General features: G+C 42.1%; 119 protein-coding genes and 1 pseudogene (1 of these 120 only partly in view). 50 read left to right on the plus strand and 70 right to left on the minus strand.

Annotation, left to right across the window (positions count from 1 at the left end; all coding sequences use genetic code 11):
* Positions 1-527: the beginning of an ATP-binding protein gene (locus tag RMY31_RS04950; protein WP_409877358.1), read on the minus strand. Its footprint begins 1,381 nt before the window's first position; the window shows 527 of its 1,908 coding nt (coding positions 1-527); the start codon lies at positions 525-527; its stop codon lies off the left edge, out of view.
* Between the two features lie 195 nt (positions 528-722).
* Between RMY31_RS04950 and petN the strand changes: the two genes are divergently transcribed.
* From petN to pstB, 8 genes are all read left to right on the plus strand, one after another.
* Positions 723-812, plus strand: a complete 90-nt coding sequence (gene petN / locus RMY31_RS04955) for a cytochrome b6-f complex subunit PetN (RefSeq protein WP_010998401.1) — start codon at positions 723-725, stop codon at positions 810-812.
* Positions 813-819: 7 nt separating this feature from the next.
* A complete protein-coding gene (locus RMY31_RS04960; protein ID WP_214432306.1) occupies positions 820-981 on the plus strand; it encodes a hypothetical protein in 162 nt (53 codons plus the stop codon).
* 256 nt (positions 982-1,237) lie between these two features.
* A complete protein-coding gene (locus RMY31_RS04965) occupies positions 1,238-4,375 on the plus strand; it encodes a GAF domain-containing protein (protein WP_322659099.1) in 3,138 nt (1,045 codons plus the stop codon).
* A gap of 375 nt (positions 4,376-4,750) precedes the next feature.
* Positions 4,751-5,905, plus strand: coding sequence for a sulfate ABC transporter substrate-binding protein (locus RMY31_RS04970; protein WP_322659100.1), 1,155 nt, complete (start codon positions 4,751-4,753; stop codon positions 5,903-5,905).
* A gap of 89 nt (positions 5,906-5,994) precedes the next feature.
* Positions 5,995-6,996: a PstS family phosphate ABC transporter substrate-binding protein gene (locus RMY31_RS04975; RefSeq protein WP_322659101.1), complete on the plus strand. Its 1,002-nt coding sequence runs from the start codon at positions 5,995-5,997 to the stop codon at positions 6,994-6,996.
* A 38-nt stretch (positions 6,997-7,034) separates the two neighbouring features.
* Positions 7,035-7,976: a phosphate ABC transporter permease subunit PstC gene (gene pstC / locus RMY31_RS04980; protein ID WP_322659102.1), complete on the plus strand. Its 942-nt coding sequence runs from the start codon at positions 7,035-7,037 to the stop codon at positions 7,974-7,976.
* Positions 7,977-7,981: 5 nt separating this feature from the next.
* Positions 7,982-8,881, plus strand: a complete 900-nt coding sequence (gene pstA, locus RMY31_RS04985) for a phosphate ABC transporter permease PstA (RefSeq protein ID WP_322659103.1) — start codon at positions 7,982-7,984, stop codon at positions 8,879-8,881.
* 63 nt (positions 8,882-8,944) lie between these two features.
* Positions 8,945-9,775: a phosphate ABC transporter ATP-binding protein PstB gene (gene pstB / locus RMY31_RS04990; protein WP_322659104.1), complete on the plus strand. Its 831-nt coding sequence runs from the start codon at positions 8,945-8,947 to the stop codon at positions 9,773-9,775.
* Between the two features lie 27 nt (positions 9,776-9,802).
* Here pstB and RMY31_RS04995 read toward each other — a convergent pair whose 3' ends face one another.
* The 5 genes from RMY31_RS04995 to RMY31_RS05015 form a co-directional block, all read right to left on the minus strand.
* Positions 9,803-10,546, minus strand: coding sequence for a M50 family metallopeptidase (locus tag RMY31_RS04995; RefSeq protein WP_322659105.1), 744 nt, complete (start codon positions 10,544-10,546; stop codon positions 9,803-9,805).
* Between the two features lie 200 nt (positions 10,547-10,746).
* Complete coding sequence (locus tag RMY31_RS05000) at positions 10,747-11,613, minus strand: FHA domain-containing protein (RefSeq protein WP_322659106.1); 867 nt, start codon at positions 11,611-11,613, stop codon at positions 10,747-10,749.
* Between the two features lie 174 nt (positions 11,614-11,787).
* Positions 11,788-12,504, minus strand: coding sequence for a 6-phosphogluconolactonase (pgl, locus tag RMY31_RS05005; RefSeq protein WP_322659137.1), 717 nt, complete (start codon positions 12,502-12,504; stop codon positions 11,788-11,790).
* A gap of 328 nt (positions 12,505-12,832) precedes the next feature.
* Positions 12,833-13,576, minus strand: coding sequence for a ribonuclease PH (gene rph, locus RMY31_RS05010; protein WP_322659107.1), 744 nt, complete (start codon positions 13,574-13,576; stop codon positions 12,833-12,835).
* Positions 13,577-13,868: 292 nt separating this feature from the next.
* Positions 13,869-14,453, minus strand: a complete 585-nt coding sequence (locus RMY31_RS05015; protein ID WP_322659108.1) for an adenylate kinase family protein — start codon at positions 14,451-14,453, stop codon at positions 13,869-13,871.
* Between the two features lie 350 nt (positions 14,454-14,803).
* Between RMY31_RS05015 and RMY31_RS05020 the strand changes: the two genes are divergently transcribed.
* The 3 genes from RMY31_RS05020 (at position 14,804) to dcd (RMY31_RS05030) (ending at position 16,627) form a co-directional block, all read left to right on the plus strand.
* Positions 14,804-15,340 (plus strand): P-loop NTPase family protein, encoded by a 537-nt coding sequence (locus RMY31_RS05020; protein ID WP_322659109.1) that lies wholly within the window; start codon positions 14,804-14,806, stop codon positions 15,338-15,340.
* A gap of 86 nt (positions 15,341-15,426) precedes the next feature.
* Positions 15,427-15,999: a dCTP deaminase gene (dcd, locus tag RMY31_RS05025; RefSeq protein ID WP_322659138.1), complete on the plus strand. Its 573-nt coding sequence runs from the start codon at positions 15,427-15,429 to the stop codon at positions 15,997-15,999.
* A 28-nt stretch (positions 16,000-16,027) separates the two neighbouring features.
* A complete protein-coding gene (gene dcd / locus RMY31_RS05030) occupies positions 16,028-16,627 on the plus strand; it encodes a dCTP deaminase (RefSeq protein WP_409877364.1) in 600 nt (199 codons plus the stop codon).
* Positions 16,628-16,645: 18 nt separating this feature from the next.
* On the opposite strand, the gene dut is transcribed toward dcd (RMY31_RS05030), so the two are convergent.
* The 3 genes from dut to thyX all read right to left on the minus strand — a co-directional run bounded on the left by dut (position 16,646) and on the right by thyX (position 18,957).
* Positions 16,646-17,086, minus strand: coding sequence for a dUTP diphosphatase (gene dut / locus RMY31_RS05035; RefSeq protein ID WP_322659110.1), 441 nt, complete (start codon positions 17,084-17,086; stop codon positions 16,646-16,648).
* Positions 17,087-17,129: 43 nt separating this feature from the next.
* Complete coding sequence (locus tag RMY31_RS05040) at positions 17,130-17,981, minus strand: dCTP deaminase domain-containing protein (RefSeq protein WP_322659111.1); 852 nt, start codon at positions 17,979-17,981, stop codon at positions 17,130-17,132.
* Between the two features lie 253 nt (positions 17,982-18,234).
* On the minus strand, positions 18,235-18,957 hold the full coding sequence (gene thyX, locus RMY31_RS05045) for an FAD-dependent thymidylate synthase (protein WP_322659112.1): 723 nt from the start codon (positions 18,955-18,957) through the stop codon (positions 18,235-18,237).
* Between the two features lie 181 nt (positions 18,958-19,138).
* Between thyX and RMY31_RS05050 the strand changes: the two genes are divergently transcribed.
* Positions 19,139-19,354: a chlorophyll a/b-binding protein gene (locus RMY31_RS05050; protein WP_322659113.1), complete on the plus strand. Its 216-nt coding sequence runs from the start codon at positions 19,139-19,141 to the stop codon at positions 19,352-19,354.
* A gap of 9 nt (positions 19,355-19,363) precedes the next feature.
* Here the strand turns inward: RMY31_RS05050 and RMY31_RS05055 are convergent, their stop codons facing one another.
* From RMY31_RS05055 to aat, 4 genes are all read right to left on the minus strand, one after another.
* Positions 19,364-20,656 (minus strand): recombinase family protein, encoded by a 1,293-nt coding sequence (locus RMY31_RS05055; RefSeq protein WP_322659140.1) that lies wholly within the window; start codon positions 20,654-20,656, stop codon positions 19,364-19,366.
* A gap of 80 nt (positions 20,657-20,736) precedes the next feature.
* Entirely contained in the window at positions 20,737-21,096 is a 360-nt protein-coding gene (locus tag RMY31_RS05060; RefSeq protein ID WP_322659141.1) for a VOC family protein, read from the minus strand.
* Between the two features lie 279 nt (positions 21,097-21,375).
* Entirely contained in the window at positions 21,376-21,840 is a 465-nt protein-coding gene (locus RMY31_RS05065) for a hypothetical protein (protein ID WP_322659114.1), read from the minus strand.
* Between the two features lie 73 nt (positions 21,841-21,913).
* Positions 21,914-22,489, minus strand: a complete 576-nt coding sequence (aat, locus tag RMY31_RS05070) for a leucyl/phenylalanyl-tRNA--protein transferase (protein ID WP_322659142.1) — start codon at positions 22,487-22,489, stop codon at positions 21,914-21,916.
* A 94-nt stretch (positions 22,490-22,583) separates the two neighbouring features.
* Between aat and RMY31_RS05075 the strand changes: the two genes are divergently transcribed.
* Positions 22,584-22,913 carry a hypothetical protein gene (locus RMY31_RS05075; RefSeq protein WP_322659115.1) on the plus strand — a complete coding sequence of 110 codons (330 nt, stop codon included), beginning with the start codon at positions 22,584-22,586 and terminating at the stop codon, positions 22,911-22,913.
* A 130-nt stretch (positions 22,914-23,043) separates the two neighbouring features.
* Here the strand turns inward: RMY31_RS05075 and rpsN are convergent, their stop codons facing one another.
* The 5 genes from rpsN to RMY31_RS05100 form a co-directional block, all read right to left on the minus strand.
* Positions 23,044-23,346, minus strand: coding sequence for a 30S ribosomal protein S14 (gene rpsN, locus RMY31_RS05080; RefSeq protein ID WP_322659116.1), 303 nt, complete (start codon positions 23,344-23,346; stop codon positions 23,044-23,046).
* A gap of 71 nt (positions 23,347-23,417) precedes the next feature.
* Positions 23,418-24,119, minus strand: a complete 702-nt coding sequence (gene nth, locus RMY31_RS05085; protein ID WP_322659117.1) for an endonuclease III — start codon at positions 24,117-24,119, stop codon at positions 23,418-23,420.
* Entirely contained in the window at positions 24,095-25,201 is a 1,107-nt protein-coding gene (rseP, locus tag RMY31_RS05090; RefSeq protein WP_322659118.1) for an RIP metalloprotease RseP, read from the minus strand. Before rseP ends, nth begins: the two co-directional genes overlap by 25 nt.
* A 154-nt stretch (positions 25,202-25,355) precedes the next feature.
* A complete protein-coding gene (serS, locus tag RMY31_RS05095; protein WP_322659119.1) occupies positions 25,356-26,636 on the minus strand; it encodes a serine--tRNA ligase in 1,281 nt (426 codons plus the stop codon).
* Positions 26,637-26,822: 186 nt separating this feature from the next.
* Entirely contained in the window at positions 26,823-27,401 is a 579-nt protein-coding gene (locus tag RMY31_RS05100; RefSeq protein WP_322659120.1) for a DUF3611 family protein, read from the minus strand.
* 516 nt (positions 27,402-27,917) lie between these two features.
* Here RMY31_RS05100 and RMY31_RS05105 point away from each other — a divergent pair.
* Together RMY31_RS05105 and RMY31_RS05110 are read left to right on the plus strand one after the other, a co-directional pair.
* Entirely contained in the window at positions 27,918-28,265 is a 348-nt protein-coding gene (locus RMY31_RS05105; RefSeq protein WP_322659121.1) for a PadR family transcriptional regulator, read from the plus strand.
* Positions 28,266-28,372: 107 nt separating this feature from the next.
* Positions 28,373-28,903: a cofactor assembly of complex C subunit B gene (locus tag RMY31_RS05110; protein ID WP_322659122.1), complete on the plus strand. Its 531-nt coding sequence runs from the start codon at positions 28,373-28,375 to the stop codon at positions 28,901-28,903.
* A 434-nt stretch (positions 28,904-29,337) separates the two neighbouring features.
* Here the strand turns inward: RMY31_RS05110 and RMY31_RS05115 are convergent, their stop codons facing one another.
* Positions 29,338-29,655, minus strand: a complete 318-nt coding sequence (locus RMY31_RS05115; protein WP_322659123.1) for a DUF3155 domain-containing protein — start codon at positions 29,653-29,655, stop codon at positions 29,338-29,340.
* A gap of 278 nt (positions 29,656-29,933) precedes the next feature.
* Here RMY31_RS05115 and RMY31_RS05120 point away from each other — a divergent pair, with 278 nt between their 5' ends.
* Positions 29,934-31,286: a sensor histidine kinase gene (locus RMY31_RS05120; RefSeq protein WP_322659124.1), complete on the plus strand. Its 1,353-nt coding sequence runs from the start codon at positions 29,934-29,936 to the stop codon at positions 31,284-31,286.
* Positions 31,287-31,348: 62 nt separating this feature from the next.
* Here the strand turns inward: RMY31_RS05120 and RMY31_RS05125 are convergent, their stop codons facing one another.
* The 4 genes from RMY31_RS05125 to RMY31_RS05140 form a co-directional block, all read right to left on the minus strand.
* The gene (locus tag RMY31_RS05125; RefSeq protein WP_322659125.1) at positions 31,349-32,590 is read right to left on the minus strand and encodes an S-layer homology domain-containing protein; all 1,242 of its coding nucleotides are present in this window, start codon (positions 32,588-32,590) and stop codon (positions 31,349-31,351) included.
* 381 nt (positions 32,591-32,971) lie between these two features.
* Positions 32,972-33,652: a conjugal transfer protein TrbI gene (locus RMY31_RS05130; RefSeq protein WP_322659126.1), complete on the minus strand. Its 681-nt coding sequence runs from the start codon at positions 33,650-33,652 to the stop codon at positions 32,972-32,974.
* A 298-nt stretch (positions 33,653-33,950) separates the two neighbouring features.
* Entirely contained in the window at positions 33,951-34,166 is a 216-nt protein-coding gene (locus RMY31_RS05135; RefSeq protein ID WP_322659127.1) for a hypothetical protein, read from the minus strand.
* Positions 34,167-34,241: 75 nt separating this feature from the next.
* On the minus strand, positions 34,242-36,593 hold the full coding sequence (locus RMY31_RS05140) for an NACHT domain-containing NTPase (RefSeq protein WP_322659128.1): 2,352 nt from the start codon (positions 36,591-36,593) through the stop codon (positions 34,242-34,244).
* A gap of 160 nt (positions 36,594-36,753) precedes the next feature.
* Between RMY31_RS05140 and RMY31_RS05145 the strand changes: the two genes are divergently transcribed.
* Positions 36,754-36,993, plus strand: a complete 240-nt coding sequence (locus RMY31_RS05145; RefSeq protein WP_322659129.1) for a hypothetical protein — start codon at positions 36,754-36,756, stop codon at positions 36,991-36,993.
* Between the two features lie 35 nt (positions 36,994-37,028).
* On the opposite strand, the gene RMY31_RS05150 is transcribed toward RMY31_RS05145, so the two are convergent.
* Positions 37,029-37,214 carry a hypothetical protein gene (locus tag RMY31_RS05150; RefSeq protein WP_409877372.1) on the minus strand — a complete coding sequence of 62 codons (186 nt, stop codon included), beginning with the start codon at positions 37,212-37,214 and terminating at the stop codon, positions 37,029-37,031.
* 140 nt (positions 37,215-37,354) lie between these two features.
* Here RMY31_RS05150 and RMY31_RS05155 point away from each other — a divergent pair, with 140 nt between their 5' ends.
* The 3 genes from RMY31_RS05155 to RMY31_RS05165 all read left to right on the plus strand — a co-directional run bounded on the left by RMY31_RS05155 (position 37,355) and on the right by RMY31_RS05165 (position 43,579).
* Positions 37,355-40,381 carry an SMC family ATPase gene (locus RMY31_RS05155; RefSeq protein WP_322659130.1) on the plus strand — a complete coding sequence of 1,009 codons (3,027 nt, stop codon included), beginning with the start codon at positions 37,355-37,357 and terminating at the stop codon, positions 40,379-40,381.
* Positions 40,382-40,672: 291 nt separating this feature from the next.
* Entirely contained in the window at positions 40,673-41,734 is a 1,062-nt protein-coding gene (locus tag RMY31_RS05160) for a nitrilase-related carbon-nitrogen hydrolase (protein WP_322659131.1), read from the plus strand.
* Between the two features lie 426 nt (positions 41,735-42,160).
* Positions 42,161-43,579, plus strand: a complete 1,419-nt coding sequence (locus tag RMY31_RS05165) for an aldehyde dehydrogenase family protein (RefSeq protein ID WP_322659132.1) — start codon at positions 42,161-42,163, stop codon at positions 43,577-43,579.
* Between the two features lie 228 nt (positions 43,580-43,807).
* Here RMY31_RS05165 and RMY31_RS05170 read toward each other — a convergent pair whose 3' ends face one another.
* Both RMY31_RS05170 and RMY31_RS05175 read right to left on the minus strand, forming a co-directional pair.
* Entirely contained in the window at positions 43,808-44,230 is a 423-nt protein-coding gene (locus tag RMY31_RS05170; RefSeq protein WP_409877375.1) for a hypothetical protein, read from the minus strand.
* A 502-nt stretch (positions 44,231-44,732) separates the two neighbouring features.
* Complete coding sequence (locus tag RMY31_RS05175) at positions 44,733-45,284, minus strand: REP-associated tyrosine transposase (protein ID WP_322659143.1); 552 nt, start codon at positions 45,282-45,284, stop codon at positions 44,733-44,735.
* A gap of 263 nt (positions 45,285-45,547) precedes the next feature.
* Between RMY31_RS05175 and RMY31_RS05180 the strand changes: the two genes are divergently transcribed.
* Positions 45,548-48,235 carry an NACHT domain-containing protein gene (locus RMY31_RS05180; RefSeq protein WP_409877377.1) on the plus strand — a complete coding sequence of 896 codons (2,688 nt, stop codon included), beginning with the start codon at positions 45,548-45,550 and terminating at the stop codon, positions 48,233-48,235.
* A gap of 118 nt (positions 48,236-48,353) precedes the next feature.
* On the opposite strand, the gene RMY31_RS05185 is transcribed toward RMY31_RS05180, so the two are convergent.
* Complete coding sequence (locus RMY31_RS05185) at positions 48,354-49,514, minus strand: cysteine desulfurase family protein (protein WP_322659147.1); 1,161 nt, start codon at positions 49,512-49,514, stop codon at positions 48,354-48,356.
* Positions 49,515-49,753: 239 nt separating this feature from the next.
* Between RMY31_RS05185 and RMY31_RS05190 the strand changes: the two genes are divergently transcribed.
* The 7 genes from RMY31_RS05190 (at position 49,754) to RMY31_RS05220 (ending at position 55,743) form a co-directional block, all read left to right on the plus strand.
* A complete protein-coding gene (locus RMY31_RS05190; RefSeq protein ID WP_322659148.1) occupies positions 49,754-51,382 on the plus strand; it encodes a phospholipase D-like domain-containing protein in 1,629 nt (542 codons plus the stop codon).
* 258 nt (positions 51,383-51,640) lie between these two features.
* Complete coding sequence (locus RMY31_RS05195) at positions 51,641-52,327, plus strand: DUF1345 domain-containing protein (protein ID WP_322659149.1); 687 nt, start codon at positions 51,641-51,643, stop codon at positions 52,325-52,327.
* A gap of 143 nt (positions 52,328-52,470) precedes the next feature.
* The gene (locus RMY31_RS05200; RefSeq protein WP_322659232.1) at positions 52,471-52,815 is read left to right on the plus strand and encodes a hypothetical protein; all 345 of its coding nucleotides are present in this window, start codon (positions 52,471-52,473) and stop codon (positions 52,813-52,815) included.
* Complete coding sequence (locus RMY31_RS05205; RefSeq protein ID WP_322659150.1) at positions 52,749-52,940, plus strand: GNAT family N-acetyltransferase; 192 nt, start codon at positions 52,749-52,751, stop codon at positions 52,938-52,940. Before RMY31_RS05200 ends, RMY31_RS05205 begins: the two co-directional genes overlap by 67 nt.
* Positions 52,941-53,046: 106 nt before the next feature.
* A complete protein-coding gene (locus tag RMY31_RS05210; RefSeq protein WP_322659230.1) occupies positions 53,047-54,240 on the plus strand; it encodes an NAD(P)/FAD-dependent oxidoreductase in 1,194 nt (397 codons plus the stop codon).
* Positions 54,241-54,418: 178 nt separating this feature from the next.
* Positions 54,419-54,886 carry a hypothetical protein gene (locus tag RMY31_RS05215; protein WP_322659151.1) on the plus strand — a complete coding sequence of 156 codons (468 nt, stop codon included), beginning with the start codon at positions 54,419-54,421 and terminating at the stop codon, positions 54,884-54,886.
* Positions 54,887-55,092: 206 nt separating this feature from the next.
* Entirely contained in the window at positions 55,093-55,743 is a 651-nt protein-coding gene (locus RMY31_RS05220; RefSeq protein ID WP_322659152.1) for an HAD-IA family hydrolase, read from the plus strand.
* 5 nt (positions 55,744-55,748) lie between these two features.
* On the opposite strand, the gene glp is transcribed toward RMY31_RS05220, so the two are convergent.
* A complete protein-coding gene (glp, locus tag RMY31_RS05225; protein ID WP_322659153.1) occupies positions 55,749-56,996 on the minus strand; it encodes a gephyrin-like molybdotransferase Glp in 1,248 nt (415 codons plus the stop codon).
* A gap of 11 nt (positions 56,997-57,007) precedes the next feature.
* Positions 57,008-57,286 carry a transposase gene (locus RMY31_RS05230; RefSeq protein ID WP_322659154.1) on the minus strand — a complete coding sequence of 93 codons (279 nt, stop codon included), beginning with the start codon at positions 57,284-57,286 and terminating at the stop codon, positions 57,008-57,010.
* Between the two features lie 92 nt (positions 57,287-57,378).
* On the opposite strand from RMY31_RS05230, the gene RMY31_RS05235 reads away from it, so the two are divergent.
* Both RMY31_RS05235 and RMY31_RS05240 read left to right on the plus strand, forming a co-directional pair.
* Complete coding sequence (locus tag RMY31_RS05235) at positions 57,379-57,696, plus strand: MFS transporter (RefSeq protein ID WP_322659155.1); 318 nt, start codon at positions 57,379-57,381, stop codon at positions 57,694-57,696.
* A 272-nt stretch (positions 57,697-57,968) separates the two neighbouring features.
* Positions 57,969-58,460, plus strand: a complete 492-nt coding sequence (locus RMY31_RS05240) for an orange carotenoid protein N-terminal domain-containing protein (RefSeq protein ID WP_322659156.1) — start codon at positions 57,969-57,971, stop codon at positions 58,458-58,460.
* A 236-nt stretch (positions 58,461-58,696) separates the two neighbouring features.
* On the opposite strand, the gene RMY31_RS05245 is transcribed toward RMY31_RS05240, so the two are convergent.
* From RMY31_RS05245 to RMY31_RS05265, 5 genes are all read right to left on the minus strand, one after another.
* On the minus strand, positions 58,697-59,407 hold the full coding sequence (locus RMY31_RS05245) for a chromophore lyase CpcT/CpeT (RefSeq protein WP_322659157.1): 711 nt from the start codon (positions 59,405-59,407) through the stop codon (positions 58,697-58,699).
* Positions 59,408-59,639: 232 nt separating this feature from the next.
* Positions 59,640-61,700, minus strand: coding sequence for a ribonuclease R family protein (locus RMY31_RS05250; RefSeq protein WP_322659158.1), 2,061 nt, complete (start codon positions 61,698-61,700; stop codon positions 59,640-59,642).
* A gap of 127 nt (positions 61,701-61,827) precedes the next feature.
* Positions 61,828-62,043, minus strand: a complete 216-nt coding sequence (rpsR, locus tag RMY31_RS05255) for a 30S ribosomal protein S18 (RefSeq protein WP_017653421.1) — start codon at positions 62,041-62,043, stop codon at positions 61,828-61,830.
* Between the two features lie 2 nt (positions 62,044-62,045).
* The gene (rpmG, locus tag RMY31_RS05260) at positions 62,046-62,240 is read right to left on the minus strand and encodes a 50S ribosomal protein L33 (protein ID WP_096554383.1); all 195 of its coding nucleotides are present in this window, start codon (positions 62,238-62,240) and stop codon (positions 62,046-62,048) included.
* Positions 62,241-62,283: 43 nt separating this feature from the next.
* A complete protein-coding gene (locus tag RMY31_RS05265; RefSeq protein ID WP_322659159.1) occupies positions 62,284-62,841 on the minus strand; it encodes an RDD family protein in 558 nt (185 codons plus the stop codon).
* A gap of 119 nt (positions 62,842-62,960) precedes the next feature.
* On the opposite strand from RMY31_RS05265, the gene RMY31_RS05270 reads away from it, so the two are divergent.
* Both RMY31_RS05270 and RMY31_RS05275 read left to right on the plus strand, forming a co-directional pair.
* Complete coding sequence (locus RMY31_RS05270) at positions 62,961-63,215, plus strand: hypothetical protein (protein WP_322659160.1); 255 nt, start codon at positions 62,961-62,963, stop codon at positions 63,213-63,215.
* Positions 63,216-63,326: 111 nt separating this feature from the next.
* On the plus strand, positions 63,327-63,689 hold the full coding sequence (locus tag RMY31_RS05275) for a transposase (RefSeq protein ID WP_322659161.1): 363 nt from the start codon (positions 63,327-63,329) through the stop codon (positions 63,687-63,689).
* 27 nt (positions 63,690-63,716) lie between these two features.
* On the opposite strand, the gene RMY31_RS05280 is transcribed toward RMY31_RS05275, so the two are convergent.
* The 6 genes from RMY31_RS05280 to trxA all read right to left on the minus strand — a co-directional run bounded on the left by RMY31_RS05280 (position 63,717) and on the right by trxA (position 69,211).
* Positions 63,717-64,415 carry a glutathione binding-like protein gene (locus RMY31_RS05280; protein WP_322659162.1) on the minus strand — a complete coding sequence of 233 codons (699 nt, stop codon included), beginning with the start codon at positions 64,413-64,415 and terminating at the stop codon, positions 63,717-63,719.
* Between the two features lie 229 nt (positions 64,416-64,644).
* Positions 64,645-65,334: an SDR family NAD(P)-dependent oxidoreductase gene (locus RMY31_RS05285; protein ID WP_322659163.1), complete on the minus strand. Its 690-nt coding sequence runs from the start codon at positions 65,332-65,334 to the stop codon at positions 64,645-64,647.
* A 36-nt stretch (positions 65,335-65,370) separates the two neighbouring features.
* Positions 65,371-66,660 carry an MFS transporter gene (locus RMY31_RS05290; RefSeq protein WP_322659164.1) on the minus strand — a complete coding sequence of 430 codons (1,290 nt, stop codon included), beginning with the start codon at positions 66,658-66,660 and terminating at the stop codon, positions 65,371-65,373.
* 175 nt (positions 66,661-66,835) lie between these two features.
* On the minus strand, positions 66,836-67,501 hold the full coding sequence (locus tag RMY31_RS05295) for a nitroreductase family protein (protein WP_322659165.1): 666 nt from the start codon (positions 67,499-67,501) through the stop codon (positions 66,836-66,838).
* 133 nt (positions 67,502-67,634) lie between these two features.
* Positions 67,635-68,729 (minus strand): alkene reductase, encoded by a 1,095-nt coding sequence (locus tag RMY31_RS05300; RefSeq protein WP_322659166.1) that lies wholly within the window; start codon positions 68,727-68,729, stop codon positions 67,635-67,637.
* A 149-nt stretch (positions 68,730-68,878) separates the two neighbouring features.
* Complete coding sequence (gene trxA, locus RMY31_RS05305; RefSeq protein WP_322659167.1) at positions 68,879-69,211, minus strand: thioredoxin; 333 nt, start codon at positions 69,209-69,211, stop codon at positions 68,879-68,881.
* An 80-nt stretch (positions 69,212-69,291) separates the two neighbouring features.
* Here trxA and RMY31_RS05310 point away from each other — a divergent pair, with 80 nt between their 5' ends.
* Complete coding sequence (locus RMY31_RS05310; RefSeq protein ID WP_322659168.1) at positions 69,292-69,633, plus strand: ArsR/SmtB family transcription factor; 342 nt, start codon at positions 69,292-69,294, stop codon at positions 69,631-69,633.
* A gap of 165 nt (positions 69,634-69,798) precedes the next feature.
* Here RMY31_RS05310 and RMY31_RS05315 read toward each other — a convergent pair whose 3' ends face one another.
* Both RMY31_RS05315 and RMY31_RS05320 read right to left on the minus strand, forming a co-directional pair.
* Entirely contained in the window at positions 69,799-69,975 is a 177-nt protein-coding gene (locus tag RMY31_RS05315) for a hypothetical protein (protein WP_322659169.1), read from the minus strand.
* 186 nt (positions 69,976-70,161) lie between these two features.
* Positions 70,162-72,189, minus strand: coding sequence for a serine/threonine-protein kinase (locus RMY31_RS05320; protein ID WP_322659170.1), 2,028 nt, complete (start codon positions 72,187-72,189; stop codon positions 70,162-70,164).
* 399 nt (positions 72,190-72,588) lie between these two features.
* Between RMY31_RS05320 and RMY31_RS05325 the strand changes: the two genes are divergently transcribed.
* The gene (locus RMY31_RS05325; protein WP_409877386.1) at positions 72,589-73,845 is read left to right on the plus strand and encodes a peptidase; all 1,257 of its coding nucleotides are present in this window, start codon (positions 72,589-72,591) and stop codon (positions 73,843-73,845) included.
* 94 nt (positions 73,846-73,939) lie between these two features.
* Here the strand turns inward: RMY31_RS05325 and RMY31_RS05330 are convergent, their stop codons facing one another.
* Complete coding sequence (locus RMY31_RS05330; RefSeq protein ID WP_322659172.1) at positions 73,940-75,229, minus strand: glycosyltransferase family 4 protein; 1,290 nt, start codon at positions 75,227-75,229, stop codon at positions 73,940-73,942.
* 476 nt (positions 75,230-75,705) lie between these two features.
* Between RMY31_RS05330 and RMY31_RS05335 the strand changes: the two are divergent.
* The 5 genes and pseudogenes from RMY31_RS05335 to RMY31_RS05355 all read left to right on the plus strand — a co-directional run.
* Positions 75,706-75,960: pseudogene (locus tag RMY31_RS05335) on the plus strand (hydantoinase); the annotation flags it as partial.
* Between the two features lie 63 nt (positions 75,961-76,023).
* On the plus strand, positions 76,024-76,998 hold the full coding sequence (locus RMY31_RS05340; RefSeq protein WP_322659173.1) for a zinc-binding alcohol dehydrogenase family protein: 975 nt from the start codon (positions 76,024-76,026) through the stop codon (positions 76,996-76,998).
* 46 nt (positions 76,999-77,044) lie between these two features.
* Positions 77,045-77,860 (plus strand): alpha/beta hydrolase, encoded by an 816-nt coding sequence (locus tag RMY31_RS05345; RefSeq protein WP_322659174.1) that lies wholly within the window; start codon positions 77,045-77,047, stop codon positions 77,858-77,860.
* A gap of 651 nt (positions 77,861-78,511) precedes the next feature.
* Positions 78,512-79,435, plus strand: a complete 924-nt coding sequence (locus tag RMY31_RS05350; protein WP_322659175.1) for a 3-keto-5-aminohexanoate cleavage protein — start codon at positions 78,512-78,514, stop codon at positions 79,433-79,435.
* 105 nt (positions 79,436-79,540) lie between these two features.
* Positions 79,541-80,362 (plus strand): alpha/beta hydrolase, encoded by an 822-nt coding sequence (locus RMY31_RS05355; protein WP_322659176.1) that lies wholly within the window; start codon positions 79,541-79,543, stop codon positions 80,360-80,362.
* An 8-nt stretch (positions 80,363-80,370) separates the two neighbouring features.
* On the opposite strand, the gene RMY31_RS05360 is transcribed toward RMY31_RS05355, so the two are convergent.
* From RMY31_RS05360 to RMY31_RS05385, 6 genes are all read right to left on the minus strand, one after another.
* Complete coding sequence (locus RMY31_RS05360; RefSeq protein WP_322659177.1) at positions 80,371-80,823, minus strand: RidA family protein; 453 nt, start codon at positions 80,821-80,823, stop codon at positions 80,371-80,373.
* A 65-nt stretch (positions 80,824-80,888) separates the two neighbouring features.
* Positions 80,889-81,656: an HpcH/HpaI aldolase family protein gene (locus RMY31_RS05365; protein ID WP_322659178.1), complete on the minus strand. Its 768-nt coding sequence runs from the start codon at positions 81,654-81,656 to the stop codon at positions 80,889-80,891.
* 472 nt (positions 81,657-82,128) lie between these two features.
* Positions 82,129-83,523 carry a histidine--tRNA ligase gene (gene hisS / locus RMY31_RS05370; protein WP_322659179.1) on the minus strand — a complete coding sequence of 465 codons (1,395 nt, stop codon included), beginning with the start codon at positions 83,521-83,523 and terminating at the stop codon, positions 82,129-82,131.
* Between the two features lie 150 nt (positions 83,524-83,673).
* Entirely contained in the window at positions 83,674-84,120 is a 447-nt protein-coding gene (locus RMY31_RS05375; protein ID WP_322659180.1) for a DUF3598 family protein, read from the minus strand.
* A 64-nt stretch (positions 84,121-84,184) separates the two neighbouring features.
* Positions 84,185-85,453, minus strand: coding sequence for a tetratricopeptide repeat protein (locus RMY31_RS05380; RefSeq protein WP_322659181.1), 1,269 nt, complete (start codon positions 85,451-85,453; stop codon positions 84,185-84,187).
* Positions 85,454-85,595: 142 nt separating this feature from the next.
* Positions 85,596-85,760 (minus strand): hypothetical protein, encoded by a 165-nt coding sequence (locus RMY31_RS05385; RefSeq protein ID WP_322659182.1) that lies wholly within the window; start codon positions 85,758-85,760, stop codon positions 85,596-85,598.
* 162 nt (positions 85,761-85,922) lie between these two features.
* Between RMY31_RS05385 and RMY31_RS05390 the strand changes: the two genes are divergently transcribed.
* From RMY31_RS05390 to RMY31_RS05400, 3 genes are all read left to right on the plus strand, one after another.
* Positions 85,923-88,262, plus strand: a complete 2,340-nt coding sequence (locus RMY31_RS05390; RefSeq protein WP_322659183.1) for an NACHT domain-containing NTPase — start codon at positions 85,923-85,925, stop codon at positions 88,260-88,262.
* A 110-nt stretch (positions 88,263-88,372) separates the two neighbouring features.
* Positions 88,373-88,549, plus strand: a complete 177-nt coding sequence (locus tag RMY31_RS05395) for a Uma2 family endonuclease (RefSeq protein ID WP_322659184.1) — start codon at positions 88,373-88,375, stop codon at positions 88,547-88,549.
* Between the two features lie 40 nt (positions 88,550-88,589).
* A complete protein-coding gene (locus RMY31_RS05400) occupies positions 88,590-88,937 on the plus strand; it encodes a Uma2 family endonuclease (protein ID WP_322659185.1) in 348 nt (115 codons plus the stop codon).
* A 116-nt stretch (positions 88,938-89,053) separates the two neighbouring features.
* On the opposite strand, the gene RMY31_RS05405 is transcribed toward RMY31_RS05400, so the two are convergent.
* Positions 89,054-89,725 carry a 2OG-Fe dioxygenase family protein gene (locus RMY31_RS05405; RefSeq protein WP_322659186.1) on the minus strand — a complete coding sequence of 224 codons (672 nt, stop codon included), beginning with the start codon at positions 89,723-89,725 and terminating at the stop codon, positions 89,054-89,056.
* Positions 89,726-90,001: 276 nt separating this feature from the next.
* On the opposite strand from RMY31_RS05405, the gene sfsA reads away from it, so the two are divergent.
* Entirely contained in the window at positions 90,002-90,727 is a 726-nt protein-coding gene (sfsA, locus tag RMY31_RS05410; protein WP_322659231.1) for a DNA/RNA nuclease SfsA, read from the plus strand.
* Positions 90,728-90,782: 55 nt separating this feature from the next.
* The gene (locus RMY31_RS05415; protein ID WP_409877391.1) at positions 90,783-90,905 is read left to right on the plus strand and encodes a hypothetical protein; all 123 of its coding nucleotides are present in this window, start codon (positions 90,783-90,785) and stop codon (positions 90,903-90,905) included.
* A gap of 38 nt (positions 90,906-90,943) precedes the next feature.
* On the opposite strand, the gene RMY31_RS05420 is transcribed toward RMY31_RS05415, so the two are convergent.
* On the minus strand, positions 90,944-91,375 hold the full coding sequence (locus RMY31_RS05420; RefSeq protein ID WP_322659187.1) for a DUF6006 family protein: 432 nt from the start codon (positions 91,373-91,375) through the stop codon (positions 90,944-90,946).
* A 96-nt stretch (positions 91,376-91,471) separates the two neighbouring features.
* On the opposite strand from RMY31_RS05420, the gene RMY31_RS05425 reads away from it, so the two are divergent.
* The gene (locus tag RMY31_RS05425) at positions 91,472-91,660 is read left to right on the plus strand and encodes a hypothetical protein (RefSeq protein WP_322659188.1); all 189 of its coding nucleotides are present in this window, start codon (positions 91,472-91,474) and stop codon (positions 91,658-91,660) included.
* A gap of 60 nt (positions 91,661-91,720) precedes the next feature.
* Here RMY31_RS05425 and RMY31_RS05430 read toward each other — a convergent pair whose 3' ends face one another.
* The 4 genes from RMY31_RS05430 to RMY31_RS05445 form a co-directional block, all read right to left on the minus strand.
* Positions 91,721-92,788 (minus strand): NADH:flavin oxidoreductase/NADH oxidase, encoded by a 1,068-nt coding sequence (locus RMY31_RS05430; protein ID WP_322659189.1) that lies wholly within the window; start codon positions 92,786-92,788, stop codon positions 91,721-91,723.
* Positions 92,789-93,032: 244 nt separating this feature from the next.
* Positions 93,033-93,272, minus strand: a complete 240-nt coding sequence (locus RMY31_RS05435) for a hypothetical protein (protein ID WP_322659190.1) — start codon at positions 93,270-93,272, stop codon at positions 93,033-93,035.
* A gap of 903 nt (positions 93,273-94,175) precedes the next feature.
* Entirely contained in the window at positions 94,176-94,739 is a 564-nt protein-coding gene (locus RMY31_RS05440; protein ID WP_322659191.1) for a DUF2808 domain-containing protein, read from the minus strand.
* A 395-nt stretch (positions 94,740-95,134) separates the two neighbouring features.
* A complete protein-coding gene (locus RMY31_RS05445; RefSeq protein ID WP_322659192.1) occupies positions 95,135-95,812 on the minus strand; it encodes a polysaccharide deacetylase family protein in 678 nt (225 codons plus the stop codon).
* Positions 95,813-96,380: 568 nt separating this feature from the next.
* On the opposite strand from RMY31_RS05445, the gene RMY31_RS05450 reads away from it, so the two are divergent.
* Positions 96,381-97,028: a carboxypeptidase-like regulatory domain-containing protein gene (locus RMY31_RS05450; RefSeq protein ID WP_322659193.1), complete on the plus strand. Its 648-nt coding sequence runs from the start codon at positions 96,381-96,383 to the stop codon at positions 97,026-97,028.
* 76 nt (positions 97,029-97,104) lie between these two features.
* On the opposite strand, the gene murQ is transcribed toward RMY31_RS05450, so the two are convergent.
* The 4 genes from murQ to RMY31_RS05470 form a co-directional block, all read right to left on the minus strand.
* Positions 97,105-98,025 carry an N-acetylmuramic acid 6-phosphate etherase gene (gene murQ, locus RMY31_RS05455; protein ID WP_322659194.1) on the minus strand — a complete coding sequence of 307 codons (921 nt, stop codon included), beginning with the start codon at positions 98,023-98,025 and terminating at the stop codon, positions 97,105-97,107.
* Between the two features lie 270 nt (positions 98,026-98,295).
* Complete coding sequence (locus RMY31_RS05460) at positions 98,296-98,469, minus strand: hypothetical protein (protein WP_409877395.1); 174 nt, start codon at positions 98,467-98,469, stop codon at positions 98,296-98,298.
* A gap of 61 nt (positions 98,470-98,530) precedes the next feature.
* The gene (locus tag RMY31_RS05465) at positions 98,531-98,959 is read right to left on the minus strand and encodes a DUF3110 domain-containing protein (protein WP_322659195.1); all 429 of its coding nucleotides are present in this window, start codon (positions 98,957-98,959) and stop codon (positions 98,531-98,533) included.
* 321 nt (positions 98,960-99,280) lie between these two features.
* The gene (locus RMY31_RS05470) at positions 99,281-99,469 is read right to left on the minus strand and encodes a hypothetical protein (protein ID WP_409877398.1); all 189 of its coding nucleotides are present in this window, start codon (positions 99,467-99,469) and stop codon (positions 99,281-99,283) included.
* Positions 99,470-99,844: 375 nt separating this feature from the next.
* On the opposite strand from RMY31_RS05470, the gene RMY31_RS05475 reads away from it, so the two are divergent.
* Entirely contained in the window at positions 99,845-100,426 is a 582-nt protein-coding gene (locus RMY31_RS05475) for a hypothetical protein (protein ID WP_322659196.1), read from the plus strand.
* A gap of 4 nt (positions 100,427-100,430) precedes the next feature.
* Here the strand turns inward: RMY31_RS05475 and RMY31_RS05480 are convergent, their stop codons facing one another.
* Entirely contained in the window at positions 100,431-100,598 is a 168-nt protein-coding gene (locus RMY31_RS05480; protein ID WP_322659197.1) for a hypothetical protein, read from the minus strand.
* 770 nt (positions 100,599-101,368) lie between these two features.
* Positions 101,369-101,752, minus strand: coding sequence for a response regulator (locus RMY31_RS05485; RefSeq protein WP_322659198.1), 384 nt, complete (start codon positions 101,750-101,752; stop codon positions 101,369-101,371).
* Positions 101,753-101,807: 55 nt separating this feature from the next.
* Between RMY31_RS05485 and RMY31_RS05490 the strand changes: the two genes are divergently transcribed.
* A complete protein-coding gene (locus RMY31_RS05490) occupies positions 101,808-101,939 on the plus strand; it encodes a hypothetical protein (protein WP_322659199.1) in 132 nt (43 codons plus the stop codon).
* A 219-nt stretch (positions 101,940-102,158) separates the two neighbouring features.
* On the opposite strand, the gene RMY31_RS05495 is transcribed toward RMY31_RS05490, so the two are convergent.
* Positions 102,159-104,198, minus strand: coding sequence for a response regulator (locus RMY31_RS05495; protein WP_322659200.1), 2,040 nt, complete (start codon positions 104,196-104,198; stop codon positions 102,159-102,161).
* Between the two features lie 162 nt (positions 104,199-104,360).
* Complete coding sequence (fldA, locus tag RMY31_RS05500) at positions 104,361-104,873, minus strand: flavodoxin FldA (protein ID WP_322659201.1); 513 nt, start codon at positions 104,871-104,873, stop codon at positions 104,361-104,363.
* A 495-nt stretch (positions 104,874-105,368) separates the two neighbouring features.
* On the opposite strand from fldA, the gene dnaN reads away from it, so the two are divergent.
* A complete protein-coding gene (dnaN, locus tag RMY31_RS05505; RefSeq protein WP_322659202.1) occupies positions 105,369-106,532 on the plus strand; it encodes a DNA polymerase III subunit beta in 1,164 nt (387 codons plus the stop codon).
* A 207-nt stretch (positions 106,533-106,739) separates the two neighbouring features.
* Here dnaN and RMY31_RS05510 read toward each other — a convergent pair whose 3' ends face one another.
* From RMY31_RS05510 to RMY31_RS05540, 7 genes are all read right to left on the minus strand, one after another.
* The gene (locus RMY31_RS05510; RefSeq protein WP_322659203.1) at positions 106,740-106,943 is read right to left on the minus strand and encodes a hypothetical protein; all 204 of its coding nucleotides are present in this window, start codon (positions 106,941-106,943) and stop codon (positions 106,740-106,742) included.
* Positions 106,944-107,469: 526 nt separating this feature from the next.
* Positions 107,470-107,676, minus strand: coding sequence for a hypothetical protein (locus tag RMY31_RS05515; protein ID WP_322659204.1), 207 nt, complete (start codon positions 107,674-107,676; stop codon positions 107,470-107,472).
* 48 nt (positions 107,677-107,724) lie between these two features.
* The gene (locus RMY31_RS05520; protein WP_322659205.1) at positions 107,725-108,021 is read right to left on the minus strand and encodes a hypothetical protein; all 297 of its coding nucleotides are present in this window, start codon (positions 108,019-108,021) and stop codon (positions 107,725-107,727) included.
* Between the two features lie 289 nt (positions 108,022-108,310).
* Positions 108,311-108,523 carry a hypothetical protein gene (locus tag RMY31_RS05525; RefSeq protein WP_322659206.1) on the minus strand — a complete coding sequence of 71 codons (213 nt, stop codon included), beginning with the start codon at positions 108,521-108,523 and terminating at the stop codon, positions 108,311-108,313.
* A gap of 381 nt (positions 108,524-108,904) precedes the next feature.
* Positions 108,905-111,073: a peptidase domain-containing ABC transporter gene (locus RMY31_RS05530; protein WP_322659207.1), complete on the minus strand. Its 2,169-nt coding sequence runs from the start codon at positions 111,071-111,073 to the stop codon at positions 108,905-108,907.
* A 126-nt stretch (positions 111,074-111,199) separates the two neighbouring features.
* Entirely contained in the window at positions 111,200-113,017 is a 1,818-nt protein-coding gene (locus RMY31_RS05535; protein WP_322659208.1) for an HlyD family efflux transporter periplasmic adaptor subunit, read from the minus strand.
* A 1,323-nt stretch (positions 113,018-114,340) separates the two neighbouring features.
* Positions 114,341-115,051: a hypothetical protein gene (locus RMY31_RS05540; protein WP_322659209.1), complete on the minus strand. Its 711-nt coding sequence runs from the start codon at positions 115,049-115,051 to the stop codon at positions 114,341-114,343.
* A gap of 118 nt (positions 115,052-115,169) precedes the next feature.
* Here RMY31_RS05540 and RMY31_RS05545 point away from each other — a divergent pair, with 118 nt between their 5' ends.
* A complete protein-coding gene (locus tag RMY31_RS05545) occupies positions 115,170-115,337 on the plus strand; it encodes a hypothetical protein (protein WP_322659210.1) in 168 nt (55 codons plus the stop codon).
* Positions 115,338-115,343 lie beyond the last annotated feature (6 nt).

A 115,343-nucleotide genomic window follows, 5' to 3' on the forward strand; every position in this document is an offset into this window, starting at 1 on the left:
GGTGTACGTAGCTCATGACTCATATTGGCAAGGAATTCACTCTTGGCCTCGCTGGAGTTTTTGGCAACTTCCTCTGCTTGGCGTAATTCTTGCTCGATGCGCTTGCGCTCTACAATTTCCGTTGAAAGCACTCGATTGATAGCTTCTAACTGGGCAGGACTGGGTAGTGTCAGAGCTTGAGGCATGAGAGAAATTAACGCAAATGCCGTATAAATTGAAATAATCGCAGTTAAAGCTTTTAAACCACCTGAAATCCAGTAATCTGGATGCCAGAGTGTCCAAATTTCTATCAAGTGTCCAGTACCGCAGGCAATAATAAAAGCACCAAATAATAGAAAGACTCCGTTGAAAGGAACATCTTTGCGCTGGGAAATAAAGTAGATCAGTAGAAAAGGAATCGAATAATACGCGAGGGCGATGGTGGCATCAGAAATAATGTGCAGCCAAACTAGTCCAGCTTTCCAGAGATAACAATGTCCGTGGGGAATAAAACCGATTGAGTGGAAAGGATAGTTGAAAGTCAACATGATGCTAGAGGTTACTAGATTTGAAATATCCGTAACCGTTAGTATTCCCATCTGTGCGAGTAGTGAAGCGCGATCGCAATTTTTTTTACAGTTGTCTCTATTGTTCGAGAGAAGATGATGCCTTGTTTGCGATCCCTGCTTTCCCAGTATGATAAATATTAGAAACGTTTTGTAATTGTTCTAAAAATTAAGACTATGGCGATTTTGACACTAGGTTGGGTATCACTCTTGGTCGTGTTTACTTGGTCAATTGCAATGGTAGTTTGGGGACGCAACGGATTGTAGAGGAATTGTGGAAAGTCCATTCCTGAGTATTTTGGCTTTAGTTGCTTTTGTGCTGCTAGTAGCGGTTACTGGCGGCATTGGATATCTGACGCTGGCAGATTGGCGCGATCGCCGTCGCCGAGAACAAGAAAAACGCGAACTCCGACGTACATCTCCCAAGCGGCGATAATTTGTTTGTGGTTGCACAATATTTTTGTAGGGACAGGATAAGGGAACTTTCACAAAGAAATTACTCTGTGCCATTGTTTTTTGACTGTTAACGGTCAAAAATCAAATATTGGCTAGTGGTATTTTTTGATTTGGAAGTCTCTGATATCGTGTCCCTACACTGTTTTATCTACATACATAGGAAATAACTGTTACCTTTTCCATTGCTAGGGGAATCATAAGATTGAAGACTTTCAATATTTAAAGTTCCACTGAGAATGGAAAACTCTTCTAGTCCCCAACTTATACAAACAACTCCAGACCAACAAGAATATAAGCTAGATACAACATGTTACCAGCATCAGGGCGAGCAACAAAAAGCTTTATCTAGAGTAATTGCTCATATTCGTCAATCTCTTGATACTGACACCATATTTAAAATTACCGTCACTGAAGTGCGACAACTGCTGAACACTGACCGAGTTGGAGTGTTTCGTTTTTATCCTGAGTTGGAATGGGAAGGAGAATTTCTCTACGAGGATGTGGGAGTAGGATGGGGTTCAGCACTAACAGCCAAACTACGCGACCACTGCTTTGCTGCGGAGTTTGCCGGACTATATCAGCAAGGTCGGATTAAAGTAATGGCTGATATCTACGAAGCTGGTGTGAGTGATTGCCATGTCCAGATTTTAGAAAGATTCCAAGTACGTGCCAATATAGCTGCCCCCCTGATGAAAGGTAAAGATTTATGGGGATTGCTGTGCATTCATCAGTGTAGTAGTCCTCGGCAATGGGAAGCATCAGAAATTGAGTTTGTGCAACTAATTGCCGAACATCTAGGAGTTGCATTGCAGCAAGCAGATTACCTAGAACAGGTACAAATACAATCGGCACAACTAGCACAAGCAAAAGCGAGAGAAAAAGTAGCAGAATGGCAGAAAACCATAGCTATAACTATTGAGAAAATTCGCCAGTCTCTCGACTTGGAAAGCATTTTCCGCACAAGCACCGCAGAAATTCGCCAACTACTACATGCTGACCGCGTAGCTATTTATCGCTTCAATCCAGATTGGAGTGGTGAATTCGTGTTTGAATCAGTAGCAGAGGGTTGGTCTTCCCTCATGTATGAGCAGTTACGACAACCGCAATTGTGTGAAAATGTCAGCGAGTGTAGTGTCAAAGATTTAGCCCAAAGCCCAATTGTAGATACTTATTTACAAGCTACAGGAGGCAGTGTCTTTACTAGGGGCGAAGTATACCGTGTTTGTAATGATATTTACAATGCTGGTTTTAGCGATTGCTACATTAAAATTTTAGAGATTTATCAAGCAAAAGCTTATGTAATCATCGCTATTTACCACGGTCAAAAGCTCTGGGGCTTACTAGCAGTCTACCAGAACACCGGACAACGCCATTGGCAAGAAGATGAGGTGTACTTGCTCACCCAAGTTAGCACCCAGCTCGGTGTAGCTTTGCAGCAGGCAGAATTCTTACAACAAATGCAGAGCCAAGCAGCTGAACTCAGCAAAGCCGCAGAACGGCAAAGAGGACTGGCGAACACGGTAGAGAAAATTCGTCAGTCTCTTGACATTGACACTATCTTTAAAACCACTACTCAAGAAGTCCGACGACTATTGGAAGTAGAACGAGTAGCAATTTATCGTTTCTATCCTGATTGGAGTGGTGAATTTGTCGCCGATTCCATTGTTGATGGTTGGACACCGATAGTTAAGTCGCAGCCTGTTACAGAACGCGTCCTTTTGCAAGGAACACAAGCAGGTAAGTATGCGCGTAATGAAGTTTTTGTACCGATTCGTCAGGGCGAGAATTTGTGGGGATTGTTAGTAGCTTATCAAAACTCTCAACCCCGTTATTGGCAAGATGATGAAATCAATTTGCTAGCACAAGTTGGCGTACAACTGGGGGTAGCATTACAGCAAGCAGAGACTTTGAAACAAGTACAAGTGCAAGCCGAGCAATTAGCTAAAGCAGCAGAACGAGAACGTAAAGCCACACAAAGACAGAAGACGTTAGCTGCAACGGTAGAAAAAATTCGCCAGTCTCTTGACTTGAAAACAATCTTTGCCACTAGTACTCAAGAAGTCCGGCGACTATTAGAAGTTGACCGAGTCACCATCTATCGCTTCGGTTCTGATTGGAGTGGTGAATTTGTGGCTGAGTCATTAGCTCAGGGTTTGAAACAAGTGCGAGAACTTGTACCTGTAATTGCAGATGATTACTTGCAAAACACCCAAGGAGGAGACTTTGCTAATGGCAAGATTCTGGTTATAGAAGACATTTACAACACCAATTCTTCTATTCGTCATACTGCTTTGCTCGCATTAATGGAAGCTAGAGCATGTATGATTGTGCCGATTTTTCAGGGTGAGAAACTCTGGGGATTACTTGCAGCGTATCAAAATACCGAACCTCGTCATTGGCAAGAGGATGAAGTCGATTTATTGGTACAAATTGGTACTCAATTAGGAGTAGGACTCCAGCAAGCAGAATTGCTCGAACAGACTCAGCGTCAAAAGGAAGAACTCACCCAGACTATCAAAGAATTACAGCATACTCAAAGCCAGTTGATTCAAAGTGAGAAGATGGCTGGCTTAGGACAGTTGGTGGCTGGGATAGCACATGAAATTAATAACCCAATTAGTTTTATCTACGGTAATATCACTTATGTGACTGAACATACCGAAAATTTATTTAAGTTTCTGCGCCTTTACCAAAAAAACTATCCCAGACCAAAAGCGGAAATCCAAACACAAGCAGCAGAACTCGATTTAGATTTCATTGCTGATGACTTGCCCAAAATTCTAACTTCAATGATGATGGGGGCAGAACGCATCTCGCAATTGGTTTTGTCATTACGCACTTTTGCTCGACTTGACGAAGCAGAAATGAAGCCTGTTGACCTTCATGAAGGTATCGACAGCACTCTGTATATTTTGCAACATCGTCTGCAACCACAGACTCATTCTCTTGGTATTGAGGTAGTTAAAGAATATGGGAATTTGCCTTTAGTAGTTTGCTATGCAGCCCAGATGAATCAGGTATTTATGAATATTCTCAACAACGCTATTGATGCTTTAGAACACTCAGCGGTAGGTAGTGAGTATTCAGCAGTCAAGACAAAAACAACAGACAAACCACAGATTCGGATTCGCACAGAAGTTACAGAAGACAATTCTATTCAGATTCGCATTGCTGACAATGGTTGTGGTATTCCCGGCAGTATGCGATCGCGCATTTTTGAGCCTTTCTTTACCACTAAACAACCTGGTCAAGGTATTGGTCTAGGGCTATCTATTAGTTACCAGATTATAGTGCAAAAACACGGGGGTCAAATCAAGTGTATTTCTGAACCTGGTAACGGTTGTGAGTTCTGGATAGAAATTCCCATACAGTAGTTCTAATGCCAATTATTGTAGTTAGTTATGTTATGAATGCAACCGGGTTTATTCGCTTGATAGTGAAAAACCTATTTTTTTATGCCCTGGTGGTAAGCTAATTGACATTTAATTTGCGTGTTAAAGCAGTATTCAGAAATCAACAGCCAGAATTCAGAAGCTTTCTACATTCTGATTACTAACTCCCCTAATTACGAACATATTGCGAAGTAAATGCATATTAGCTGGTTAGATTTTGTAGCTAATCTTTATGATGACTTGTTCACTTAGTAAACAAAATTGAAGACAGATAAGAACTTTTGTTCTACATGCTCTATAATTTCTCTAATTACGGTATTTCGCTCAAGATACCGTGGATTTTAGGAGTAAATTCTGATGAGCAAGTTGCAACATCCGACACGGTTAGGAAATTACCTAATTGAGGGAATGCAGATTTATGCCACGAAAACTTTGCAGGCTATACAGCTTTTGTATCAACGAAAAATCAGAAGTTGGATAAACAAAAGTTCTGTGCAAAGGTTTGTGTGTTTGTTTTTGGTTGGTACTGTTTTGAGTATAGCAGTGGCTGCCTGCTCTGGAAGCTCAGCTTCCAAGGCTGATGTCAAACTCAGGCTTGTCTCATTCTCCGTTACCAAAGCAGCTCACGATCAAATAATTCCCAAATTTGTGCAAAAGTGGAAACAAGAGCATAATCAAAATGTCACTTTTGAGCCAAGTTATGGAGGTTCTGGCGCTCAAGCTGCTGCTGTTATTGCTGGCTCACAAGAGGCAGATATAGTACACCTAGCACTTCCCTTAGATGTCAACAAAATTCAGCAAGCAAGTTTGATTAAATCAGGTTGGGAAATCAAATCTCCCAGAAATGGTATCGTTAGCAGATCCGTTGCCACCATTGTAACCCGCGAAGGAAATCCTAAAAATATCTATACTTGGCAAGACTTAGCAAAAGATGGCGTAACCTTGATTGCCGCTAACCCCAAAACTTCTGGTATTGCTATTTGGGAATTCTTAGCTTTGTGGGGTTCGGTAACTCAAGCAGGAGGTGATGAAACAGCAGCACTAGATTATGTCACCAAAGTTTATAAAAACACCCCTGTGCTGACAAAAGATGCTCGTGAAGCTAGCGATTTGTTTTTCCAAAAAGGTCAGGGAGATGTCTTAATTACCTACGAGAACGAGGTAATTTTGGCAGAAAAGAATGGCACAAAACTGCCTTATGTTGTACCAAAAATCAATATTTCTATTGATAACCCTGTAGCTGTAGTTGATAAAAATGTTGACAAGCACGGTACAAGAGAAGTCGCACAAGCATTTGTTGACTACCTTTATTCAACAGAAGCTCAACGAGAATTTGCCAAATTACAATATCGTCCTGTCAACCCTACCGTTGCTCAAGAAGTCTTATCAGAATATCCCCAAGTAGATACATTATTCACGTCTCAAGATTTAGGCGGCTGGGATAACATCGAGAAAAAGTTTTTTGTCGATGGGGCAATTTTTGATAAAGTTCAAACTGCTAAAAAAGCATAAGCTTTAGTTTTTTTAGTGCAGCATTCTCTACTTGCAGATAGATATAAAGCATAAGGAATTCTGTATCACTTTAACTTGATTGATAATTTATGAGCTTTCGTAGACGATTTAAGGATAGTTTCTGCTTAACGTCTTTAATGCTTATTGCCAGCAGCATCACTGCTTGTAACGGCGGACAAGAATTGAAAAGTCAGGTGAGTATTGATGGTGCTGCTGTAGGTTTTCCTATTTCTTTAGCAGTTGCAGAAGAATACGGGAGAGCCAAACCTGAAGCTAAAGTTAGTGTTGCCTCAAGTGGTACTGGTGGTGGTTTCAGTAAATTTTGTAATGGTGATATTGATATTGCTGGTGCTTCTCGTACCATTAGAGACGAAGAAATCAAAAAATGTCAAAGTAAGAAGATTGACTTTGTTGAGTTGCCCGTAGCTTTAGATGGCATCGCCGTGATTGCCAACCGTCAAAATAACTTTGCCAAATGTTTAACTATCAAGGAACTGAGCAAGATTTGGAGTGCTAAATCAGACGGTAAAATCTTGACTTGGAACCAAGTTAATCCCAAGTTTCCTAATCAAAAACTCAAGTTATATGCTCCAGCTTCTGATACTGGAACTTTTGATTATATGACTCAAGCTGTTACCGGTAAAGCCAAGAATGGCCGTACAGACTACACTCCTAGTCATAATCAAAATTTACTAGTACAAGGGGTGTCAGGTGATGCATCAGCCTTGGGTTATGTAGGCATATCTTATTACATTCAAAACCAAGAAAAACTCAATCTAGTAGCTGTAGAAAGTCCTACAGGAAAGTGTCAAAAACCAGTTCCTGTGGATAATGTCATCAAAAATATCTACACACCTTTGTCTCGTCCTCTATTCCTCTATGTCAGTAAAAAATCTTTAGATACTAAGCCAGCAGTCAAAGAATTTGTAGATTTTTATTTAGAAAATTCTTGGAAATGGGTAGATAGCGTTGGTTATGTTGCACTACCTGATGAAGCCTACGTCAGAGTAAAACAAAAATTCGCTATTGGTGAAACTGGTACAAAGTTCAAAAAAGCTAAACCAGGTGAGCCAATTACCAACTTTATTTAAATAAACTGCGCTGAATTGTAGTCAAAATTTAACTGTTTATGCAAAGTACAAATTCTCAAGACGATTCATATCAACTATCTAGACAATCACTAGAGAAAAATGCATCTGAAGATATTTCAGAAAAGATTATCGCGGTAATTTTATTTGCTTGTGCGTTAGTTTCTGTTTTGACTACCTTTGGGATTGTCGTAATTATCTTTCAGGAGACATTTGGTTTTTTCCAAGAAGTTTCTTTTGCCCAATTCTTTCTTGATACTAAGTGGACACCTCTATTTGCAGACAGGCATTTTGGTGTTTGGCCCTTAATTAATGGTACTTTCTTAACGACAGCGATCGCCATGGCAGTTGCTATTCCTCTGGGTTTATCTTCTGCCATTTATTTAAGTGAATATGCTCAACCCAAAGTAGCAGCAATTTTACGCCCAGCAGTAGAACTTTTGGCAGGAATACCAACAGTAGTCTATGGATACTTTGCACTGCTGTTCGTCACACCATTAATACGGAACGTGCTTCCTCTAGAAATATTCAACGCTTTAAGTGCAGGATTAATGATGGGGGTAATGATTACTCCCACTGTTGGTTCTATCAGCTTAGATGCTATTCGAGCAGTTCCCCGGTCTTTGCGAGAGGGCGCTTACGCTATAGGTATCACTAAACTGGAAACTATTTTTAGAGTCGTTCTCCCAGCAGCACTTTCTGGAATTATAGCCTCGATTATTCTCGGTATATCTCGTGCTGTTGGTGAAACAATGACTGTTCTCATCGCCGCAGGACTACAGCCAAAACTGACTGTTAATTTTGCGGAATCAATAGAAACGATGACAGCTTACATGGCACAAATTTCTGGTGGTGATAGTCCGCGTGGTAGTCTTAATTTCAAAACTTTATATGCCGTAGGTGCTGTTTTGTTCCTAATCACCCTCACTTTGAATATTGTTAGTTACTGGATTGCTAATCGTTATAAAGAAAAGTACGAGTAATAAGCATGGCTACAAGTTATCAACGAGATAATTCTTGGGAATCTACAACAGAATTTGCTGATAATGTTGAGAGTAGGGAAACATTAGGAAAAGTATTTGAAATAGTTTTTTTGTTAGGGTTACTGATTGGTTTATTTATCCTAGCATTGCTACTTTTTGATATTTTCCGAGACGGAATCGGGAGATTTTTGACACCTGGTTTTTTGACAGAAACCCCTTCTCGTTTTCCTGACCAAGGTGGGATTCGTCCTGCTATTGTCAGCAGTATTCTTTTAGGATTAATTGTCATTGTAGTGACAGTACCAATTGGTGTCGGAGCAGCTTTATATCTCGAAGAATACGCGCCCAAAGCTTGGTGGACAGCAATTGTTGAGATTAATATCAGCAATCTGGCAGGAGTCCCTTCTATTGTCTATGGATTACTAGGTTTAGGGGTTTTCAATTATCTGCTGGGTTTTGGCCCCGCTTTAATTTCGGGAGCATTGACTTTATCTTTATTGTCTCTACCAGTAATTATCGTGACATCTAGAGAAGCAATTCGCGCCGTCCCAGATTCCCTGAGAAATGCTTCCTATGGCTTGGGTGTGACAAAATGGCGAACCATCAGCAGTCATGTCTTACCTTATGCTATTCCTGGTATCCTCACAGGGCTGATTATTTCAGTATCCCGTGCCATTGGTGATGCAGCATCTCTAATTGTTGTTGGCGCTGTGGGTTTTCTCACCTTCAATCCTGGTTTATTTCAGAGATTTATGGCATTACCCATTCAAATTTATAGTTACATTACTCGTCCAGAGCCAGGTTTTGCTAATGCAGCGGCAGCGACAATTATTGCATTGTTACTCTTGATTTTAGTGTTAAATGGTGTGGCAATTTATATTCGGCAACGCTTCACAATTAGTTAGGTAATAAAGCTAATTAATTCACTGTATTGAACAAGTATTTACGGTTATTGGGAGATAAGCAAAATGTCATATAGCAATAGTAGAAGTCAATCAGATAGTGCCACACTCAACCAACAAGATAATTCTGTATTCAATGTTGAAGGCGTGAAAGTTTACTATGGTGGATTTCTGGCACTTCTAGATGTCTACATAAAAATTCCCGAAAAACAAATCGTTGCTTTTATTGGGCCTTCAGGATGTGGGAAAAGTACTTTACTGCGTTGCTTCAACCGGATGAACGATCTAATTCCTGGAGCCAAGGTAGAGGGTAGATTAAATTACCGCGAGCGCAATATTTACGATCCCAAAATCAATGCTGTAAAATTACGCCGACAAGTAGGAATGGTTTTTCAAAGACCGAATCCTTTTCCCAAGTCAATATATGAAAATATTGCCTTTGGGCCGCGTTCTAATGGTTATAAAGGTAACATTGATGAATTGGTAGAAGATTCTTTAAGACGCGCCGCTATTTGGGATGAAGTCAAGGACAAACTAAAACACAAGGGTACTGCATTATCTGGCGGACAACAGCAACGACTTTGTATTGCAAGAGCGATCGCCATGAAGCCAGATGTATTATTAATGGATGAACCATGTTCTGCTCTTGACCCCATTTCTACCCGTCAAGTCGAAGAACTCTGCTTAGAACTCAAGCAGCAATACACCATTATTATGGTGACTCACAATATGCAGCAAGCCTCAAGAGTTGCAGATTGGACGGCGTTTTTCAATACAGAAATTGACGAACACGGCAAACGTCGCGGTAAATTAGTTGAATTTAGTTCTACACAGCAAATGTTCACTTCTCCGCAAACGATAGAAGCCGAAGAGTATATTAGCGGACGCTTTGGTTAAGGACAAATCTATAGTTGTCCCAATCATTTATGTAGAACGATAGGCGACGCGGAGACTTTGAACTAAAATCACTAGAGATGCGATCGCCATCAATCCACCCCAAAACCAGTAAGGTAAAAGCAAATACCGCTGCATTTGTGCTGTATCAGACAGTCCCAAAGGGCCAGCACTGTAGCTAAATAGATAATTTAATTGGTGGTAAGTACTCACACAAGCTTGTACGCCCAGAAATTGAATGGCAAAACCCTGTACCCATCGAGGAGCTTTGAAGGCGATACCGAGGATAATTAAACTTAGCAGGGGAATTGCTACCAATCCAAATAAGGAACGTACCCAAACTAATGTTGAAAGCAGTAAAAAACTTCCTAAAATTTTCAAACTTAGGGAAGCTGCTTTAAAACTTCGGGAAGCCAGAATCAAGGCTGCACCAGCAATAGGTGGACCCATCGGCCCGGCTGCTGCGACTAAACCCGGGCCAATTGGCCCCAATGACCGGGAAATGCCATAAGTTGCCACACCAGAACCATTGCCAAAAATCTCTAATTTCTGAAACTGTCCTCCTAATAGCAGTGCCATTAAGCCGTGACCCATTTCATGAAACCAAGTTGCCAGGATGGTAAAGGGGTATAAAATATAATCTCCCGCTGGAACTTGCCACAGTAAGATAGTAGCGATCGCTGCAACCGTTAGCCAAGTCAGCCCCATGCGTTCAACTTCTGGCGGGGCCTCTCTGGCGAGCAAAGGTTCAAAGTCTTTTCCTGGTTCTGTCATAGGTGACTTTTTAATTCGTAGTTCGTAGTTCGTAATTCGTAATTTATGACTACTAGTTCTTAATTACGAATTACGAATTATTAATTATGAACGATGATGCATTAGTGCAGCATGGCAGAAATAATTATGTAGTTGAAAACGATGTAGGCAGATAAGAGAGATAAATTCTTCACTCCTGCCTCCTGCCTTCTGCCTTCTAGCTACGCCAACTGAAAGAGAAACGTCATTAAGTCTCCCTTACCTAGGCTAATGCGATCGCCTGGTCGCAAGCGATGTCGATTCCCAGGTAATAGTGGCAAATTGTTAATATAAGTGCCATTGGAACTGCCCACATCTTCTATATAGTGAGCATCTCCCTCTACACGAATATCTGCATGTATCCGTGAAACAATTTCTGAATTAGGAAATCCGGAAACATCCACATCTGGAGGAATGCGATCGTTGGGCTTACCGATATGAATCACAGACAAACTTTGCGGTAATTCAATCTCGCGATCGGTTTGGACGTGGAATAATCTTGCCGTTACCTGCTGCAATTGCGTTCTGGAAGCAGCTGCGGGAGCTGGTGTTGGTGCAGGTAATGGCGCTGGTTCTGGAGGCACTACTGCTTGCACTGGTGCTGGCTGCGGAGGTGATGTTTCTTCTGGAGGTGGCGTAGGAATTTCTTGCTCAGACATCATAGGAGAAGCAGCAACAGTTGGTGGAGGTGCTGCGGGTTCCGGTGCTGGTTCAGCTGCTGGTGCTGACATTGCCGTCGGTGGTAAGGGTGAAGGAGTTGAGTTAATTCCTAAAGGATCTGGTTGTAAAAGTTCCAAAAGTGGGTCAGGGGTAACTAATGGCGGTACTTCTACTGAGACATCAGGAGCAACTGTTGCCACAGCAGTAGCGGCAGCAGGTGCAGCAGTTGAGTGCAGATTAAAACCACATTGACCGCAGAAAGCAGCATCTGCCTGCACAGTTGCCCCACAGTTGGGACAGTTACTTGTCGCTGGTAACGGTGTATAACAAGCTTCGCACTGGACAGCGCCGTTGGGATTGGGGTGATTGCAATTAGGGCAGACGATCATCGATTTAAGCCTTTGTTCAAGATCATCGTAAAAGAGTACTGGCAAGCAGAGAGAACTATATAGACGCTTTTCTGCGGATTTCCGCAGGGTACGGCAGCTCCCATCGAGCAGAATCGGCAAAACGGCGACTCTAGCTTTCGATTTTAACAATTACTGCTGATAGGAAAGTGAATGTTAGAGTTCCAAACCTGCCTCCGCATCTAATAACCACCAAAGTTCTCCTTGGGGTTGAATTAAGCGGGATGGGTAAGTGGAATCATCTGCAACGGGTGCGAAAACTTGAGCTAAAGCAGGTCGTTTATTAGCACCAGCAACCACAAAAATGACGCTGCGAGCAGAGTTGATGAATGGGTAAGTGAAGGTTATGCGGGGGTTACCGTCTTTATTACCCACAGTAATCAAGCGATCGCTGACTTTTAAGGCTTCTGTATGGGGAAACAAAGATGCGGTATGTCCATCATCTCCCATTCCTTGTAATGCTACATCCAAAGCGGGAAACTCTCCAGGCGAAGAATTAAAAAATTCTTGCAGATGCTGTTCGTATTTCGTAGCTGAGGCTGCTGGATCGCCTTCTAAAGTTGGGATGGCATGAATATTAGCTGCTGGGATATCAACTCGATCTAGCCACGCCCGCCGCGCCATCAGTTCATTGCTATCGGGATGGTCTGGTGGTACATAACGTTCATCCCCCCAGAATACATAGATTTTATCCCAAGGCAGTTTTTCAGCGGCGATCGCTTCGTACAACGGCTTAGGTGTACTGCCGCCGGATAAAGCGATAGTAAATCGCCCCCGCTGCCCAATGGCAGTTTCCAACTTGGACAGGATCAACTCCAGCGATCGCGCAACCAGTGCAGATTGATCCGGTAGGACTTCAACCGTTTTATTCATGACTTCATCATCATTGCCGACTTCCAGCAATAGAATACATAAATTATGACAATCTACCTTTTGAACTTTTGAAACTTTTAACATCAAGAGGCAGAATGCAGGAGTAAGGGGTCATTAGTCAGTATTACTAACTAATGATGGTTCTTGTGATGATTTTTCCTTATCTTCAATTATTAAATATTTTGTTGCTGAGAATTGTGTATCGGGCACTTTTTGAATCTTGCCAAATATTCACAAAAATATTTAATTACTCGACTTTTAACTGGGTAATAGGGAATAAATTGTGGCGAAGGACAATTTACTAACTAGAAAAATTGCCTCCTAACTCCTAATCCCCCACAAACACTTCCTCCCAGTTAGCGATCGCTTCTCGTTGAGCGATTAACAATTGCTGAATCCCTTTTTCAGCAAAATCTAGCAGCTGGTTTAACTGAGTGCGACTAAAACTGCCTTCCTCCCCCGTTCCCTGGATTTCAATTATTCCCAGGTGCTGATTCATGACTACATTTAAATCTACTGTTGCAGCCACATCTTCAACATAGTTTAAGTCTAAATATGGCTCTTCCTGCAATAAACCCACAGAAACTGCTGCTATTTGTCCGCACAGAGGCGATCGCTCTATTACTCCCCGCTGCAACAATTGCGAAATCGCATTAGCTAATGCTACAAAGCCACCTGTAATTGCTGCTGTTCTAGTGCCAGCATCTGCTTGCAATACATCGGCATCTACAGTCAGGGTGCGTTCTCCCAAAACCCCGAAATCTATTGCCGCACGTAAACTGCGTCCTATTAAACGCTGAATTTCTTGAGTTCGTCCAGATAATTTCAGTAATTCTCTTTCTTGCCGTTGTTGAGTAGCAGAAGGTAGCATTCGGTACTCAGATGTCAACCAACCTTTGCCAGTTCCTGCTAAAAACTTGGGTACTCCCTCACTAACACTGACAGTACAAAGCACCTGAGTATCGCCACATTTTGTCAGAACAGAACCAGGAGCAAAGCGGGTAAAGCCTGTGTGAAAGCCTACGGGACGGAGTTGGTAGGGTTGCCGACCGTCGGGACGCTGCCAAACCATTGGAGTAGCCTCAAAATTTTCATATAGTTAAGAATACTGCCTTAAGATTACCTTAGTGTTGCAACTTATCTAAGTGCTTTATGGGGTCAGCATCCAACTCTCAAGGATAAAATGTGAAATTTGAATTTAGGCCACTATTAAAGGATTTACTGTGAAGTATACAGCAACTCCTCAAAGTCGATGTCAGGATAACTCAACACTGTTTGACATCTAGTCCGATTGATTTTTATTTCTGGCGTTGCTGAATTGAAATACGATTGAAGCTTCTTGTCTTTTCTTCTCTTGCTCTCCATTATGGGATACTGAGCAGAGTCAAAATTTTTTGCTCCACCATCTCTGGTATCTGGTCGCCGTTAATAGTCAACAACCGACGGCGACGGTCGTAATATTCTAAGATAGGAACAGTGCGATCGTAAAATATTTCTACTCGGCGATGCACGATTTCGGGTTGGTCATCTGGACGCGATCGCCCCAAAGATCGACTAACCATAACTGCTTCTGGTACTTGTAAATAAATCGCCCAGTCTAACTTTTGCCCTAAATCGTCTAATAAAAAATCCAATTCCTCCGCTTGGAAGGCAGTACGGGGATAACCTTCTAATATCCAACCACAATCGACATCAGCCTTTTTGAGCCGCAACCGAATTAAATCAATTATCATTTCGTCTGGGACTAACTCCCCTCTGGTCACGTATGGCTGTGCATGGCGACCTAGAGTGCTAACTTTAGCGTAGACGCTCTCAAGCGACTTGTCGCCAGACATCGCCTGCCGTAAAATCTCCCCCGTAGAAATCTGAAGAATCTCAAAGTATCTGCAAAGTCTTTGTGCTTGAGTGCTTTTCCCAGATCCCGATCCCCCCAGAATCACTAATCTCACAACAATTCACTCCTAAATCGGTAAAATTTATAACATTCTAGATATGTTTTGCCCAAAGCAACAAGACATCTAACAACCGGGTATCAACTGGATATTGTCATTTTCTAATCGCAGATTCTGAAATAGTTTAGAAATGCTAATTAGGTATTTTGATTGTTACGACTAGTTTTATGCAAAAAACGAAAATGTCAATATTTATAACACTTGACTTCAGCACAAACCTAGTGTTTGCTAAGAAGGCAGATTAACAGATACTCTAAATTTGTCAAAAACAGAATGAGCATATAAGTAGATTTGTAACTACTTACCGCAAAAAATCTTGATTATTTGTAACTTTTTTAACTTTTCCTATGGTTGCTCAGTTAGAAACCCCAAGTGTAAATTCGGTTCTTACCCTTCCACACCCAGTTGAAGGACTGATACAAGTTTTCACTAGCACTCACCGTAACTTTTTTACAAGCGTTATGGCGCAAGCACTGAGAATTGCTGGTCAAGGCACACCAGTGTTAATCGTGCAATTTCTCAAAGGCGGGATTCGTCAAGGACACGACCGACCCATTCAGTTAGGACAAAATTTAGATTGGATTCGCTGTGATTTGCCTCGCTGCATCGATACACCACACCTAGACGATACAGAAAACCAAGCTTTACAAAAGCTTTGGCAGCATACACAACAAGTAGTGTGCGAGGGTAAGTATTCTCTGGTTGTTTTAGATGAGTTAAGTTTGGCAATCAACTTTGGCTTAATTCCCGAAGCTGAAGTTTTAGCATTTTTGGCAAAACGCCCTCCCCATGTTGATATCATTCTCACAGGACCAGAGATGCCGAAATCTCTTTTAGATTTGGCAGACCAAATTACAGAGATCCGCCGCAGTCATCGACCCTAAACAAAAAACTCGGTTCACGCTATTCTAGTAATTCTATTTAAATTACCTGTGAACTTGTGATTAAGAACGATATCTGGATTACTGAAATGGCTCAACAAGGTATGATTTCACCTTTTGAGCCAAGTTTAATTAGAAAAGTGCAAAAAGATGAATCTGTAGGAGTTCAACCTGTAATTAGCTATGGTGTGTCTTCCTATGGCTACGATATCAGGCTTTCATCGGCTGAGTTCCGCATTTTTCGCCACATTCCTGGAACTATAGTTAATCCAAAAAAGTTTAATCCTCATAATTTGGAACCAACACCCCTACACAGAGATACCAATGATATTTACTTTATCCTGCCTGCTCACTCTTATGGTCTGGGGGTTGCCTTGGAAAGGCTTGAGGTTCCAAACAATATTACTGTGATTTGCATTGGTAAAAGTACTTACGCAAGATGTGGTATAATAACAAGCATAACACCAGCTGAAGCTGGGTGGCGGGGTCATCTAACCTTAGAATTTTCCAATTCTTCCAGTACTGACTGTCGCATTTACGCTGATGAAGGTGTAGTGAAGTTGATATTTTTAGAAGGTGAACCCTGCGCTATCAGTTACAATGCTCGTCAAGGTAAATATCAGGATCAAGCTGAGCTTGTAACCCTGGCTAAGGTATGCTAAATAATTTGTTTAAATTAGCTGTGAAATTGTGATTAAGAACGATATTTGGATTGCTAAAATGGCTCAAAAAGGTATGATTTCTCCCTTTGAGCCAGATTTAATTAGAAAAGTGCAAAAAGATACAGATTTAGGGGGTAGACCCGTAATTAGCTATGGACTTTCTTCCTATGGCTACGATATACGCCTTTCCTCGGCTGAGTTTCGCATTTTTCGCCACATTCCTGGAACAATAGTTGATCCCAAAAAGTTTAATCCTCAGAATTTGGAACCAACACCGTTACATAAGGATATTGATGACAGTTACTTTATTTTACCTGCTCATTCCTATGGTTTGGGAGTTGCCCTAGAAAGATTAGAGGTTCCAGGCAACATCACTGTAATTTGTATAGGTAAATCTACTTATGCACGTTGCGGAATTATAGCAAATCTAACACCTGCTGAGCCTGCATGGCGAGGTCATCTAACCTTGGAATTTTCCAACTCCTCTAGCACTGACTGTCGCATCTACGCCAATGAAGGGGTCGTGCAATTGCTATTTTTAGAAGGAGAATCCTGTGCTATAAATTACGAAACTCGCCAGGGCAAATATCAAGATCAGCCTGAAATTGTGACACTAGCTCGCGTATAGTCTAAATAATATGCAAGTTTACACATTGGCTGTAATTCCTGTGGAGCCAAAACCGCTATTTCCTCTAGATGTAAGACTAAGGCTATCAACTTCTTCAACATCAACCCGAACAACAGGTGTAATTACCATTTGAGCAATTTTCATTCCTTTTTTCACTTGAAAAGTACTTTTACCATGATTTATTAAAATTACATTAATTTCTCCTCGATAACCCTCGTCTACCGTACCCGGAGTATTTAAAACTGTAATTTGGTGCTTAAGAGCTAGACCACTTCTAGGACGAATTTGAGCTTCGGTTCCTTGAGGCAATTCTATTGAAATACCAGTATGTATTAGCCTACTTTCTCCAGAAGGAAGCTCTAATTCGTCTATTGATACTAAATCTAGCCCTGCATCATTTGGATATTCATATTTAGGAATAATTGCTGAATCAACTAGTTTCAATACTCTTAACTTCATCTATTACTTCCCTTTGTTTCTATTTCTTCCTTTGATATACTTTTCATATTCTACGTTCTAGATCAACAGTTATTAGAGCTACCAATGCAGAAGACATTATAGTGATAAATGTATTTATACTAGAGGTAGTTGATGCATACCAGTTTTTTTGTCCTAACTGCTTTTGGTTAGTTTGAAGATACCAAGACGATAATATTAACATAAAAATTAGCCCAACAAAAGTAGCATATAATTGCCGTGAAATAATTTTTTTGTCTTTATTTTGAGTTTCTATTTTATTGTGATTAGCTTTTATTTCACGGTCACGTTTTATACTCTGATAATCTTTACATTCCTCTAGTTTTAATAAAAGTAAGTCTTTATTACTCATGTAAGGTTTGTCAAGAGCGTTGCTTTCCTCTCTACTGATTTGTATACCTACCTCACCAAGGATATCTCTTCTGCCATGAGTGTTGCCATGTTCTCTACTAGACTCTGTACAAAGATACTGAAATGCTAAAGTTACAAAGTTGGTTATTTCCGGAATTAATTCTATAGGATAATTGCTATGATTAGTTATTGATATCAGTGAAGGACCTATATAATTAGGATCGAGAGTAGTTCCAATGTGACCAGTACCTTGTGAAACTTGAGTAACCCTAGAATGATAGGTTCCTGTTATTTTTTTTGAGACCCAAACTGTTTCATTAGTTTCTATTAAAGCAGTATCTCCTTGATTAATAATAATTTTATTTTGTTGACTATTATAAATGCTTTGCTTAGTTGATAAACTCCAGGCATACTTACTAGCTGTTAAGTTGTAACTTGCTCCTTTAAGATTATCTTGTGTGAACGGATAGATTAAAATATTAATTCCTAACTCTTGTTTGATATCATTATCACTTAGCATTGACATACTTGGAAATTCCAATTATTACTATAAAGAGTATTTTAAAGTTAAAAATTCATAAAAATATTAAAGATTGAACTTTGTATTTAAAAAAAGCATTAAGATACTAACCTCACCTTGCATAAACGCTGCTTTTCGTTCGTACTATTGTGTGATCGCCCTAAATCAAGCCAAAAAATAGGAATGCAATCGCTTTATCCTAAGGCAAATTCTGTGAACTTCCGTAGGGAGACTCATCAGCCAATATGTTTCTTAAGAATTAAGGTGCTAACCTTGCCTTACCTAGACGTTGCTTTTCATACCATTGTGCGATCGCAGGTGCCCAATCCTCAAAATGAGGCCACATCATTTCACACAATTTTTGAATTTCAAGTTGAGCATCTTTCTTATTTCTTAAGTCGCAAAAGTGCAAAAAAGACCTTAAATTAAAACTAACTACAAAATGCTGGCGATAATCAAAAGGTACTTTACCTCTTGCATGTTCTTCAGACATTCCTGCTTCAAAATCAGCTTTATATTGCCTAGTTGCTTCTAGACACCACTGCAAATCTGCTGTTCGTTGCTCTGGGGAATAGTAATATTTTTTTCCTTGTCTATCAGCATAAGAACCAACAGGACGCAGGTAGAAAACATCTTCAATGTCTTTCTTTCCCTCTACTACATCAATAAATTGGTTCCCTGTATATCTAAAAGATTGAACATCAAATGATACTCCAACTCGATGAGTACGAGCTTGCTGCATCACACTGTGGGGAAAATAACCACAGTTAAAAACAATCTGGGGATGCTCTAAAGGCCCGTAATGTCCTCTCTCTCCCGCCAAAAGTCGCTTAACAATAATTTCACCGCTTTGTGACTCCGAGGGCCAAGAGTCGCGCTCATCAAACACGAACCCATCGGTATAGTCTTGGTGCATGGCGGCATAAATTACCTGCTGCGGGTTTGGTGTTTTGGCAATAACCTCTACTCGGAATCGATCCATTGGCTGCTGTAAATGTAATTTGTGACTGAGAGTGCTTGTGAATCAGGAGCGGAGCCTGTTTGTTAAACATGACTTTTAACTCGATTCATCATCTTATCTCTATTAGGCAGATTCATATACTTTACAAACCTTAATAATTTTGTTACAGTTTGTTACAAGAAAGAAAACAAGGGAAAATTTCATGCGTACCAACAATTCCATCGTTGACGACCAGGGCTTGATGAACAACTTTGCAATTGAGCCAAAGGTTTATGTAGATGAGCAAGGCGATCGCACTGGGTTCACTCCCTATGCAGAACTACTCAACGGTCGTCTAGCAATGATTGGTTTTGTCTCTCTAATAGCATTAGAAATACTGACAGGACACAGTGTCTTGGGTCTTTTAGCAGGTCTGTAACCAATACGGTTAAAAAATAAACATCACTTGCAAATCCCATTCTTGATTTTGGCGAATAATATCGATTTGCCTGATGAATTCTCGAAAATAAAATCGTCGTTCTGCTTCTGACAAGTCCAACCAAAATTGCGGAATTGAAACAGCTTGGGCAACAGAACGCAAGTTGACTGGGGGAAGAGTCGCCAGCTTTGCTTGAAGTGCAGAAATTTCTGTGCGGAGTTTATAAGCCCTTAACTTTGCTGTTTCAGTATCCAAAATCCCGGTTTTAACTAAAGTGGGTAACTGTTCAAGTATTTCTTGTTGACGGGCGATCGCTTCTCCTAAACTGTTCTTAATAGCATCCAACTGCGGAAAATTCATTCCCGCTACTGCTAGGGGTAAGTCACGACAAACTGTGACAATTGTACGTTCCAAAACATCCTGGTAGGGAATAGCCCGACATTTAGGGCGATTAGGGCAGCTGATGGGACGTAAGTAAAGATATTCTTTGTCTTGGTGGCGTTGGGTAACACGAGTGACTGTCATGTGTGACTGACATTCGCTACAAACAACTAACCCAGCTAAAGAACGGGGCGCGCTAGCAGTCCGAGATGGTAATCGGCTATTACGGCGTAAAAGGCGGTCAACTTGGGCAGCTTCTTCTTTAGAAATTATGGGAACATGTGTATCAGAAATAATTTCATCATTGCGATAAGCTGTGTTGCCGCGATAGACAGGATTAGTCAGCCAACGCCGCCCAGTGGTAACAGAGATTTTCTTGCCGTACTTTTTCGCTAAGTAACGCACAGAACCCCGCAAGGAACCATAAAGTAGAAAGTTTTCAAAAAACTCTTTAACTACAGGAGAAGTGCTGCGGTCAACAATGTACTTATCTTTACTTCTGCGGTAGCCGTAGGGAGGTTTGCCGGGTGGAGGAGCAGCGTCAAGACGATTGCGGGCGTGACCTTGACGGATGCGGCGACTATGTTGCTGACGTTGGATTTCATGTAGCAATTTCAGCAAGTCAGCACGGAGGTGGGAATTTTCCGAAGTGTAGGGTTGTTCAATAGCAATTATTACCACTCCCATTGCTTCGAGTTCATTGAGGCGATCGCTCACTTCCTCTACAGTATCCCCCAATTCTTCCAAACGACGGATTAACAAGTAATCTACAGATTCAGTTTGGCAGTCTGTCAACAATTGTTGTAATTGCGATCGCTTGCCCAAATCTTGATAAACCCGATCCACTTCCCATCCCCAACTAGCTTGGTCGGGAGAAGATTCTAACAGGGGTTCGGTGTAAGTGTAAGCGATAATTTTCATGAGTAGAGACGCGATTAATCGCGTCTGTACAGTTGTCATTGTTATTCTCCGCGTCCCCGCGTCTTCTCTTACTCCCCACACTACTGCTGACTAAGCTCGATAATATTCCCATCTGGGTCTTGAGTGAAGAGAGCAGCGCGACCAGAGGCGCTAGCTTGAATAGGATAATTTTGATTGAGTAATTCTTGCTTGGCTGCATCCAAGTCTGCAACTGAAAAAGCGATGTGGGGATTGCGTCCCCATTTTTCATTTGGGTTGTCGGTGGGAACAGTTGATGCAACTATCAAGTGGATTTGATAGTTGCCAACTTGATACCATGCACCAGGATACTTGAGGGTGCGGTCTATTTTAGATAACCCCAACACTTTGCCATAAAAGTGTTCGGAGCGTTCTAAGTCCGTAACGAGAATAGCTGTGTGAAGACTCTGAGTAATCTGCATTGTCGTAAGATGCGATCGCCTAATGCTGCATGGATCGTAACAGATCGCTGGAACAGCCTCACCGAAGAACAGCAACGATTCTGAGCAGTCCGCATTTCCTTTACTAAATTGAGGGCTGCGATATAATCATTTTGTTTTCTTGAGCAAAGTGCCAAACATGCGTAGACACAAAGCAGCTTGCCTTTGGCATCGCTACTGTCAATAGGCAGTTTAACTTTTTCAAAAGTGATGAAGCGAACGAGAAGCTAACCTTTCCTGACTATGCTGTGCTAAAGATGTTTAAGGTTTGTGGATTTCTGGCGGTAATTTTACATAGATATCCTTGACAACTTCCATGCCTTTACCCTTTGGGATATCTTTCTCAGCTTGTCTTCGCAGGATTATGAGTGAGTCGACAATGGCATCAAAGTCAGTCGATGAGTGAACCTTGTATCGTAAACGGTCTCTTAGAATCTTTGCTTCTGCATGAATAACTCTATAAAACTCAGCTTTCTCAGCAAAATTAAATGCATTCTGAAGACTAATAAACAGCGTGATAATTAAACCGAAAATTCCTGATGCAACACCGTAACCTAAAAAACCCGTAGCTGTTACTGAAAGTCCGAGGAAGATACCAAATGTAATCATTGCATTACTTATCCACAAATTGCGAATATGCAGATGCCAGTACCAATCCTTAAAGCCATCAATCTGAACTAGGAGTTTGTTGAGCTTTTCCGGATCGGGCGATTCATTCGGATTCATACGTTTTTAAGCTTTAAATTGACAATCTTAAAAAAAAACTAACAATTTGCCTAAAATGTTTCGATTATCCTATTTATACCAATAAACAGCGACGTTGCAATGCTTGCTTGAGTAAAGCTTGATGTTCTTCATCGCCAATGCGATAAGCACCAAATCTTTCTAAGTGGGGATTCATCATTTGGGCATCAAACAGCACAAATTTCCTTTGGCGCAATCTCTCCACCAACTTTACCATCGCCACTTTTGAACCTTCAGTAATGCGGTAAAACATCGATTCGCCAATAAAAGCACCGCCAATGACAATCCCCAAAATTCCCCCAGCGAGTTCGTCACCTTGCCAAGTTTCAAAACTATAAGCATAACCCTTCTGGTAAAGTAGCCAGTAAATTTCTTCTAATTCTGGTGAAATCCAAGTTGTTTCGCGGTTAGAACAGCCAGCGACTACAGTCTGAAAGTCACGATTAATCGCCACTGTAAAACGCTCTTGGTTCAGAACACGCTGCAAAGACTTAGGGTAGCGAAATCGTTCGTCTAAGGGAATCAAAGTGCGATCGCGGCTTCCATACCATCCCAAGCGATCGCTGTCGTCAGCCATGAGAAAATAGCCTTGAGCATAGCCCTGAATAATAGCGGCGATATCATATTGCATAGATAAAAAAATACCAGAGTCACGCAATTTGATGCTAGCAGTCACCCTTTGCGTTCCTCTGCAATTTCCTTAATGTTTCCCTGCGTTTAAAAAAATGACTCAAGCAATTCCACCCATCACCCTACCACCATCAGAAAATCCCTACCTTGAAGGCAAATGGTTGCAAGAGCGTCTATTGCGGTGGCTGGACGCAGAATTCATCCCTGAAACAGTCAATCACAAGATTGCCCAACGTGCAGCACAAATCTTTGTCAGGCAGCGCATGGAAGGAGAAAATGACCTAGGTTCTTTGGTGATTGCCATTGTTACAGAGATGCAGGCGTTTGATTTTTCCAAAAGCTTTTATGGAGAGTTTGCGATCGCCAACGCCGTCAGCGATCTACTCTTAGAAAGTCTGGGAATTGATAAATGTTGCGGTCAATAATATTAGTCAGTTGTCAGTTGTCCATTGTCAGTTGTTCGTTCTGTACAACTGACTACTAACTACTGACCCCTTCGGGGTTCGCCAGTCGCTCATGGGGGAAACCCCCAAGACCACGCTGACTCACCACTGACTACCAACTAGACTTAACTACTCCGGGTAAAAGACCTTCATGGGCCCATTCCCGCAGTACGTTCCGAGATAGCCCAAAGTCGCGGTAAACACCTCTAGGACGACCAGTTACCCAGCAACGGTTACGGCGACGGCTGGGCGCACTATTACGCGGTAACTGTTGAATTTGCCGATGAATGTCCAGCTTGTCTAAGGGAGATTCTGTTGTTCTGAACTCTTCCAGCAAGGCTTCCCGCTTTTCGGCATACTTTTCTACCAACTTGGCGCGTTTTTTCTCGCGCTCAATCATACTCTTCTTGGCCATATATTATGTCTAGGTCTAATTCACTTAAAGACAGTATTTTCCATTCTACAGTGTCCCTATCAATTCTAGGGCTACTTGTGTTGTCGTACTATCATCACTGGTTTATTAGCAGCAGGGCATAAATCTGCCAACTTACAAGCATCACAAGCAGGAGAGCGAGCTTTACAAACAGCACGACCGTGATAAATGAGCCGAATTGACCAATTTTCCCAATCTGCTTGAGGTAACAACCCCATTAAATCTTTTTCAATGCGGATGGGATCTGAATGCTCAGTTAAACCTAAACGCTGGCTGAGGCGATTGACGTGAGTATCTACAGTCACCCCAGCGTTAATGCCATAAGCATGAGCCAAGACTACATTTGCCGTCTTCCGCGCCACACCCGGAAGCCGCAACAACTGCTCCATTTTGTTGGGTACAACAGAGTCAAACTCGCAAACAATCATCCGACATGCTGCTTGAATATTTTTCGCCTTATTGCGATAAAACCCTGTGGAACGCACCAAGTTTTCTAACTCAAATAAGTCAGCGTTCGCCAAACTAGCTGCATCCGGAAACCTACTAAATAGCTCAGGAGTTACTTTATTGACTCGCTCATCAGTACACTGAGCAGAGAGAATAGTTGCCACTAGCAGTTGTACTGGTGTTGAGTAGTTCAAAGAGCAGGTTGCGTTTGGATAAAGACGCTTCAGGCGAACTAGAATTTCTAGTGCCTGTTGCTTCTTAGATAGCGATTTACGAGTGGTACTCACTGGAACAATTTTTGTACCCATTCCAACTGGCTAGTTAACTGGGTGGTTTCTTTAACTATTAGAAAAATTCCCAGTCCTAACAGTAGCATTAAACCAGTTTGCATCACACCTTCTTGGATACGGGTAGGTATGGGTTTACCGCGCAAACCTTCGATTAGCAGAAACGCTAGTTGTCCACCATCCAAAGCTGGTAAAGGCAAAATATTAATGATTGCCAAGTTAATACTAATTAAAGCGGCAAAGAAGAACAAACTGCCTGTATCGTTTTGGGCGATGTTAGCCCCAATTTCCACAATTTTAATTGGCCCAGCTACTTGGTTAGCTGTTTCGCCAAAGTTTGTGATTAGTTGCCCAAACCCTTTAAATGTCAGGGTGACAATGCGCTGAAATTCCACCGCACCAATGTTCAAAGCTTTCACCGGGTTAGTAACGGGATGACGTTCTATTTTGACATTGGGAGAAAGTCCGATGCCAATACTGCCTTCACCGTTTGATTTAGCTTCAGGAACTAGGTTTACAGAAAACTTTTGCTCCCCACGGGCAATTTCTAATTCAACTGGTTTACCTGCATTGGTTTTAATTATTTCCCTTAAAGCTTCTAACTCTTGCTGCGATGCCCCAAATTCTCTTTGATTAGCGGCTAAAATTATATCTCCTTTTTGAATTCCGGCTTTTTGTGCTACTGAACTAACATCTGGTGCTAGCTGTTGGATTAAAACTCCTGGTAAGGGTTGGGTTGTTTGTGGTATACCAACCGTGCCAACTTGTACTACTAGAAGGAGATAGGCAAATATTAAATTTGCTATCACTCCAGCACTGATGACGATCGCCCGGTCTAAAATTGGACGGTTACGCAGCAGATTCGGGTCATTGGGTGGAATATCGCTATCTGGGTCGTCGTCAGGAAAACCCACAAAGCCACCCAAAGGAAAGGCGCGGATAGCATATTCGGTTTGCGATCCTTGGTACTTCCAAAGAATGGGGCCAAACCCCAAAGAAAAGCGGTTAACGTGAATACCTTGAGAACGTGCTGCAACAAAGTGTCCCAACTCGTGTACCAAGATCAAAACAGCCAAGACTGCGATCGCTGCTAAAACTGACATAGAGTAAATTAGTGAAGATATTAAGCTACATACTTATCTCTATTTTAAGATGTGCTATAAACTAGGGCTTGATATGATTAGCCCAAATGGAATATTTTTGCAATATTATCCAGTTGTCTGGTTGACAACTGACAACTAACTAATTACAGCTAAATTACAATACCTCACGCCCTAAGTAAGGTTGCAGCGCTTCAGGTATCCGCACCGTCCCATCGGGTTGTTGATAATTCTCCAAAATTGCTGCCATTGTGCGTCCCACCGCCAAACCAGAACCATTGAGGGTATGTACGAACTGGGTACCTTTCTTCCCCGCCTCTTTAAAACGAATATCAGCCCGTCGCGCCTGGAAGTCTATAAAATTAGAACAGCTGGAAATTTCTCGGTATTTACCAGAGGAAGGTAGCCAAACCTCCAAATCATAGGTTTTAGTAGAAGAAAATCCCAAATCCCCAGTGCATAAATTGATGACGCGGTAAGGTAGCTGCAAGGCTTGTAGAATTGCTTCTGCATTCCCCACCAGTTTTTCCAATTCGTCAAAAGAAGTACTGGGATTGACAAATTTCACCAGTTCTACCTTATTGAATTGATGCAGACGAATTAATCCCCGCATATCTCGCCCATAACTACCCGCTTCACGACGAAAACAAGGAGTGTAAGCACAGTGGTAGATAGGCAAATCTTCAGCCGCTAGAATTTCTCCACGGTAAAGATTAGTAACAGGAACTTCTGCTGTGGGAATCAGCCATAAGTCATCATCAGCGCATTTAAAGCTTTCTTCAGCAAACTTGGGTAGCTGACCAGTCGCCGTCAAAGAATCGGTATTTACTAAAAATGGCGGACTGACTTCTACATATCCAGCCTGAGTCTGGAGAGTCAGCATAAATTGAATTAATGCCCTTTCTAGCGCTGCACCAGCACCTATTAGGGTTACAAAGCGACTTTGAGCAACTTTCACAGCCCGCTCAACATTGAGAATACCCAACTTTTCGGCAATTTCCCAGTGAGGGAGAATATTCGAGTTCTGGGGCATGTACTCATCACCCCAGCGGCGCACCTCTACGTTTTCTTCCTCACTCTTACCAAGAGGTGTAGAGTCGCTTGGTAAGTTTGGGAGTGCTAGCAGCAATTGCTGAATTTCAGCTTTTAGGTTTTTCTCTTGCGGTTCCAGTTCGCTCAACTTAACTTTGATGGAATTACCTTCGTCCCGCAAAGCTTGAATTTCTGGGTCTTGAGGAGTGACACCAGATTTAATTTTTTGCCCAACGATTTTCCCGATTTCATTACTACGGGCTTGAAGTTGACTGCGCGTCACCTCTAGTTCCCGTTGTTGCCTATCTAGCTGTAATATCGGTTCGATGTCGTATTTACCATTACGACTGTTTAACCGTTCCTGAACTAATTGCGGATTTTCCCGTATTTGCTTAATATCCAGCACAAATTTTTCTCAGTCTCCAGCCTAGAATCTTCCTGTGAATACAGTTAACACATCAGCAGCATATAGTAATTTTGGCTTGCTGTGACTGCAAAAACAACGTTTGTTGAAAAAATCAGTCTTAGTTTAGTGCAAAATTCTGCTATGGCATTACTCGCTGCCAGAGTCACGAAAGCATCAGCACTTACATTAAGGCTTATTAATGCGATTCAGCAACCAAAGTGTCGCTACAAGCCCTGCAAAGTGCGCTGACACAGTATTTGTATTTGCTTGCACCACAAGCATGTCTAGTCCACTAATAATCCGAGTAGGATCGAAAAATTGAGTAGTGATGGCTTGAGGGGAGATAGACCTTGCTACCAGCGTACCAACGATCGCTTGTGCCCCCAAAAGAGTTACCAATGTTCCCGCTAAATTTACCCACAGTCCCAAGCGTAATACTTGCACAGTCTCACTTTTACGCGGGCGGTTGCTAGGATTGGAGGATTGCAACTGATTACCAATTCTGGTGTAACGGTAAGCCAAATAAATGCCCCCGCCCAAAACAATCAATCCACAAACCGCTAAAAACACACCAAAGCCAGTCCCAGGATTATTACTTGGGCTGCCAGCTCTTTGACTAAATATGGCGAACAGCAGCACAATTATGCCAGAAACAACGCCTAGGACTAACTGAATCCAAAAGCTAATCCAACCTATGAGGCGGAAGGTTTGGGCAATTGCCCGAAGATTAGACGAAGAAGACGGAGCGTCTGGAGTTTGCGACATACCGATCACCAATATGCTAGGTGCTTGCTAAGTTTACTATCACATCTACCAGAATAGTGCTGAGTTGGAAGTTAGGAGTTATTATTCTCCTTCATCTCCCCCATCCCCTTATCTTCGTTCCACTGGGATAACTACTGTAAAAGAAAGTGTTTACTAACTTTTACAGACAAAAAGGCATTTTACCTGTAAAATTTCTTCGATGGCATCTTATGTTTCAGCAGTTCTAACAAGCTCGGCATCACTAGACACCTGGGCAGAGGCAAAGCCACTGTCTTAATTGCTCCTCAACACACCGCCTAGAGTTTGGGTAGGAGCGTAGGGTTTTACATTCCTACGCCCTAAAATCTGCACGATTGCGTCCCGCGACTTCAGTAGCGTGGGTCGTTACTTAATGTTTACACTTTGGAAATTCTGCCTCAGTAGCGATATATACTTACTCATTTAGAGTATCACTATATACTGACTACAAGGTTTGTAGATTCTACCTTAAGGCATTTTTTTAGCCATTCACTAACTATGAAACTTGAGGATATATATCAATTCTTTGAGAATCCTCCGCCAACTTACCTCTGTCAGGAACTAGCAGTATGTTATATCATGTATATTTTGCTACGAGGTGAATCCTACGGCACTGAGTTAATCCAACAATTAGAAACTGAATACCCAACCTATAGGCTTTCGGATACCGTGCTTTATAGTGCAATCAAATTTCTAGAGGATCAAAGAGCAATTACTGGGTATTGGAAAAAACTCGAAGGGCGGGGACGGCCTAGGCGAATGTACCTAGTTTCTCCAGAATGGGAAGTTCAAGCGCAGGATTTGGCTCAGCTTTGGGACGAGTACATCAATCGGAGGACAAACTAACGAATAATTAGTATTGATAAGCTAAAGGATGACTTGTAATGGTCGTTGACTATTAACAGTCAACGGTCAAACAGTCAATGGTCAACAGTCAAAAGATGCAATTAGTTATGGATACTGCTATTCTGCCATCCACGCTGCTACTAACTTTGTTATTAGCGGTTGGGCTGATTTTCTTTATTCGTGCCTCTACCAAAGACCGTACAGAAACAGCGCAACTGGTATCTGAGCAAGAGGAAGCTGCTTTAATGCCGAAAATTAAAGAGTATTTCCGCTCTCGGTCTTATCGAGTGGCAGCGGTGAACCGAGAACAAAACCAAGTGACTTTTGAAGGGTTTGTTCAACCAAGTTGGTTTTTAGCTGTATTTTTGACACTGCTGGCGACCGCTGGTCTTGCTTGTCTATCATTGGTGTTGTCGCTACTTTTTCCTAGCCTCAGTACGCTCTTTCTAGGAATAGTGCTGTTATCGCCCTTAAGTGGCCTTTTTTATTGGAAAAAATCTGGAAGACTTGAGAAGGTGTCGCTGAAATTGGAAGCAACCCCGAATCAGCAAACCTTCTCAAGTAAGCTCACTGTAATCGCCCACCGAGATGAACTCATAGAGTTACAGAGGGCATTACAGCTAAAGCTGGGTGAGTAACTGTTAGCTTTTATGACCGTCTTTCAGTGTGAGATGCAGACTTCTGGCAAATTCTTCAGTAAATAGACATTAGGGAGGAGGAAAGACGACTGGTGTGATGTTGATTTCCCTACGGCGAAATGTCGTAGGGAAAAAGCCATATTTGTTGACAGGCTTACTGAATTAGTCAATCCTCTAGATAAGAGCGCAACTCAACTCTCGCTTGTGGATGCGTTTCGCTCTCTCCTATCTCCCTGCTGCATCATTTAACTAGAAATCAACTCATACAAACTGATGTGGTTTGAGCAGAGTTGATCGTCCAACTATTTGGACTAGCTCTACTGGCAAATTACTTAGAAACTTAAAAAAAACAAAAATCTTGCATAAACAGAGAAGGTTTGCCAGTTAAATGATTGTCAGAAGCCACACTCAAGATATCAGATAACCATTTATGTTTAACGACTAGCCACTGCAACAGGTTCAGGGCCTACGGGACCTTCTAATGTCCGCAAGCTGGGAAACAAGAAATGGTTTTCTTCTACGTATTGAGCACCAAACAGACCCTTTTCTGCCCAAAAATAACGGTCTGTGGTGTGTTCGTTGCGCTTTACGAGTAGCAACGCTGGTGGCGCGATGTTTTCAGCTTGAATGAATTTTCTTGCTGCTGTCACAGGTTTTTCTTCGCCGCTTTCGATGCTAAATTGAGGCACATGCTCGAGAATCCGCCGTCCTTCCTGGCGACGACGACTTTTCCTTTTCCGTCTTCTTGCCAACCTATTGTCCTCCTCTTTCAAGCTATAGATTGTAGTGATAGCTACAAAATCCGTCGTAATTATATAGGTTCTAGTTCTAAAGATCAATAGTTTCTTAACTTTTGATACAACAAAAATAATATTTTTGAATATAGATAAATCAGCAGCCATGGAGGATATAATCCCCTGGTACAAACCATCACTGAGAAGATTTTAGTTAAGCTTTATTAAATGAGGGAAAATTAAGCTTCTTCTTTTATCTTCCTTCAAAGTTAGCGATCCTGAGCAAGAGCTGAAAAATGTTAATGTCTGCCAGTTCGGATTTTGTGGCGCTATGCCGAGAGCAAATAGCATTGCTAACCCAAGGGTTGGGAGCAACTTTAAGTGTTGTTTACCTCACCCAAGAATTGGTAGAGGCTTCCTCAGGTAAGGCAAAGCTGATTCCTCTGGTAGTTTACCCAGAGACAGCAGTATTACAGCCAGCCCAAGAGATTACTGAGGCAACAGCAGGCAACCAACTGCAAATTGGCAATGTTTTGGTATTACCCCAGCAACAGGAAAAATTATTGACAGTGGGTTCAGAATCTCCCGCTGCTTCACGGGAGACAGAGACACCAGATACTGAGCAACCCAATTTCAAAGAGGAATACTTGCTCAGTGGACACCAAATGGTGTTACCTCTGATTCATGAGGGTATGATGATGGGATTACTGGTGACAGGTAGGGAAGACCGGCCTTGGAATGAACAAGAGCAAAGTGAAATTCAAAGGATAGGGCAAACGCTGGCGATCGCTTGTGTTTTGGATCAGCGTCGAGCATGGTTGCAACATCAGCTGCATCAACAACAAATTCTGCAAGAACAGCAGCGAGATTTACTTGATAACTTATTGCACCAGTTTCGCAACCCGTTAACAGCATTGCGGACTTTTGGTAAGTTGCTGTTAAAGCGACTGCGACCAGGCGATCCTAACCGAGATGTGGGAGATAATATAGTTCGGGAAAGCGATCGCCTCCAAGAACTGCTGCAACAATTTGAGAAAGTCATTGACTGGGATGCAGATTTAGCACCACTCACCCTGCCTGAAAATGAAGTATTTGTGGAAGCAACAGTGCAAAAAGAACCTAAACCAGCACTATTGTTGCCAGGAACGGGGGATAAAGCAGCGGATTGCGCTGTAGCCGATTTATTAGCACCATTGTTAGTCTCGGCTCGAGCAATCGCCCAAGAGCGAAATCTGCAACTGAAAGTAGAAATTCCGCAAAACTTGCCGCTAGTACGCGCTAATATCAAAGCCTTACAAGAGGTATTGAGCAATATTGTAGACAATGCCCTGAAATATACCCCCGCAGGCGGTAAAATTTTCATTCAAGCGGGACAACAAAAAGCTAATTTTCAAGGAATCGCCATTAGTGATAGTGGCCCTGGCATTCCCCCACAAGATTTAGAACATCTAGGAGAACGCCATTATCGGGGCGTACAGGCACAAACAGAAATACCGGGTACAGGTTTGGGAATAGCGATCGCTAAACAATTAATAGAGCAAATGCAGGGCGAAATTGAGGTTTTCAGCCCTGCGATTAACTCTAAGTTTTCTTCACTCGACGCACCGGGAACTACGTTTATTATTTGGTTGCCGGAAGTCGGGAGTTAGTCAGTTGTCAGTTGTTAGTTGTTAGTTGTCATTTGCCACCGACCACTGACCACTAACATTAACTATCTAAGTGAAACCAGCAAATTTTGATTGATTGTCATTTGTAAATCGGTGTCTGGGTTAATTGCGACTAAGTCAACACTCTTTTTGCCAAAGAATAAACCAATCAAAGCACCGATACCAGCGCCACCTAAAACTTCTTCTGTAGCAATGGCGCGATCGCCAGTAACCGCAGATACCGCAGCCGCCGCTCCTGCACCTAGAACAGTATCTTTAATGATTGCACTAGTACTAATGCCCTTCTTGACAGTTTCTGTTTTGGTAATCACTTCAGAAGAAGCGTTAAGCTGATATTCTTGTCCTGTGGTTAACACCAGTTTTTCAGCAATGAATTGAGAACCACCTGTAGCAGGTTTGAGTTGACCGACAACTTGACTACCAGCAGGAATCACTACAGATCCATCTTGCGTAACCACGTTCTGCGATACTGTCAGTGTCAAAGGCGCGGTTTCATCCTTAGTAACCAGAATTTTTTTAGCCTGATCGTACTTCACAGGTATGGCAGTGCCTTGAGGAATTGTTACAGATATCGGTGTTGGTGTAGTATTTCCCAGAGCAACGATATAAGGCGAGTTAATTGCTGAAGCTTGATTAGAACTCACCAATGCTTGGTAGATGAAAGCTGCTACCTGGGCGCGTGTAGCAGTTGTGGTTGGATTCAAGAATTTCACATTTGGATAGTTCACTACAATTTTCTTTTCAGTTGCCGCAGCGATCGGACTACGAGCGTAGTCAGCGATGCTAGAACCATCATTGAAGTATTGCAGAGTGCTTTCGACATTGGTACTGGCGGAATACTCCAGACCGTTGGCGAGAGAAACTAAAACTTGCTGGCGGGGAATAGCTTGGTTAGGCTCAAAACGATTGCCGGGATATCCTGATAAGAAACCAATAGTATAGGCTTGCTGAATGGCACTAGATGCCCAGTAGTCGCTTGGCACATCAATAAAACTGATTGGCTGCCGTTGCTGTGCTTTTTGGAAAGCTTTGTTGACCATCGCGGCAAATTGAGCGCGTGTCACTGCCTCTTCTGGACGAAAGCTCCCATCAGGAAATCCTGCGATTACACCTCTTTGTGACAATTCTTGAATAAACTGTGCTGCCCAATAGTTAGATGAAACATCAGAAAAAGTAGTTTGAGCCAAAGATGGCGAAACTGCAATAAAGGGTGCTACAGTCCCGGCTGTAATGCTTAAAGCCATGAGAGCAGATGTTGCAGATTGCCAACGATTTAAAGTAAACATTGATTTTTACTCCAGTAAAATTATTTTTTCTTCTGTTAGTTACTTAGACAATATATAAAATATAAAGTTCCTAAATCTCTGTTATTTATACATTTATTTATTACTCAAAACTTAGATATATTCAATAAATAGTAATATCCCTAAAATAAAAAATAGATATTAAGTAATAGTAAAATATCCTATTACTTAATACCTATGAAATACTACTTGCAACCAAAAAAATCCAAATCAAAATGGATATTGATTTAGACGATATGTAAATAGAATAGTTGCTGAAATATGATAAGTTTTACTGAGAAAAATGAAGCGATCGCACACCTAAGTTAAAGTGGCGATCGCTATTAGGAGATGATTAAAGTCACGACTGAAATTGAGTCCAACTTAGTAACGGTATAGTACTAAGTTAGAGTTCAGAGTCAGCCTCAAATCCTGGTTGCGAAGGACGAAAGCATCTCCTTCTGTTTTCCGTAACACTATACTTGCACCAGCACCAGCTGCCGCACCGATAATCGGTTTGATATCATTGATTTTGCGATCGCCTGTAACTAGCGAACCCAAAAGTCCAGCACCCGCACCAATAGCTGCATCAGTTAGAACCCTGCCAGAACTGGGGCCTTGCGAAACTCTTTCAGTTGTACTAAAGGTTTGAGAAGTTGCATTGATTGACTGACGCTGACCGTTAGAAAATATTAATTCTCGCGCTACGAACCGTACACCTTGTCCATAATCTCTATCTCTGGAATAACTGCCCAAGTTTACAGGTTCTAGCTGCCCGACAACTTCAGTGTTCCTGGGAATCAATATATTTCTGTTGCTGTCGATAATGTCATTAGCTATCCTCAGCGTTAAAGATTTAGTATCACCGGGTTTAACAGTAACTTTGTCATCTTTAATTTTGACGGGAAAATTCACTCCAGAAGGAATGGTAACTGTTCTTGATTGCCCAATGTTGTATTGTGCGTTAGCAGGAGCTACTGCAATCATAGGGATAACGGCACTTGTGGCAATTGCCATTGTCATTAGTGCAGCAGTACCAGATTTCCATTGATGAAGGCGAGTCATAGGTGGGCTTCCATTATGTCTGTAATGTGTGTAATGACGAGGCTTTACGGAGATTGTTTCTGACTATTTTCAAACGTGACTTTAGTCATATTCCGAAGGTGAGGGTTATTCTGACATACGGAATATGTGTAATTGTTCCTCAAAGTTAATTAAAAATTAAGAGTTTGAGAGATTGCTATGCTTGGATTCTTTGGTAGAAACGATGCATGGAGTCAAGGACGTGTGTCAACTCGTCGGCTTCTGCTTGCAGTTGAGCGATTCCCTCTTGAGTCCAGACTTCAGCAGCGAACAAACGTAGTCAATAACAAGTTTTATTGGCTTCTTTAAGTGCAATCATCGTCTTGCTGATAAAGTCTGCTTTACTCTGTCCAGCCTGCGCTTCTTCTACTCTTCTTGGGTAATAAACCTCGTCCATTTTGAAACCTGAAGTTTCTAATAATTCAGATGCGTCATTGCGACGTAAGGAAGCAATCTCAGTATCTTGGCAAAAAACTACAGTTCTCAAGGTAGACAAATTTTACATCTAATTTTCAAGTTTTATATTTCCCAAAATATTGCCCCACTGACTATGAAACCTGACTCTAAAGCCTCAGAATTTTGAATTATCATTGGGTAATAATAAAGTATCCTCAATTTGATGTCTCATTTCACGGCTGATATAGCAATCGCTATTTAGGCAATCTACTAACAATAGATTGGCATTGTAATACTGCTTCAGTAGTATTTTATCTTCATCATTGAACTGCCACTCATTACCAAAATTATGTTTTAAAACTAACTGAGATGTTATACTATCGAGTCTAGTCTGTCTTTTATTTCCAATCCAGTCTTTTAACCAATTTCTTGATTCATCTTCGTTATTATATAGAACTGGTACTTGTAATAAGTCTTCCTTAATTTGTTGCAATTCTTGCCTTCTTTGAGAATCGGTATCTGGGTCACGAAGTATATAAACAATGGCATTATCACGCGCCAGAGCAATGGCAAAGGCAGGTTTAGAATCACAATAATACTTACTATCAGTATCAACAATATTTTGAGCGATACTAATCGTATCAATAGTAAGGTTAGGTTTGTTATGGGCACGACTTAATAAACTCGCACAAGCAAGAACACAAGTTCCATACTGGTCGATAGCACAACCAAGTGGACGGTCAGGGTCTATTTCAAGGTCTATGTTAAGATAAAAAGCTCTAACCGCTGCTGATTTGTAGGAAACATCAACAGAAAGAGATTTATCTTTTACCCATATTAGGAACTGTTGCAACTTCCGATCGCTAGCTGCGATCGCATCAATTTTCTCTTTCATTAACAATAATAAACGATCTGCATTTGGTGACATTCCAACTGCTAGCAAAAATACTTCTCGCCAGCTTTTCTCGGTAATATGACTAACAAGACTTTGCAATGCTTGTTCTGATGACTGTCTTACTACTACAAATTCTCTAGCTACAAAATACTCATGAAATGTGAGGTGAGAAAATGAGTAAATTCCTTTTGCCCTTGCTACAACTAACCCATGATGATATTCAATGGAACGTAAAATTTCCTCACTGTCGAATTGCAATGCTTCCTCGTCAGTATTAGCATCAGGTAAATTGCGAATGTAATCTACTATGTATTGTTCTGCTGCTTTTTGCTTGAAGAAATAGTCACCTCGCTCAAAGGTAATTAGAGCAATTTTGCTAAGTAAATCTTCTTTGCGTGGTACTGATAGTTTTTTATAAACTTGGTTGCGTTGAATTCCTCGCTTGGCATCCCATTTTTTTAGTAAGGCATCCAATCCTTCTTTGTAGAGTTCAGAACGGTTTGCTGAGAAATTCCCTGACTCTTCAAATGCTAAACATAGAAGCGTCAGTAACAAAGGACTAGCTGCGAGTTGTTTGATGCGATTATTGTCTTCAAGGCGTTTAATAAAATTCTCTGGTTTTACAGCTTTACTCTGAAACCATTTGTTGGCAAAGTTAGCAATTTGTTCATCGTCAAAATCAGCAACTTCTACTTCTGTAAACTTCTCAAAAGTATATTCCCGTGCTGCAATTCGGCAAGTCATTACAAAGTGATTGTCTGGAAAACGGTCAGAAAACTCACGAATTTCGTTTAAGATGCGCTTGCTATCTTCTTCCCTAACCTCATCCAAGCCATCGAGTAAAATTAATGCCTTACCACGAATTATCACATCTGGGATAGAAGAGATAAATCGTGTTTCCAGAACACTGCTTCCTGTATAGATAGGATTGATTGCACCTTCACTAAGGTATTGCAGTAATCCAGGTTTATTTCCTGCTTCGGCAAAGTCTTTAAGGGTGACAAAAATCGGCACATGTTCAGCCTGAAACTCACCTCCAATAGACTGAATAGCTAAATATTTTAAAAACGTGGTTTTCCCCGCCCCTGGTTTGCCCAAAATCATTAATTTGGGATATTTTTCAACTGCCTCTAGTCCCGGTACTCGTTTTTCGCTGATTCTTGCAAGTCCAAAACGGTCAAAATCCTCGTTTGTAGACTCTTGCAATAATTCATCAATTCCTAGCCGTCGTCGTCCAATGATTTTCTCCAGAATGTTGACGCTTGTGTAAATGTCATTTAACTCGATAGGTTGAGTCATATCTAGCACCCGCATTGTGCCGCAGCGTTCTTGAATGCTGGGTTTTATCTTTGCACGTACCTCTTGGACTATGGCATCGATATCAATGCAAGTGTCTGGATGTGCTTTTGCTTCTGGTTCAGCAACAACTTCATCCCACTCCAGATCTAGCCTGTCGCAAATCTGGACAAAGAGATTGCGATCGACAGGTTTACCCGTAAAGAACTTTCCAATTGGCTGGCGAGTTACTTCTAAGTCTTCGGCTAATGCCTTTTGCGTCAAAGAGTAACGAATTAAAGCTTTTTTTGCTTTTTTGATACCTTCTGGAGAACAGTAAAGCGATCGCCCAGTCATAGCTTCACCACAATACTAGTGATGATTTTAACGGCAAAATTTTGAATTCATTCCCATCGCATACACAACTCACTCATATTGCAAGCTTGTATGCAAGCCTGTAGCAACCACTCGCCTGTAAAGCTAAGAACGTAGCGATCAAACGATTTGGAGTAATTCAATGTTGTTTAGAAAGTTTCCTTACAGAGATGAAGTGCTGGCTGCTGTAACGGTGATTATGGTGATTGGTTCTCTGACTCTCGCAGCGATCGACGAGAAAAGTTGCCCTCAATTTATAGAACTGACAAAATTCGCTGTAAGTACTTATATTAGACTTTTGATACCGCAGTCAAGGTCAAATGATACTGATAGCAACTCAAATAAAATTGATGAACAAGACGAAGATGAAAAACACCGATGAAACTTTCATGACAAGTCACTTTGCTTCTCAGCCTACTATTGGGATAGCCTTGGTGAAGTAACTACCCAATTTATCCTTACTTCTTTAAAAGCTTGGCAAGCAGCAGAGGTTGAGAAGGAAAATCTCTTTTTGCCTTCTTCTCTGCCAACAGTGAAAAATAAATGATAACTTCCAAAAGTTTGATTTTTCTTTGAATATGAGCATAATAATTTGCCTAACATGAAAAATTCGCTCATAATATTGTTAATTTTCGTAAAATTGAGGTCTTCAGGACTAGAAACCTGATATTTACCTAGCTAAACTATCAAGAGTGCATCTGTACTGCTAGTTAATAAAACATAGATGTGGCGCTATAGCCTCAATGATCCCAGTACAACTTATCCTCAAAAACTTTCTTAGTTACCGTGATGCAACTTTAAATTTTAACGGTCTGCATACGGCTTGTATTTGTGGTTCTAATGGTGCAGGTAAATCGTCTCTACTCGAAGCAATCACCTGGGCAATTTGGGGTGAAAGCCGCGCCGCCGCTGAAGACGATGTGATCCATGCAGGTGCCAAAGAAGTGCGGGTGGATTTCACTTTCCACAGTAATCAGCAAAAATACCGGGTGATTCGCACGCGAGTACGGGGTGCTAGTGGTGTCCTCGAATTTCAAATAGAAACACCCTCCGGCTTTCGCGCCCTGACAGGTAAAGGAGTCAGAGCAACACAGGATTTGATTTTAGAACACATCAAGCTGGATTACGATACTTTTATTAATTCTGCTTACCTGCGTCAAGGTCGAGCAGATGAATTCATGCTCAAGCGCCCCAGCGAACGCAAGGAAATTTTGGCGGAGTTGTTGAAACTCAATCAGTACGATGATTTAGAAGAACGGGCAAAAGAATCATCGCGCCAGTTTAAAGCTAGGGCAGAAGAGTTAGAGCGTTCCTTAGAAGCAATTAAAATTCAACTGCAACAACGTGAGGTAACACAGGCACAAAAAGCAGAATTAGAAGCCGAACTCAACCAATTGCAGCAGGTACAAGCTTTCGATAATATCCAATTGCAGAGTTTGCAAGTTGTCCAGCACCAGCGGCAAAATTGGGAACAACAACTCAGCTTTGTCAGGCAACAGTACCAGAATTTAACTCAAGATTGCGATCGCCTGCAACAAGAATACTCAGCAGTCAGAAGTCAGCTAGCAGATTTAGAAGCTATCTTAAATCAAGAAACTGAGATTAAAAACGGCTACGCTCAGTACCAAAGTCTGCAATCTCAAGAAGAAGCATTTGCGACTAAATTTGAAGAATATACCCGCGCTACAGGGCTACGTCAACAAAAGCAACAGCAACTAACCAAACAAATTCACGAAATTGAACGCCAACTGCAACAAGTCCAAGGACAATTAGAAGCCTTGCAGCAGCAAGAGCAAGAAATTCAGCAAACTCTCAGCAAATCAGGTGAAGTCGAAGCTGGTTTAGCACAACTTACAGCAGCGCGGCGACGTGTAACTCATCTGGATGAACTGCAAATGCAAGTAAGTCCCATGTTGCAACAGCGGCAAAATTTGCAAAGCCAACTGCATCGGGTTGAAGCTAATTTAAGAGCAAGGCTAGAACAATTACAAGCCACAGAAAACCAACTGCAACGTTCTTCACGTCGCCAACCGCAACTGCAACAAGCGGTGATGGAAGTGGGGATACAAATCGATCAAATGGAAAAAGACCGGGTTTATCTGCAACGAGTTCAGGAAAAAGGGCAGGAAAGGCGACACTTTATCGAACGGCTACAAGCTCAGCAACGGGAGTATGAAAGGTTTTTGGGAGAACTAGATCAAAAACTGCAAATGCTTCGCAACCCCGATGCTATTTGTCCTTTGTGTGAGCGTCCTTTAGACGAACATCACTGGAATCGCGTGGTAGACAAAACCAAAGACGAGTACCAAGAAACTGAGGGGCAATTGTGGGTATTCCGAGAACAAATGGCAGTTTCAGATCGAGAAATTCAGTTATTGAGGCAGGAATACCGAGAAATATCGCAAAAGTTGGCGGCTTATGATGCTTTGCGAGAACAGAGAGGACAATTGGCAGCACAACTGCAATCTACAAGCGATGCCGAACAACAGTTGCAACAACTGGCTGCTGAAATGCAACATCTAGAGCGATCGCTGCAAGCTGGTGATTATGCACCCGACAAGCAAGCCGAACTGCAACAGTTAGAAGAATATCTGCAACAATTGAATTATAGTGAGCAAGACCATGCTCTTGCCCGCAGTGAAGTGGACCGGTGGCGGTGGGCAGAAATTAAACAAGCACAAATCAAAGATGCCACTAAGCGTCGAGCTACACTAGCAGCCCGAAAGCCAGAATTGCAAGCTCAGATTGCCCAATTACAAACCAGAATCCAGCAAGAGCAAACTGATTCTGAATGTGCTAGACAAATCGCCGCCCTTGAGCATCATATTGCTGAAGTTGGCTATAGTTCGGAACAGCACAATAACCTGCGTATGGCTGTACGCCAAGCCCAATCTTGGCAGTTGCGTTATCAACAGCTTTTAGCAGCCCAGCAGCAGTATCCGCAACTTCAGACAAGATTACAAGAGCTAGAGTCGTCTAGAAGCGTCAGGCTAACAGAGCGCCAAAAACTCGCTAGCCAAATCGACAGTATTATCCAGCAGCTAGCCCAAACAGCCAACCCAACCGAGCAAATTCAAGCTTTAGAGCAGCAACTTCAAGTACGTAGACGGCAATTAGACGAACACATAGCGAAGTTGGGGCGTTTAGAACAGCTGGCTCACCAACTGGAAACTATGCAAATTCAATACGAGCAACAGCAACAGCAATTGCAATCTTGTAAACGAGAATATCGAGTTTATCAAGAATTAGCACAAGCCTTTGGTAAAAATGGCATCCAAGCTTTGATGATTGAGAATGTGTTGCCTCAATTGGAAGCCGAGACAAATCAACTACTTTCGCGGTTGAGTGCTAACCAGTTACATGTGCAATTTATTACCCAAAAAGCTGGACGAAATGGCAAGTCAACGAGGAAAAATGCCAAGCTGATAGACACCCTAGATATCTTAATTGCTGATGCTAGAGGTACGCGAGCTTATGAAACTTACTCTGGTGGCGAAGCATTTAGAATTAACTTTGCCATCCGTTTGGCTTTGGCGAAATTATTGGCACAGCGAGCGGGTGCGGCGTTGCAATTGCTAATTATAGATGAGGGATTTGGCACGCAGGATGCCGAAGGATGCGATCGCTTGATTGCAGCAATTAATGCGATCGCCTGCGATTTCGCTTGTATCCTCACAGTCACTCATATGCCTCATCTCAAAGAAGCCTTCCAAGCCCGCATTGAGGTTAATAAAACACAACAAGGTTCGCAGTTAAGTTTGTTAATTTAATTAATACGTCAGTTGTTTAATTTTTTACTAATTCTTTTTTATTTATTTAAAGTCTAATTCATAAGTCAGACACATACAGCGGATTTCAACTGAGTGAAGTACACAAGCTAGGTCTAAAAGTTAGGCATAAAGCCTGTTTTACTTCTGAATTCTGAATTCTGACTCCTGAATTCTGACTCCTGAATTCTGCTGTACTTATGCGCTGCCACACATAAGACAAGGTTTTGTATGATTTTAATCATCTCATGAGTCCGATCGCAACGCAGATTTTCTAGGCAGCAAAGGCAAACTATGAATCAGCAGCAACCTGACGCAGATAATACCAATCATCTAGACTCATACCGTGCTTTGGCACTGCAAGTTACATGTCATGCGGTAAATCAAGCACGCGATCGCCAAGCAGCTCGTTCGCTGATGCTAAACTCGATCGCTCGCTTGGCGCAACAAATCGCTGCTAGTATTGCTTTCATTGGCTTTGACTGTCGCTTAATTGTACTACCAGAATATTTCCTCACAGGCTTTCCGATGGGAGATTCTCTGGCTGGGTGGGCAGAAAAAGCTTGCCTAGAAATGGCTGGTGCTGAATACGAAGCCCTCGGTAAAATTGCCCAAAAACATCAGATATTTTTAGCTGGCAATGCCTACGAAATCGATCCCAACTTTGTCGGGTTGTACTTTCAAACTAGCTTTGTCATTGACCCTTCAGGTACAGTTGTTTTACGGTATCGGCGGTTGAATTCTTTGTTTGCTCCCACACCTGGCGATGTCTGGGATAAGTATCTCGACTGTTATGGGTTAGAGGGGGTTTTCCCTGTGGCAAAGACGGCGATTGGTAATTTAGCAGCTTTGGCATCGGAAGAAATTTTGTATCCAGAAGTGGCGCGGTGTTTAGCAATGCGAGGAGCAGAGATTTTTCTGCACTCCACATCAGAAGTGTATGGCAAGACGCTAACGCCTAAAGATGCTGCTAAAATTTCTCGTGCTGTGGAAAATATGGCATATGTAGTTTCAAGTAATACTGCTGGTATTGCTAATATCCCTATCCCCGTTGCTTCAGCTGATGGTGGTTCTAAAATCATTGACTATCGGGGAATAGTATTAGCTGAGACAGCTACAGGCGAGAGTATGGCAACTTTTGCAGAGATTGACTTAGGAGCATTACGCCGCGATCGCCGCCGTCCAGGGTTACATAATTTACTCTCACGCCAGCGTTTTGAGTTATATGCCCAAAGCTACAGCCAGTCACAATTTTACCCAGCAAATACTATGCTGGAAAAAGAAGTAGATCGCAAGCACTTCATCCAAACACAACAAGCAACCATTGAGCGTCTAGCTAAATTGGGGATAATTTAAATCGAGAATTTGAACATAAAGTGTCAGTGTCAGAAGTGGCTTTTTCTTGGTGTTTTAGTGCCCTAGTGATGAAAAAATAATCATTGAACCCCTAAGAGGATGTTTGAAAAGTCCCTGGTGATGTATCAAATAGTTTTAGATCCCCCTAAATCCACGCCACTTGCTTCAAGTCGGCACAGCCGCCCAACGCAGTGGCTCCCCTTGAAAAGGGGGACTTTAATTCCGGTTCCTCCCTTGTAAAGGGGGGCTAGGGGGGATCAACAAGTGCCTAAAATCACAGCTAACCACTTTTCAAAAACCCTCTAAGACACTTAAGATACAAAAACGAAAATAGTCTTCTCTATTTGAGATTTGGGTTCGTTTACTACCCAGCTTTACAAGGGTAGGCATAGGGAGTAATGACCAATGACAAATGACAAATGACAAATGAATAAACCAATAGAAGTTCGCAACCCCAGGACTGGAAAATTTGACTACGTGATTATTCCACCACCCCCGAAGTTGGTGGCACAGCAATGTAGCCGCGCCCGGAGAGCGCAACCTCGTTGGTATCAGTTGGGTGTAGAAGGTAGAATTGAGGCTTTACAAGAATGGAAGCAAGCTATACTAGCTGAGCGCGATCGCCTTACAGAGGCTTTGATAAATGATACGGGAAGATTATCAATCTCTGTCCTGGAAATAGACTCATTCCTTTCTAGCATCGATCGCTGGTGTGGATTAGCGCCAGACTTGCTGCAAGAATCTGCAAAAAATACAGCTATCCCGTTTATTGCCCTCAAACAAACATTGGTTCCTTACTCCCTAGTTGGGGTAATTAGCCCCTGGAATTTTCCGCTGTTGCTGTCTACGATTGATGCCATTCCAGCATTACTAGCGGGTTGTGCTGTGATTGTCAAACCGAGTGAAATTGCTCCCCGCTTTGTCGCACCGCTGATTCTCGCACTTAACACCGTTCCCCAGTTGCGTGATGTACTAGCTTTTGTTGAGGGAGCAGGCGAAACGGGTGCTACCTTGGTAGAAAATGTCGATTTGGTATGCTTTACAGGCAGTGTAGCCACGGGGCGAAGAGTGGGAGAAGCAGCAGCTAAACGGTTTATTCCGGCTTTTTTAGAATTAGGGGGGAAAGACCCTGCGATCGTTTTGGAATCAGCCAATTTAGAATTAGCAACCTCAGCAATTTTGTGGGGTTCAGTCGTCAATACCGGCCAGTCATGCCTCTCAATTGAGCGCATTTACGTTGCTGAATCTATTTTTGAAAATTTTTATCATCAACTGATAGCCAAGGCTTCTCGCCTTCAGCTAGCCCACCCGACAGTTGAAAGTGGAGAAATCGGCCCAATTATTTCCGAAAGACAGGCAGCAATTATTAGCGACCATCTTTTAGATGCAGTCGAAAACGGAGCGGTAATTCACTGCGGTGGTAAAGTTGAAGCATTAGGTGGGGGCTGGTGGTGTCGTCCGACAGTAATCACTCAGGTTAATCATTCTATGAAAGTGATGACTGAAGAGACTTTTGGCCCGATTATGCCAGTGATGCCTTTTCCCACAGTTGAAGAAGCGGTGTACTTGGCGAACGACTCAATTTATGGACTGAGTGCTGCGGTTTTTGCGGGTTCGGAAGCAGAAGCTTTAGCAGTTGCTTATCAGCTAGATGCAGGTGCTATCAGTATCAATGATGCTGCTCTTACTGCCCTAATGCATGAAGGAGAGAAAAACGCCTTTAAATTCTCCGGTCTGGGAGGGTCGCGCATGGGGCCGGCGGCATTGAAGCGTTTTATGCGTTCTAAAGCTTGTTTGATTAAAACCAACTCTAGTAGCGACCCTTGGTGGTTCGATAAGAAGTAATCTATTTAAATTTAAGCGCGATCGCCCCTGCCACCAGACAAAGGAGCGATCGTCAACATAATTTAACGTGAGTTCGATGAACCTCTCCCTCCCAACCTCCCTCTCCTACGGGGAAAGGGAGGAGCAACAAAAAATTAAGGTTTTGGCTCCCCTCTCCGCGTCGGAGAGGGGTTGGGGGAGAGGTCAAAATAGAGCTTGTCGAACTCACGTTAATTTATAGTTAAACAATTAAGGTAAAACAACAGATGTGTCTTTACCATTTTTGTTTGCACCATTCAATAGTGTAGCTGTACTCTCAGATGGAGATTGGGAGTTGCTCGAACGGCGTGATGATTTCTGGCGTGGCTTGCCTCCCGCCTGGACATATTGCAAACTGTGTTTACCATAATGGGTTGCCACACTCATTAACATCTTTTCAGAATAGCTGTTTAATTCTTCTTCAGTTAGAGAGAGGCGACCTGCCATTTCATCCAGGGTAGAGAGTAAAGTATTGTAGGTTGATAGCTGGGTTTGCAAAATTTGGATACGGCTGTCGTAGTCTGTCAAATTCAATCCGTTGCCAAAGTCTAGTGTAGAGCTAATCGATCGCATTCCTGCAATTCGCCGTAGAGCTTTTTCGAGGGTGGGTGAACTGCGTTTTAGTCGTGCCATGAGATACGCTCCTCAGACAATTTATATGATTACTGTATTTTTTGTAGCAAATCGAACAATAAACTCAAATGAGAAATAATTCGGAAAAATTCCGTCAGATTGACATCGACATAATTATTTTTAGCTATTTATACTTAAAAATTTCTTAAACTAGTCAAAAAACATACTTTAAATAAGAAACAGATACCTCGAAATCATGTTCAAGTACTTCAAAATCATGTTGAGGTACTTCAAAGTCATATTCAAGTACTTCAAAGTCGTGTTGAGATACCTTAAAGTCATATTCAAGTACTTCAAAGTCGTGTTGGAGTACTTCAAAATCATGTTCAGGTACTTAAAAGTTGTATTGGAGAACTTCAAAGTTGTGTTGAGGTACTTTGAAATTGTGTCGAAGTATTAGATGATGGGTTTCCTTGCCTTAACCCAATCTACGGCAAAGGCGATCGCTCAATCTTGTAGGATGCGTTACGCGCTTCGCTAACGCATCCCCAAAACTCTCAACTCACCGATCCCAAACCTCTAATAAAGGCATCAACTCTTCCTTTATTCCCCAATCAACCGAGTAAATACCCTGTGCTACATATCGGTGAAAACTTGAATACTTCCAATCCATTGCTCGCTGACATAACCCATGCTTGACTGGATTGTAATGGATATAATCACAATGCCGCGCAAAATCAGCATCATCTCGAATCCAATGTTCCCAAAATCGTCGCTGCCAAAGATTGCTCTCTCTCCGTTTTTGCCGCGATTCACTTTGGTTTGCCTGCAACTGTAGCACAGATGCTCCTTGCTTGGTGACATCGCTTTTAATCAATTGCCAACGAGTTGCATAATCACTATCATTGGATGGTAAAGTCCAGATGCAGTGGATGTGGTCAGGTAACAATACAATGGCATCGATCGCAAACGGATATTTTTCACGAACCTTGAGAAATGCAGAGCGCAGCAAAGGACGAGCAACATCCGTACAAAGCCACGGTTGTCTTTGATGTGTTACCTGGGTAAAGAAGTAGGTGCCACCCTCAATCTTCCTTCTGCGGTAGCTGGTCATTGAATTATGCAATTCGGATTTATTGATTAGTCTGCCCAAATCTAGCAGATAACAACCCATAATTCAGCGCGTTATTTCTACATGGCGATGCGTTACGCTATTGCTAACGCATCCTACGAGATGGGCGATCGCACTTTAATGTCAATCTTGTTTATTGGGCAATACGGTTGAGTGTTGGAATCTGGGAACTTTGGGCTACCCAGATGTGTTTTATTTTGTAGTATATAAAATAGCGCTTAAAAGTCCTCGGTCAATTTATCGGCATGGTTGCAGACGACAGCATAGATTTTCAAACGTATCTACAATCTCTCAGCGAGGATGACATATTCAGAGATTGGCAAGATTTATACACGCCAACTGATGCCCTAGACCGTCAAAGACTTGAACCAAAAAAATCGCGCAGACGCTTAGATTTGAGTTTGATGGTGCAAACAGTACCACAGCAACCAGAAGGTGAAGCACCAGACAGAGAAAAAATTGAACGGTTGAATATTCTCGAAGGATTACGGAAGTATTCAACTAGCCATGTCTTGCTAGTAGGAAGACCAGGTTCAGGCAAATCTACAGCTTTAGAACGTTTGGTGTGGGAAGAAGCCCAAAAGGGGAAACAGGGAGAACTAAATCAGAAAATTCCTGTGCTAGTGGAGTTAAGACGCTACAAAACTTCAGTACTGGATTTAATTGGAGATTTTTTGACTAGCCATCAATTAGACCTCAATAGGACAGAGATTGAAAATCTTCTGTTGACAGGGCGATTTTTGTTACTTGTAGACGGGTTGAATGAATTACCCAACGAAGAAGCCAGACGAGATTTAGATGGGTTTCGGCAGAAATACCACCGAGTCACGCCGATGATTTTTACCACGCGGTATTTGGGGGTGGGGGGTGATTTAGGTATTGAGAAAAAGCTGGAAATGCAACCCCTCACAGAAGCGCAGATGCAGCAGTTTGTCCGCGCCTATTCAGAGGTGGGTGATGAAATGCTGCGCCAGTTGGCTGGACGCTTGCGAGAATTGGCGGAAACGCCGCTGTTATTGTGGATGCTGTGTGAAGTATTCAATGATGCTAAACAAATTCCTACTAGTTTAGGTGAGTTGTTTCGTTGGTTCTCTGGAGAGTATCACAAACTCAAGGAAAATGTGCCAATTTCTGAAGGGTTGCCTAACTGGCAATCTGATTTATTGCAGCATCTAGCATTTGTAATGATGCAAGGCGATAATTCTATAGAGTTGCGATTAACTATTTCTGAACAGCAAGCTAGGAATGTTTTAGCAACATTTTTACAGAACAAAGTAGCTCATGCTGATGATTGTGCTAGACGCTGGCTAAAAGATTTGCTCAAATATCACTTGATTCAATTGCGAACAGATAATGAAATGGAATTCCGCCACCAGCTAATTCAGGAATACTACGCCGCAGAATCTATACTCTCACAGCTTGACAATATTAGTGATGAGAGGCTGAAACGGGATTATCTAAATTGCTTGAAGTGGACAGAACCCGTAGCGTTGATGTTAGGGTTGGTGAATGATGAAAGGCAGGCTTTACGAGTGGTTAAGTTAGCCCTAGATGTAGATTTTAAGTTAGGGGCTAGGTTGGCAGGAGAGGTAAAGCGAGAGTATCAGAAAAAAACAGTCAATTTAATTTTAAACTTAGACATTCATGAATTACTCAAAGTTGAGTTTTTGGGTATCACTCACTCTGAATATGCCGTTACTTTTTTAAGTAATTCGTTGCAGGATGAAGATTCTAGTGTTCGTTGGAGTGCTGTAGAAGCGTTAGGAGAAATCGGCAATGAAGTGGCGGTAAATGCCTTAATTGAGGCTTTGCAGAAGGAAGATTCTAATGTTTGTTGGAGTGCCGCAGAGGCGTTAGTAAAAATTGGCAACGAAGCGGCGGTAAATGCCTTAATTGAAGCTTTGCAGCATGAAGATTCTAGTGTTCGTGAGAGAGCCGCATCTGCCTTAGGAAAAATCGGCAATGAAGTGGCAGTAAATGCCTTAATTGAAGCTTTGCAGGATGAAGATTCTTATGTTCGTTGGAGTGCCGCATCTGCCTTAGGAAAAATCGGCAATGAAGCGGCGGTAAATGCCTTAATTGAAGCTTTGCAGTATAAAGATTATGATGTTCGTAGAAGTGCCGTAGAAGCGTTAGGAGAAATTGGCAATGAAGCGGCGGTAAATGTCTTAATTGAAGCTTTGCAGTATAAAGATTCTGATGTTCGTAGAAGTGCCGTAGAATCGTTAGGAAAAATCGGCAATGAAGCGGCGGTAAATGCTTTAATTGAGGCTTTGCAGGATGAAGATTATGATGTTCGTGGGAGTGCCGCAGAGACGTTAGGAGAAGTTGCTGGCTCTGAAGTTTTGCATAATATTTGGGAGTTACAATTAAAAACTCCCTCATGGGACAAAAGCGAAGCAATTTCTAAAATCCAAGAGCGTTGCAAATTTTATAATTATGAAATTTTTTATTCTGCTTTGGATGAGGAGACAAACAACGTCGATCTTTTAACTAGTTCTCTAAACACACTTAATCAAACACTCAAAACTATGTCAGAAACTCCTAAAAATGATTTTACAGGTGCTACCTTTGGCAACATCATAGGCAGTGTTACAGGAGATATTCATCGTGATAATATTGGCAATCAAAACAATTACCCGTCTACACAAGATATTGCTGATTTAAAAACCGTGCTTCAGCAGTTGCTTAAGAAAATGGAGCAGGATAAACCGACTGTAATCGATGCTCAACCAATTGTGGCTCAAGCTGTTGAGAGTCATCCAATACTAAAAGATAGGCAAGTGATTGAGCAAGTTATCAAAAATAATCCAACGCTCAAAGTACGTTTGCAAAGAGCGGTGACAGCAGCAGGTATTGAGACTGTCAAGATTTTATTTGCTCCTGCTGGTATTCCGATTGAAGCAATTAGGGCTTGGAATCAACCTGAATAGAAGTTGTTGGCTAATTTCTCTTTCGCTCGTCTCTAGTAGAGTTACTCTATTGAGTATTTGAGATTCATCCACGAATGTTTGAGGTTCGTGAATGAGTATCTAAGGTTCGCGAACATCTCTAAGCTAAAGATAAATCTGGTGATAGCCTCTGCAAAACTTGCTTTAAAACCATCGCTGTCCAATCTACGTCAGCTTCTGTGGTATCGCGCCCTAATGTCATGCGAATTCCACCCAATGCAGCTTTCTGGGAATAGCCCATCGCTAAAAGTATTGGGCTAGGGCTAAGTTTACCGCTATGACAAGCAGCACCAGCACTGATGCCAATGCCAGCAAGATTCAACTGTCGCACTAAAGTTTTACCATTAAATTTTTCCCCATCGGCCTGTTCTAGACAGAAACTGACATGGTGAGGTAGGCGGTGATGACGATCGCCTGTAGGTATTAAACCAGGAACATCAGCTAATAGATCAAACAAGCGATCGCGCAACTTAATTAACCGAGGTGTTTCAGTCGGCAATTCTTGTGCTGCTAATTCGGCTGCTACACCAAAGCCTGCAATTACAGGTACTGCTTGAGTCCCAGAACGCATTCCCATTTCTTGCCCACCACCATAAATTAAGGGCGCTAACTCTACACCAGGACGCACATACAATGCCCCTGCACCTTGCGGCCCATATAATTTATGGCTGGAAATGCTCAGTAAATCAACGGGTAATTTTTGCACGTTAATAGGTAAACGTCCCACAGCTTGCACTGCATCTGTATGAAACAAAGCCCCATGCGATCGCGCAATATTTCCTAGTTCTGCAATCGGTTGCACAGTCCCTACTTCACTTTGTCCGTAAATTACGGAAACCAAGACAGTGTTATGTCGCAATGCATCTTTTAAATCTAAAGGGTTGACGCTGCCTTTAGCATCTACACACAAGCGCGTCACTTCCCAACCCCACATTTCTAGCGATCGCACTGTTTCGGAAATTGCGGAATGCTCAACATAAGAAATAATTATGTGTTGAGGTACAACATACAACCGGGCAACACCCATAATTGCCTGATTGTCTGCCTCAGTGCCACCTGAAGTAAAGATAATAGATTCTGGGGTGGCGTTAATTAATCCAGCTACTTGAAATCTTGCTTGTTCCACAATTGTTGCTGCCCGTTGTCCCCATTCATGCAAGCTAGAAGGATTTCCCCATTCTTGGGTGAGAACAGCTTGCATCGCGGCGATCGCTTCTGGGCGAGTGGGAGTAGTGGCACTGTGATCTAAATATATTTGCATATCACCAATAATTGAGTGGAAACACAAGCTGGCAATCAGCTGAATTGAAAGTAAGGAGTAGGAGAAAATCTCACTTCAGCATCTATAGGTAAGTTAATTAATCTTGACAAATTATGAATTATTCTGCATCAATGGGTGGATTTTTCCTGATTGTAGGATTATTCTTCTACCTAATTTGGTCTACTCTATTTTGGGAATTATAAATGTGTTCGCTTACAATCAACTTTTAGCAGATTACCGTGCAAATTTTTCCCCGACAAAAATATTTATTTATATTTTTTCTGACATTTGCGATCGCGGCTTGTCAACGAGTCCAGTCCGAGAATAAGCGTTTAGCACCACTACCGCAAGACCCATTCGTTAAAGTTTACTTTAACCATTCCGAGTCTTCAGAATACAAAGAGTCTTACCGTCAGCAAACCCGCCTTGGGGATGATTTAGAAAAACAGATTGTCGATGCTATTTCCCAAGCTAAATCTACAGTTGATATGGCAGTACAAGAATTACGTTTACCTAAAGTTGCCCAAGCGCTGGCAGACAAACAGCAAGCTGGGATCAAAGTCAGAGTAATTTTAGAAAATACCTACAGCCGTCCTTGGAGTAGCTGGACACCCGATGAAGTCAAGAAGTTAGTACCAAGGGAACAAGAACGCTATCAAGAATTTCAGCGCTTTGTAGATGTTAATCAAGATAATAAAATTTCGCCAGAAGAAATCAAGCAACGAGATGCATTGATAATTTTACAAAACGCTAAAATTCGTTGGATTGACGATCGAGCAGATGGTTCATCTGGTAGTAGCTTGATGCATCACAAATTTGTGATTGTAGACAATCGCATTGTAATTGTAACTTCAGCGAATTTTACTTTAAGTGATACTTTTGGTGATTTTACAAATTCCAGTAGCTTAGGCAATGCCAATAACTTTTTACAGATTGACAGCCCAGAATTAGCATCTTTATTTACAGAAGAATTTAACATTATGTGGGGTGATGGGCCAGCAGGAAAGTTAGATAGTAGATTTGGTGTGAAAAAACCGATGCGATCGCCAAAAACGATCGCGTTAGGTCAAAGTAAAATTATTGTGCAGTTCTCGCCTAATTCTCCGACTCTACCTTGGAGTAATAGTACTAATGGTTTAATTGGCAAAACTTTAAATTCAGCCAATAAATCTATCGATATGGCGTTATTTGTCTTTTCTGAACAGCGTCTTGCCAATATTTTAGAAAACCGTCATCAAGAAAGTGTATCAATCCGGGCTTTGATTGACCCACAATTTGTTTATAGACCTTATAGCGAAGCCTTAGATATGATGGGGGTTGCTCTCAGTAATAAATGTAAACATGAAATTGATAATCACCCTTGGAAAAATCCGATTACTACCGTAGGCGTACCGACCCTACCCAAAGGTGATTTATTACATCACAAATTTGCTGTGATTGATAGTCAAACAGTAATTACAGGTTCGCATAATTGGTCAGACGCTGCAAATAATGGTAATGATGAGACATTGCTAGTAATTGAAAGCCCCATCGTTGCTGCCCATTATGTACGTGAATTTGCCCGTATTTACGCCGACGCTAAACCAGGATTGCCACTACAAATTCAAGAAAAGATTAAACTAGAAGAACAAAAGTGCCCCAAAATAATAACGCCTGATTCCAGTGAAAATAAAATAAGTTACCAAATAAATATCAACACCGCAACTATGGAAGAATTAATAACGCTTCCCGGTGTGGGTAAAAAGTTAGCACAGCGGATAATTATTAGCCGTAAACAGCAAAAATTTAGAGCTTTGCAAGATATAGAGCGAGTTCCGGGAGTGAGTAATAGGATGTTAGAGAAGTGGAGCGATCGCGTGACTTTATAGCAGTCTTGATTTATTTTTTATAATTGCCAATTTTCAAATATTCAGCATTGCATTGACTCTAATATTATTCAATAGCAATGTATAAAATATTATTTTTTTATGAATTTACTTGGCACATCATTTGCTTCAACGTGAAAAATATAGTATGGCGCTAACTTGCTTTTGACAATTTGTTATAAACTAATTCTATCTCACAATATAAATATGATTATTATATAAATAATAGTTCAAAATATATCCTATTAAGGTTTTAGAGTTTTGCAGAATTTATCTAGTTATCTATTAAACTTATTCAAAAACTTTGACCCTAGACCGCGGCTGATACTTGCCTTTGGCTTTGCTGCATTAGTCTCAGCAATACTTCCACCTCAATTACACATACCTACCCGTATTCTCTGCGCTTGGAACTCTGGTGCTGACTTCTTTTTAGCTATAACTTGGTGGAAGATGATTAAAGCTACCTCAGAAAAAACCCGTCGATATGCTGAGAATGAATACGAAGGTCGTTTACCTATATTTATGCTAATAATTGCTGCGGCTTCTGCTAGTGTATTAGCAATTGTATTTTTACTTACTGATAAAAAAGGACAGTCAACAATTTTGCTTACTTTACACGTCATACTTTCTATTATGACGATTATAGGTTCTTGGTTACTGGTGCATACAATGTTCGCATTGCAATATGCACACAACTATTATAAACATGTTAATCATAATCATAAAGGAGGAATAGCTGGAGGTTTAGACTTTCCCAACAACAATTATCCAGACTACTGGGAATTTTTATATTATTCTTTTGTTATTGGTATGACTAGCCAAGTATCTGATGTACAGACGACATCGCGCAAGATGAGGCGTTTAACTCTGCTACATGGCATATTTTCTTTCTTTTTTAACACAACTATTCTAGCTATAACCATCAATATTATTGCTGGACTAATTTAAAAATGATTGTATTTAATTATTTAAAAACTTGCCAAAATTATAGCGTTTTGACCTAGATACTTAAAAGATAAAACTTAATTACGTATTCAATTCAAACACGTAATAAAATGCTAATTAAACAAGATAGAATAACTATTCGTTTCATGCAAGATTGCATCCAGGATTATCAGCTAATGGCAAAATGGCTAACTGATGAAGATGTTTTAGAATTTTATGAAGGTAGAGATAATCCTTTCCTATTAGAAAGAATTATAGAAACATATCAGCCTATGGTAATGCGAGACGATCCTGTAATACCTTGTCTTATCGACTACCACAATATTCCTATTGGTTATATCCAGTATTTTTCGCTCAACGACTTACCGGAAAGTGACAGGCAAATGTATCACTTAAAAAAACTGATAATGTCTATGGAATTGACTTGTTTATCGGCGAATCAAACTATTGGAATCAAGGAATTGGTACAAAATTGCTGTCAGCCGCTGTAAACTATATTTTTGAAATATTGCAGGCACAAAAGATTGTCATCGATCCGCATGTTGACAATACTCGTGCCATCCGCTGCTATGAGAAATGTAGTTTTGTCAAAGTGCAGCTATTGCCAGCCCACTAAGTGCATGAAGGAAAATATTTAGATAGTTGGCTCATGGCACTAGAGCGAAAGAAATCATTACACTGAGAGTAGTTCCCCTGCTGGGATTGACAGTCCTATAGAAATGATGACTCAACAAACTGCGAGAATATGTATTCTTGGTGGAGGCTTTGGCGGTCTCTACACTGCCTTGCGCCTAAGCCAGTTACCTTGGGAATCTACGCAAAAACACGAAATTGTGCTGGTAGATCAAAGCGATCGCTTCTTATTTTCCCCTTTACTGTACGAATTACTCACTGGGGAACTACAAACCTGGGAAATTGCCCCACCCTTTGAAGAACTTTTACAAGGTACAGGTGTACGTTTTTACCAAGCAGTTGTGTCTGGAATTGACACCGACCAGCAGCGAGTACATCTACAGGACGGGCCAGAAATCCCCTACGATAGATTAGTGCTAGCTTTAGGTGGAGAAACACCATTAGATGTGGTTCCTGGCGCGACATCCTACGCCCACCCATTCCGCACCATCAATGATGCCTATCGTTTAGAAGAACGCCTGCGAGTATTGGAAGAATCTGAATTAGACAAAATTCGCGTGGCAATTGTTGGGGCTGGCTACAGTGGCGTGGAATTAGCCTGTAAGCTAGCAGACAGACTAGGCGAAAGAGGACGCTTCAGACTAATTGAAATCAGCGACCAAATTTTGCGAACTTCCCCAGAGTTTAACCGTGAAGCAGCCAAGAAAGCTTTAGAAGCACGGGGTGTATTTCTGGATTTAGAAACCAAAGTTGAATCAATCGAGCAAGATACTATATCCTTGGAGTACAAAAACCAAGTAGACACGATTCCTGTAGATTTAGTAATTTGGACTGTAGGAACGCGAGTTGCCCCTGTAGTCAAAACATTGCCTCTCAAACAGAACCAGCGCGGTCAAATCAATACTGAATCAACTTTGCAAGTTCTTGACCATCTAGAAATCTTTGCTTTAGGAGATTTAGCAGATTGTCGTGATGCTGAAGGTCAAATAGTCCCCGCTACCGCACAAGCTGCCTTTCAACAAGCTGATTACGCAGCTTGGAATATCTGGGCTTCTCTCACCAATCGCCCCTTACTTCCCTTCCGCTATCAACAGTTAGGAGAAATGATGGCACTAGGGAAAGATAACGCTACTATGACCGGTTTAGGAATTAAACTAGATGGTACTTTGGCATATATTGCCCGTCGTCTTGCTTATCTATATCGGATGCCAACTTTAGATCATCAGTTAAAAGTTGGTTTTAATTGGCTAGTCCGTCCTATTATAGAAACACTTTCTCAGTAGAAATTTTTAGAATATAACATTAGAAATGTAGGTAGGGCATATGCCTTACCTATATTAGTTTGAGCCTAAACTTGTAATGACAAAAATCTTCAAAATTCTGCAATCTAATTGGTTTTGGATTTTCTTTGCCACCTGTTTAATCTTGTTTTCCTTTACTATCTTTTCCAATTGGGTAGTAATGGTAGGAATTTGGTTTGGATTATTTTTTGTTTTTAGATTTACTCAATTAGAAGCAAAATTATCTGAAAAAGAACATAGAATTTATATATTTACAGTTTTGCTTTATCCTTTGGTCGAAAGCTGGATAAAATGGATGATTGAAAAAAATGTCATTCCTTACTCTTGGTTTTGGCTCAATCGGTTAGAGCATTTCTGCTGGGCGTTGGCAGTTGTTATTATCTTTTTACCTATATTTACAGATATATGGAAAACTTTAAAATGGTGGCAAAGCCTAATTTTCTTAATTGGATTCACCTGTTTTATTGGTAATTTAAACGAATTTTTTGAATATCTTTTGCGCTCTCGTTCCAGCTCGATCAATTATCGGATATTTGCTGCTTACTACTGGGATACAATTTATGACATGATGATGAACATAATCGGCGGTTTTGTTGGTTTTATGGTCTTAACATGGAAGACTAGGTAATAAGCTGTTATGTTTTTAATTTGCACATTGAGACGGCAGAGGGGCAGAGGGGCAGAAGAGAGGGTTTGCAGGTTTTACCTAAAATGATTATGAGGCAAATTGTAGGCGCGACAGCTTAACAAATCATGCCCGAACAACAACGCCAGTCGCTTCCAGGGGAGAATACCTACAGGCGCTGGCTTTTTAGGACTTAAGCACTTGGTATTATGGAACGACCAAAAGTTATTTTTTTAGACGCTGTGGGCACACTCTTCGGAGTCAAAGGCAGTGTGGGCGAAGTTTATAGTCAGATAGCCCAAGAATTTGAAGTTGAAGTTTCAGCCGAAACATTAAATAAAACATTTATCCAAAGCTTTAAAGCAGCACCACCACCTATCTTCCTAGATGCCGATGCACAAGATATTCCCCAACGAGAGTTCGATTGGTGGCGGACAATTGCCCTAAACACTTTTGAAAGTGCAGGTGTTATCAAGCAGTTTTCTGACTTTTCTGCTTTTTTTAGCGAACTTTATATTCATTTTGGTACTGCCGAACCGTGGTTTGTGTATCCCGATGTCTTTCAATCTCTAGTAAACTGGCAGCGATTAGGAATTGAACTGGGAGTATTGTCTAATTTTGATTCTCGAATTTATTCAGTATTACAAAGTTTAGGATTGAGCAATTATTTCAAATCCGTCACTATTTCTACTCAAGCACGTGCAGCTAAACCCGATCCCCAAATTTTTGCCATTGCCTTAGAAAAACATGACTGTCCACCTCAAGCAGCATGGCACATTGGTGACAGTATTGTAGAAGACTACCAAGGTGCCAAAGCAGCGGGATTGAGAGGTATTTGGATCGATCGAGAGAAAACTTAATATTGTCAGTTGTTGAAACCTACCTGCAAAACCTGCACCTCTTCTTGTGGAGAAATTAATGTTGTACCTATTGGTAGAACAGCTAAGGCATTGGTTTGGGCTAGGTTAATTAAATTACCAGAACTATGACTACCGCCAGCTTTGTAAAATTGATAAACTCCGTCAACTATATCCAAGCGACCCCAAATATAAGCTTCACGCTTGCCGTCCGATCGCAATTCATCATGCGATCGCACTTTCACAAATACTGGTTGCCAACCTTCAGCAAGTCCCGAAAGTTTCTTAATTGTCGGTTGCACAAATCGCCAGAAAGTTACTAATGCAGCTGCAGGATTTCCAGGTAAACCAAAATAAATTGGTGAATTTTGAGTTGGGAAAGTAGCGACGGTAAGGGGTTTACCTGGTCGCATTTCCACGGCGCGAATGTGAATTTTTGCCCCTAGCGACTCCAAAATTTGGTCAACATAGTCATAATCTCCCACAGAAACCCCGCCAGAAGAGAGAACTATATCAGCATTAGCTATGCCGTGGCTCATGACTTTCTCTAGTGCAACTGGATCATCTTTTACAATACCCAATAATAATGGTTCTCCCCCACTTTCTCTAACCAAAACTGCTAAAGCATATTGATTTGAATCTACAATTTGTCCGGGTTGTAGCGGTCGATCGAGAGTTACCAACTCGTTACCACTAGAAAAAATAGCCACACGCGGACGACGGTAAACATTTAATTGAGGGCACTTCGCCGCAGCTAACACAGCAATTTCCTGAGCATTTAATCTAATTCCTGCTGGTAGTAGTTGTGTTCCAGCTTGGTAAAAAGAAGCTTTATGTCTGACAAATTCTTGCGACTTTGTTGGCGCAGCGAGGATAAAAACACGATTTTCTTCCCGGCGTGTCTTTTCTTGCATAATGACAGTATCCGTTCCTGCCGGCATCACCGCACCCGTGAAAATCCGTGCTGCTTGTCCTGGTTGAATTGTGGATTTTGGTTGATTTCCCGCAGGAATATCTTCAACAATTTCTAAAATCGCTGGCTGTTCATTACTAGAGTGCTGCACATCTTCGTAACGCACTGCATAGCCATCCATTGCTGAATTATCCCAATGGGGAAAATCCAGTAGACTAATAACAGGCGTTGCCAAAATTCGACTATCCGCTGCTAGCAAATCTACAACTTCAATATTTTGCTGATTATCTAACGGTTGCACCAAATTCAAAATGATTGCTTCTGTATCGCTGACTGATGGCATAGTAAATAACTCTAGTTTTTACTCTTCTCGATTACCCCTTCTGCTCGCCACTGTTTATAGTGCCAAAATACTGTTGAATAGGGAGGTAATTCCTTGGGCAAGTCGCACCAATTACAACCCTTCTTCAGTTGATACAAAACCCCATCTAAAATTTCTCTGTTGCTCCATATTGGGGGTTTGGTTCTTTTCTTTTTCGGTAACAGGGGTTCAATAATCTCCCACTCAAAATCTGTCAAGCTGCTTGAATAAGTGCATTTTACCCTGATTATACTCTTTGACCAAGATCCCAAATGGATTCTATATCGGTGACAACTTTCCTTTTGTTAAATAGTTAGTGCGGAGGCTGGGTGAAATTGGTTTAATCTGAGTCGCAGGGTGGTTGATGTGTATTAGCTTCTTAGCGATCGCATTATTCCAGAACAGGGTGCTATTTATCCCCTTGAGTATCTTCATGGGATTGGGTTTTTATGTGATGCACAGTACTCTCCAGACTCAAGCGACGGAGTTAGCACCTGAAGCTAGAGGTATTGCAGTCTCGCTGTTTGCCTTTAACTTGTTTATCGGTCAGGGAATCGGCGCTGCGGTCTTCGGTAGAATTGTGGATAATTTTGGCTACGTTCCTTGTTTTATTGTGGCTGGAGTTGCGATCGCCTTACTTTCCATTTGGCTTGTCAAACAGAAGACTAACCAGCTTCAGTAGTGCTAAGGATGATATACAAAATCAATTACAGATTGTGTTTGATTAGTATAAATTTGCACTAATTTTAACAAAATAGTAGTGTATTGAAATCTCTCTATTGAACGATAATTGTCAGTATAAATATTTGTCACTTTGGACTAAATTCTAGCCAATTTTTATTGGTAATAAGTCTTCTTTCTGGTTTCGATACCTCTGTCTTCAGTGGGGTAAAACACTGAAGATATGTTTGTTACTGTTTCTAGTGAAGCTTATGAATCGTAACCAAGTTTTTTATGACTTATACTCAAACCAGCGATCCAACTATTCGCGAACATGTCCAAGCATGGCAAAAATTGGATGTAGACCAACAGCTGGCTTTGTTCTGGTTTATTTACAAGGAAATGGGGGGTTCCATTACACCAGCAGCCCCTGGTGCTAGCACTGTTTCTCCAGATATCGCAGAAGGCTTGTTCAATCAAGTTAAAGAACTATCTCACGAAGAGCAGCTAAAAGTTCAACGTGACCTAATTCAGAAGGTTGATTCTGTCATTAGCCGTGAATATAGCTCTTTGAGTGATACCACAAAGCTGCTGTTTTGGTATCGTTTAGCCCAAGGCATGGATAGCGGTAGTGTTATTCCTGTACCTTCTGACTACCAGCTTTCCTCGGAAGCTAACACATTGTTGAACAAAATCAAAGGATTAGCTTTTGAGCAACAGATCACTCTTTTCCGCGATTATGTTGCACCACTGGGCACTGAACCAAAAGCGGGTGCTGAAATTTAAATCATACTTTGTTGTTGCTGAAAGCTGCTAACAGCTTTTGTAACTGTAGCCGTTATCCTGCATGGATGACGGCTATTATGCGAGAAATATTTATCTAAAAGATATCTGAATTTTGCAGCATATTTCATTAAGCTGATATGCATTTCAAGTGCATATCGTCAACTGCCAAGATTGGGTTTTACTATTTTTAATTTTGCGAAAAGTTGCCAGGAGAGTTTCCCTCCGTAGCAAACTTTTCAAGACAAATTTTTAATTTTTACTGAAATTGCCTTTCTTGTACCCCAGATGCCAACAGCTAGCAGTCCTAATATAAAGGACGGTTCAGGGATAGAATAAACTCGGCGAAACTCAATAGGCGTGGCGACCAGCAAATTGCCATTAGCTGCGAAAATCTTGTCTAAAGAATCGATACCAATTTTCGAGACAGCTACACTAGAAACTACCTTACCGCCAGAACTTGTTGGACAGCCATTAGGGGTATTATTCCCAATATAATTAGTTGGTTCCCAAAAGAGTTCAAGGTTACAGCTTGTTCCCAGAACTTTGCCAGAGTCAATAATCTGTTCGGACTCAGGTCGATTACATAATCCACTAACAGGATAGCTTGTATCAAAGGCACGAATGCTGAGATTCACTGCTGAATTTCCTTGGCTAAAAGAATAAAGACGGAAGCGATTAATACTTTTTTGTTCAAGATAAATGTTTTGTATTCCAATTACAGGGTTAGCATCAGTCAATTGCACACTACAGCTTGACAAAGTGATGAGTGGTACAGAAGGGTTGCTAGTTACCTGTTGAGAATTGTCGAATAAACCAGTGAACCACTGTGCTACTTGCTTAACCTGCGTTTCAAGTGGTGGCACAGTAATGGCAGTAGCGCGGTTTGCTTGAGTAAGTGTAAATCCTGATAGTATGACTGTCAGAGCATATACTTTGAGTGGATTCATAATTTAATGAAACCTCTTCAATGTCAAGGTGTTTTATCAAACGATAATTTTATGGCTACTACTGCTTTTTCTGGTATTAATGAATTTATGCCTTAATCTGTAATTAAGCAATATCCCGAAGATACTCAACAATTAATAAATTGTAGTTTGTCGTGCGATCGCAAGCAAAATTATCTGTTGTCTACAATTGTTCTCACAAGCCCAAATAGCTAAATTAAAAGCAATACATAACTTAATTGTTAGCCGTTTGAGCTTCTTGATAAATAATTTCTTGAAACTGAATAGAATCTTTTTGCGGATCGGCGTGGCTAACCTTTACTAATATCTGTTCGCCTAAGCTCACCGAACGTCTAAATGACATCGGTAACTGCAAGCCCAAATCTTCTAACAAAATCAATGCTAAGTTGCTGTCTTCTCGTAGCCACATTAAAACTGTGACATGCCAAACTTGCTCAGGATGACGGCGCAAATACTCTAATGCCCAATATCTATTAGTTTGCCGTTCTACCATTGTCACTTCTTGGGTGGTACTGGTGACGGTCATCATGACTTCTTTAAGTTGTTCTGCTGAGAAGGGCAGAACTTCACCCCGCAAGTGGGCTTTCAGTTGAAAGTGAGTCAGCAAGTCACTGTAGCGACGAATAGGAGAAGTTGCTTGGGTGTAGGTATCCAAACCCAAACCAGCATGACGCACAGGAGTGATGCTCATTTCACTCTTGGGCATACAACGACGCATGGCACAAGCACGCACAAATCCTGCCGGTAACTGGAGCAATTCTTCTTCCGGGGGTAATTCTGGCTGTGGCTGACCGCGAAAGGGCAAAGGTATCTTGTGAACTTGACCGTAACGGGCTGCCACCTCCCCAGCGAGAATCATCATCTCTGCTACCAATTGTCGCGATGAAGAATCATCTAAAATGTCAATGCTGATATCGTCGCCTTTGACTTTGATCGTTGCCTCTGGCATGTTGATGCTGATTGCGCCTTGGTTGTAGCGCCAAGATTTGCGCCGCCGCGCCCAAGTTGCGATCGCTTCTATTTCTGGTTCTGCTTCCACTCCCAATTGCAGCATCTCATCTACATCTTCGTAGGTAAGGCGATATGTCGGCTTAATGAAGCTGGTACGAATGCAGTAATCTTCTACCGCCCCAGTTGTATCTAAAACAACTCCAAAACTCAAGGCACAACAAACTTGCCCCTGAACCAAACTCATTGGCCCAGTTGCCAACACCTCCGGGAACATGGGAATCATCCCCGTCGGCAAATAAACTGTACTTCCTCGCTTCCTGGCTTCTAGATCCAAATCATCTTCTGGGATTAACCACCGAGTCGGGTCAGCGATGTGTACCCACAGCCGCTCCCGTCCATCTAAGAGTAATTCCCAACTAAGACCATCGTCTATCTCAGTGGTGCTTTCATCATCAATTGTGTAGACCTTCAGATGAGTCAAATCTAGGCGATTTGCATCTAAGTCAGTTGGAGGGAAATCCAAACGCTGTTGCGCCACTTCTACTACCTTGCTAGGAAACTGAACTGGAATTGAAGAACGACGCAGGAACAAGTTCTCGTGAGCATTCCACCAACCCAAGTCTATCAATAATTGAAAAGCGCCTTGGGGAGTTGCGGGACGACCCAGCATGGTCATAGTTTCTAAGACTGGGGCACTAGGAGGATAGGCACGAGCTAGAGAGTCATAATTTAGCCCTACCCGCACAACATCTGCCAGTAGCGTCGCATATTTTTCTAGTCCTTCTAAGCGCTGGCGATCGTGGCGCTGCCATTCTACTGCTTCACCTCGGAGTGCTTGTTCTACACGAGCTAAAAATTCCTGCTGTCCCCTAGCTTTGAGCGCTTCTACTTCTATTTGGTGTTTGCGTTCTGCTACCTGAGCTGCTGTTCGGGCTTCGTAAGCGTCTCCTTTTTGCTTGAAATAGAGTTTGTCGTCTGATAACAAGCAATGGGCGGCATAACAAAAAGCTGGGTCTGATTCAGAAAACAGCAGATTTGCCATTTCCGAAGGTGTAACTGCTTCTGCATCTTCCACCAGTAATTCCCATGCTACCTCCAAGCTCGATGGATCTAAATAAGACTTGACTTGCTCTATAAAGCTGGCAATCTCAGAAGGCTTGTAGGCTTGTCCGTTAACTGTATAAGTGATTTGTCTAGGCGCGAGGCTGTGGGATTGACCGCGTTCATCTACCACAAACCAACGGGTTTTGCCATCTGGACGATCTACCACACCCAGACGGCGATCGCCTTGAACCCGAAATTCAACTAGCGTCCCCTTCTCCACAACTCTCGCAATTAAATTATTAGTGAACAGTTTAAATAATTTTTCAGTTAGGAGTTAGCAGTAGAGACGCGATTAATCGCGTCTGTACAGGAGTTTTGATTCTCAACTCATAACTCACAAATCTTAATTAGCCTTCCGCATTGATAAATGGCAACAAAGCCACAATCCGGGCACGCTTAATCGCTAATGTCAAATCTCGCTGCTGCTGACATGTCAGCCCAGTAATCCGACGTGGTAGTATCTTACCCCGCTCGGTGACAAACTTCCGCAACAAATCAACATCCTTATAATCGATTGGCTCTCCCGGCTTAATGGGAGACAGGCGACGACGGTAATAGCTCATCTTTACTTAATTTCCTTGTGAACGGTATGTTTGTTGCAGTGGGTACAGAACTTTTTCAGTTCTAGTCGGTTAGTTGTGTTGCGACGGTTCTTGGTGCTGGTATAGCGGGAGACACCAGGCGATCGCTTGTCTGGGTTAGTACGACACTCGGTACATTCTAGTGTCACTATTATGCGGACACCTTTACTTTTAGCCATAATCTTACAAACGCTAAAGCCTGAGGAGAATTAACACAAATTACTATCTTCTCACATTTCGTTGCAAACTTTCAACTAATCGCTTGATTTTTATATCCAGCGAGTAGCCACGACGCGACGAAACAATGAAAGTTCCAGCATAGCGGTCATGCCAAGCTTGCCGCAACTGGGTATCAGAGAACGCCCTACCACAGTCAATAGCCAGAGGAAGTACTAGCAGTATAGCAGTGGGATTGGCACGGATGTTATTTAGGGCAATGGAAACCAAAAGGGCACCAAGGCAAATTATAGCTTCTCGTTTTAGCAGCGCCTGCAATTCTGGAATCCTACCCACTACTTGCCCATCTTCAACTTCTAGAATCTTCAAATCGAACGCCCAACGTCCTAAACTTTGCCCTTGATTGTTGTATACCACCACCACTCGCAAAACCAGCCACAAAATCGCAAAAACCAGGATCTGCACAACTTGAATCCCGACACCATTACTTCCCAAGAGGGAACTCACTAACCAGACACCGAGGAAATCAAGTCCTAATGCCATACCTCGTCGCCCAATCTCGGCTTTAGGATAATGTTTTTGGGGAATTCGTTCGATAGTCATACAAAATAAGTGTTTATAGTTAGACGTTGGCAAATAATCATTGCTCCTGTTTTTAATATTAAAGTGGTGGCTTAGACACGTGCTGGGCTTTTTATTTCTATTTTTGAGGATTACCCAGAATGACATCCATTAGCACAACTGCTGATCAAATTCCAGCCAGCACAATCATTCCCATGCTGATTGTTATTAATTACAGTAACTATCCGCGTTTTAAAGAATTGGAGAAAACTTTTGTTACCCAGCATGGGGTTGAGGTGTGGAAGGATGTTTTTAATTTCCGCGTCTTATCAGCACTTGACCAGCAATCTAGCAGATGGCCGCTACACGCGTGGTGCAGTAAGGGAATCGTGAGCGTTAAGGATGTACTTAAATAGAAATAGTTTCAAATGCATTTCACGTAAGTTTGGTCAAGCAAAGTAAAAGCTAACATTTACGAAATCAAGTCACAAAAGTATTCTACTCATCACGATCGGGGATTAATTGAAATGTTGTCTGTTCGCATCGATTACTTCAAATCTAAACCCGTTAACATTCCCAAAATCACCATCCTTCTTGACAACGGATATCATCCTGAAAAACTAGAGTTTGAGTTGAAAAAAGTTTATCCTCAAATCGTGAATAAGATCGAGTTTCATCTGTCGCCCAAACCGTCGAAAGCTCACAAGGAAAAGGAAGGAAAAAAGGGCTTTGTCCCAGTCAAAGCTAGATGGGCGATCAAAAGAACCAACTCTGGGATGGAAAAATGTAAAGGTTTGGTTGAGAACTTTGAAAGAACTCTCGATCGTGCCGCCACTAAAGTTAATCTCTGTTTTGTCCGACTGATGCTTAAAAGACTGGCAACTGGTTAGATAGATCCCAAATGGGTTCTATAAGGCTTAACGCTGAACTGTGTTGGCCGATTGATTAAATAACAACTCTCGTGATTTTTCCATATCCAGCGTCTGATTTTTGAATGCCTCCGCCTTATCGTAGGCGCGAATTGTTGCGGGGCGAACCTGAATTGTCTCAAACCAGCGCTTCAGATTGGGAAAATCCTCTAACTTCTGGCTTTGGCGTTCATAAGGGACAATCCAAGGATAGGCAGCAATATCCGCAATGGAATAATCGCCAGCAACAAACTCTCTATCTGCCAGTCGCTTATCTAGCACTGCATATAAACGTCCCGTCTCATTCACATAACGGTTGATGGCATAGTCAATCTTTTCGGGAGCATAGCTGCTAAAGTGGTGGTTCTGTCCTGCCATTGGCCCTAAACCTGCCATTTGCCAGAACAACCATTGAAGGACTTCAACGCGACCCGCCACATCTTGAGGAATCAATTTTCCAGTTTTTTCTGCCAAATACAACAAAATTGCACCAGACTCAAAAACGGAAATCGGCGCATCTCCATTTGCTGGTTCGCGATCGACAATTGCTGGGATGCGATTGTTGGGAGAAACCTTGAGAAACTCAGGCTGAAACTGCTCCCCAGCCCCAATATTTACAGGAATAATGTTGTAAGGTAAGCCGACTTCTTCTAGAAATATCGTAATTTTGTGACCGTTTGGGGTTGTCCAATAGTAAAGGTCAATCATTAGTTATTTCTCCTGAGTAATCTGAGTGAAATATCTTTTTAAACCACCCTTCGGGTGACGCTCCTAACGTCGCTAACGCTGCGCTAACGGCAGTTCCTCATGGGGAGCCAGTGCGTTGGGCGGCTTTGCCGACTTGTAGACGCGCTCTGCGCAGCTTCCCGCAGGATAGCAACTGGCGTGGAAACCCCCAAGACCGGACTGTCTCAACAAGACACTAAGACACAAAGAATCAGAAATGCTCTACCCACGGACGCAGTTCTACTTCCCATGTCCAAGCACTGCGGGGTTGGCGGAGAATGCTGAGATAAGTTTGAGCGATCGCATCCGGGTCTAGAGTACTATCGGGATTGTTTGCTGGGTCTGGGCGTACTGCTGAACGAATACCACCATCAATGACAAAATGTGCTACATGAATATTCTTTGGTGCTAGTTCTCTGGCAATACTTTGAGCCAAACCACGTAACGCAAATTTGCCCATTGCAAAGGGTGCAGACTGAGCGTAACCCTTCACACTTGCTGAAGCTCCGGTAAAGAAGATAGCACCACTCCCCTGTTCCAACATCCTTTTCGCAGCAGCTTGAGCAACCAAAAAGCCGCCGTAAGCAGTTATATCTAGAGTTTTCGCTACTTCACTTGGGTCTAGATCCACAAGCGGCCCCTGCACTCGGTAGCTAGGATTGTAAACTACGACATTCGGCCAACTGAGTTTATTTTCTACATCAATAAATAATTGTTGTACTTCGTCCGGTTTGGAGACATCGGTGGCAAAACTGACCGCACCAATTTCACTGCTGAGCTGAGTCAGTTTCTCAATTTGGCGAGCAGCTAAAGCAACACTCATTCCCTCTTTCGCAAAGAGGCGAGCCAAAGAAGCACTTAGTCCACTACCTGCTCCGACAATTAAAGCTGTTGTTGGCATAGATTTATCTAAGTAATTGAGACATACAGAAGGCGGTTAGTTAGTTGTCAGTTGTTTTTCTCTCCAATTACTAGGAGTTTGACTAATCCGCAGGACTAAGACTGCTGCTATCAAGCATAAAATACCCGATAAGATAAACGCGTGCAGATAACTGCCTAACCAAGTTCTCAAAGCTCCAGCTCCAAATGCTGTGGTAGCCGCGCCAATTTGATGTCCTGCAACTATCCAACCAAACATAATGCCGACATTTTCTTTGCCAAACGCATTTGCAGTCAGGCGGACTGTAGGTGGTACAGTAGCTATCCAATCAAGCCCGTAAAAAATTGCAAAGACAGAAAGTCCATAGAACGAAAGGTGGAAACTAAAGGGTAAGAAAATCAAGGATAAACCCCGCAGCCCATAGTACCAGCACAACAGGTAACGATTATTCCAGCGGTCAGATAACCAACCGGAGACAGTTGTCCCAACAAAATCAAAGATACCCATGATTGCCAAAAGGCTAGCGGCTCGGACTTCGGGAATACCATGATCGATGCAGGCAGGAATTAAATGCGTCCCAATTAGCCCATTTGTACTTGCCCCGCAGATAAAAAAGCTACCAAATAAAAACCAAAAGTCACGAGTACGCATCCCCAGCCAGAGGACGCTGAGAGTTGAGCCGATAGAATTCACTTTAGATTGTGGTACTTCCACCGTTTCACTTCGATCGCCAAAGGGTCGCAAACCAACCGACGCAGGACGATCGCGCATGAATAAAGCGATCGCTGGAATAATTAGTAATGCTGCACCAGTTAAACCTAGAACGGCAGTTCGCCACCCGAAGCGATCGGTTATTGATGCCAATATTGGCAGAAACAGTAATTGTCCGGTAGCTGTACTGGCAGTCAGAATACCGAGAACTAGACCCCGCTGCTCATAAAACCAGCGATTGACAACAATAGCACCCAAAACTAAGGCGATAACTCCGCTGCCCATCCCAACAACAATGCCCCACAGTAAAACTAGCTGCCAAGAAGCTGATATGAAGGTGGTGCAGCCAACGCCAATAGCGATTAATGCGAGTGCAAACACCATCGTCCGGCGAATACCAATCCGCTCCATGACCGTGGCTGCAAAAGGGCCGATTAATCCGTAGAGTATTAAGTTCGCGGAGATTGCCAGCGATATAGTAGCTCTACTCCAGCCGAACTCTTTTTCTAGAGGTACGATTAGTACTCCGGGAGCCGAGCGAATTCCCGCTGCTACGAGCAAAGCTAGAAAGGTTAATCCAGCGACGAGCCAACCGTAGTGAAACGAACGACGCGCCAGAAAGGAGGCTAGGGACATATGGGGATTGGGGACTGGGAGGACAAGGGAGATGAGGGAGATGAGGAAGTGAAAGTTTGCACCTTTGAGGCTGAGGTTTGAGCCTTTAAAGGTGAAACTTAAACCTTTAAACTCTAAACTTCAAGTTCTAAGGCTTCCTTGTGTCTCCTATCTCCCTTATTTCCCAATCTCAGAACTAACCTTTATAGGGATTACCTATTTTGTCTACAGAGACGTTGTAGGAGAATGGCAAACGACCAGGATTTAAGCGTGGTTCTGCTGCGTAGCCAACGGGGACGACAACGGCGATCGCTAAATCTGGATTATCCGCTGCACCAATGACTTCTTTGACTTTTTCCTCAAGCCAGCCATTCATAAAGCAAGTAGACAAACCCAAACTTTCTGCTGCTAATACTAAATGGGTGGCAGCAATCATGGCATCTTTAATGGCATATTCCCGTTGCTTGTCTCCCAGCGCATTTTGGAATTGTGGAACGGCATTTTTAAAATAGTTCACAGTGCCTTCATTCCATGCCCCGGTCTGAAGTCCCTGCTCTAGAATCGGGGTCAAGTCTTTGTTGCCTGCTGTGGGATCGGCTGCAAAAACAAAGGTGACGGGTGCTTGGATAATTTGCTGTTGATTCCATGCTGCTGCTGCTAGTGCTGCCTTTTGCGCTTCATCTTGAATAAGGATGATTTGCCAGTCTTGGATATTAAAACTGCTGGGTGCAGCCACAGTTAACTCTACAAGTTGCTTAAGCAGTTCTGGGGCGATGGGGTCTGTTTTAAAAGTTTTGATTGAACGACGCTGGGCGATCGCACTGGGCACATCTAGAGGTTGAATTTGGGTGATAGAACTCATGAGATTCTCCTATTTCAATTTGACCAGCAACTAATCTATGCCAATTATCCAAAATAAGGCTAAATATGCAAGCCGGGAAACTCAGATTAAATTTGAGTACGAGCGTTGCGGCCTTGTGCCCCTTCATTACGAATTACGAAGCAGCCGACCAAAATGGATAGTCTGTATATCCTTTTTCCCCGCCGCCATAAAAGGTTGTTTGGTCTGGCGGATTCAGCGGTGCATTCACAGCTAAGCGTCGCGGTAAATCTGGATTTGATATAAATAGAGTACCAAAAGCAACTAAATCCGCTGCTTTGTTTGCCAGTACGGCATTACCTTTTTCATGGGTATAACCGCCATTGACGATGAGTGTACCTGTAAAGCGATCGCGCAAATGACTAGTTGGTACAATCATCCCACCATATCTGATATCTGCGTCTATTGCCTCAAAGATATGTAGATAAGCTAAATCAAACTGGTTCAGCGCTTGGGCTGCATAGCCAAAGGTTTCCAAGGGATTGGAGTCACGCATATCGTTAAACGTCCCACTAGGAGAAAGGCGTACTCCCACCCGTTCAGCACCCCACACATCAGTTACTGCCTCAGTTACTTCTAATAAGAATCGGGCGCGATTCTCAATTGAACCTCCATACTTATCTGTACGCTGATTTGTGCCATCTCGGAGAAACTGGTCAATTAAATAACCATTAGCTGCATGAATTTCTACTCCATCAAACCCAGCCGCGAGGGCATTAGCAGCACCCTGACGGTACTTTTCCACTATCCCCAGTATTTCTGAGGTTTCCAAAGCACGAGGAGTTACAAAGGGTTTATGTCCCTCATAGGTTGATGCCTCACCTTGAGGAGCAATGGCAGAAGGAGCTACAGGTAATTCCCCATTCGGTTGCAAGTCTGGGTGGGAAATCCTGCCTACATGCCAGAGTTGTAGAAAAATTCGCCCTCCTTGCTGATGTACAGTATCAGTCACTAACTTCCAACCTGCTACCTGTTCTGGAGAATGAATCCCTGGTGTATAAGGATACCCTTGTCCTTGAGGAGTAACCTGAGTTGCTTCAGCAATAATCAGCCCAGCGGAAGCGCGTTGAGCATAGTAGGTGGCATTAAGTTGGTGCGGCACATTTCCCTGCTCTGCCCTGTTTCGGGTTAACGGAGCCATTATTATACGGTTGGGCAGTTCTAAGTTGCCTAATTGATAGGGAGAAAATAGGTTAATATCAGCAGTCATAGTTAAATCTCCAAATAAGCATGGAAAACTTTATTAATGGGAATACCAAAAAATAAATAATCCAATTTCTTGGTAGTAGCTTGCTAGCGATAGCCCCCTACCCCTCTACCTCCCCCAGACTAAGGGTGAGCAATGCCCACCCTTAGCTATTAACTTTGCCGAATATGCTGTGCTAGAGTCTTAGTCAAGGTGGTTTTGGGCACTGCTCCCACGACTGTATCAACTTGTCTCCCCCCTTTAAAGACCATCAGCGTGGGAATGCTGCGAATTCCATAATGACTGGCAATAGTGGGATTTTGATCTGTATTCAGCTTCACCACTTTCACCTTTCCTTCATATTCGGCAGCAACTTCATCTACGACCGGAGCTACCATTCGACACGGCCCGCACCAAGGTGCCCAAAAGTCCACTAATACTGGAATTTCACTTTCCAGGACTTCTGGTTTAAATGTGGTTTCTGTGACATTTGTAACGGATGACATAATAGCCTTCCTGATTTAATTCAATTATTCGATATTATCGAATAAGTAAAATATACGTCATTCTCAGAGATAATGCAACTATGAGATTCTTATATCATCCAGACCGAAAAGACATTTCTTTACCAGGAGTGCTGTATGCATTAGGCGATCCAGTGCGGCTAGAGATTGTACGCTTGCTGGCGACCAAGGGTGAGCAGTGCTGTGCCGAGTTTGATTTTGCGATCGCTAAGTCCACCATGTCCAATCACTTCAAAATTTTACGAGAGTCGGGAGTAGTCTTGACCCATAAAGAGGGGACACAACACATTAATCAGTTGCGGCATGAAGATTTAGAGGCACTGTTTCCTGGATTGTTGGATGCGGTGTTGCGATCGGCTCAGCCATTGCTTGTTTGTCACCAATCAACAGTCAACAGTCGTTAGTAGGGTAGGGGAGGCAGAGGGGCAGGGGAGCCAGTGCGTGCGGAGGTTCCCTCCGTTGTAGCAACTGGCGTGAGCAGAGGGGCAGAGGGGCAGAGGGGCAGAGGGGCAGAAGGACAAGGGAGACAACAAAAATAATTCCTGTCTCTTGACTCCTGATATTTGCTTTTATGGCGAGTTAGAATTTACATCGCCGCCAATAATTGCTTGGAATAAATTTCCTATTAGCACAAAAAACCCTGCAAACAACACCACGAGCATTAAACCTGTCAGGGCAGCAAAGGGAGAGATAATGAACAAGAGTAAGAAGGCAAACATCAAAATTGTTAACAGTGTTTTATTCATGCTTTTCATCCGTAGTAATTTCTAGTCTTAAGCTAACTAGCTAATTGAGAAATTGACCTGTATCTAAAAGTAGGAATTATACCAATTTGAAAAAAGAATGTTGACTGACGAACGCCAGTCATCAGTCATCAATCTCTATTTTGAAGCTAGGTGATATTGTTATATGTGCAGTCATATGTGCTGTATCTACTTAGCGATCGCAATCGATCGGAACTGAGACACCCGCCAAATTTTAATAATGTTCTCGGCACTACCACCACTGGCGATAGTCTGACCATCTGGACTGAAAGCTACGGAATAAATGTAGCCAGAATCCTGTTTCAAGGTGCGAATTTCCTCTCCAGTTGACGGATTCCAGAGTTTTAGGGTGTTATCATTACTTCCGCTAGCAAGGGTCTTGCCATCTGGACTAAAGGCCACAGAATTTACTTTATCAGAATGCTGCTTCAGAGTGCGGATTGTCTCTCCTGTCTCCAGATTCCACAGTTTAATTGTCTTATCTCTACTGCCAGTAGCAAGAGTCTTGCCATCTGGACTGAAAGCAACGCAAAGGACTAATCTGGTATGGCCTTCTAGGGTGCGGATTTGCTTTCCTGTGGCTAAATTCCACAATTTAATTGTATTATCCCAACTACCTGTAGCAAGGGTCTTGCCATCTGGACTGAAGGCGACAGATACAACCGCTTTGGTGTGTCCTTCTAAGGTGCGGATTTGCTTTCCAGTTGCCAAGTTCCACAGTTTAATTGTCTTGTCCAAGCTGCCGCTAGCAAGGGTCTTGCCATCTGGACTGAAAGCGATGGCAGCAACACCGTCGGTATGTCCTTTGAAAGTGCGGATTTCCTGGGCAGTTGCCAGATTCCATAGTTTAATTGTCTTGTCCTTACTGCCACTAGCAATGGTCTGACCATCTGGACTGAAGGCGACAGCCCAAATCCATTCAAAGTGACCTTTTAGGGTGTGGATTTCTTGTTTAGTTAAGAGATTCCACAGTTTAACTGTCTTGTCATCGCTGCCAGTGGCAAGGGTTTTGCTGTCAGGGCTAAAGGCGACGGAATTCACATCACTGGAATGCCCTTTGAGAGTAATGGTTTGGTAAGAATCTGAAGATTGAGTAATTTGCTGCGGCAAAAACTGCAAATAGGAAACTCCTACTAATCCCAACAGTACGATGGCAGCATTGGCTAGCAAAGTTTTTTTGACTTTGTTATTAAGTAGTGTTCCTGAAACTAATTTGTGAATTGTTGTCGAAACTGTTAGTAAGGTTGGGGGCGCTGTCTGTAAGGTTGGGGGTTCTAGTACTAGTGATGGTTGTCTCAAATCCCGAATCACTTCATCAACCGACTGATAACGCTGTTCGATGTCTATTTTCAATAGTTTATCCAGAACTTCACTCAACTTGACGCTGAGAGCTACTTTATTTCTACCCGAATTACGTAAATATTGCTGCCAAGAATTAACCCAACTATAGCCCTGTTTTAGCCACAGTTGCGATGGGCGAACCCTAGTCCATAAATGAAAACAAGTTACACCTAAACTAAATAAATCACTGGCTGGGTAAGCTTTGCCATCCTGCATTTGTTCAATGGGGGTATAACCATGCGAGCCGATGGTCGTTCCCAATTGAGTGTGTACTTTTACTGTCAGCTGTTTTGCAGAACCAAAATCAATTAGTACTAATCGCCCATCACTGCGACGACGAATAATATTTTGTGGTTTGATATCTCGGTGAATTACACCGCGATCGTGGATAAATTTCAGGACGGGCAATAAATCTAGCAACAGTTCTAAAATTTTGCTTTCGCTGTACGTTGTTCCTGATTGCAATTCTTGGAGTAAATTCTGCCCATCGATAAACTGCTGTACCAAAAACAAGTAATTATCTTGCTCAAAGTAAGCTAAAAGAGCAGGAATTTGATCGTGTTCTCCCAAATATTGCAATCTTTGAGCTTCTTCTTGAAATAACTCAACTGCTTTCCTCAAAGCTGCACTTTCTCTAACTTTTGGTGCAAATTGCTTGACAACACACCATTCATTCAACTTATCTACGTCTTCAGATAGATATGTTCTACCGAATCCACCTTCATCAGATATTACTTTAATGACGCGATAATGTCCCCTTAATAGCGGTGTTAATGGTGTGTTACAACTCTGGCAACGCTGATTGCCATCAGGATTTTGAGGTTCGGAACAATCGGGATTCAAACAGCAGAGCATACTGGGAATCCATTTGCAGGTTGTGTATATGTTAATTGCTTACGTATAATTTTGCTATGAAATTGTCATTATTCATCAAAAAAATAATATACAAGGTAACTAAACAATTTAAAATTAAAAATGATATTGTTTGTCGAGCGATCGCCAGTATCCTGGTCGCTTAATATGTATTACTGTACCTAAACTATATGTTCTCAAGAATCCACAATAAAAGTAATGGCTGAGAAGATGCCGCAGCTTCTGCTCGTAAAATTTATATCATATTATTGTGGTGTCTTAGTGGAGTTAATTCAATATATTCCAATTGATTTTTTTGGTCTTTAGCATTAAGAAGTAAACGTAAGTATCTCTCTCAAGGAATAAAATTAGCTATAACCCATAAAAATGAGGAGTGAAATTATGGCAGGACATGTCAACAAAAAATATCGATTCAGATTTAAATTGGCTTTAATTTTTTCCATGGGTAGTATGGCGATCGCAGCAAGTTATATCCTGCCTATAAGTGCTTTAGAAAGCCCAAAATACTCTGAAGAATTCAGACTTGCCAAAACACCAGATGAAAGGGAACCAGAAGCGGTACAACAAGGAATCGATCGAATTCCTACTTCTCAACCGCCTGCATCTCCACAACGCAATCAAACTATCGATTCACCGATACCTGCTAGCGTCCCGCCTGGAAATGCGACCCCAACGCCTCAACCTTCACAAGATAACTCGACTCCCGCACCATCTGCGCCGATAGATTCCACCCCAACGCCTCAGCCTTCACCAAGTAACTCTACTCCTAGACCATCTAGAAGTAGGAACTCTTACCCAACTCCTCAGCCTTCACAACCTAACTCCACGCCTAGACCATCTAAACCAATCAATTCCAAACCAATTCCCCAACCTACAGGAGGTCGTCGGCCAGTTACTCAACCGACTAGAAATATCAATCCAACTTTTGGAGGTTCGCCTGTTTCTACAATACCTAATGCCAAGAAGATTAACTTTGTAGATATTGCTTTCGGTATTTTGTCTAAAAATGATTATCAATCTAAAGGCAGATATTTTCACTTCTACCAGTTTGAGGGCAGAGAAAACCAATTGATTCAAATTAGGCTGGTTGGCAGTGCCGACCAACGGCGCTCCAATAACTTGAATTTACGTCCCTACATGTTTCTGCTCGACCCAAATAATAATGTTGTCTTAAAAAGAAGCAGCACGGAAACAACTGGTGATGCATTCATATTTGCCCGATTACCTGTAAGGGGTACTTATACTATCGCAGTCACTAGCCAAAATCCTGGAGATACAGGTCGCTATAGTTTGGCTCTCAGAAACGATAGAGCCAGCTATACTCTAGACGAATCAGACCAACTGACTGCTCAAAGCTCAACTCTTAGACAAAATGGCAGTCCATACAATGTATCTACATTTGAAGGCAAAAAAAATCAGCTTGTGAGTATTCGTGTAGATAGTGTCGATGAAGAGTTTTCGCCCTATATAGTTTTGCTAAATTCTCAAGGAGAGAGAATCGCAGTAGATAATGACAAAGATGGTCTGTATAGTGCGCTCATTGACCGAGCCAAGTTACCTGAAGATGACACATACTATGTAATTGTCACATCAAATAATCCACGGCAACGCGGCATATACCGATTGACTATTTTCTGATATTGCAACAATTTCTGAGTGAGGGGAAGTAGGAGAGCAGGGGGAGATGAGGGAGAAATAAGCTGTTATCCCAGTCCCCAGTCCCCAGTCCCTTTTAAATATCAACAACTGATTCTTTGGAATTCAATGTCAGGGCGCTATCCATAATCGATGTTCTTTTAGCAACTGCATTCAAAAATAGTGCTTCGTACTGCTCAATTGCCTGCTTAAAAGAATAGCGCTCTACAGCAAACTGTCTTCCTTTACGACTTAGTTGTGCAGCCAATGCCGAATTGTTATATAAATCTAGCACTGCCCCTGCTAATGCTTCTGGTGATTCTGGCTCAACAATGATGCCGCCGCCACTCTCCCTAATTGCTTTGGCAGCTGTACCATTAGCGGGTACTGAACCTACTATTGGACGGCCGCTTGCCAGTAACAGTGGTATTTTAGAAGGCATATTAAAAGAAATTACATTACGCTTTTGCACAATCAACCCCACATCAGCTGCTGCTAACATTTGCGGTAGCTGTTCTCGCGGCTGCAATGGTAACAGCAAAACGTTATCTGCTTCACACGAGTGACAATATTCCTGCAATATTGCTAAGGCTGTTGATTCGCCAGCGATGACAAAGGCAATTTCTTTAATATGACGTAAGCGAGTAGCTGCGGCGACTACTGTCTCTAAACCTTGCGTTAGTGCGATGTTACCAGAGTACATCACTACAAATTTTCCATCAAGCTGATGGGCAGTTCTCCAAGAGTTTTTCTCTTTTGATAGGGGGCGAATGAAATTGACATCTACCCAATTGGGAATACAAACGATTTTCTTCGCAGGTACACCCTTAGTAACTAAATTCTTAAAAAAACCATCAGCAATGACGCTAATGTTTTGTGCATTGCGGTAGGCAAATTTTTCTAGGGCTTCACACGCTCGAATCATCCATTTATTTCGTATTAGTCCGACGCGCACGGCTGCTTCTGGAAGAATATCTTGGACATTTAGCACTACCGGGCAGTTGTATAATCTTCCTAGTAGGGCTGCTGGCAGTGCAACCATTAACGGCGGCACTGTTAAAAGAATTACATCTGGTCGTTTGCCTCTCAAGGCTTGCGGTAAGCTAGTAACGATAAAACTCAACTCTAAGAGAATCCGATCTATGAGATTGGGTTTGGATTTTATCCGTAAGTAACTGCGCTGAACAGTCACGCCATTCTTTTGTTCTGTAACGTACCACTTACCCTGGTAGCCAGGATAGATTTCGCGTTGAGGATAGTTGGGCATCCCCGTAATCACCCGCACTTGATGACCTCGCTCTACCAGTCCTTCTGCCAGTTCGGTCATCAGGGGTGCTATTCCAATCGGCTCCGGATGATAGTTGTAGGAATAAATCAGAATGTGCATGATCTATTTGTAAATTTTTTTGCAGTCGGTCTAAGAGTGTCAGGTGTTTTTTTAATCCCAATAGATACTACCATTACTGTAGCGATCGCCTGTACCAGAGTTAAGATAAATACAAATGTTATTTCCCTTACTTGACAAATCAAGTATATAAAATTTAAGACATCAATTTTGTTTGTACAGTTATTAGATTCTCTATTGGCTACGGGCTTCAACCTCTAAATATAACGACAATAAATTTTTTAGCTTGTTTCAATTAATACTTAAACTTAATCGTCGTAGATTGTAGCATTGTATCCAATTTTTGTTGAGTTTTTACTTTCTGATTCATAAAAACTTTAGATTATATTAGAATAAATACTTAAGTATTTCAATTTTTAAGTAGTCATATTTAGTCATATTTTGTCTGTAAAATATTTGCTTTAAGATATTTTTATTAAAAATTTCTAATCCCTAATTGTTTTACAGGTTTGTTATAAAAAAGTGACATTGCCATTGGCTATGATGCTGACTTGGTGCTGGTAGGCCCCAATGAAAGCTTTGTGGTACGTGCTGCTGAGTCAGAATAACAACAAGGTTACACACCTTTTGAAGGAGTGGAGTTAAATGGACGAGTAAAGAGTACCTTTTTGCGCGGAAATCTTATCTACAACAACGGACTGATTTTAGGTTCACCCACTGGACGTTGTTTGAAACGCTCCCATCCTGCAATAAAGGCAACAGCCGATGTCTGATTGGCGACGAGGAAAAGAACTCAAACTTGAGATATCAAACCGAATATTATTTTGTTGCATAAGATGAAAGCAGCACGTATTTATGACTACAGTGGTGCGACTGCTGTACGGTTAGATGAGGTAGAAGTTTTGCAACCTGGTCCTGGTGAAGTCAGGATTCGGGTAGGAGCTGCTGGAATTAACAATTCTGACTTGCAGACAACCTATGGAACCTATCGAGGATATGGTCATAAAGAACTACCCCATATCCTGGGTCAGGAAGCGGCTGGTGAGGTTGATGCTGTGGGATCAGGAGTAAAGGAATTGATGCCTGGAATGCGTGTAGTTGGACGCGTGAGGGGTGCTTTTGCGGAAATGGCATTCGGTCTTGCAAGTGAGTTGTTACCTCTTGCCGATGAAGTGTCATTTGCAGTAGCAGCCAGCTTGCCTATTGCCTATCTAACTGCCGGGATGGCTCTAATTCACAAAGCCAATGTCCAGCATGGAGAGTGGGTTTTGGTACATCCCGGTAGTGGTGGTGTTGGCACCGCAGCAGTTCAACTTGCTCAGTTGCTAGGAGGACGAGTTATTGCTACTGCGGGTAATCAGGCAAAGGTACAGCGATTACTTGAGTTAGGTGCATTACAGGGGATTGATTATAGCGTTCAAGATGTAGCTTCTGAGGTGCGGAGAATTACTGACAATTCAGGGATACAGGTGGCACTCGATGGTGCGGGGAAAGTCACCTTTGCCCATTGTCTGGAAGCGATCGCTAATAATGGTCGTATTGTCAGCTACGGCACTACGACTGGCATGGATGCTGCCCTACCTATTGGAAAACTGCTGGGGCGTAATGCTACAGTTTACGGCATCGCTCTCTGGTATAACAATGATTATCAGTCAAGTTTAGGGACACTTCGAGATTTAGTTATTCCAGCAGTTGCTCAGGGAAAGTTACAGCCAACAATTGATGAGATGGTTGGTCTGGAAGGAGTGTCTGGGGCACTGCTCAGAATGGAAAACCGAGATTTGATGGGGAAGATTATTGTAGTTCCGTAATCTCAAATCTGAATCTAAACTCCAGTAAGGTAGGGAGTACAAGAAAATGAGCCAACGTATCAAAAGAGCATTTTTAGACACAGAAGATGGACAGATTCTTTATCGAATCGGTGGAGAAGGTGAACCCATACTTTTACTGCACATGACTCCCCGCAGTAGTGATGAATTTCGAGAATTGATGCCTATTTTGGCAGCTAAAAAATTAGTCATTGCAATGGATTTAATGGGGTTAGGTGATTCTGACAAGCCCCCTAGAGTTTATTCAGTTGCAGACTATGCTAAAACTGCGATCGCACTTTTGGACGAATTAGGCATAAAAAAGGCGAGCATTTTCGGTAGTCTTACAGGCGGTTATATTGCAGGAGAAGTGGCAGCAGCTTACCCAGAAAGAGTTGAAAAACTCATCCTCTGCAATGTAGTTGGATTTAGCCAAGAGGAAAGAGACAAGGTTTTCAAGAGTTATTCTCAAGGGTATCAAATTAAAGAAGATGGCTCTTACCTAATGGAAAGATGGTTAGCTCGTGTCAGTTACGTCGGTACGGGGAAGTTAAATCACCGTTGTGTTTTAGATGATTTGAAGGCTTTTAACTCTCCTGTATATCCCGGTATAGCTGTGGCAAACTATTGTCTGTCTGCTAAAGAACGATTTCGGTTGATTAAGTGTCCGACTTTGATTTTGTCTGGGGAAAAAGCGTTAGAACCGTTGGAAAAAATTGGTTTAGCAAAAGCTGAGAATCAATCTTGGCTCCAGGAAGTAATTCCTCATAGTCAAAGTGTCGAATTAGAAGGTGGAACCCTTTGGATGGTAAATCAAATGCCGAAAGAAGTATTAAAAGTAGTAGTCAATTTTTGGGAAAAGTAGCAAGTACTTGAGCTAAATAAGTATTAACTTTTAAGACAGTCGCTACTGCCTCTACTGAGGCGACACTGTTTGTGTCTTCGCTGTAGCAGCTCCCGCCTTCTCTGTAAGAGCTTCTGCCTTGACGTTTCCGTGTTTCGCGCAGTCTGTAGCAGCTCCCGCCTTCTCTGTAAGAGCTTCTGCCTTGACGTTTCCGTGTTTCGCGCAGTCTGTAGCAGCTCCCGCCTTCCCTGTAAAAGCTTCTGCCTTGACATTTCCGTGTTTCGCGCAGGCTGTAGCAACTTCTCTCTTGACATTTTTGGCTTATACCATTCGGAATACCTGATACAAATAATTTGTCTTTAATTTTTCCCCCTACCCTCTGCTATATGCTCCCCTGATACCTAATTAAGCCTGCCCCTACCAGATCCGTGCGAGCGCTTGACTTTATAGCCAAAGGTTGAAATCGAAGGAGGAACCCTTTGAAAGATCGATCAAATACTCAAAGAAGTATTAAAAGTAGTAGTCGATTTTTTAGAAAAGTAATAAGTACTTGTGCAAAATTAATTAGGTATTTTTGTATAGAGGGAGAGCAGGTAAAAAGCAGCAGGGAAAAAAATATAACTGCTTAATAAATATACAAATAAATTTGCCTACCTATTTAGGAGGAAGACAATGAACAACGAATTGCCACTGATTATTGAGTGTCGTTGTAACGAAATAGCTTATCGCGAAGACAATCCTGCTTTACCCTACTCTCCAAAAGAGATTGTCCGCGAAGCAGTTCGTGCCTGGGAAGCAGGGGCTTCGATTTTCCATTGGCACGGGCGAGACCCAGATAGTGGGAAACCGCGCAACGAAGTTGAACTCTATCTCGAAGTGATACAGGGAATTCGCGAACAGACGGATCTCCTCATCCATCCTACGCTTGGCTACATCACGCAGAATCGAGTAGAGGATCGCGTCCGGCACATCTTGGCAGTAAACGACGATCCAGTGCTGCGAGTTGACATGGTACCGGTGGATTTCGGGTCGCTCAACGTAGACTTCTGGAATCCCCAGGCCAAACAATTCAATAGTTATGACCAAGTGTACATTAATACCCGTGAAAATCTCAGGGCGGTGCTTGAAGTATTCAAGGAACACAATCTCTACGTCAGTTCAGTCTGTTGGGACGTAGGGCAAATGCGAACAGCGCGTTGCTTCCAACAAATGGGACTTCTGCCACAGGAAACGCTTTGGGAGTTTGTCTTTACCGGGGAAGTGATGCCGGCGGGAGCTGCGGCGACGATACCGGGTTTGCAGGCGTTCATGGCTGAGGTTCCTGCGGGTAACCAGTGGCTTGCACTTTGTTGGAATGGAGACGTGATGAGGGTGGCATCCTGGGCAATCACCCTTGGCGGACATGTCGGAATAGGACTTGGAGATTATGCTTACACTCGCTTCGGTAAGCTGCACAACGGCGAGTTAGTCGAGATGGTTGCAAAGATGGCACATACTCTCGGTCGGGAAGTTGCAACGCCAGAACAGGCGCGCAAAATCCTGAAAATGCCGCCGCGAGCTGCTGTTCAACAAGAGCTACACGCAACTGCTAACTAAGGCGGTAGCATTTGTGTAACAGCATTTGGTAATGAATTGGGATCTAGAATGTAGGGTGGGCAATGCCCACCTACAGTTAAATGTAACTGCGATCGCTCAAACAAAATGAAACAAAAGATTAAACGAGCTTTTTTAGACACAGAAGATGGACAGATTCTTTATCGCATCGGTGGCGAAGGTGAACCGCTGCTGTTGCTGCACATGAATCCCCGCAGTAGTGATGAATATCGCGAACTCATGCCTATCCTGGCTCAACACAGACAAGTCATAGCAATGGATTTGATGGGGTTTGGCGATTCGGATAAACCACCCAGAATGTACACAATTGCTGACTATGCAAAAACCGCGATCGCACTTTTAGATGAATTAGGTATAGAAAAAACGAGCATTCTGGGAAACCATACAGGTGCTTTTGTGGCTGGAGAAGTAGTAGCAACTTATGGCGATCGCATTGAAAAGCTGATTTTGGGTAACGTAGCTGGTTTTGGTGAAGGAGGACAAGCAGAGCTGTTTAGAATGTTTGAGGCAGGTTTTAAAATCCAAGAAGATGGCTCTCACCTCATGCAAAGATGGTTAGCCCGTTCTCGATACGTAGGCTCTGCCGAATTAAATCACCGTTGGGTTTTAGACGATTTAAAATGTTTTGGTCATCCTTTGTACGCAGTTTGGGCTGTAGGCAATTACTGTCTAGATGCACCAGAAAGATTTCGTTCCATCAAGTGTCCAACTCTCATTATTTGGGGAATGGACGATGTCAAAGAATTTGAAAGACTGAGTTTAGCAAAAGCTGGCGATCGCTATTTTCTTTCTCAAGCAATTCCTCATGGCAAAGTCGTTGAATTTCCACAAGGAACAATATGCATGATGAATCAGATACCTGAAGAGGTAGCGAAGGTAGTAATCGACTTTCTAAACAATTCAGAATAGTTCAGCCTCTAATTTTCCAAGATTGTTGTACACTTAATCTCTACAATTAGTCCTGGTGTAGATAAAGCAGATATCCCAAATCCCGTCCAAGTAGGGAATTGATTAGTGAAATAGCGATCTTTTACTTTCATAAACAGCGGCAGGTGTGGAATAGTAAATTGTTGCTCAGAAGCACTAGCAGACCGATTTGGCAAATTACCGAGATTTACCCCTGTCACATGATAAGTAATCATCTCTACCACATCGTCAAAAGTCGCTCCTGCTGCTGTAAGTACCTTTTTCACATTCTCGAAAGTCTGGATAAATTGGGCTTCTATTCCCTCTACTACCTGTAAATTTTCATCGCGTCCCACCTGTCCTGAGATATATAATGTATTGCCTACCTTGATGCCAGGGCAATAGTGATACTTTTCATATAAAATTTCCATGCCTTGGGGAATAATGACTTCACGAGTCTTCATTATCTAAGTAGCTCCACACTTTTTCAACTGAAAATCAACCTAGTCCAACTTGAGAACGGAAGTTTTTAACCTCTCATAGCAGTTACAACCGAACGCGCCGCATCCGACAGTAACCAAGCATCAGCAGCAGGTGTCACGAAATCATAGCCCTTAGCGAACAGTTGGCGACCTCCAGGGGCATTGCGACTGATGCCCGCAAGCCAACAATCGGGACTGGCGCGGACTATTGCTTCAGCTTCCGCCATCAGTCGGTCAAGTTCTGAATTATCGTAAGTTCCAAACTTGGTCAGTACAGCAAAATCGTCCGAGATGTCTGCCGTCAGATCGCCTGGCCCTAAAAATACCATATCGATCCCCTCAACTGCCGCAATTTGACTAACATTCTCGAAACCCCGACGGGTTTCGACGATAACGGCTATAAGTAGATTCTCCCGATAATTGGCAGGATACTCTAGCTCTGCCAAACCCCAGTTGGCTGCTCGGCTCTCAGGATAACCAACACCTCGGTGTCCGCCATGAGGTCGATAGCGAGTCGCGGCGACAATTGCTCGCGCTTCATCTGCTGATTCTACGGTTGGAACGAGCAGACCTTCCACGCCCATGTCCAAGGCTCGTTTGATATAGACTGGATCGTGTGAAGGCACACGCAAAATACAGGTAACATCTGTCGCTTGGGTAGCGCGGAGTTGCTCTACTAAGACGGCCATGTCCGTAGCGCCATGTTCGTGGTCGATAATAAAGGCATCGAAGCCACACATAGAAAGAAGTTCGATTGAATCACCATCTGAGAAGAAAATCCAGCAACCGATTGGTTGAGAATCAGTTTGGAGCATTTTCTTCAGTCTATTAGGTCTGAACATAATTCGTTATACTATGCATTACCTCTAAAGCATCAACAATTGTAGAGGAATGCGGTTTGATTTCTGAAATTATTTGCATAGAGGGGCAACAGGGAATAGGAAAGAAGGGAGGTAGAAGTTCACTGATTTTTTTTAATCAAATATGAGTTCTATAGACTAACCAGAATGGATATTTCTTCTTGTATGGAAGTTGCGATCGCAATCTTTTATTTACAATCATGATATTTGTCAATAAATCGATGCTTGCTAAACTTAGACAATATTTAGATATTCGCATTACCGAGTAACAATCAAAGGATGCGATCGCTTATTTCTACTTTTTTCTCTTCTTGCTGTTCGTTCAACAATTTGATAATCTAAATGTTCGTTCCCTAAAAAGTTTAAGAAAATTATTAATTTGAGTTTTGGGTGTTGGGAAAAACTTACTATTCCCTTATTTTTAAAATTAGCTTAATTGAAGTCTTTGTTTAACTTCTTCAGCTAAATTAGCTAACCCTACTTCTACTTGTTCGCCTGTTTTTAAATCTTTGAGTGAGGATTTTTGTGTTGCTGCTTCTTCCGAACCAATAATGACGCAGAATTGAATTCCCTGTTTGTCAGCTAACTGGAATTGTTTACCCAAAGCCCGCTTGTCAAAGCTAGTTATAACATTAATTCCCGCTTGACGCAGATTTTGTGACACTTTTAAATAAATGGGCATTAAATCTTCTTGTAGATTTACTACCATCACTTGTGCTGGTGTGGCAGGTAAAGTACTTAAAATACCAGCTTTTAGCAAGCGACTAATTAAGCGAGTTAAGCCGATTGAAATACCTACACCAGGCATTTTCTCGCCTAAAAATGTCCCTACTAATTCTTCATATCTACCACCAGAACAAATACTACCTAAAGCTTCATGCCCTAATAGAGTTGTTTCGTAAACTGTACCTGTATAATAGTCAAGTCCACGAGCGATCGCTAAATCAATACAGAAGTGATTGTCAGCAACTCCAAGATTGCGAACACCTGTAATCACTGTTTCTAGTTCGGTAACTCCCAGGCTAAATTGTTCGGCTTCTGGCAGATTTTGAGCAAGGTGCTTGAGTTTGTCTAATACTTCGTCAACATTGCCATCAATTTTAATAAAGTCAATAATTTTTTGAGTCTGTTCGGCTAAAATTCCTTCTTTTTCTAAATGCTGTTTTACCTTATTCTCACCCACTTTTTCTAGTGTATCAATAATGCCAATACATGATTTAATTTGATTTTCTGTAATTCCTACTGACTGAAAGAAACCCGTGAGAATTTTGCGATTATTGATGCGAATGAGAAAATCACCAATATTAACTGCTTCAAATATTTCTGTAATAATTGCAGGCATCTGAGCATCGTAAAGCAAGCTGAGTTCACGACGCGCAACTACATCAATATCGCACTGACGGAACTGACGAAAACGTCCATCTTTTGCCCGTTCTCCCCGAAAAACTACATCCATTTGATAGCGAGCAAAAGGAAAAGTTAATTCATTGAGGTGACGGGCAATATACGCCGCTAAAGGAACTGTTTGGTCAAATTTTAAAGCTCTTGCTTCTGAACCAGTTTCGCCTGCTTTATCCTTTTCTGCTTGTCGATTTGGTGGCAGGATGGGATCGATACCATAAATAATATTATCACCTTGATTACCTTTGGCTTGTAGTACTTCTAAACGTTCTACTGCGGGGGTTTCTATGGGTGTAAAGCCATAGCTTTCAAACACTCTACGAATGGTATCTAGTAAATAAACTTCTAGGCGTTTTTCGCCAGGAAGAAATTCTGGAAAACCACTAGGAGTTGAAAAATTTATTTTGTCTGCTTTTGCCATGCTTTTACCTTTAACGATTTTAGATTATAAGGAGCAAACTAGAATATAGATTCCCAAATTTATTCATTCAGAAAATAGTGCGTTAATGAAGTTTAACGCACCTCTGGAGTTAAGATTTACTTTATCAAGCATCTTTGAGCATTGAAATTACTATCTTAGCCGTTCTTCTTGGATTAGGGTGCGCTGAAAGATTTGATGATTTTTTAACCAGTGCCAAGTACGAGCGCGATAGTTATTGCAAGGACTAATTAGTATCATTTCATATAAGGACATCTCTGGCATTCCCTTATATGAAAAATGCAAAATAACGGTGGAATTATCAGCTTCCCAGGCTCTACCTTGAATGCGATTAGTGTCAAACAAAAGGCTTTTATCACTATACATTCCTGGGAATTCATACTCCTCTCGTTTACCATCAGCCCACTTGTAGCGATTGATTTGGTAGTAAGCATGGGGAGCATTTTCTGGAAACTGGCAAGTTAAATGAGATTCATACTTGTCAAGAATTTTTCCTGCTGTATCAATTAGTGTATATGTCCCTACCCAATCTCCTTCATGGCGGATAAGCACAGGCATTTCTGCTCGTATATTAGACATTAAACAACTCCTGCATCTTAAATTTGCTGACTGCCAGAACTACGAGATAATGTACAACAATTTATTATCTTCCGCGATCGCGTTCCAAATCTTCGATCGCTTTTTGCAAATACCACTCATCTGTCATCCCCGGATAGTAGTCTCGCTTCTGTTCGATCAATCGCTGGGCAATTTCCCAATATCCCCCAACTAAGCGTAAAAGTCGCTGACGTAGCAGATTATACTTTTGCTGTTTTGACTCAGGATGAGATGTCTGGATTTTTTTGAGGTTATTTAAGACTTGCTGGTAATTATCCCAGTCTTCTTTTTCACAATAAATACTAGCCGCTCGTTGATAATCTGCAACGGCGAGTTGCATTTCTTCTAAAAAAGTATAGGCGATGCCACGATTGTAGTGAGCTTGAGGATCGTCAGGATTGATTTGCAGTGCTTGGGTGTAGTCAGCAATAGCACCGAGATAATTGCCTGCTGCTCGATAAGCATTGCCTCTGGCAACATAGACTAAAGCATCTTCGGGTTGAATCTGGAGTGCTTGGTTAAAATCTGCGATCGCTCCTTGATTATCTCCCAAAAGAGAACGTGCTTTGCCGCGATTGCGATAAACAACTGCATCTTGAAAGTTTAGTTGCAATGCTTGGTTAAAATCTGCGATCGCTTCTCGATAATTCCCCATTTTGCAGCGTACCACGCCACGACAGCAATAAGCTTGGGCATCTTGCGGATCGGCTTGTAATACCCAGTTTAAATCTGCAATGGCTTCGCGTGTGTCTCCTTTTTCTGCTTTTTCTAATAACTGCGTGAAATATGCGTTTGTAGAGATTATGGGCGCACTTGTGGAAGTTTGTTGCTGAACTACTGTTTTTTCTGGCGGTTGTAGCTGTTTAATTTTTTCCAAACACAGGCGACAATTCTCTTTATCTTTTTGTGCTAAATATAATTCTGCTGCTTTTTTAAAGCTAGCGATCGCATCTTGAATATACCCTTGTTTGCGCCGCACTATTCCCCGCAGATTATAAGCTGCCGCATGATGGGGATTAAGACGAATTGCGCGATCAACATCTTCAAGCGCTCCTGGCAAGTTTTTGAGTGCTACCCTTGCCAATCCACGACAATAATTAGCTTCAACACTATCAGGATAAAAGTTGAGAGCTTGAGTGTAATCGGAAACAGCTTGATGAATTGCTCCTGAGTCATAATACGCCAAACCTCTTTGTAAGTAAGCTTCGGCAGAGTAAGGTGTCAGTTGCAAAGCATGGCTAAATTCTTCAATGGCTCCAGCGTAGTCTTTTTGTTTCGCTTTTTCTAATCCCCTATTGTAAAATTCGTCATTCATAGCAATTGTTTAGTTGAATCAACTAGTTGGATTCCAGAAGGTGTGTTTCTTAAGCTTAACTGAGTACTAGCTTTTCAGTAGAAGGCATATATAGCGATCGCGCATTCGCCAGATAGCTTGAGCGCGATCGCACTTTGGTTAGTTAACGCTTGTTTGCTTTTATTAACATGGCGATCGACAGCAGTGTTGTTTTAATTAAAAAAGCGATCGCTAAAATAATTGTCGTCATTGAATCGCCTTGAGTTGGCTGTGGTTGAGTAGATATAACAGGCACTTCGGTATGAGTCTGTGCAGTTGGGTGAATCATGGAAAATATTCTCTTTGAAATTTGCTATATCTACTGTCGCAACTGGGTTTGAGAGTTTTTTCCACGACTTTGACTAACATAGCCTGACATAGGCTGACTTAGTTCTCAAAGCGAACTAATGTTATTTGCTACACTAGCTTACAAGTATTGTGGAAACTAGCAATGCAGCCGCTTCCGCGTGATTTTTTAACTCGAATTGCCCAAAAATATCAGCTGTCTGAAGAACAGGAGGACGCATTTGTTGAGATTTATCATCGCGGGGATGATGAAGTAGAGGCAGCTGAGGCTTTAAGTATCTCTGCGAGTGCTTTTCGGACGCGTATGACTGGGGTATATGAAAAATTTCAGATTGCAGGCAAAGGCCCTGGTAAGTTTTATCGACTGCAAGTATTTCTAATTGGTGAGTATCAAAAAACAGGTCAAAAGCTAACGTCTGAACAGTCAAGCACTGAAATTTACATTCAAACGCTGGTTAAAGAAGTTCGTGAGTTTGTCGCGTCTAGTATCTGCGAACGGTGCGGTAAGATGCGCGTTCTGGATATGGAGCAACCGATTGGTTTAGCGTCTATTTATACCAGTGTCAATATTTTAGAGAAACTCACAGGGCGGCGATGGTTAGAGATTGCAGATTTATCCGAAAGATGTGGATTGGAAGATTTTGAACGGTTCGGATTAACGGCAATCCAAGAACAGCGGATTGATGGACTAAAGGCAGTAACACAACATGAAAAATTGATGGTGTTAGGTAAGCCAGGTGCAGGAAAAACAACGTTTTTAAAGCGACTAGCAATGCTCTGTATTGAGCAGCGCTTTCAAGCTAACCGAGTGCCAATTTTTATCACGCTCAAAGCGTTTGCAGAAACACCTGGACAACCAAGCTTGTGGGAGTATTTACCTCAAAGTTTTGCACCGCATAAAACTACCAATCCACCCACAGAACTGGTGGATAAGCTACAAGCCATTCTAGAAGAAGGACAAGCCCTCATTCTCTTAGATGGTTTGGATGAGGTACGGGATACAGACACTCAGCGTATTATTAACGAGATTCAAAAATTTGCTACCCAATTTCATCTCAATCAGTTCGTGATGACTTGCCGGATTGCGGCACGGGAGTATACTTTCGAGCAGTTCACTGAAGTTGAGGTTGCAGACTTCGACGATCATCAAATTCGTGATTTCGTAACAAAATGGTTTACAACCAAGAAAGACCCCATAAAAGCAGAAACCTTTGTTGAGAAGTTGGAAACAGATGAACGCATCCGCGAGTTAGCAACTAATCCACTTTTACTGACGCTATTGTGTTTGGTCTTTGAGGATGCAGCCGATTTTCCCACAAATCGGTCTGAGCTATACGAAGAAGGTTTAGATGTGTTGTTGAAAAAGTGGGATGCCAGGCGCAACATTGAGCGGGATCAAGTCTACAAAAAGCTATCGCGCCAACGCAAAGAAGATTTGTTAAGTCACCTAGCTTACACATTTTTTGAGCGCGGTGAGTATTTCTTTAAGCAAAGAGTAGTAATTGATCGCATTATTCAGTTTATCCGTAACGCACCCAACATCAGTCAGGATGACAATGATTTAGAACTTGATGGGGTGGCGGTGCTGAAATCAATTGAGGCACAGCATGGCTTACTTCTTGAACGAGCGCGGGGCATTTATTCGTTCTCTCACTTGACGTTTCAAGAGTATTTTACTGCACGACAGATCAAAGAACAGCGAAGTGATGCTCTGGTGCAAGACTTAGCCAGCCATGTAACTGAAAAACGTTGGCGTGAGGTTTTTTTCTTAACGGTGGGGATGTTACCCGATGCAACTCACTTGCTGCAATTGATGAAAGCGACAACAGATCGGATTTTAGTGGACGATTCCAAACTTCAGCAGCTCTTAGATTGGGTTATACAGAAATTCAATTCTGTTGATGTACCTTACAAACCTGCTGCGGTTCGCGCCTTCTATTTTGATCTCGCTTGTAACCTCTACCATGACCTCAACCGCGACCTCAAACTTTTCCACGCCCTTACCCACGACCGCGCCCACGAACTTGACCGCGCTCTTGCCCACGACCTCGACCTCGACCGCGCCTTTGCCCACGGTCTTGCTCAAGTCTTAGACGACAACAGCTACAACATCCGCTTAGGGTTCAAATTTACTAACAATCTAAATCTAAATAATCATCAGCTACAACAAAAGCTGCAAGAACTGAGGGAGCAACTGCCTGATACCTCTTGGGAAAATCATGAACAATTCAAAACATGGTGGAAACCAAACGGACAAGCTTGGACAAAGCAACTCCGAAACATCATGATTGAGCATCGCAATATTGGGCATGACTGGCAATTTAGCAAAGAACAAAAAGAGCAACTGCAACAGTATTACGATGCAAACAAGCTGTTGGTCGATTGTATGAATAGCGAGTGTTATGTCAGTCCAGAAGTGAGAAAGGAAATTGAAGAGACGTTATTGTTACCAATTGCTAAAATCGAAAAGCGTCAGCAACCTTAACACCTGGATAAAAGCCTGACTACGCTAGCTAATGAGGCGCATTTTCATCTAAAAATGGTATTAGCATAGGAAAGATAGCTCAGTGACTCTAGCCCTGAAGGACGCGATTAATGACTATTACCTCCCAAAAGAAGGTATGGACGGATGAAGAATTCATGGCTCTACCATCGGATGGAGGGCATCATGAATTAGTGGATGGGGTGCTAGTAGACATGGGAAACTCTGGAATGGAGCATGGCTATCTTGCTAGTATCCTGAGTTTCTATTTAAGCGGAGATTATAGCTAGGAAATTAGGCGTAATTTGTGATTCTAGTACCGCATTCACCATGAAATCTGGAAATAAGCGTTCTCCCGATTTATCTTTCGTGGCTAGGGAGCGGTTGCAGGGACTCAAACGATTGCCCAAAGGCTTTTTTGTGGGAGCGCCTGATTTAGCTGTGGAAGTGATTTCGCCTAGCAACACATTTGCAGAAATTCACAGCAAGCTAGTTGAGTATTTTGATAGTGGTGCAAAACTAGTTTGGGTAATCAATCCAGATGAGCAATCAGTGTTGGTGTATCGTCAGCCACAGCCAGACAAATTACTGAAACTCACTGACAGCCTGGACGGGGAAGAGGTTATACCCGGCTTTACATTACTTGTTGCTGAACTATTTGCCGAGCTTGATTTTTGAGTATAACAGAGTAAAGCGATCGCCCTTGTAAATGAGTTGCGATCGCCATTCAGCCATACAACTATTCGGCTTTTTGAAAGCAAGTTTTTCCTAATAATTTTAGTTACCAGAAGTAATTATGCTTCAATAAGCAAACTAGGCGAAGTTAGAACAAAAACATCCCTAGTTCCTTGAGCCTCAATCTGCGGTTTTATAGGAGTGGTAAAGTGGAGAAAATCATGATCGTTGACTAATAATAATTCTCCCGGATTTAGAATTTTACTAAATACAGGCTTTTCTTTTTTTGCGGTATATAAATGTGTTTCTCCACCTTGAATATTTTCTCTATCTACAGAGAATATACCTATAAAATCAGTACCATCTCTATGGATACCTTCAGGGGCTGGATTTCCCATATTATCAGGCGAACAGGTAGTTCTGATTTGATGAACTCCTATTTCAGCTTCTGGGTGAAGTTTACAAGAATCACTAAATGCTAAAACAAGATGTTTAAAGATATCAAGTTCTACAAGTGCATCATCTAATTCTGTAAACTCTCTTTTAATATCTCCTACTAATGGATTGTATTCTTTAGGTTGGAAGAGGTATCCATGAGGTAGTTTAATGACGCGATCGCCTGACACTATGAACCGAGATAATCTTCTTAAACGATAGTCTCCTTTGATGTAAGGATCGACAGGCAAATTGTTAAAAAATGGCTTGAAACCTTCTGTATTGATTGAATTTACCTTTCTTAGAGTAAACAGAAAAGCATATTCTAATTCCGTTGCTTCCCATACTTTTTGCATAGGATTTACCTCATTGCAGTTTAAATACTCCCGAATTTTCTTTGTGGGAGGCTTATACACTTAGTGTATGCTACTTTTTATTAAACTGTCGTTAAATTGACTACAGAAATTGACAAATTGTGATATCAAAGATTTCTTCAAATATAGCCCACAACAAGGGCATGAAGATGTCTTTCCCTTACACCCATTTTCAAGTCAGCTGCTGAAAAGATTTACTGATGGGAGTTAGTGGGCAAGGAATCGGCGTATATTAACTAGCAGCAACAAGGTTTGATGATGACTGATTGGCTCTACCGCTACCCACCTCTGTATCCTGGTATTTTGCTGAGGCGTTACAAACGTTTTTTTGCAGATGTTCAACTTGCTTCTGGTGAAGTAGTTACAGCACACTGTCCGAATACAGGCCCAATGACTGGAGTCTCGACTCCTGGGAGTGCGGTGCAGCTTTCCAAAAGCGATAGTCCTACTCGGAAGTTAGCTTATACCTTGGAACTGATTCAAGTACACGACAACGCACCGACTTGGGTAGGTATTAATACTTTTTTACCCAATCGAGTAGTGAAGCTAGCTTTGGCAACACATCTTTTCCCGGAATTGGGCGATTATAGCCAAATTAAGGGTGAGGTGGTTTATGGACTAGATAAAAAAAGTCGAGTGGATTTTTTCTTGACAGGGAGTGATGAACAACGCCCGATTTATTTAGAGGTAAAAAATACAACTTTGGCAGAGGAAACTTTAGCACTATTTCCCGACACGGAGACTACAAGGGGACAAAAACACTTGCGGGAACTAATGGCGCTATTACCTCTCACGCGTGCAGTAATGCTTTACTTTATCAATCGGGGAGATTGTACTGAGTTTGCTCCTGGCGATTGCACAGACCCCATATATGGTAGGTTATTGCGGGATGCGATCGCTCTTGGTTTAGAAGTATTACCTTGCCGTTTTGACGTTTCTCCAGAAGGCATTCGTTATTTAGGTTTGGCAAAGCTGAAAATTTGAATTGGGAATTTTGCATTAATTATTCTTGTCATGGGGGTCTCTGGTTCTGCATTTTATGAACGAAAAACTCCTCAACAGCCAATTTGATGCACTTGAGGAGCCACCTGATGCTATGTATGTTGATGTTTCCCACCCACCAGAGGCGATCGCAAATATCCTCAAAACATATTTTGAATAATGTTGATTAGTAGCCCGCTGGTAAAACGTGGGAAATACTTATCTTCGATTGCGGCATTGCAGAGAATAGCGGTTCCCCCGCCATGTCGTCCAACCATTTGCAACCCTAGTACGACTGTTGTATCTGAGATACCAGTTATCTTGCTCTCCACCTAAATAACGAATACCTAAATCTTGTCTTTGTCTGCTAGAAAAACGTTTTTCTAGAGGAACCCACGCACTACCATTATCACTAAACCGCCCAACAACACGGACACCAGAAGTGGTGGTGCAAATATTACCATTACAAGTAGTTTGTGAGTCATCCACTACTTTCCACTGCATCTGGGCTGGTCTGCCGTCAATATTACAATCCCAGAGGCCAAAAAACCACTCACTTACAACAAGTCCAGCTTTAGCATGATTGGATGCCAACACTAAACCTGCGGGAACAATAGCCAAGCCCAAAAGCCATTTTGTTATGTTTTTCATCTGCACTACTAATACCTAAGTTCATCTATTTATCTGTTATGTATTGACAGTGCTATTTATGCAGCTAAAGCGAACAAAACAGAGGGCAGAAGCAATATGGTGTGCGGCTCACAACCCATACCAATTGCAGTCCATCCTTTATGGTTTCGCCAGTTCCCTATGGCGGGAAACCTGCTTACCCTAGCCTGCGGCAAGCCGCTACGCGTCTACGGGAACGGCTTCGCCGAACAGGACTGGATTCACCAGAGATTTTGGTGGGAGACTCAAACCTTTGCCCGCGAGTAGTCACTCTAGAGATCGCTTGTCAGAAACCTTCTGCCTTCTGCCCTCGTTCTGCCTTTCTTGTTAAAGCCAAGCTCGGTCATACTGAACTGGCCAAAGTTTTTCATGTCCTAACTGTTTGGCTGCTAGGTGAGGCCAGTAAGGATTGCGAAGTAGTTCGCGTCCCAATAAGACCATATCAGCTACTTCTGTGCGAATGAGCTGGTCAGCTTGTTCTGGGGATGTAATTAAGCCAACTGTTCCTGTATAAATATTTGCTTCACGGCGGATGCGTTCGGCAAACTGGGTCTGATAACCAAGTTTGGTTGGTATGTTAATGCCTGGTATAATCCCCCCTGAAGAGCTATCAATCATATCTACACCCAAAGACTTAAGTTTGTCGCTCAAAGCAATACTTTGTTCGATGTCCCAGCCCTTATCTACCCAATCAGTTGCAGAAATACGTACTAAGAGTGGATATGTTTGCGGCCATACCTTTCGCACTTCCTCAACGACTTCTCTCAGCAGACGGGTACGGTTTTCAAAGTTACCACCATAGTCATCTTGGCGATGGTTGACAAGGGGTGAGAGAAATTGGTGCAGCAAGTAACCGTGGGCAGCATGAATCTCAACGACTTTGAAGCCAGCTTGCAAAGAACGTTTGGTAGCTTCGACAAAGGCTTGAATAATTTGCTGAATTCCTTCAAAATTCAGGGCTTCAGGTATTGGACTTTCTTTGCTAAAAGCGATCGCACTACTCGAAACCAGAGGCCGCCAGCCATCCTGAGATTCATTAAGTACTTTTCCTCCCTTACTTGGTTTAGCTGTGCTGGCCTTTCTGCCTGCATGGGCGAGTTGGATACCTGAAACAGCACCGAAGTTATGAATTAATGCTACAGTCTTTGCTAAACCTTCTATGTGTGCATCTGACCAAATTCCTAAATCTTGTGGGCTAATGCGTCCGCGAGACTCAACAGCAGCAGCTTCTGTTAGCACCAACCCTGCACCGCCAACTGCACGAGAAGCTAGATGAACTAAGTGCCAGTCGTTAGCAAATCCATTTGTACTGGAATATTGGCACATAGGTGAAACAGCGATGCGGTTGCGAAAGGAAACGTCACGAATTTTGAATGGTTCAAATAGGTGTGCCATTAGTATTGATTCCTTCTCTTGCTAACTAAACGAAATTGGGAAGGGATTTACTAGGTGAACTCAGAGTGGCATTCAACGGCTGTAGATTTTCTTAGACTCACACTAAAATCAGCGATAAAAGCTATAGCCAACAGGAATAATCCAGAAACACAAATGCTGTGCTGTGTCAACGAATTGTTGGCAGTAGTCAGAGCGGTATGCTCTTAAAAATTCATTGTGATGCTTTCAGATGTAAAGACCTAATTTAAATTTTTATTGAATGACTAAAGTTATTATCAAAGCTCACATGGATAGATTTATTACTTGGCTCTTGGCTTGGAGATTCCCAGATATCGCGTTTTCCTTGTTCTTGCTGTTCTCGATCCACTAATAACTGTAGATGATATGGTAATTTATTTTCCTGCCAGAGTGTCCAAAGTTCTCCACATAAAGATTCTCTTTCGATTTGTCCAAAACTCATTGCTTTACTCTCCAATACTGTCATGATTTAAGTTTAATAATCTCTGAACTATCAATAATAAAAAGGTTAAATTTTTATCTTTTGTATTTTCGCAGTATTTAAAACACAGGTAATATTCGTTCTCCCTATTTTTTGTTCATAAAATCTCTCAAGTGCGATTCTTTTGATAACTTGCTCAACTTCTGGATTTCAGTTTCATTTCACTGAATACTTAATGTGACTATTGCTAAAGTATATTTTGTAGATTTGACTATTTAATATGCCATAGATTGCGGTGAATTCATCAACAAGCATCTAATTGAGCAGATAAACAATAAATTTAACATCATAAATAACTCGAACTATTGCTACCTTCATGAAAGGCTTATATTGAAAAAAATTGGCATCAATGAATCGAACTTTAAAAGCAGTGTGTGACTGTATCCAATAATTAAAAGTAACAACTTTGATTTCTCATACTTCCTGAGATACCAACTGATTATTTACAAACTTTAAAATATCTTCAGATATTATTTCCGTCATACTAACTGGGTTATGTGTATTAGCAAGCTTTTTAGTGATTGGATTGATTTAATTAACCGCAGAGTACGTAGACAAAAAAGACAAGTTATTGAACTTGCAATTTATCTTGCAATGTCTCCGCAACAGAGTACCTTGGGAACCCGTCTACTCTAGTGGCTCACCTCCTAACTTCACTTATATTTAAAATACTATAAACTGATAAGTTTAGTGTAGTATGTAGTTGTGAGAATCGCATATATTGCGCTAAAAAACAAGGATTTATGAAAATTTAGTAATAATACTTATAAAATTGGTGCTTTCGGTACTAAAAACTTTCGCAAAAAAATTAAGGACAAGAATCATACTTGTCCTTAATGGGTAAATATAGTAGATTCTGTGCTGAACGATTCAGACGAGCCAATTAAATTAACTCTCTGTGTAGGTGTCTTTGTAAAATTGCAAGCGACCAATGCCGAGAAATTGACCGACAGTTTGTCGTCCATAGGGAAATGCTGTCACGCCAATTAAATATACGCCATCAGCAAAGGGATTGCGGTAAGACCGCAGACCAATAGTGACTGTTTTACCTGGCGGTATGGGAGAGTCAAAGTTTACTACTAAGGTCTGCTGTTTGTCGTTGCTTTTCACGGCTTTCAGTGCCAACTTTGTTCCTTGGCGATCGCGTGTTCCTTCAAAAGCAAAAGTATTGTTCTGATTCAAGTCAATATCTTCCGTGCCTTGAATCTGGTTAAAGGTAACCTGTTGCAGCGGTTCCCCGGCAGTAGCTGGCACTTCCAGCGTGAAATAGTATGTTGTATCCGAAACGCTTGTGTCAGTGTATGGAGTGCTGGCACTTACCAAACGTGGTGGTTGGGCAAAGGCGATCGCGCCATTACCCAAAGTAACTGCATTGGCTCCCAACTCAGGTAATGACGACATTCCCGCACTAACAACAATTACTGTGCTTAATAACCCACTAATGTACTTCATAATTGTATTGGCACCTCGATGATTTTCTTTGGGTTTAAATAGTTTGAGTTTGGATTTAAATTCCCATAGACAGTATGGACAAATCAATGTTTGCAGTCGTGCTAATCAGCCACTGCAAGCAAATTTGCGACTAATATTTTTAAACTATTCTGGTGCTTTTTAGTATAGCAATTATTCTTTTTTTACACAGACAAAATGGATAATTTATATGAAAGTTAGCCTGTAATTTTGGGACATTTTTTATTATTTAAATGCCCGAAAAAACGATGGTTTTACTGGGCTTTTTACTAGTAAAAACACCTAAAAATAGATAGATTTACCGTAGATTAGCAAGTGAATTTACTTAAAAAATAGTAGTCTAAATCTAATTTATTAGTTTCAAGATTAATAAAGCTTTAGTTGATTTGTGCCTGCTGCCCAAGAGTATCAACAGTCACGAATTGGTAGCCTTGCTGTAGTAATTGCGGAATCAGAATCTTGATTGTTGCTGCAACATCTTGTCCACCGCAAGCACCATCATGCAAGACAATCAGCGAACCGTTTTGTACTTGGTTGAGAACTCGCTCAACTACAGTAGTAACTCCTGGTAGTACCCAATCTTCAGGTACAACACTCCACATAACTGGACGGTAATTCCACTCAAGAAATAACTTTAATGTTTTCGGAGTGAATAAGCCGTTGGGTGGTCGAACATCGCGCACTTGTTCGGGTAGCAGATTACAAGCATTGTAGATAGCAACTTGGGTTTTTTCTAAATTGTCTTTGAGGTCTTTTGGGGAAAGCATGGGAAAAGAGCGATGATCGTAGCCATGCAATCCTATCCAATGTCCGCGATCGCATATTGCCTTGGCGATGTCTGGCGAACGGTTGACGCAAGCACCCAACCAAAAAAAACTCGCTTTAATGTTGTAATAATCTAATACTTTCAACATTTCGGGTGTGTATCGAGGATGAGGGCCATCATCAAATGTCAGCGCGATCGCTTTAGAATTGCGATCGCCACTCCAAAGGCAGTTGGGAAAAGTCGGTTGGAGAATGCGGTAAAAAATTGGAAATAGGGGAGCTAATTGCATCTTGAGTCTCTTACCTTAAGTTTCAATTTTTTTAGAACTAATAACTAATCTGGCAAAATTATTTAGATTAACGAGAGGTCTGACCCCTCAACAGTCAACATTAGAAAGTACAACAGTCCAACAAGTCTGGCTTTCGCTTTCTCAAAGACCTTTTGTTCTTTATCAATTGTGGCAGACGGTCAAGTTAATCGTTGCCAGATAACCGTGAATATGACCACTAGCAGCAAGTGATTCCTCGTAGTTACCTAGGTGTGTCCTAGATCGTTAATCAGGAAGTCTTTCCTTGACAAAGCTATATCTTATGCTTTACGAACCCGCTCGTGCTAATTGGCTTGAGGAGCTAAAAGTTATGCTCTCTAAGGGTTACGAATTTTTGATTCACTTTAAACTCAGCACAGTCTGCACGCAATACAACACCTCATGTCAATCTACTACGTAAGGGTAATGCAAAAAATCCACCCAAAAAACACTGAAGTCTGCAAATTCTGAAAGCAGAACTATTACGAATTTCAAAAATATTACGGTCACATTAATCTGAATACAGTCAAATTGATTCAAGGAAAAACAAATGATTCGCAAATCTCTAATAGCTTCTGCTGTAATTTTGTGTGGAACCGTTGCTTTTAACTCTGTTGCTAAAGCTGGTTCTGCTGATGTTCATTTCACTGCAAATGTCCCTTCATCTTGTACTTTTTCCAATGTTACTAACGGGACTTTAGGACTGAATGTAGCGGGAACAACTCTCAGTAGCATAGCTAGTGGTACAGCTGGAAGCGCCACATTAACTATGCGGCTGGCTCCAGGTACATATCGGCTCGATCTCGATCCTGCTGGATTTCCACCGGATTGGCAAGCTGCTGTCAATACCTATGCCGTTGACGTAGTTGCAGGAAGCTATACACCTGTTTTAGTGCCACTCATCAAGTCGTATACGATATCTGACATTGTAATGGATGCTGAAGGTAAGCCACTCAGTGGAGCGAGAGTGGAAGCTGTTCGCACAACTTCTAAACAACGCTTATTCTCCGTCACAAATGAGGCGGGAGTTTACTATCTAGAACACATACAAGAAGGTAATTATGTACTGTATATCAACGGTCAGCAAGCTGCTCCCCACTCTGTAGAACTCAATAGCGTTTCTGAAGCTTTTCAAGAACTCAATCTACAATTTGGTGTAAATTCTTTTACAAATAAAGTTGGTATTTTGACTAAGTAGATTAATTAATCATACATAGTAAGAAGTAATTTCTACAAGCCAATTACTCCTTACTAGTAATCAAAAATGCTCAGAGTTACTTGTCGTTTTTGTAGCTTTCAACAGCTGAGCGCAGATTACCTTGATGTTCTGACAAGAGCCGATCGCCTGCGTCTTTTTCCAAACCAGTCCAGTGCATCAACAATGCTAGTTTGACCCACTTGCCACTATGTTCTAGGATGAAACCTGCGGCTTCTCGACTTAAACCTGTGAGGTCTTGCAAAATTCGCAAAGCGCGATCGCGCAACTTTTGATTTGTTACCGCTACATCCACCATACGATTGCCATAAACTTTGCCCAACTTGACCATCACTCCGGTGGAAAGAATATTTAAGGTTAACTTCGTTGCTGTACCAGCTTTCAGGCGAGTTGAACCAGCTAGCACCTCTGGCCCGGTCAACAGGCGAATATCAATATCTGCCTCAAAGCTGACTTGTGCCGCAGGAACACAGGCGATAAAAATAGTTATGGCTCCCCGCTGACGGGCAGCATTTAGCGCACCGTGAACAAAAGGTGTAGTACCGCCAGCAGTAATGCCGACTACTACATCTAGTTGTGTAACATGTCTTTGAGCGATCGCGGCTTCTCCATCTTCAGCACGGTCTTCTAAATCCTCAGAACTGCGAACCAATGCACCAGCACCACCAGCAATAATTCCCTGTACCAGTTCAGGAGGTGTACAAAAAGTAGGTGGACATTCAGCCGCGTCTAACACTCCTAACCTGCCACTTGTCCCTGCACCAACATAAAACAAGCGTCCTCCTTGGTGCAAACGCTCCGCAGTTCGCTCAATCGCTTCAGCTAACTGAATTTTAACCGCAGCAACTGCCTCAACTGCTTTCTGGTCTTCGTTATTGAACAGTTCTACCAATTCCAGAGAACTGAGTTGGTCTAAGTTAAGACTGTTAGGATTTACTTGCTCAGTCAAAAGATGCCCGCGTTCCTGCAAATTTGTCATTTGTCCTTTGTTCCTCTGTCGTTTGTCACTTGTCTTTTGTGGGTTATCAGTTGTGAGACAGTGCCTTGGGGAGGCAGTGCGTTGCTCCCTTTCCCAAAGTTGTAGGCGTTCCGCCTTCCCGTAGAGTAGCAACTGCCGTTAGTGCAGCGAAGTGCGAGTCCTCGTCCAAGGACCGACACTAAAAGTGTTAGCGCAGTGTTAGCGAGTCTTCTCCTAAAGGGAGCCACTGCGGAGTCCGGTCTTGGTGGTTCCCCCAAAGAGGAACTGCCGTTAGCGCCGCGTTAGCGAGCTTGCGAGCGTCACCGCTTGTGGGTCTTGGGGTTTCCCCAAGTGGAGCAAGTGGCGTGAGATGCTACGCGATAGCACAGCGTTAGCGAGTCCTCGAGCGTCACGAGCGTTACGAGCATCACCTATAAGGGTCAGTTGCTGTTTGCCAATGACCATTAACTAATGACAACTGTACAGACGCGATTAATCGCGTCTCTACTAATGACTAAATGACTAATCACAACAATCCTTCTAGTTGGCGACGAATTCTGTCTAATTCAGAATCCGATAACCCTGGCTCTGCTTGTGGCACTTGGTCAGAGTCAATAATGTCCTCACTAATATTGTCATTATCAGCATCTGGTTGCCAGTCAGTTTCTTCCACATTTAGTTCTGGGACTTTACTAATTAAAGGAGCATTTTCCGGGACGATTTCCCATTCATACCCAGCACTTTCGCAAAATTCCTTGATTTCTTCAGCATCAAGCGCTTCTACTGTCGGTACGGGAAAATCCTGAGCTTCCAACAATAAAGCAAAGCGCAGAGCGTCATCTTCTGACTCGAACATCAGAATTTTATTGCGATCGCCTACCCGAATAGTGTGAATCCCCTCATTTTCTGTGTGAGCATTAAAAATCAATACAAAAACACGCATTGGTGTAATCATCTGTCCTTTTGTTCTGAGGTCTATTCATATTAAAGTTCTACGTTGCGCCCTGAGGAAAGTCACAGCAACAATTTTCACTTTATTCATATTTTTCAAAGAGCGCCAATTACCTTGAACATACCGATTGTAAATTTTAGGTTAGATGAGATGAAATGAATTCTCACCCATTCTTGATAAACCTACAACTATCAGTGCAAAAGACAAGGGATAAGGGAGATGAAGGGACAAGTAGAGAAGTCGCAAGAAGGAACCACTACATTGGTGTTAGCGTAGCGGTAAGGCAGTCGCAGACAAGCGCGGTTTCCGTCGGTTGCGTTAGCGCTAGCGGTATCGACGTAGGAGCGTCACTGCCGTTAGCGTAGCGTTAGCGAGCTTGCGTTCGCGCAGCGTCTCGTAGAGAGCGTCACCCGTACTGCAAAGCAGATACTCGTTCGCCCTTGGCGTTCCCGTTTCCTTGAAGAGGGTTCCCGCAGGATAGGGTAGCAAGTGGTGTGGTCTCCCTCCGAGCAAACTTCAAACAGACAAGGGAGATGAAATAAATCCCCGGTTCTCCATTCTTTATTTCACTTAACATCTCATGTATCCATTTTTGGTAGAAAATAAAGATATAGGGAGACAGAGTTTGGACGAAGATACTACCTCTGCTTCCATATCTTTCTCAACGCCTCAAACGATTCTAGGAGATTTGTAAGTAGAGGTGTACTATGACTCACAATTTTTCACTATTCGATCCTAGTACCTACTTAATTGTTAAAATTACTCTGTTTATTTTGGCACTGCTAGTATTTTTGGCAATTTCTGCGGCTCCGGTCGTGTAGAATTTAGCCAAATCGAATCTCGAATATCCCAAGAAATCTAGCCTCCCTAAGAGTTGGAGGTGAGATTATGCACATTAAAAGCAATCTCTTAAACTTGGGTGTGGTCTTTGCAACTCTATTAGCAAATTCGCTAATTTCTGACAGCCAAGTTAAAGGTAAAATTCCATTGCTGCCAACACAGAAGTCTTGGATTGCAGTCCAGTCAGCCAATATTGCAACTTTAGCAAATGGTAACTACCAATTTTGTAGTCAACCCGACCCCAAGGACTGGCGAGACGGAGCTGGAGTTTGTTTGAATTTCAGCAAAGTTGGGAATCGCCTGAATGGATATTACGGCTATCCTCACTCAGACAACTTTATCTGTATTCGCGGAACAGTAGACAATAATCTCATCGCAGGTGAAGCTTTAGCGATATTGTGGGGTGTTAATCAATTAAAAAATACACCGGAATCTGTATTTAAGTGGGATTTAGAGCAACGCTTGACACTTAGTCAAGGACATCTCATTAGCACTGCCAATAATGGCGAGGATGCTGTTAAGCGGATTTTATACCGCCATGCTTCACTAAATCTTGAGGGATTTTATCAATATAATCGCCCTCGCATGACACCTCCATCTCAACTGTGTGAGTGGAAGGCACAAAAGTAGCAAATTAACTCGCGTGATCCCAGTCACTGAGTAACTCATGCTCTTGTTTTGTCTTGTTGGGTTTGCGGAGTGGTGCTTTAGGAGTACCAATATTCATGGCAGGAAAAGACTGTTGTCTCTTCTTGGCAGATTTTTTGTCTTGTGTAGTTGAATTAGTCTGTGTTGTTGTCATTGATGAATTATCCTAGAAAACTCAGCACTAATTTATATCATCAATTTCAAAACAGCAAATTTCTGAAGAAGTATATTTGTTGTCGAGAAGTTATCCCTTAAGTGCTAAATAATACCAAAAGGTGAAAGAATGTATTTTTTGAGAACGAGGTAATGCAGTGGAAACTACTGCATCTGATACTGTATTATGAGCGATCGCAATAGCATTGAAGCCGATAAATTAAAGATATGCCATAGTTTCAATGGAACCCAGCGTCGCTTTGAGGGTATGCCAAGCCAAAGTTACACACTTAACCCGCATCGGATATTGGGAAACACTTTGCATAATCGCTGATGTGGTTGATAATATCTGAATCTAGTAGCAAGCGATCGCCTATTTGAGATTTGCTTTCACCCTTTATACTAAATGTGAGTTCGACGGTTGATTAAGGATGAAGGCAAGGAATGGTATAGGTTTCAAGAATCAATGAGGGAGAAAAAGATTGATAATTATTGAGAATGCAGTCAATCGAAATATCAGAGTTGATTAAGGCAAAGTTGAGAGAGCGCTTACATCTGAAGTGAAAGGTGGAGCGGACATTTTTTGAAGCTGGTAAGGCGCTGATGGAGTTGCGCGATCGCCCAATTCGCCCAATTCACAGGTTGCAAAATTTTAGCATCCGATTTCAATTACTGTACTGTATATGCTGTACTTTATCCAGAATCCTCTCTCAGCAGGCTTTTTGAGACTTAATGGGAAAAGTCAGATCGGTCAACAAAATTAAATATGCATCACCAACCTAGTTGCTCAATAATCTGATCGGCAAGCTGGAAGACATTGAATGGCTTAAGGATCACTCCAGCAACGTCAGCAGGGTCAAATTTGAGCGAATTGGATGATGGATCTGTTGCGGTAAACAAGATTACCGGAATCGACTGCGTAGTCGAATTAGTTTTTAAGATTTGCAGTAGAGTAAGTCCGTCTTCACTAGGCAGGGCCAAATCGAGCAAAATCACATCGGGCTGCTGCATTTCTGCCTGCGCCAGTCCTGCTTGTGCAGACTCGGTGGTAAGGATTTTCCAGCTTTTGAGGCGTTCTAGAGTGAGCTTGACAATGCAGCACAGGTCAGGTTCATCGTCAATCACTAGAATACATCGCTTTGCATAAGAGAACATAATACTAATTCGTAATTCGTAATGAAGGTGAGCAAGGTCTTGCGCTCATACTTACTTGGGTAGGCAGGCAACAGGTGAAGTAGTGCGGTCTTGGGGAGCCACTGCGGTGAGGCAGTCCGGTCTTCTCCCAAGGGGAGACGCTAAGAGCGATGGTGGTTTCCCCAAAGAGGAACTGCCGTTAGCGTAGCGTTAGCAACGCAGGAGCGTCACCCCTTGTGGGTCTTGGGGTTTCCCCAAGTGGAGCAAGTGGCGTAAGATGCTAAGAGCGTTAGCGCAGTATTAGCGAGTCTTCTCCCAAGGGGAGACGCTACGCGAACGAGCGTCACGAGCGTCACCCAAAGGGCAACAGAAAACAAAGCTCTTTGAGTTGTACCTAGCTTCGCAAAAATCACATAGGAGTCCTATATCAACGCTTAAAATTCAAAATTCGCTGAATCAAATCGGCTTCTACGATCGGCTTTAAGATGTAGTCATCTGCCCCCACTGCCAATGCCCGATACAGGGTGTCAGCATCGGCATGAGCTGAAAGGAACAATACAGGTAGCTGACTCCAGCGCGGATCGTTCTTGACCACTTGGCACAGTTCAATGCCGCTGAACCCTGGCATACATATATCGAGCAATAGCAAGTCAGGAGTCGTCGCTTCCAGAAGTTGCCAGAACTGGCTTGGGTCTGCCAAGGTTGTGACCTGAAAGCCCCAAGGTTGCAGTTGGGCTTGTAACAGGCTTAATAATTCTGGATCGTCATCTACAATCAGCACTTTGGCAGCGATCGCGTCAATCCGTTTAAAGAGTTGAGTCACGACCTGGAACACCTCAGTGGGCGTGGCAGGCTTTTGCAGAAAAGCATTAGCTCCCAGATGGGTGACTTCCACGCGCTTGGTCAAATCGCCCTGTCCGGTCAGCACCAGCACAGGAATGCTGGGATACTGACGCTTCAACTGTGCCAGCAGGGTCAAGCCGCTTTCGCTGGTATTAGGAAAAGAGAGATCCAACACAATCGCATCGGGTGTGATGTACTGAAGGCGGTGGCGGGCGATAGTGAGGTCGGTAGCAGTTTCTAGGTGAACGCCCCAGTTAGGGGCATCTGCCTGCATTCGTTCAATCAACTCTGTATCATCATCAACCAGCAAAACATGGCAGTTGTTGGGTTTGAAGAGGACATAGGGACGCAGGGCAAGAGGATATGGGGAGGCAGAGAATATATTTGAGAGGCTATTTGCGTCGCCTTTTGGGTACTCTACGAGAACTCCTCTGGAGAAAGCAGTTCCTTTAACCTTGGGAACCAAAGCAACCGACTGTTCATTGCATCTTTCCATCTCCGTATCTTGTTTGTCCACCGCTGGAGTGGGCAATGGTACAGAAAAAGTGGGCAGTTGGTGAGTGGCTTGCCTCAGTTGCTGAAACAGCGATTCTAGTTGAACTGCTTCCTCTGATTGCACAGCAGTCGCGGGTGTTTTTAGGGTACATTCGATCTGGCGGGCAAGTTCTGCCGCTTGCGGAATACTAAATGCCCCCAAAGAGCCAATTAGCCGATGAGCGACGCTATGAGCGTGCTGCCGCTGCTCAGGGGTGAGTGTGTTGGTAAAGAGGTGGGCGATCGCTTCCTCCAACTTTGCCAATTGTCCCTGCAACCGCTCCTGAGACTCCTGCCACATCTGCTGAATCGCCGCCACTGTTTCTGCCTGTGCATCAATAGCAGTACTAGATTCCGAAGCCAAAAACTCGTGAGAACAGTTCTGCCCCTCTGCTCCCTTGCCCCCCTGCTCCTCTGGCACAGGTTTCAGCCGATACCCCAGCCCATACAATGTTTCGATAGGATCGGGATTTAGCCCTGCCATCTGGAGTTTTCGCCGCAACCCTCGAATCTGGGTTGTTACTGCCTCTTCGCCCGGATATTCATCAATCGACCAGACGCGATCGAGCAGAGTCCGTCGGTCAAAAATCCGGCGCGGATGCCGCAAAAATAGCTCCAGCAGTTTGTATTCCTTAGGCGTGAGATGCAGGGGTTTGTTTTGATAGGTGACTTCGCAGTTATTCGGATCGAGCTGCAACCCGCCCCAGCAAAATACTTTGGTTAATACTGTGCTGCCCCGCCGCAGCAATGCCCGAATCCGAGCCAGCAGTTCCGATAGCTCGTAGGGTTTGGTAACATAGTCATCGGCTCCTGCCTCAAAGCCCGCTACCCGATCTGCCGGATCTACCTTCGCCGTGAGCAACAAAATCGGCTCTTGCTGATTCTGTTCCCTCAGTTGACGACATAGGTGGATGCCATCCTTCTCCGGCAGCATTACATCCAGCACGATCAAGTCATACTCTGTTGCCTCGGCTAGCTCCAGTGCCGATCGACCATCACTAGCAGTATCGACCGTAAACTGCTGTGCTACCAGGGAAGTGGTGAGAGCAGCTGCCGTGTCTCGATCGTCCTCAACGATAAGCAGTTTCATAAAACCTATCTTTCAGGCATTTGAGTCAAGTATCTCAAAGGCAAGCTAACTTGTTTTAGAGAACGGTTTTCATTAATTGCAGCTTTCAATAGTTCCTTTCGCGCAGTTTCATTTTTGAGACAGGCAAAGGATTCTCAAACTTATTTATTAGTGAATAAAACGTTACAAACCAAACTCTTGCTTCAGTTGTGTAACCCAGGTTTTGATTCGTTCCTCCGTTAAATCGGATTGATTATCTTCATCAAGCGCCAGACCTACAAATTTTCCATTGCGAAGAGCTTTAGACTCGCTAAATTCATAACCTTCTGTAGGCCAATAGCCTACTGTTTCTCCACCATTCTCTGAAATTTTTTCCTCTAGAATACCAAGCGCATCTTGAAAGGTATCAGGATAACCAACTTGATCTCCAGGTCCAAAATAAGCTACTTTTTTGCCACTAAAGTCAATGTTATCTAATTCATCATAAAAATCTTCCCAATCACTTTGTAACTCACCGACATTCCACGTAGGGCAACCAACAATGATATAGTTGTAGTTATTAAAATCACTTGACTCAGCTTGTGAAATGTCATGCAAATTTACAACATTGTCACCACCAAACTCTTTTTGAATTGTTTCTGATTCAGTTTGGGTATTGCCTGTTTGAGTACCAAAAAACAAACCAATATTAGACATGTTTACTCCTTTGGTATTGTTCTAAAAAATATGCACTGCCGATACATTTATCAATAATAATTAGCTAGACATTCCTAAATTCAAATATTGAATATTTGTGATTAATTTTTAAATTTGATTGAAGAGTTTTTTATTGATGCTGTAATATATAGTTTGTACCAAATCGCAGACAATCAGTATTGTTAACGCCAAATTTTACTCAGTAATGCAACTAAGTTTAAGTTAATCAATATAGCTCTTCATCTACCGAATGGATTGAGAATAACTTATATCTAACGGCGTAAATTCATGGGTGTTGATTTCATTTTGGTATACTCATCTGAATGTCAGGTTGTAACTACTCTGTAACACAACATCAACCTAGAATTTGATTTTTGGCTGTCAAACTATGCGATCGGCATAACAGTTGGGCTGTAATTATTGCTAACCCTGTGCTTTGTCCATACATAACAGCTAAAGGATGCTACCATAGTCGATCGCTAGCTGAATCTGACTATGAAATTAGTTTGCGCCCAAAGTGACCTTAGTACAAACCTCTCACTCGTCAGCCGTGCTGTTCCGTCACGACCGACTCATCCGGTACTTGCCAACGTGCTGCTGCAAGCGGATGCTCAAACTAACCAGGTAAGTTTAACAGCCTTCGATCTCAGCTTAGGTATCCGCACTAGCTTTAACGCAGATGTATGGCAAGGAGGCGCGATCGCACTTCCAGCAAAGCTGCTTGTAGACATTACCTCTCGTCTTCCAGAGGGAGAAATTACCCTAGACGATGAATCAGCGCTCTTAACTGAAACCTCTGGAGGAGAAGGTTTAATTATGACACTCACGCCAAAGAGTGGACATTACCAAGTGCGAGCAATGGGAGCGGAAGAGTTTCCGGAATTACCTGCGATCGAAAATACTGAACCACTGCATCTGACTACCACCGCATTAATTGAAGGATTACGAGGTTCATTATTTGCTACCAGTGGCGATGAAACTAAGCAAGTACTCACGGGAGTGCATCTCACAGTTAAAGAAGACACTTTGGAATTCGCAGCTACCGATGGACACCGTTTAGCAGTGGTGGAAACCATTAACGATCGTCCTCTCGGAGGTAGCGGTCAACTAGAGGTTACAGTGCCAGCTAGGGCTTTACGCGAACTAGAACGGATGTTAGCTCATAACGCCGCTGCCGATGAATCAATAGCTTTATATTTAGATAGAGGTCAAGTTGTGTTTGCATGGCAAAATCAACGCTTGACCAGCCGTACCTTAGAAGGGCAATATCCTACATATCGGCAACTCATTCCCCGACAATTTGAGCGACAAGTAACAGTTGAGCGACGACAATTCTTAAGTACTTTGGAGCGAATTGCCGTATTAGCCGATCAGAAAAATAATATTGTTAAACTTACCATTGATAGCAGTGCCCAAGAACTTACCCTATCTTGTGAAGCACAAGAAATGGGTAGCGGTAGAGAGTCAATGTCAGCACAAATATCTGGACAAGATATAGAAGTAGCTTTTAATGTCAAATATTTGATGGAAGGTTTAAAAGCCTTGCCATCTTCGGAAATTCAAATGCATCTGAATCAAAACCTAACTCCAGTAATTTTCACGCCATTGGGTGGTTTGAAGATGATCTATTTAGCGATGCCAGTACAAATTAGGAATTAAATGTGACCAAGCCCCTTTGAGGCGGGTGTAGGGGGAGCCAGCATCGATTCAGTAATCAAAAACCTAACCCCCCTGACTTTTCACGGGAAATTTTGAAACCTTCGCATCTGACTAAGGGGTAGGGGGGTAGGAAACTGGAGACAGTCTCACTACATCCTACACCCTCTGATTAACTATGGAACTACGGAGTCTGTATACTTTGCAGACTTAGCAGTAGGGAGAACCAAAACCACGACCATAAGCACCAAATCCACGACCATAAGCACCAAAACCACGACCATAAGGGCCATAGCCGCCGAATTTGCCGAATCCGCCATATCCGTAACCGTAGATTGTTCCACCAGTTACAAGCTGCTGTTGCTCTGTAGATAAATCCACAAGCAAATCAGACGTGATGATTTGATCTGACATAATTATTTACCTCACTTACTTGCATAGGTTTTACACACATATATTTTTATGAGAAACATAGATGTGTAATACCTATTCTTTTATTTTTAAATGGATTTTATAGATACTAAATTATCCTAAAGTTAGAAAGTAAAAAAATAAAATTAAGACTTTTGGATTACGCTCGATAATATCATGATTTAAATAAAATTATATTATGAAGGTAACAATATGATCTTAGCTTGATTGTTTGAATAAATTCAAGATTTTTGGTTTTTTAATACTGGCGATCGCTTGCCATGCTATTTATTAATTAACATGTTTCATAAGTGTATAATTTTTTATTTTAATCGTCGCTTCATTAATCAGAAAAAAGCAGAAAGTTAAAAACTACAGCTAGTACTTTACTTTCTGCTCTTTGGCTCTTTGATGTAATACCTCAGGAGAACATGTATGACTACAGAAACTTTCTCAAAATATAATTTATTTTGAGGCAGTTATACGAGTCTTTTTTGTCATTACTAATTGCCAATTTAGCAAAGAGAGTTTATTGAGAAATAAAGCCTAAAATGCGGACAGGAAAACTTTGACCACTAGCATCAGTGAGAATACCACGGACAGTAATATCGGGTCTACTTTGAGAGAATTGTCCGTCACCTCCAGGAAATCTGCCAAATTGTCCGCCAGATAAAAGCTGTTGTTGTTCTGTAGATAGTTCTACAAATAACTCAGGTTGGATGGATTGAACTGACATGATTGATTACCTCACTCACTTAATACAAATTACGATTATTGGTCTGATTTACATTGACAAAAACGTAAGTTTCAAGAAAGTAACTCCCCTACGGCTGCCAAAGCCATCGCCACTGAAGTCGCCACCGCCTAAGCGAAGATTTCCCGATCTCAAGCGAATACCTCTCGATCTGTTGTTACCAAAGTCACCTTCATCGGAGTCACCTTCATCAAAACTGCTATCACCAAAATCATCTTCATCGGAGCCAGCATTACCAAGGTTGATCCTGCGACCTCCAGCTAAAATCTGCTGTTGTTCTGTGGATAATGCCACCAGCAAATTAGATGTGATGAGTCGATCTGACATAATTGATTACCTCAATTTGGTACAGAAAAGTTCCTCGATCTATGCAAATTTACAGCCACTACATTGAGTGATACTGTAAAGATATGTTCATCAACTAGTCAAAACTATTTGCATTTAAAGTAAGGAGAGAATAGAAAGGAAAGTGCTAGCTATAGTACTTTCCTTTATGATTCCTAAGTCATTGATTTAATGCCTTAAGAGAATGTAGAAGACTATCTCAACTTACTAAAAACCTAATTTGTTTAGAGTAAGTTATGAGAATCTTATCCTCTCCTACGAGTTGCTAAGTTTAGCGTAGTCTTCGCACGCGAACGAGGCTTCTGCTCTTAATTTTGTAAAGGCGAGTACCTCCAATAGGAATCAAGGGAGAACCTGCATCATCATCATTATCATCTTCTTCTTCGCGACCTTCTTCTTCAGGTACTTTAACTCCACCAGCTAGAATTTGTTGTTGCTCTGTGGATAAGTCCTCAAGTAAGTCAGACATCATTTGCATGGACATAAATTGTTTACCTCACTTACGTATATAGGTGTTAATCACCTATGCTTTTATTATTAATTATTAGCCCATCTTTTAAACTATGCTAAAGTTGTAAGTTTATAAAAAAAATATCATTCTTTTGACTCATGAATGTTTAAATAATAAAGCAAAAATATTTGTTAGTTTTGTTGAGATTAAATATTTCTAATATGCTCGATAAAATAAGTTTATATTATATTTTTACTACATATTCTAGTGCTTAAAATAGGACTATTTGCCAGTTTTAAATACATGCAAAAATATCAACATAGAACAGTAATATCACTGTTCTATGTTGATATTACGTATTTATTAAATTGAACTGATTAAAAGAGTAGTTATCAAATTATCCGAGCAAAATTTTCATACTGATAAAAACTGTAAATGTTCTCCTGGTTGCGAGATAAAAGTTTCTAGAGTACCTTGTATTTGTACCTGACCTTTCTCTATTAGCACAATCCAATCAGCACGATTGACTACACTAGGACGATGAGTAATTAAAATTGTAGTTTTACCTTTTCGGTATTCCAAGAGCCGATCCATTACTTGAGATTCACTAACTGGGTCTAGTCCCGCAGTTGCTTCATCTAAAATCAGTACAGGTGGATCGGTGAGAATTCCTCTGGCGATCGCTAATCTTTGTCTTTGTCCACCAGAAAGATTTGCCCCAAATTCTCCTAAAACAGTTTGGTAATTATTAGGAAGTTGACTGATAAAGCCATCCGCATCAGCAACATAGCAAGCTTTGACAATTTCTTCAAAAGCAATATAAGGCGTTCCTAAGCGAAAATTATCTAAAATCGAGCGACTCCAGAAATGAGGTTCTTGGGGTACATAAACTACTTGTTGTCGCAGACAATCTAAGGCAAGGTCTTGCATGTTATACAGACCAATACGGATATTGCCAAAGTTCGGTTGATATAAACCTGCTATCAATTTTGCTAAGGTACTTTTGCCACAACCAGATTTACCAATCAAAGCAATAACTTGCCCTCCAGGCAGCTTAATAGAAAAATCCTCCAGTAAGTCAACTCTGCCAGGATGGTGAAACGTGACATGAGAACAACAAATATCTGCATCACTAGGAATTTGTGCAATTGGTTTTTGACTACCTCCAACGACTTCTGGTGTAGCATCAATCACTTCTAAGAGCCGAGAGATTGCTGTTTGAGAGCGGAAATATTCATCCGTTAAGCCAACTAACGAATCAATTAAATTTAAAACATTGACTTGTAAAGTATTAAAAGCCAGCATTTGACCGATGCTTAATTCTCCCTGAATCACCAGGATGCTCCCTAGCCCAAGTAAAACGACACCACCGATGGTAGTCAGAAGATTAGCAACAGTATTGTTGATAATTCCAATTTGGATGGTACTGAAATTGAGATTGGCAAGGCGACCAAAACGACTTTGAAATTCATCCCAAAATTGGGGTGCGGCATTTGTAGTTTTCAGTACCTGTGCGCCTTTAAAGGTTTCTACTAAAACGCCTTGATTTTCTGCTCCTAAAACCAAAAGATTACGGGTCTTTTGTTGGAGGATGGGTAAAAAAGGCAGGGTGGATAGGGTGATTAAAATGCCGAAGAAAACAACTGCTAGTGTTAACTGCCAGCTATAAAACAACATAAAGCTAAAAGAAACTACCGCAACGAAAAACTGACTGGGTAAAAGAACCACAATTTGCGATACTAACTGATTGATTTCATTGATATCTCGCAATCGGCTAGTGATTTCGCCACTACGGCGAGCTTCGTAGAAATTCAAGGGCAACTGGAGAATTTTTCGCCCAAACTCCAAGACTAGTCCTAATTGCAGCCGTTGTCCAAAGTGAGCAATCATCGTGCCTTGGAGTATTCGCAGACTACTGCTGAACAAGGTCATAACTATAACGGCCGTTACCACAACTGTGAGTAACTGCATATCTCCCCGCACCAAGACATCATCTGTAAGCAGTTGAATCATGATAGGAGTAGCTAGAGCCAGTAGTCCGAGGACAGCGTTGATCGCTAAAACATGAGTCAGTAACCCACGATAAGGCCAAATACGTTTAAAAAAGCGTCCTAAACCACCCTTTGCCTCTTCTTGGGGCTGCTCAAAAAAGCGTTCTGGATCTGGCTCTAGTAAGAGCATTACACCATTCCAAGCTGTTGTTAACTCTTCTCGATTAACATAACGAAGACCCACAGATGGATCGGCAATAATATACTTTCTGCCCCGCTGGGCGTATAAAACAACCCAGTGGTAGCCTCGCCAATGTACGATCGCCGGCAGCTGAATTTCTTTGATTCTGTCTATAATCGCTGGGGAAGCTTTCACAGCCCTAGCATTAAAACCCAAAGTCTCAGAACCACGTTTTAGTCCTAACATGGTTGTTCCTAGCTGTCCAGTTCCTACGGCTTCTCGGCTGCGATTGATGCTTAAGAAGCGTCCATAATGTTTGCAAATTGAAGCTAGACAAGCTGCCCCACAGTCTTCTTCACTCAACTGTAAAACGCACTGGTAATTTTTTTGGAGTTTGAATAGACCAAACATGGTGTAGACCTATGAGATTGGTGAACAAAGGACTGGGGATTGGTGATTGGGTATTGAGGATGGAAAGAATTTATGACTATAATCTTTTTCCCAATATCTAGTCCCCAGTCACCAGTACCCAATCCTCTAAAAATCTGTGATTAATCTTGCTTTACGGAGAAGGAAATGGAGTACTGTTTCTTGACGAGAGATAATATCAGCTCTGCCTTCCATCCCAGATTTCAACTGACACTGGCGATAGCTTTTACCCACATACATAGTTTGTGGTTCAATAGTTACCTCATAGGCTTTAACCTGTGTAACGCTTGGAGTTGCGTTGTTTTCGACTGGTAGGGCATCTGGTGCAATTGTTTTAACAGTACCCTTGAGAGTGCCGTAGTCTGGATAAGGGCAAGCAGAAACTTGCATCTGCACTTTTTGACCTGCTTTTACCTTGTCAATATCTTGAGCTGGCACTTGAGCCTTAATTAGCATTGGCGCATCGAGGGGAGCAATCTGAGCAATAGCTTCACTCGGTTGTACTGCCTGTCCGGGGTTGCGAAGTTTCAATTGTAAGAGGGTACCTGCGATCGGCGCTCGAATTACACTTTTATTTAAGTCGTTTTCTATTTGTTGCAGTTCTTTGTAAGTGCGATCGAGTTGTTTTTGGAATTCTAGGCGTTGCTGAAGCAGAGTCTCTCTTTCTTTTTTCAAAGCGGCTAAGGTAGCCTCACCTTTTGCTTGTTCTTGCCTAATCCGTTCAGCTGCCACGGTTACAGAAGCATTACTAGGATCGATCGCAGTTTTAGCTTTTTCTAGGTTCGTTTGCGCGATTTGCAAAGCTTGGTCTTTTTCCTCCAGGAGATTTTTAGCATTAGCTTTAGCTTGCTCTAGCTTCGCCTCAGCCGATTTCACTGCTTGTCCTTTTTCCTCCAAGAGATTTTTAGCGTTAGCTTTAGCTTGTTCCAACTTCGCCTCAGCCGATTTCACTGCTTGTACTTTTTCCTCCAAGAGATTTTTAGCGCTAGCTTTAGCTTGCTCTAGCTTTGCCTCAGCCGATTTTACTGCTTGTTCTTTTTCTTCAAAGAAATTGCGAGAAACGGCTCCCGATGCTACTATCGGCTGCAAGCGATCGCGTTGCACTTTGGCTAATATCAAAGCTGCTTCTGCTTCTTGCACGGCTGCTGTTAAGACTTTGTCTCGCTGCAATCTGTCTCGTTGCACTTTAGCTAACGTTAAGCCTGCTTCTGCTTCTTGCAAAGTTGCTGTTAAGACTTTTTCTCGTTGCAATCGATCTCGTTGTACTTTAGCTAACGTCAAAGCGGCTTCTGTTTCTTGCAAAGTTGCTGTTAAGACTTTTTCCCGCCGCAATCTGTCTCGTTGTACCTTGGCTAACGTCAAAGCGGCTTGTGCTTGTGTCATATCTGCTGTGGCTTTAATTTGCTCATCTTCATATTTGCGTTGAGTACCACCTAGCTCAGCTTGTGCAGCTATGATCGTGCGGTTAATTAAGCTTGTCTGGGCTGCAATCTGAGTATTGATTTCACCGATTTGAGCATCAATTTGATTTAGTTGTAATTGAGTCTGCTGAATATTGTTTTCTAATTGGCTTTTTTGAGTCCGCAAGCGGGAATCATCAACATAAGCGATCGCTTCCCCCTGAGCCACTACTTGATTATCTTTAACCTCAATCTTTTGCACAGTTCCAGTAATGACAGATTCAACAAAGCGTAGTTCTCCCACAGGTCGGATAGTTGCAGGGACTTTAACTGTAACTTTGTAATTGAGAATAGAGGTCAGGCTAATTCCTGCCACAAAGATACTTAGCAGTATTCCCCCGCCAATATTTGTCCATTTACCAATATGGGGGAGAAACTCATTAGCCTCAATTACAGGCAACTGCTCTAGAATGGGTTCATTTAAACCATGCCAGAAATTGTTTTCTTCTTGGCGGAGGGTGTTCACGGCACTGCACCTTTATTTAGTCATTGGTCATTAGTCATTCTCTTTGTCTTTGCGTCCCCGTATCCCCGTGTCCTTGCGTCTTTTTCGCCTGCTCCCTTGCTATGTGGTGAAACGGTAACAAATGCGGCTATTTTTAGCCGCGATCGTGCTTGACAATGGTCTATAATCAAAAAAGGGGAACGAGAAGGGTATGTACGACGTGCAAAAGTTATCTTTCTCAAATCTCAAATGCGGGCAACGCGTTGAGAAAATGGAGGAAAAAGCTCAAACTCCCTCAAAGTCCTCACTTACGTTGAGCGAGTAGTAATAACTTCCTCCAACCCCTTTTTATGTCCAAAAAAGGATTTCAGCGATTGACTCGCAAACTTAATTTTGTTTGCAGTATTTAACTAGAGTATTAGGCATACATAGAGTAAGAGGACACAAAAGCTCTACAAATGCTCAGCGCCACAACCACTATTTTGTAAATTTCCAGTTGGAAGAAGAAAGGAATTAAAACAAATAGTAGTACAACAATTTGTTTCCTTCTTCACTGTTAAATGTTGAGGAACTCACACTCAGCTAGTTTGTGTTTAGATAGGCAAAGGTTTGTGCTGTGATAGATGATTTCCATCTCACCTGTCACAATTGTTATAGGATAATTGCAAAATCTAAGCCTGTAATGCCTGTATGAATAACTCCACGCAAGCATAATAAATCTTGTAATGCGCTATTGGTTGCATTATTCTGACCAAGGGAGTTTGTTGGTGCTGCCTTGGAGAGCAAAAGTGGTTGTCCCTTCTAAAGTTGCTATTACCGCTATCTTTGAAGTCATCAAAAGAATTTTTTTATGTAGCTTTTGCGCTGTTTTGTTGACACGTAGCGGCTTGTTGTGAGTTATGATATTTGGGTTTATGCTGTGCTGTACTAGTCGTTGGAGTTACTAATTGCTAAATTGGTACTGCCAACTCGAAACTTCTGTTGTTTATCAGATAACACGATAAACAACACATATGCAATTATTTTATGTGACATGATTTTTTGCCTCAATACGCAATCAGGTGGGTAGACCACCTAAGTACCCAACTATAAGCACTGTTTGTCAGGAATTCATAAATCTAGAGATAGAAATTCAACCTGTACATTTACTTCTCAAAGTAGATATTAAATCTTCTATTTTTTGTAGATATAGCAATACCCCTAGAGTGGGTATAGTCAATATTTGGTGTTTTTGAAGCTATTTGAAAAATTTAAATAGATACTTCCAGATTTTAGCTAACTAACAGTGGGAGCAGAAGAGATGAGGGGATGAGGGAGACAAGGAGAATAACAACTGACAACTTGTTATTGTGGAAGATTTCTCAAAACAGCTAACTGTCGGCACTGATGCTGCTGTTGGTTAAACTGTTTTTGTTCTGGAGTTAACATATCAGAGTCAATTGGAGGACGCATATCCCACTGCAACTCGGCTAGTATCAGTAAACTAATCATCATAACTATGCCAGTGGCGAAAAACTGCCATTGACCAAAACAGGAAATAACTGCACTTGTTAATAGATGGATCGATGCTATCAGTAAAAAGACCCGCGATCGCAACGCCAGTGCTGTACATAAATAACCAATACTGCTTAATCCCAGCCATAGCGCACATAGACGCATTAACATTTCTCCCCAACAAAGAAAAATACTTGCGTCAGTTAGAACAACACCCCCTAGCATCAAAATCACCCAACAATACACCAGCCAACGCACCTGTTCTATACTCACCCAAAACCAAGTCAAAGCCACCATAGTAATCGTGCCGATAAAGGTCAGGACTGACCACCAAATTGCTTGTGTATGCCAACTGATGGGCAAAAACTGGGCTGTCAGAAACATACCTGCACATATTAGACCCCAAAGAACAAAAACTTGATCTATGCGGGTGTAAAATCCAGAGAATAGTCTAATCTTGCCAATTTTCAATTCAAGTCGTAATAGACCTTGCAAGTCTTGAATATCTAAAGCTTCTTGTTTATCGCGCAATAACGGCTGAGAAAAAGGTAAAACAGTCATCCAAAATTTCTATCTAAAGATAGTGGCGATGATGAATAATTTTGAGGTAGTGCTTGAAAAATCCTAACAAAAAAATTAAGTTATTTACTCAAAATTATTAAAAAATCATTAGGCTGTGATGTCTAACGACAAGCCCTTCGAGTTCGGCAGTGACACTCGTTCGCTTTTAGCGTCGCCCCTTGGGCGAGGACTCGCTAACGCAACCGACGAAACCGTGCTTGTCTGCGACTGTCTCACCGCAAAGCGTCTACGCACTCAGCCGTTACGCCAAAAAATTGCTGCTTGACTTTAG

Source organism: Dendronalium sp. ChiSLP03b (genome assembly GCF_034531165.2).
In the GTDB taxonomy this organism is placed as follows: domain Bacteria; phylum Cyanobacteriota; class Cyanobacteriia; order Cyanobacteriales; family Nostocaceae; genus Dendronalium; species Dendronalium minutum.

Excerpts from the sequence above, each read along its gene's own strand:
- RMY31_RS05360 (WP_322659177.1), bottom strand. The coding sequence starts at position 80,823 with ATGAAGACTCGTGAAGTCATTATTCCCCAAGGCATGGAAATTTTATAT.
- RMY31_RS05330 (WP_322659172.1), bottom strand. The coding sequence starts at position 75,229 with ATGCACATTCTGATTTATTCCTACAACTATCATCCGGAGCCGATTGGA.
- RMY31_RS05220 (WP_322659152.1), top strand. The coding sequence starts at position 55,093 with ATGGAACGACCAAAAGTTATTTTTTTAGACGCTGTGGGCACACTCTTC.
- RMY31_RS05050 (WP_322659113.1), top strand. The coding sequence starts at position 19,139 with ATGCGTACCAACAATTCCATCGTTGACGACCAGGGCTTGATGAACAAC.
- RMY31_RS05150 (WP_409877372.1), bottom strand. The coding sequence starts at position 37,214 with ATGTTAGGCAAATTATTATGCTCATATTCAAAGAAAAATCAAACTTTT.
- RMY31_RS05495 (WP_322659200.1), bottom strand. The coding sequence starts at position 104,198 with ATGAAACTGCTTATCGTTGAGGACGATCGAGACACGGCAGCTGCTCTC.
- RMY31_RS05380 (WP_322659181.1), bottom strand. The coding sequence starts at position 85,453 with ATGAATGACGAATTTTACAATAGGGGATTAGAAAAAGCGAAACAAAAA.
- RMY31_RS05235 (WP_322659155.1), top strand. The coding sequence starts at position 57,379 with ATGTGTATTAGCTTCTTAGCGATCGCATTATTCCAGAACAGGGTGCTA.
- RMY31_RS05425 (WP_322659188.1), top strand. The coding sequence starts at position 91,472 with ATGGTGTGCGGCTCACAACCCATACCAATTGCAGTCCATCCTTTATGG.
- pstA (WP_322659103.1), top strand. The coding sequence starts at position 7,982 with ATGGCTACAAGTTATCAACGAGATAATTCTTGGGAATCTACAACAGAA.
- dcd (WP_322659138.1), top strand. The coding sequence starts at position 15,427 with ATGGCTCAACAAGGTATGATTTCACCTTTTGAGCCAAGTTTAATTAGA.
- RMY31_RS05440 (WP_322659191.1), bottom strand. The coding sequence starts at position 94,739 with ATGAAGTACATTAGTGGGTTATTAAGCACAGTAATTGTTGTTAGTGCG.
- RMY31_RS05530 (WP_322659207.1), bottom strand. The coding sequence starts at position 111,073 with ATGTTTGGTCTATTCAAACTCCAAAAAAATTACCAGTGCGTTTTACAG.
- RMY31_RS05545 (WP_322659210.1), top strand. The coding sequence starts at position 115,170 with ATGTCTAACGACAAGCCCTTCGAGTTCGGCAGTGACACTCGTTCGCTT.
- RMY31_RS05055 (WP_322659140.1), bottom strand. The coding sequence starts at position 20,656 with ATGAAAATTATCGCTTACACTTACACCGAACCCCTGTTAGAATCTTCT.
- RMY31_RS05485 (WP_322659198.1), bottom strand. The coding sequence starts at position 101,752 with ATGTTCTCTTATGCAAAGCGATGTATTCTAGTGATTGACGATGAACCT.
- RMY31_RS05165 (WP_322659132.1), top strand. The coding sequence starts at position 42,161 with ATGAATAAACCAATAGAAGTTCGCAACCCCAGGACTGGAAAATTTGAC.
- RMY31_RS05265 (WP_322659159.1), bottom strand. The coding sequence starts at position 62,841 with ATGACTATCGAACGAATTCCCCAAAAACATTATCCTAAAGCCGAGATT.
- pstB (WP_322659104.1), top strand. The coding sequence starts at position 8,945 with ATGTCATATAGCAATAGTAGAAGTCAATCAGATAGTGCCACACTCAAC.
- rpsN (WP_322659116.1), bottom strand. The coding sequence starts at position 23,346 with ATGGCCAAGAAGAGTATGATTGAGCGCGAGAAAAAACGCGCCAAGTTG.
- RMY31_RS05315 (WP_322659169.1), bottom strand. The coding sequence starts at position 69,975 with ATGAATAAAACACTGTTAACAATTTTGATGTTTGCCTTCTTACTCTTG.
- RMY31_RS05375 (WP_322659180.1), bottom strand. The coding sequence starts at position 84,120 with ATGTCTAATATACGAGCAGAAATGCCTGTGCTTATCCGCCATGAAGGA.
- sfsA (WP_322659231.1), top strand. The coding sequence starts at position 90,002 with ATGACTGATTGGCTCTACCGCTACCCACCTCTGTATCCTGGTATTTTG.
- RMY31_RS05125 (WP_322659125.1), bottom strand. The coding sequence starts at position 32,590 with ATGTTTACTTTAAATCGTTGGCAATCTGCAACATCTGCTCTCATGGCT.
- RMY31_RS05100 (WP_322659120.1), bottom strand. The coding sequence starts at position 27,401 with ATGTCGCAAACTCCAGACGCTCCGTCTTCTTCGTCTAATCTTCGGGCA.
- RMY31_RS05460 (WP_409877395.1), bottom strand. The coding sequence starts at position 98,469 with ATGGTCATTGGCAAACAGCAACTGACCCTTATAGGTGATGCTCGTAAC.
- RMY31_RS05145 (WP_322659129.1), top strand. The coding sequence starts at position 36,754 with ATGTTGTTTAGAAAGTTTCCTTACAGAGATGAAGTGCTGGCTGCTGTA.
- RMY31_RS05345 (WP_322659174.1), top strand. The coding sequence starts at position 77,045 with ATGAGCCAACGTATCAAAAGAGCATTTTTAGACACAGAAGATGGACAG.
- RMY31_RS05390 (WP_322659183.1), top strand. The coding sequence starts at position 85,923 with ATGCAGCCGCTTCCGCGTGATTTTTTAACTCGAATTGCCCAAAAATAT.
- pgl (WP_322659137.1), bottom strand. The coding sequence starts at position 12,504 with ATGAATAAAACGGTTGAAGTCCTACCGGATCAATCTGCACTGGTTGCG.
- RMY31_RS05000 (WP_322659106.1), bottom strand. The coding sequence starts at position 11,613 with ATGATCGTCTGCCCTAATTGCAATCACCCCAATCCCAACGGCGCTGTC.
- RMY31_RS05520 (WP_322659205.1), bottom strand. The coding sequence starts at position 108,021 with ATGTCAGATCGACTCATCACATCTAATTTGCTGGTGGCATTATCCACA.
- RMY31_RS05210 (WP_322659230.1), top strand. The coding sequence starts at position 53,047 with ATGACTCAACAAACTGCGAGAATATGTATTCTTGGTGGAGGCTTTGGC.
- rseP (WP_322659118.1), bottom strand. The coding sequence starts at position 25,201 with ATGTCAGTTTTAGCAGCGATCGCAGTCTTGGCTGTTTTGATCTTGGTA.
- RMY31_RS05450 (WP_322659193.1), top strand. The coding sequence starts at position 96,381 with ATGATTCGCAAATCTCTAATAGCTTCTGCTGTAATTTTGTGTGGAACC.
- RMY31_RS05325 (WP_409877386.1), top strand. The coding sequence starts at position 72,589 with ATGGCAGGACATGTCAACAAAAAATATCGATTCAGATTTAAATTGGCT.
- RMY31_RS05365 (WP_322659178.1), bottom strand. The coding sequence starts at position 81,656 with ATGCTCCAAACTGATTCTCAACCAATCGGTTGCTGGATTTTCTTCTCA.
- petN (WP_010998401.1), top strand. The coding sequence starts at position 723 with ATGGCGATTTTGACACTAGGTTGGGTATCACTCTTGGTCGTGTTTACT.
- RMY31_RS05270 (WP_322659160.1), top strand. The coding sequence starts at position 62,961 with ATGACATCCATTAGCACAACTGCTGATCAAATTCCAGCCAGCACAATC.
- murQ (WP_322659194.1), bottom strand. The coding sequence starts at position 98,025 with ATGACAAATTTGCAGGAACGCGGGCATCTTTTGACTGAGCAAGTAAAT.
- RMY31_RS05105 (WP_322659121.1), top strand. The coding sequence starts at position 27,918 with ATGAAACTTGAGGATATATATCAATTCTTTGAGAATCCTCCGCCAACT.
- RMY31_RS05275 (WP_322659161.1), top strand. The coding sequence starts at position 63,327 with ATGTTGTCTGTTCGCATCGATTACTTCAAATCTAAACCCGTTAACATT.
- RMY31_RS05285 (WP_322659163.1), bottom strand. The coding sequence starts at position 65,334 with ATGCCAACAACAGCTTTAATTGTCGGAGCAGGTAGTGGACTAAGTGCT.
- RMY31_RS05040 (WP_322659111.1), bottom strand. The coding sequence starts at position 17,981 with ATGTCAATGCTAAGTGATAATGATATCAAACAAGAGTTAGGAATTAAT.
- RMY31_RS05445 (WP_322659192.1), bottom strand. The coding sequence starts at position 95,812 with ATGCAATTAGCTCCCCTATTTCCAATTTTTTACCGCATTCTCCAACCG.
- trxA (WP_322659167.1), bottom strand. The coding sequence starts at position 69,211 with ATGTCATCCGTTACAAATGTCACAGAAACCACATTTAAACCAGAAGTC.
- RMY31_RS05420 (WP_322659187.1), bottom strand. The coding sequence starts at position 91,375 with ATGAAAAACATAACAAAATGGCTTTTGGGCTTGGCTATTGTTCCCGCA.
- RMY31_RS05075 (WP_322659115.1), top strand. The coding sequence starts at position 22,584 with ATGACTCAAGCAATTCCACCCATCACCCTACCACCATCAGAAAATCCC.
- RMY31_RS05245 (WP_322659157.1), bottom strand. The coding sequence starts at position 59,407 with ATGAATCCACTCAAAGTATATGCTCTGACAGTCATACTATCAGGATTT.
- hisS (WP_322659179.1), bottom strand. The coding sequence starts at position 83,523 with ATGGCAAAAGCAGACAAAATAAATTTTTCAACTCCTAGTGGTTTTCCA.
- RMY31_RS05280 (WP_322659162.1), bottom strand. The coding sequence starts at position 64,415 with ATGATTGACCTTTACTATTGGACAACCCCAAACGGTCACAAAATTACG.
- RMY31_RS05215 (WP_322659151.1), top strand. The coding sequence starts at position 54,419 with ATGGTAGGAATTTGGTTTGGATTATTTTTTGTTTTTAGATTTACTCAA.
- RMY31_RS05405 (WP_322659186.1), bottom strand. The coding sequence starts at position 89,725 with ATGCAAAAAGTATGGGAAGCAACGGAATTAGAATATGCTTTTCTGTTT.
- RMY31_RS05160 (WP_322659131.1), top strand. The coding sequence starts at position 40,673 with ATGAATCAGCAGCAACCTGACGCAGATAATACCAATCATCTAGACTCA.
- RMY31_RS05395 (WP_322659184.1), top strand. The coding sequence starts at position 88,373 with ATGACTATTACCTCCCAAAAGAAGGTATGGACGGATGAAGAATTCATG.
- RMY31_RS05060 (WP_322659141.1), bottom strand. The coding sequence starts at position 21,096 with ATGCAGATTACTCAGAGTCTTCACACAGCTATTCTCGTTACGGACTTA.
- RMY31_RS05400 (WP_322659185.1), top strand. The coding sequence starts at position 88,590 with ATGAAATCTGGAAATAAGCGTTCTCCCGATTTATCTTTCGTGGCTAGG.
- dut (WP_322659110.1), bottom strand. The coding sequence starts at position 17,086 with ATGAAGTTAAGAGTATTGAAACTAGTTGATTCAGCAATTATTCCTAAA.
- RMY31_RS05130 (WP_322659126.1), bottom strand. The coding sequence starts at position 33,652 with ATGACTCGCCTTCATCAATGGAAATCTGGTACTGCTGCACTAATGACA.
- RMY31_RS05180 (WP_409877377.1), top strand. The coding sequence starts at position 45,548 with ATGGTTGCAGACGACAGCATAGATTTTCAAACGTATCTACAATCTCTC.
- RMY31_RS05475 (WP_322659196.1), top strand. The coding sequence starts at position 99,845 with ATGCACATTAAAAGCAATCTCTTAAACTTGGGTGTGGTCTTTGCAACT.
- RMY31_RS05155 (WP_322659130.1), top strand. The coding sequence starts at position 37,355 with ATGATCCCAGTACAACTTATCCTCAAAAACTTTCTTAGTTACCGTGAT.
- RMY31_RS05320 (WP_322659170.1), bottom strand. The coding sequence starts at position 72,189 with ATGCTCTGCTGTTTGAATCCCGATTGTTCCGAACCTCAAAATCCTGAT.
- RMY31_RS05200 (WP_322659232.1), top strand. The coding sequence starts at position 52,471 with ATGCAAGATTGCATCCAGGATTATCAGCTAATGGCAAAATGGCTAACT.
- rpmG (WP_096554383.1), bottom strand. The coding sequence starts at position 62,240 with ATGGCTAAAAGTAAAGGTGTCCGCATAATAGTGACACTAGAATGTACC.
- RMY31_RS05240 (WP_322659156.1), top strand. The coding sequence starts at position 57,969 with ATGACTTATACTCAAACCAGCGATCCAACTATTCGCGAACATGTCCAA.
- thyX (WP_322659112.1), bottom strand. The coding sequence starts at position 18,957 with ATGGATCGATTCCGAGTAGAGGTTATTGCCAAAACACCAAACCCGCAG.
- RMY31_RS05110 (WP_322659122.1), top strand. The coding sequence starts at position 28,373 with ATGGATACTGCTATTCTGCCATCCACGCTGCTACTAACTTTGTTATTA.
- RMY31_RS04970 (WP_322659100.1), top strand. The coding sequence starts at position 4,751 with ATGAGCAAGTTGCAACATCCGACACGGTTAGGAAATTACCTAATTGAG.
- RMY31_RS05185 (WP_322659147.1), bottom strand. The coding sequence starts at position 49,514 with ATGCAAATATATTTAGATCACAGTGCCACTACTCCCACTCGCCCAGAA.
- RMY31_RS04975 (WP_322659101.1), top strand. The coding sequence starts at position 5,995 with ATGAGCTTTCGTAGACGATTTAAGGATAGTTTCTGCTTAACGTCTTTA.
- RMY31_RS05175 (WP_322659143.1), bottom strand. The coding sequence starts at position 45,284 with ATGACCAGCTACCGCAGAAGGAAGATTGAGGGTGGCACCTACTTCTTT.
- RMY31_RS05480 (WP_322659197.1), bottom strand. The coding sequence starts at position 100,598 with ATGACAACAACACAGACTAATTCAACTACACAAGACAAAAAATCTGCC.
- RMY31_RS05295 (WP_322659165.1), bottom strand. The coding sequence starts at position 67,501 with ATGAGTTCTATCACCCAAATTCAACCTCTAGATGTGCCCAGTGCGATC.
- RMY31_RS05020 (WP_322659109.1), top strand. The coding sequence starts at position 14,804 with ATGGTTGCTCAGTTAGAAACCCCAAGTGTAAATTCGGTTCTTACCCTT.
- RMY31_RS05515 (WP_322659204.1), bottom strand. The coding sequence starts at position 107,676 with ATGTCAGTTCAATCCATCCAACCTGAGTTATTTGTAGAACTATCTACA.
- RMY31_RS05350 (WP_322659175.1), top strand. The coding sequence starts at position 78,512 with ATGAACAACGAATTGCCACTGATTATTGAGTGTCGTTGTAACGAAATA.
- RMY31_RS05170 (WP_409877375.1), bottom strand. The coding sequence starts at position 44,230 with ATGGCACGACTAAAACGCAGTTCACCCACCCTCGAAAAAGCTCTACGG.
- nth (WP_322659117.1), bottom strand. The coding sequence starts at position 24,119 with ATGGGTACAAAAATTGTTCCAGTGAGTACCACTCGTAAATCGCTATCT.
- RMY31_RS05435 (WP_322659190.1), bottom strand. The coding sequence starts at position 93,272 with ATGACAGTATTGGAGAGTAAAGCAATGAGTTTTGGACAAATCGAAAGA.
- RMY31_RS05540 (WP_322659209.1), bottom strand. The coding sequence starts at position 115,051 with ATGACTGTTTTACCTTTTTCTCAGCCGTTATTGCGCGATAAACAAGAA.
- RMY31_RS05355 (WP_322659176.1), top strand. The coding sequence starts at position 79,541 with ATGAAACAAAAGATTAAACGAGCTTTTTTAGACACAGAAGATGGACAG.
- fldA (WP_322659201.1), bottom strand. The coding sequence starts at position 104,873 with ATGTCTAATATTGGTTTGTTTTTTGGTACTCAAACAGGCAATACCCAA.
- RMY31_RS05310 (WP_322659168.1), top strand. The coding sequence starts at position 69,292 with ATGAGATTCTTATATCATCCAGACCGAAAAGACATTTCTTTACCAGGA.
- RMY31_RS04995 (WP_322659105.1), bottom strand. The coding sequence starts at position 10,546 with ATGACAGAACCAGGAAAAGACTTTGAACCTTTGCTCGCCAGAGAGGCC.
- rph (WP_322659107.1), bottom strand. The coding sequence starts at position 13,576 with ATGGTTTGGCAGCGTCCCGACGGTCGGCAACCCTACCAACTCCGTCCC.
- rpsR (WP_017653421.1), bottom strand. The coding sequence starts at position 62,043 with ATGAGCTATTACCGTCGTCGCCTGTCTCCCATTAAGCCGGGAGAGCCA.
- RMY31_RS05300 (WP_322659166.1), bottom strand. The coding sequence starts at position 68,729 with ATGACTGCTGATATTAACCTATTTTCTCCCTATCAATTAGGCAACTTA.
- RMY31_RS05290 (WP_322659164.1), bottom strand. The coding sequence starts at position 66,660 with ATGTCCCTAGCCTCCTTTCTGGCGCGTCGTTCGTTTCACTACGGTTGG.
- aat (WP_322659142.1), bottom strand. The coding sequence starts at position 22,489 with ATGCAATATGATATCGCCGCTATTATTCAGGGCTATGCTCAAGGCTAT.
- RMY31_RS05510 (WP_322659203.1), bottom strand. The coding sequence starts at position 106,943 with ATGTCAGATCAAATCATCACGTCTGATTTGCTTGTGGATTTATCTACA.
- RMY31_RS05140 (WP_322659128.1), bottom strand. The coding sequence starts at position 36,593 with ATGACTGGGCGATCGCTTTACTGTTCTCCAGAAGGTATCAAAAAAGCA.
- RMY31_RS05385 (WP_322659182.1), bottom strand. The coding sequence starts at position 85,760 with ATGATTCACCCAACTGCACAGACTCATACCGAAGTGCCTGTTATATCT.
- RMY31_RS05465 (WP_322659195.1), bottom strand. The coding sequence starts at position 98,959 with ATGATTACACCAATGCGTGTTTTTGTATTGATTTTTAATGCTCACACA.
- RMY31_RS05430 (WP_322659189.1), bottom strand. The coding sequence starts at position 92,788 with ATGGCACACCTATTTGAACCATTCAAAATTCGTGACGTTTCCTTTCGC.
- dnaN (WP_322659202.1), top strand. The coding sequence starts at position 105,369 with ATGAAATTAGTTTGCGCCCAAAGTGACCTTAGTACAAACCTCTCACTC.
- RMY31_RS04965 (WP_322659099.1), top strand. The coding sequence starts at position 1,238 with ATGGAAAACTCTTCTAGTCCCCAACTTATACAAACAACTCCAGACCAA.
- glp (WP_322659153.1), bottom strand. The coding sequence starts at position 56,996 with ATGCCATCAGTCAGCGATACAGAAGCAATCATTTTGAATTTGGTGCAA.
- RMY31_RS05525 (WP_322659206.1), bottom strand. The coding sequence starts at position 108,523 with ATGTCCATGCAAATGATGTCTGACTTACTTGAGGACTTATCCACAGAG.
- RMY31_RS05065 (WP_322659114.1), bottom strand. The coding sequence starts at position 21,840 with ATGAATCCGAATGAATCGCCCGATCCGGAAAAGCTCAACAAACTCCTA.
- RMY31_RS05415 (WP_409877391.1), top strand. The coding sequence starts at position 90,783 with ATGAACGAAAAACTCCTCAACAGCCAATTTGATGCACTTGAGGAGCCA.
- RMY31_RS05120 (WP_322659124.1), top strand. The coding sequence starts at position 29,934 with ATGTTAATGTCTGCCAGTTCGGATTTTGTGGCGCTATGCCGAGAGCAA.
- pstC (WP_322659102.1), top strand. The coding sequence starts at position 7,035 with ATGCAAAGTACAAATTCTCAAGACGATTCATATCAACTATCTAGACAA.
- RMY31_RS05340 (WP_322659173.1), top strand. The coding sequence starts at position 76,024 with ATGAAAGCAGCACGTATTTATGACTACAGTGGTGCGACTGCTGTACGG.